Genomic DNA, 115,343 nt, shown 5'->3' with positions numbered 1-115,343 from the left:
GGGGGGACTGCCGTGGGCCGGCCGCACCGGGCAGGAACCGTCAATCTCGGCTCCGGCCCGGGTGCCGTCGTCGGCTCCGATTCCGCCGCCGGCGGTACCGGATGTGCCGCGCCGGTCCGCGGACCTGGCCGGGCTGGCCGGCCCGGTCAGCGCCCCGGTACGGGTGCGGGTGCCCGCGTTGGGCATCGACATGCCGATCGAGGCCGTCGGCCTGGCCGAGGACGCGGCCATGGCCCTGCCGGCGAACCCCGCCGTCGCCGCCTGGTACCGGTACGGCGCCGGCCCCGCCAGCCCGGCCGGCGCCACCGTCGTCGCCGCGCACGTGGATTCCCTCGTCTACGACATCGGCCCGTTCGCCCTGCTGGCCGACGCCCCGGCGGGCACCGAGATCGTGTTGGAAACTGCCGACGGCGGCGCGCACCGGTACACAGTGGCATCCGTCGACAGCGTGGAAAAGCCGGCGGTACCGTGGGCGAGCGTGTTTGACAGGTCCGGTCAGCCGCGGCTCACACTGGTGACCTGCGGCGGCGAGTTCGACTACGACGCCCGACGGTACCTGTCCAACGTGATCGTGACGGCGGTGCCGGCGCCATGAACGTGAGTCGGACCCTACCGCCCGAACGGGGCGTGCGTACAGAGGCCGGGGGTGGTTATGCTGGTCGCACTCGCGGGCCGGTTCGATCGGGTCGTGAGTGCTGAGATGGACACCCGCACCACACGGTACCGATCCCGGAGGCAGCACGTTGACGTGAGCACCCCCTTTGCGAACAGCACCGACGATGATCGTGACCAGGCCCACCTGATCGCGGGGTTTCGCGCGGGCGACGAACACGCCCTCGCCGAGGCCTACGCGCGCTGGTCGTCGCTGGTGTACACCCTGGCGGTGCGCTCGCTCGGCGACACCGGTGAGGCCGAAGACGTGACGCAGAAGGTGTTCATCGCCGCGTGGCGCGGCCGGCACGGGTTCGACGAGGGTCGGGCGGCGTTGCCCGCCTGGATCGTGGGCATCGCCCGGCATACCATCGCCGACGCGCACGACGCCCGCGCCCGGCGGCGGCGCCTCGAACAGTCCCTCGTGGACGAGGCCGACCTGTACACGGTTGATGAGTCCGCCGACGTGGCCGAGCGGCTGCTGATCGGCGAGGAGCTCAACCGCCTCGAACCGGTGCCGCAACGTGTGATGCGACTCGCGTTCTACGAGGACCTCACCCACGTGCAGATCGCCGATAGCCTCGGATTGCCGCTCGGCACCGTGAAAAGTCATATCCGCCGCAGCCTTACCCGCTTGCGCACTCGATTGGAGGCGAACGATGACGCATCTTGACCGCGACACGCTCGCCCTCGTCGCGCTCGCCGAGCTCGACCTCACTCCCGCCGAACGCGAGCACCTGGCCGCCTGCCCGGGCTGCGTCGGCGAGCTGGATGCGCTGCGCCGCACCGTCTTGATCGGCCGCAGCGCCGGCAGCGTCGAGCTGGTCGAACCCGCGGATGCCGTCTGGGGCCGCATCCACTCGGCCCTCGGCTTCTCCGCCGCGGTGGCTGCGCCGCCGCGGCTGGCGGAGGTCGACCTCGCGGCGGCCGGTCTGGCCGGCGGGGACCTGGCCGGCGGCGACCTGACAAAGCACACGACCCCTGGTGTCGGACCTGCCGCGGGCGCCGCGAGCGGGACAGAGCGCCCTGGCGCCGAACCGGCAGGAGAGCAGGCGCCCGTTGTGCAGCTGGACCAGCACCGGCGCCGTCGCGTCTGGCTGCCCGTGGCCGCGGCGGCCTGCGCGGTCGGCATCGTCGGCGGCATCGTGGGCGGGGTCTGGTGGCAGTCGACCCGCGAACCGGCCGCGGAGACCGTACTCGCCCAGGCGCAACTGGACGCGCTGCCCGGCTGGACGGCCAGCGGCAGTGCCTCGGTGGAGGAGTCCGCGGACGGGCGCCGCGAGGTCGTGGTGGACCTGGCCGACGATACCGGCAACGAGGGGCTGCGCGAGGTGTGGCTGCTCACCGCCGACGCCACCGGGCTGGTCAGTGTGGGGCTGCTCGACGGCGCGACCGGCCGGTTCAGCCTCCCGGCGGACCTCGACCTGGCCGAGTTCCCGGTGGTGGACGTCTCGGCCGAACCCGCCGACGGCAACCCGGCCCACTCGGGTGACTCGATAGTGCGCGGCACCCTGACCGGCCTGTAGCCCGCACCGCGACTGATGTCGCGCCACCCGGGCGGGGGATTGTGACCCGCACGCCGGGGGATCAGGATGGCGATATGGCGTCCCATCCCGCATCCGTCCGCCCCGCCGTGCCCGGCACCGACCGGCCCCGACCACGTCGCCTGTGGTGGCTGGCGCTGCTGGTCATGGGCTGGTTCAACCTGTTGTCAGCGCTGGGCGGCGGGCTCGGCCTGATCGTGGGCAACGGGATGGGGATGCCGATGAGCTGGCTCGCCGGCACCCCGTTCGACTCCTACGTGATCCCCGGGTTCATCCTGCTGGTGGTCATCGGCGGCACGCAGGCGCTCGCCGTGCTCGGGCAGCACGGGCGGCAGCCCTGGTACACCGCCGCGGCCGGGGTCGCCGGCTTCGGCATGATCATCTGGATCTACGTGGAGGTCGCACTGCTGCCGGTGTATTCATTCCTGCACACGCTCTATTTCGTGTCGGGGACGTTGCAGCTGATTGCCCTCCTGCTGTGCCTGGGCATCCTGCCCTCCGACCGTCGCGTCGCCGCCGAGCCCCTGGAGTGACGCACCCGCCGTCGTGATCAGACGGCGGCTGTTCCGTTCCGCCACACCGAACGGATGGAGAGCGTGTCGGAGATGTTGGTTGTCGGGTCCCCGTCGACGAGCAACAGGTCGGCCCGCAGACCCTCGGCAATCCGGCCGCGGTCGCTGAGCCCGAAGCGTCGGGCGGGGGTGGATGTCGCAGCAGTGAGGGCCTGGGCGGGGGTCAGCCCGGCCTGCACGAGGAGCTGGAGTTCGTGGTGCACGCTGGCTCCGTGGGCGAGTCCGCCCAGGAACGGCACGGCAACGGATGCGTCGGTTCCCACGATCAGGTCGACATCGGCCTCGTGCAGGGCCTTCACCGACGCGAGCACGTCACCGAGCCGGCCCTGCGGGTAGCGGTCGAAGCTGGCCTGGATGGTGGTGAGCCATTCGGGGCTCAGCTTCATGTGCACCCGGGGGTCCGCAGCGAATTCCGCGCCGCTGATGCCCATCATGGATGCGTTCAGGACCACACAGGCGACCACGAAAGCACCCGATTCGGCGATGGCATCGATGATCTCCGGGGTATGCGGGCGGTCCATGAACAGGTGCGCCAGCCCGTCAATGCCGGCGTCGATGGCCATCCGGGTGGCGTCGACGGTGAGCGCATGCGCAACGGTGAGCGCTCCCAGGCGATGTGCTTCCGCGACACCGGCGTCGAGGGTGGCCTGATCCAGGATGGGCAGTCCGGGGTGGCCCTCGACGCTGCCGTCGTCGACCATGAACTTGATGTAGTCCGACCCGCCGGCCAGCAGCTGTGGGATGAACGCGACGGCCTCGGCCGGCGTCGTGGAGAACGGCATCACGAAGGCCGGGGCTCCGTCGGCCGGCTCCGGGTCGTCGTCGTCGGTGGGGCGGTCACCCTTGGGGAAGAGCTCGCTGGGGTGGCCACCGGGGGGAGTGATCCCGAAGCCGGCCGAGCGCACATCCGCCAGCGTGTCGTCGGCGGAGATGTGCGCGCGATTGAACCTGGTCGACGTGCCCTGCATCTCCAGCTCGGTGGTCACGCCGAAGGCCAGAGCGAGCCTGAGCGAGTCCGGCGAGGTGTGCACGTGAGCGTCGATCAGGCCGGGGAGCAGGGTCGCGCCCGTCGCATCGACGATCTGTGCCCCGGCCGGGACGGGCCCGCCGACGCCGACGATTGTGGACCCGTCGATGATGACGGTCTGATTCTCGGTGGTGTTCTCACCGTCGAAAACACGTGCATGGATGATGGCGGTGACGGACACGAGGTCTCCTTTGATGTTCTGCGGCAGCTCAAATGGATGCGCACTCACAAGTATGTGCATAACAGCATGGATATGCAAACACGCATGTAAGGCTAGACTCGGGGTGTGGATCCGAACAAAACCCCAGACGCTCTCCTCGATGACGTCGGTGCCGCGTTCTCGCGCCTGCGCCGCCGCACGAATCAAGCGCTGACCGACCACGGTATGACCAAGCGCGACCTCACCCGCAACCTCATCATCAACGTGGTCGACGAAGCAGACGGGGAGATGACTGTCGGTGCCGTCGCCGACCAGCTGAACGTGGATCCGTCGGTCGCGAGCCGCATGGTCACCGACTGCATTGATTCCGGCTACCTCCAGCGCGCCGCATCCGCTGCCGACGGGCGCCGGACCGTGCTGAGACTGGCGCCGGCAGGTGTCGAGCTCCGCGATCGTTTCAGCCGCCTGCAACGCGAGACCTTCGAACAGATCACCTCGGCCTGGACCGACGCCGATCGTCTCGAGTTCGCGCGGCTCCTGACCCGGTACGCCGACGACAGTGGTCGGCACGCCTGACAATCGCCGTCGATTCGGGGTCCGGCCGGGGCACCCGAGTAGATTGAGGTCGACGACTTCACAGGAGGCATTTGTGGCGCACGTAACCGAAGCAGAACTACTCCAGCACGTTCCCAACGAGCTGTTCATCAACGGGCAGTGGGTGCCCGCCGCCGACGGGAACACCCTTTCCGTGCACGATCCGTCCACGGGCAAGGTGATCAAGACCATCGCCGACGCCGGCGTCGCCGACGGTCTGGCCGCCCTCGACGCCGCCGTCGAAGCCCAGGAGGCCTGGGCCGCCACCCCGCCGCGGGTGCGCGGCGAGGTGCTGCGCCGCAGCTTCGAACTGCTGCAGGAACGCAAGCACGAGTTCGCGCTGCTGATGACCTTGGAGATGGGCAAGCCCCTCGCCGAGGCCTACGGAGAGGTCGGCTACGGCGGCGAGTTCCTGCGCTGGTTCAGCGAGGAAGCCGTGCGCATCACCGGCCGCTACGGCACCAACCCCGAGGGCACCGGGCGCATGATCGTGTCGCAGCACCCGGTCGGACCCAGTTTCCTGATCACCCCGTGGAACTTCCCGCTGGCTATGGCGACCCGCAAGATCGCGCCAGCGCTCGCGGCCGGCTGCACCGTCGTGATCAAGCCCGCCGAGCTCACCCCGCTCACCACGCTGTACCTGGTCAAGCTGTTCGAGGAGGTGGGCCTGCCCGCCGGTGTGGTGAACGTGCTCACCACCTCTACGTCGGCGGCCGTGTCCGCGCCCATCATCGCCGACCCCAGATTGCGGAAGCTGAGCTTCACCGGCTCCACGGGCGTCGGCCAGAAGCTCATCCAGCAGTCCGCGCAGAACGTTCTGCGCACCTCGATGGAGCTCGGCGGCAACGCCCCGTTCCTGGTCTTCGAGGACGCCGACATGGACCGCGCCGTCGAGGGCGCCCTGGCCGCGAAGTTCCGCAACGTGGGCCAGGCCTGCACCGCCGCCAACCGGTTCATCGTGCAGGCATCCGTCGCCGACGAGTTCGCCCGCCGGGTCACCGAGGCCGTCACCGACTTCACCGTGGGCCGCGGCACCGAGACCGGCGTCAAGATCGGCCCGCTGATCAACGCGGATGCCGTGGCCAAGGCCGACACCCTCGTGCAGGACGCCCTCGGCCGCGGCGCGACCCTACTCACCGGCGGGCGCGCCCTGGACCGGGCCGGCACCTTCTATGAGCCCACCGTGATCAGCGGGGTGAAGCCGGGCAGCGCCATCCTGCGCGAAGAGATCTTCGGACCGGTGCTCTCGATCGTGCCCTTCGACGACGAAGACGATGCCGTGCGCATCGCCAACGACACCGAATTCGGGTTGGTCAGCTACGTGTACACCCAGGATCTCGCCCGCGGGCAGCGCATGATCGAGCGGCTGCAGACGGGCATGATGGGGCTGAACATGGGCGTGGTCTCCAACGCGGCCGCCCCGTTCGGCGGGGTCAAGCAGTCCGGCCTCGGCCGGGAGGGCGGTTCAGAGGGCATCCACGAGTACCTCTCCACCAAATACACCCTCACCCCCGACCCCTTCGCCGACTACGACTAGACAAGATCTCGCGAAAGCGGTCACACGGTCACCTCAGCGGGCTGACGCAACCAGGTGACCGCTTTCGCGCACGGTTTAGGGAGGGGTGGGCGTCGGTAGGCTTTTGGGGTGCCGATAATCGAGATTCATGAGCTGAGCGACCCACGGTTGGCCGACTACACCCAGTCCACGGATGTGGCGCTGAAGAAGGCGCGCGGCACCGAGCACGGCCTGTACATCGCCGAGTCCGCGCTGGTGCTCGAGCGGGCGCTGCGGGCGGGGCACCGGCCGCGGTCGGTGCTCACCCTGGCGAACACCCTCGACGAGGCCCGGGCTCTCGTCGGCGACGACGTGCCGGTGTTCGTGGGCGCGGGGGAGCTGCTCACGGAGCTCACCGGTTACGTGCTGCACCGTGGCCTGATCGCCGCGATGCACCGGCCCGCGCTGCCGGACCCGGCGGCGCTGCTGTCGGAGGCCCGGCGCATCCTGATTCTGGAGAACGTCACCGACCCCACCAACGTCGGCGCCATCTTCCGCTCCGCCGGCGCGATCGGCGCCGACGCGATCCTGGTCACCCCGCGCTGCTCCGACCCGTTCTACCGTCGGGCCATCCGGGTGTCGATGGGTACCGTGCTGCAGGTGCCGTGGACCCGGGTGGGTGACTGGCCCAGCACCCGGCGGCTGCTCACCGAGCACGGCTTCCGCGTCGCCGCCCTGGCGCTCACCCCGGATGCGGTGAGCCTGCGCGACTTCCACGGCGACCAGCACGCCAGGCTGGCGTTGCTGCTCGGCGCCGAGGGGGAGGGGCTCACCGACGAGGCGCTCGCCGCGGCGGACGCCGTGGTGCAGATCCCGATGAAACACGGCATCGACTCCCTTAACGTGGCGGCGGCCAGCGCCGTCGCGATGTGGGCACTTTCCAGCTGACTCTCGCCGACCTCTGAGCCTCACGTCATCTGTTGTTTACACAGGGGCGCTCTCTGCAACGTGTTCGAAACAGAGCTTTGCCGAGGGTGTAACACAGCCCTGTCAGGGTATGTCTTACCCGACGCGAGCCGCTGCGTCCGTGCAGAGAGGTTTTTCCAATGGATCAAGGCAATACAGCTTTCTTGCTGATTTCCGCAGCGTTCGTCCTGCTCATGACCCCAGGACTCGCGTTCTTCTACGGGGGGCTGGTCAAGGCCAAGAGCGTCATCAGCATGATGATGATGAGCTTCGGTGCCCTCGGGCTGATCGGCGTGCTCTGGGTCATCTACGGCTACGCGATCGCGTTCCCGGCATCCGAAGGCACCGTCGCGCCGTGGGCGATCGACTGGTCCAACATCGGCCTGACCGCCGCGCTGGAAACCCCTGAGGGCGCGATGTACCCGCCGCTGGCCTTCGTCGCGTTCCAGGCCACCTTCGCCATCATCACGGTCGCGCTGATCTCCGGCGCCATCGCCGACCGCGCCAAGTTCGGTTCCTGGATGATCTTCGCCGCGATCTGGGCGACGGTCGTCTACTTCCCGGTCGCCAGCTGGGTCTTCAACTTCGGCCTGGCCGAGGACGGCAGCTTCTCCTACGGCGGCTGGATCACCCACGGCCTGCAGTCGGTCTTCGGCCTCGGCGCGATCGACTTCGCCGGTGGTACCGCGGTGCACATCAACGCCGGCGCCGCAGCCCTCGCCCTCGCCCTGGTGCTCGGCAAGCGGGTCGGCTTCCAGAAGGGCGTGCACGTTCCGCACAACCCGCCCTTCGTGCTCCTCGGCGCCGGTCTGCTCTGGTTCGGGTGGTTCGGTTTCAACGCCGGTTCCGAGCTGGCCGCCGACGGAACCGCGGCCCTCGCGTTCGTCAACACCATCGCTGCACCCTCTGCCGCCCTGCTCGCCTGGCTCGTGGTCGAAAAGATCCGCGACGGCAAGCCCACGTCGGTCGGTGCCGCATCCGGCGCCGTCGCCGGACTCGTCGCAATCACCCCGGCCTGTGCCTCCCTGCAGCCGATCTGGGCCATTGTGCTCGGTGTCCTCGCCGGTGCGGTTTGCGCGATCGCTGTGGACCTCAAGTTCAAGCTGGGCTTCGATGACTCGCTCGACGTCGTGGGCATCCACCTCGTCGGCGGCCTGATCGGCACGCTCTACCTCGGCTTCTTCGCCAACGGCACCGGCCTGTTCTTGGGCGGCGACGGCACCCAGCTGCTCGTCCAGGCCATCGCGGCCTTCTCCGTTCTCGCCTACTCGTTCGTCCTCGCCTTCGGCATCGCCTTCGCGATCGAGAAGACGATCGGCTTCCGCGTGAAGAACGAAGACGAGATCGCCGGCATCGACTCCGTGATGCACGGTGAAGAGGGCTACGTCCTCGTCGACAGCAAGGCCTGAGCAACCGGTCCTTCGTAACACCGAGATGTGCTGGATGGTTGAAATGCGAACCATCCAGCACATCTTTGTGTCGGCACCCGGCGGGCCGGGCCGGCCCGACCGTGACGACCGATGAGCATCCCGGCAGAAGAGGATGACGGCGTGGAGGCGGACCAGTCTCCGCCCCGCGTCATCCGGTTCGCCGACCTGCCCCGCCAGCCCCTGGACCAGGGGAGGGGCAGCGCCCGCGAGATCTGGGCCGATCTTGACCACGACCTGACGCTGCGCTGGCAGCTCCGCGTGGTCGAGATCAAAGACTCCGCCGGCCTGCTGGTCGGACCCATTGGCACCCACCACTATGTGGTCGGCCTCGCCGGCCCGCAGGTTGCGGTGCGCAATAGCGAATCGAACCGGGTCCTGCGCCGCGCGCACGTCATGCCGGTGCGCTCCGCCACGGTGTGTTTCGAACGGCCCAAACTCAGGCCGCCAGGGGCGAGTTCCCTCGTCGTCCTGACCTTCGCCGTCGCCGCCGAACCGCCGGAGTTCAGCATCCGCACGCTAACGCCCCAGGCCGAACTGCCTGCCGGGGCGCAGTTGCTGCTCGCGTTGCGCGGCACCGTGCGGGTGAACGGGGCCGAGGCCGCGCCCGGGTCGGCGCTGCTGCTGGATGCGACCCGGAGCCATCGTGCGCAGGGCGTGTCTGCGCACGTGCTCACCGTGCATCGGCCGGGATCTCACCAGGACCCATAGGCTGGAGCCATGAGCAATGATGCTGTCATCGTCGATGTTGTCCGCACCCCGTCCGGCCGGGGTAAGCCCGGCGGTGCGCTCTCCGGGGTGCACCCGGCCGACCTGCTCGCCGGGGTGCTGAAGGACCTGGTCAACCGCAATAACCTTGACCCGGCCCTGGTCGATGACGTGATCGGCGGATGCCTCACCCAGGTGGGTGAGCAGAGCACCAACATCACCCGCACCGCGCTGCTCAGCGCCGGGTTTCCCGAATCGGTGCCCGGCACCACCATCGACCGGCAGTGCGGCTCCAGCCAGCAGGCCGCCACCTTCGCCGCGCAGGGTGTGCTCGCCGGCAGCTATGACATCGTCATCGCCTGCGGGGTCGAATCGATGAGCCGCATCCCGCTGGGTTCCGCGGGCGGACCCACCCCGGCCGGCGGCTCCGACGCGGCCGGCCGCTCCGAGGGCTGGGGCTCGCCCGCATCCGCGATCATCAGCCAGGACCCGCACGGCCGCCTGATGCACGCCCGCTACCCGCAGGGCCTGGTCGGTCAGGGCGTCTCCGCCGAGCTGATCAGCGCCAAATGGGGTCTCACCCGCACCGAACTCGACACGTACGCCGCCCGCTCACACCGGCTCGCCGCCGAGGCCGCCGCGCGAGGCGACTTCGATGCGACGCTGCTGCCGGTCACCCTGCCCGACGGCCGCCAGGTCATCGGCGACGAGACCATCCGGCGGCGCAGCACCGTCGAGACCCTCGCCGAGCTGCCGCTGGCATTCCGCACCGACGAGCTCGCCGCCCGGTTCCCCGAGGTGGACTGGCAGATCACCGCCGGCAACTCCTCGCCCCTCACCGACGGCGCCTCCGCCGCCCTGATCATGAGCGCCAGCCGCGCCGCCGCGCTCGGCCTCACCCCCCGGGCTCGGTTCCACAGCTTCGCGGTCACCGGCAGTGACCCGCTGCTGATGCTCACCGGCGTGATCCCCGCCACCCGGCGCATCCTGGCCCGCACCGGCCTCGGCATCGACGACCTCGACGCCTACGAGGTCAACGAAGCCTTCGCCTGCGTGCCGCTGGTCTGGCAGCGCGAACTGCGCGCCGACCTCGAGAAGCTCAACGCCAGCGGCGGCGCGATCGCCCTCGGTCACGCTTTGGGGTCCTCGGGCACCCGGCTGCTGGGCACCCTGCTCGCCACCCTCGAGTCCGGCGGCGGTCGCTACGGCCTGCAGACCATGTGCGAGGGCGGCGGCATGGCCAACGCCACCATCATCGAACGACTCTGATGCGCATAAACGGATGCTCCGCACTCGTCACCGGCGCCGCCTCCGGCCTCGGACTGGCCACCGCGCGGGCCCTGCACGAGGCCGGCGCGCACGTCGTGCTGTTCGACCTCGCGAGTTCGGCGGGCCCAGAGCGGGCGGCCGAGCTGGCTGCGGCGCCAGGTTCTGCACCGCGGTCGCCGATATTCCTGCCGGGGGATGTCACCGTGGAGACCGATGTGCAGGCCGCGGTCGAGGCCGCCGGAGCCGTGGCCCCACTGCGGATCGTGGTCAACTGTGCAGGCATCGCGCCCGCGGCGCGCACCGTCGGCCGGCAGGGCCCGATGGCCTTGGCCGACTTCGAACGGGTGCTGCGGGTGAACCTCCTCGGCACTTTCAACATGGTGCGCCTGGCTGCCGCGGCCATGCAGGCCACCGAGCCGGTGGACGCTGTGGGAGCAACCGCGGCGGGTGGAACCCCGGAGCGGGGCGTCATCGTGAATACGGCATCCGTCGCCGCGTTCGACGGCCAGATCGGTCAGGCGGCCTATGCCGCATCGAAGGGCGGGGTCTCGGCGATGACCTTGCCGTTGGCTCGGGAGTTCGCGCGCTCGCTCATCCGGGTCGTGACCATCGCGCCCGGACTGTTCGACACCCCGTTACTGCAGGGCCTGCCCGCCGAAGCCCGGGCGTCGCTCGGCGCCCAGGTGCCGCATCCGGCCCGGCTCGGCGACCCCGCCGAGTACGCCGCCCTGGTGCGCCACATCGTGGAGAACCCGATGCTCAACGGCGAGACCATCCGCCTGGACGGCGGCATCCGGATGGCGCCGCAGTAGCCGCACCGGTTCTCGTGGCACGCCGTTGTCCCGGCGGCACGACGCGAGTGCGGTGGCACGTGGCATTTCCGGTGGCAGGTGTTCTCCCACCTGCCGCGATCCCCAACACGTGCCGCGGGATCGACCCCGTGCCGCGACCCCGAACACGTGCCGCGAGCCGCACCGCCGCGACCACTACACTCGTCAGAAAAACCCCCTCAGGGAAGGTGCCGGCGTTGACCTCATTCGAGACCGAGCTGCGCCGGGTCGTGCAACCGCGCGCCCGAGTGATCATCGACAACGACTTCTCCGGCGATCCCGACGGCCTGGTGCAGCTGGCCCACCACGTCCTGTCGCCCTCCGTGGAGATCCGCGCGATCATCGGGTCGCACCTCAGGCCCGGCGACCCGTTCGACCCGTCCGAGCAGACCGCCGACAACGCCGCAGAGGCCGCCCGCACCGTGCTCGAGCTGCTCGGCCGCGCCGGCACGATCCCCGTGCTGGCCGGGTCCAACCTGGGCATGACCGACCCGCTCTCGCCGGTTCGCTCCGCGGCTACGGATGCGATCATCGCCGAGGCCATGCGCACCGACACCGATCTGCCGCTGTTCGTGGCCTGCGGGGCCGGGCTCACCGAGATCGCCAGCGCGTACCTGTTCGAGCCGCGCATCGCGACCCGGCTCACCCTGGTCTGGATCGGCGGGCCGGAGCACGACGGCCTGGCCGTGCCGCCGCCCGGAACGCACGGCCCGGAATACAACCTGGCCATCGACATCTCCGCCGCCCGGGTGATCTTCGACTCGTTCATGCCGATCTGGCAGGTGCCCCGGGATGCGTACCGGCAGGCGCTTTTCTCCTGGGCCGAGCTGCTCACGGATGTTCGACCGCACGGCGCCATCGGATCGCACCTCTACGACGCCCTCGCGGGGGTTGCCGCGATAGTCGGCGCCGACGGCCCGCCGCTCGGCGAGACGTACATCCTGGGCGACAGCCCGCTCGTGCTGCTGACTGCGCTGCAGTCCTCGTTCGCGGCGGACCCCTCGTCGAGTGCGTACGTCACCCGCACGGTGCCGCGCATCCGCGCCGACGGGTCGTACGACTTCATCCCGCGGCAGGGTCCCCGGCCGATGCGGGTGTACACCCGGCTCGACCTGCGGCTGTTGTTCTCCGACTTCACCGCCAAGCTCGCCGCCCACGCCGCGGGCTGACGGACCCGCGTCGCCGCCAACTGTTCCCCGTGCGGACAATTGTGGCCGGCACACCGGCCACAATTGTCCGGTGCGGTAACAGTTGCCCGCAAAGCTGGGTCGATTTCGTTCGGTCTTTTCGGTAGCCACGGGATGGGCGGCGCGGGTTAAAGTATCGGAATGACACAGCAAAACGCCAGCACCGACCCGCGAGAAGGCGCAACCCAGCCGGCACTCAAGCGCAACATCTCCGGCAAGATGTTGTACCTGTTCATCCTGGGCGATGTGCTGGGGGCGGGCATCTACGCGCTGGTGGGCCAGATCTCCGGCGAGGTCGGCGGCGTGACCTGGGTGCCGATGCTCGTCGCCCTGGGCCTCGCCCTGCTCACCGCGGCGTCCTATGCCGAGCTCGTCACGAAGTACCCCCGGGCGGGAGGCTCCGCAGTGTTCGCGGAACGCGCCTACAAGAAGCCGCTCATCGCGTTCCTCGTCGGCTTCTGCATGCTCGCGGCCGGCGTGGTCAGCGCCGCCGGCCTCGCTCTCGCGTTCGCGGGAGACTACCTCGGCACGTTCATCGACATTCCGCCGGTGCTCGGCGCGGTGCTCTTCCTCGCCGCCGCCGGGTTGCTCAACGCCCGGGGCATCAAGGAATCGGTGCGGGCGAACCTGGTGATGACAGTCATCGAGACCACCGGCCTGGTGCTCGTCGTCGTCGCGGTCGCCGTGATGTTCTCCGGCGGCGGGGGAGACCTCAGCCGGGCGGTCACCTTCGAATCCACCGCGAACCCGGTGATTGCGGTCTTCGGTGCCGCGCTGCTGGCGTACTACTCCTTTGTGGGGTTTGAGACCAGCGCCAACGTGATCGAAGAGGTCAAGAACCCATCGCGGGTGTACCCGAAGGCGTTGTTCGGCGCGTTGGCGACGGCCGGCATCCTGTACCTGCTGGTGGGCACGGCGGCATCGGTGGCCGTGCCGGCCGCCGACCTGAAGGAATCCACCGGTCCGCTGCTCACCGTCATCCAGGCAACGGGCGTGGGCATCCCGGCCTGGCTGTTCAGCCTGATCGCGTTGGTGGCGGTTGCGAATGGTGCGCTGCTCACCATGATCATGTCCAGCCGACTGGCCTACGGGATGGGTGTGCAGGGCCTACTGCCGTCGGTGTTCGCCAAGGTGCTGCCGGGCCGGGGCACACCGTGGGTGGCGATCGTGGTCACCACGGCCCTCGCGATGGTGCTCACCGCCACCGGGAGTATCGCGACGCTGGCAGAGACCGTGGTGTTGCTGTTGCTGCTGGTGTTCCTCAGCGCGAACATCGCCGTTCTTGTCCTCCGCCGGGAGAAGGTCGAACACGAGCACTTCCGGGCCTGGAGCGTGCTGCCAATTCTGGGCGCGCTTTCCTGCCTCATTCTGCTCACGCAGCAGAGCGGTGAAGTCTGGCTGCGCAGCGGCATCATCGTCGCGGTCGGCTGCCTGCTCTACGCCGCAACGAAGCTCGGCCGCCGCGCCCGGTCCTGACCCCGCGGGTCGCGAGCGTGTCGAGTGGCCGCCGGTACGGCAGCAGCTGGGAGGATCAGAGCCATGGATTCCCTGACGATTACCGGCCCGTACGGTGCCATCCCGATTCGTGTCTATCGCGCCGCCGCCGGGTCGGAACAGAGCCCGGCACTGGTCTGGGCGCACGGGGGTGGCTTCGCGTGGGGCGACCTGGAGATGCCCGAGGCGCACTGGGTGTCCCAACAGCTCGCGGCGCGCGGCATCACCGTGATCAGCGTCGGATATCGGCTGGCACCGGTGTCGGCGGCCCTGACTGACAGCGAACCGGCCCGCGACGGGGTGCTCTTTCCGGTGGCGTCCGAGGAGGTCGCCGCGGCCTTCTGCTGGGCCGCCGATCAGGCGACCGCGTACGGCATCGACGCCGACCGGCTGTCGTTGGGCGGGGCGAGTGCGGGAGGCGCCCTCGCCGCGGGGGTGGCGCTGCGGCTGCGGGACGCCGGCGGCGCACAGCCGGCGTCGCTGCTGCTGGCCTACCCGCTCGTGCACAGCGTCCTGCCGGAACCCAGCAACGAACTCGCGCAGAAGATCGCGGTGCTGCCCGCTGACGCACGGTTCGAGCCCGACGATGTGCGGGCGATGAACCTCAACTACGTGGGCGACCCAGCCGGGCTCGACAATCCCTATGCGTTCCCCGGCGGTCACGATCTGGCCGGCCTGCCGCCCACGCTCGTCCTGAATTCCGAGCACGACAGCCTGCGCGCGTCGGGGCAGGCCTTTGCGGCGGAACTCGCGCTGGCTGGCGTCGATGTCACGGTCTGCCAAGAGCCGGGAACCCGGCACGGCCACCTGAACGAGCCGGAGAACCCGGGCGCCCAGTCCAGCCTCCGGCGCATGACTGCCTGGCTCGAGGGCTCGTCGGGGTCATAGTCCGTCCGGCACTGGCCGTGCCGCGGCACCCCCGCTCGGCGCTCGCGAGATCAGGGCACCGGCCGCAGCCCGGCGGCGATGGCCTGCAGTGCGTCGACGTGGGTGCGCATGGCCGCGATCCCGTCGGACGTGGCGGTGATCCAGGTGCGCGGCCGGTTACCCACGTAGCCCTTGCGCACGGCGAGGTAGCCCGCCGTCCCGAGCGTGCTGATGGCCTTGCTCAGCGCCGAATCATCGGTCTCGAGCAGGTCGCGCAGGGTGCCGAAGTCAATCTCGACATCCGGCCGGAGCGCCGCCATCACCGAGAAACGCAGCGGCGTGAGCAGCGCGTCATCGAGGTTGTGGCGGGGGTGGAGTGCCGCCATCAGACCGCCCAGATGGGTGCGGGCCGGAACGCCGCGACCACGAGCGGGGCCGCGATGAGAATACCTCCGACGGTGCTGACGAGGCCGAGGTCCCAGGTGGTGCGGGACAGCACCACGGACAGGCCCAGCATCAACAGGTAGGTGCAGCCGAAGGCGGCCCATTGGGTGCGGCCCCAGTCTTCCGTGAGCCGGTCCAGGCCCACGCGGGTGGTGCGGGTGGCGAGTATGGCGAGAAAGAACGCGGCAGCCGTGACGATGCCGGCGACACCGAATGGGGTTCCGGTCAACATGCCGATCGCGCCCAGCCACAGACCCAGGATGACCGTGACGGCGCGGTCGGTCGGGCTCAGGAGGCCCGATAGAGCGGGCTCTGGGCGATGAACTCCGGCCAGCCTGGCCTGCTGCGCTGAGCGAATCGCCAGAACGACCACCGGTACCGCGGTAAAGGCCACAATCATCAGCGCGACGGGCCACTGCACCGTGGGCGCCAGGAACGCCAGGTAGAGGAGGGCGAGGAACGGGAGAACGCTGGCCATCGAATAGCCGAAGCGGCGTCGCTTCGACCCGGGCCGCCGCGGCCGACGCTGGCTCTGCGTGAGTCCGTCGGTCAGGGTGCCGGCAGCGAGGAACCCCGCGAGCACCAGGAACCCCACGTTGAGCCCGTCGCCGGCGGTGTGCACGACTCCAGGAATGAGGCCCGCGCCGTCGAAACCGCCGAGGCCGGAGAGTGCGAAGGCCAGCGAATACGCCAGAACGGCCACGGCCATCCAGGCGTCGACGATTGCCTAGGTGCGGGCATCGATGGCCTCACGAACCCGGTCGCCGACCGCGTCACTGGCCTGCAGGAGCTTCGCCGCCGCAGCCGCGCCTGGCTGTGCGCTGTCACTCGTGTGCTGGTTGCTCATGATGTCCCCCCCCCCGACTACCGCGACGGCCCTGCCGCACTGTCAATGTAGCATTCACTTGCCAGTTAGCAAGTGGATGTTACTCAGCTGAGCGCCTTGGCGGGGATGACCACTTCCTTGAGGACCAGCAGAATGCCGGCCGCGACGGGGATGGCGACGAGCGCCCCGGGCAGGCCGGCGAGCGTGCCGCCGGCGAGGGCGGCGATGAGCACGATGGAGCCGGGAACATTGACCGCCTTGCTCATAACCCTCGGGGTGAGAATGTACGCCTCGATCTGCATATAGATGAGCATGGCGATCAGCACGACAAGCGCCGCGGTCGGCGAAACGAACAGCGTGAGGATCGTCATGAACGCCGTCGTCAACACCGTGCCGATCAGGGGGATCAGGGTGATGAAAAACGCGGAGACCGAGATGACCAGCGCGAACGGGTTGCCGACCAGGGTCAACAGGATGAGGCTGAAGGTGCCGTTGAGGAACGCCAACACCACCATGCCGCTGAGGTACCGGCCGATGTTCTGCATGATTCGCTCGGCCAGCCCCACCACCCGTTCGCGGTGCGACGCGGAGACCAGGGTGTAGATCGCCGCTTTGGAGGAGTCCAGCGTGGCTGTGAAGTAGATGGTCAGGATGAAGATGAACGTTGCCGTCGAGATCGCACTGATCACCGCGACGCCGACTTGCAGGAGACCGCCGCCGATCCCGGTCCAGGTGGCCGGGTTCGTGAGGAAGTCGACCACGCCGGAGTAGATATTCGTGAGCAGTCCGCCGCTGCCCGACGACGCCTGCTGGAACCAGTCTTCGGCGCGCAGATCGGCCAGCATCGCCGGCAGGCCGTTCACGAAGGCGACGGCCTGGCCGATGACGAGCGGCAGGACCAGCGAGAGCATGCCGACGATGACCAGCACAAAAAGCAGGTTCACAGTGAGGATCGCACCTCCGCGCTTCATGCCGCGACGTTCGAACCACCGCACCAACGGATCCAGGCCAAGGGTGATGAACGCGGCAGCGAACACCGAGAAGACCACGGTCCCGATGCCGGCGACGGCGGCGGCGATTACCAGAGCCGCCAGCACGCCGAGAGTGGCGACGAAGGCCCATCGAAATGGATGGTTGGCGAAGGCGTTCGCACCGGTTCCGAGGCGTTCGCGGAGCCGGTCCTTCCGTTGCAGTGTGGTCACGGCGTCAACCTACTCCCGTGCCCGGGCACCGGTCGGCGTTCAGCCGCCGGCGAGATCGAGACGCATGAAGGTGCTGTGCGGGTCGAGAACGTAGTCCGCGAACGGGGCGCACTCGGTGAAGCCGTGCCGGTCGTAGAGCCGCCTGGCCGGCGCGAAAAAGTCCTGGCTGCCGGTCTCGAGGTAGAGCCGCTCGTACCGGCGGTGCCGGGCCGCGTTCACGATCTCGCCGAGGAGGGCCGCGGCGATGCCCCGTCCGCGCGCGGCCGGGGCGGTGCGCATCGACTTGATCTCACCCTCGGTGGGGGTCAGCTGTTTCAGGGCCCCGCAGCCGAGAAGGACGCCGTCCTCCCGGGCCGTCCAGAACGAGACCTCCGGCGCCGACAGTGCCGAGTGGTCCAGGGCGTGCACGCTCTCGGCCGGTGAGGTGGCGAACATGTCGGCCAGGTGCTCGTCCAGCAACAGCAGCACGTCCGTCCGGGTCGGGGTCTCACGCGCAATCTGAATCATGGCCAATAACCTACCGGCCCCCACGAGGGGTGAACAGCGTGGCCGTGAGGCCGGTCACAACGGCCACCTCGCGGCTGGCAAGCCAGGCATCCAGTTCGGCTACCGGCACGGGCGGGGAAATGAAGAAGCCCTGCGCGACGTCGCACCCGTGGCCGGCGAGGTCTGCGTAGGCGACGCTGCTCTCGACACCTTCGGCCACCATCCGCAGGCCGAGGCTGTGCGCCAGATCGATGGTCGAGGCCACGAGCGCGGCCGCGCGCGGATCGTCGGCCATCGGCATCACGAAGGACTTGTCCAGCTTCAGCTCGTCGATGGGCAGATCACGGAGATACGCCAGGGAGCTGTAGCCGGTGCCGAAATCGTCCACGGCGATCCGCACCCCGAGGTCACGCAGCCGGGTGAGGATGGCGTGTGCCCGTTCCCGGTCTCCCATCAGGAAGTCTTCGGTGATCTCGAGCACCAGAACTGAGGGAACCAGCCCGCGCGCGGCGACCATGTCAGCGATCCGATCGGGCAGTTCAACGTCGACGAGTGAGCTTGCCGAGAGATTGACCGCCACAGACAGCGTGCGCCCTTGCTCCTGCCAGCGAGCAGTCTGATCCAGGGCCTTCTCGAACACGATCTGCGTCATCGCCGGCATCAGCCCGGCCTCCTCGACGAGTGCGAGGAAGGCATCCGGATAGAGCAGCCCGCGCACCGGGTGATCCCAGCGCACGAGGGCCTCAACGCCCCGGACGGTGCCGTCAGCGAGATCGACCTTGGGCTGGTAGTGGAGCAGCAGCTGGTCTTCGAGCAGCGCCGTGCGCAGCTCCGCCAGGGTGCGTAACCGCTCGTCGCCCTGGCCGTCGTCGTCGCGGTAGACGTGGTGCCCGCCCCGCGTGGACTTCGCCCGGTACATGGCCATGTCGGCCTTGCGCAGCAGAAGGGTGAGGTCCTGGCCCTGCTCGGGGTGGAGGGCAATTCCGATGCTGGCGTGGGCCTGCAGGGTGATGCCGGCCAGGGTGAACGGTTCGGCCAGTGCCGTGCGCAGCTTCACGGCGACGCTCTCGGCCGCGGCGACATCGCATCCGTCGAGGTGGATGGCGAATTCGTCCCCACCCAGTCGGGCCAGCAGATCGGCCTCGCGCAGCTGCGCCGACAGTCGCCCGGCCACCACCCGGAGCAGACCGTCGCCAACGTCGTGTCCGAGGCTGTCGTTGACCTCCTTGAATTTGTCGAGATCAAGCAGCAGGAGCGCACTGCGGCGTTGCCGATCGGCGGCCAGCCGAGCGGGCACCTCGGCGTACAGTGCGCGCCGGTTGGGCAGGCCGGTGAGCTCGTCCGTCATGGCTTGGCGGTGCATGTCCGCGAGCCGGATCCGCTGCCTGAACACCAGGGGAACCGCGGCCAGCACCAGGGTCAGGCTGGCGAGCGCCACCGCGAGCGGCGGGACCTCCACCTCGCTTGCCAGGATCAGGACACCCAGCCCGGTGGCCGTGGCCAACGCCGGCACGGCCTGCGCGGGAATCGACCACGCCGGGACGGGTCGCGTCCTGTCGGCGCGGGCGGATACGTCGATCCAGCACGCGATAAAGGCGAGGCCGATTGCCCAGCCCATGTCGAGTGGGGTGCCCACGACGTACAGGTCGGTGAGTTCCAGCAGGGCGTAGGTGACGTCGGTGGCGGCAAACGTCATCAGGCCCAACACGAGCAGGATCCATCGGGGACCCGCGTTCCGCCCCTGGGAGGCCCCGACCCCGACGAAGACGGCCACGAGCAGCAGGTCGGCCAGGGGATACGACACCGCGACCGCAGTGGCCAGCGAGGCCGGTCTGTCTGCGACGGGGCCCAGGATGGGATTCAGCAGCACCGCCAGCACGGCTGCCGCGGCGACGCTGCCCAGGGCGCCGTCCAGCGCAACGGACCAGGCCATGTCCCGCGCTTTCCGGCGCACCAACACCACCAGCGCAGCCATCATCAGGGGGCAGAAGGCCAGGAACCCGATGTCGGCGAGCGACGGGTACGGCAGCGTCACGCCGAAGCCTGCCGAGAGCACAAAATAGATGTTCCCGACCGCCCAGGAGGTCACCGCTGCCGCAGCGAGCACCAGCTCCAGCTGGCCGAACCGGGTGCGGTGGAGGGCCCGCACGCAGACGAAGATGGGAACCACCATTGCGAGCAGCCCCAGCCACCCGTCGACGAGCGGGCTGAACTCGGTGTCACGTCGGAGCAGGATGGCGACGGAGAACGTCGCCAGCAGGAGCGCCATGATCCAGATCGGCCACGAGGCGAACCGCCCACCTGACCGTGTCTGTTCACCCTGCGCCGCAGATGTAGTCGCCGCCATCGCCGCCCCCAGACTTCGTCTACTCACGTTAGCCGTCACATGGTGCTTCCAGGGACACTCTCGCCAAACCCGACGACGATGGGGGCATCCGGGGCGCGCCGGGCGCTATTGGTCGGCGTGCTCCTCGAGGAACCTGTACACCTCGGTGTCGTCGACGCCGGGGAAGGTACCGCTGGGCAGCGGCGAGAGCACGTGCGCGTGCAGCCGGGCGCTCGGCCAGGCCTGGCCGTCCCAGCGGGCGGCGACCGCGCCCGACGGGCGCCGGCAACAGGACTCGTCGGGGCAGCGGGACACCGCCCGCTGCGTGGTCTCCCGGCCGCGGAACCACTTGGCCTGCGCGAACGGGGCGCCGACGCTGATCGAGAACTCGCCATCCGAGGTGCTGCCGGTCTGGGTGGCGCACCAGAAGGTGCCGGCCGGGGTGTCGGTGTACTGGTAGAACTCGGTGGTGCGGTTGGTGTGCGTGAACGCGCTGCGGGCGCTCCACTGCTTGCAGACCAGCTGGCCTTCGATCGACCCGGTCACGTCCGCGGGCAACGGCAGGCCGTCGTTCTCGTAGCCCTTCTGCAGCGCGCCGTCGCCGGTGACCCGCAGGAAGTGCACGGTCATGTCCAGGTGGGTGGTGGCCAGGTTGGTCAGCCGCAGCGCCGCAGCCTCGTGGGTGACTCCGAACGCGTCGCGCAGGTCTTCCACCGAGAGCACCCGCTCCCGCTTGGCGTTCTGCAGGAACGTGCGAGTGGCCTCCAACGGCATCAGGCAGCAGGCGGCGAAGTAGTTGATCTCCAATCGCTGCCAGAGAAATTCGGCGTAGCTGGCCGGGCGCTCGTGACCGAGCAGCCGGTGCCCCATCGCCTGCAGCGCCATCGACCGCAGCCCGTGCCCGCCCGGGATCGACGCCGGCGGCAGGTAGATGCGGTGGTTGGCCAGGTCGGTCACCGACCGGGTGGAGTGCGGCAGGTCGTTCACGTAAATCAGGGTGAAGCCCAGCTGCTCGGCCATCACGCTGACCTCGCGGTGGGTGAGCGCGCCGGAGACGTGCCCGGAGGCGCGCACGCGCTCCTCGGCGAGTTTTTCGATGTCGGGCATGTAGTTGCCGCGTTCCCGCATCCGTTCGCGCAGTTCGGTGTTGGCCCGGCGGGCCTCCTCCGGGGTGGCGATGGCCTCACTGGCCCGACGGGCGAGCTCGCGGTGCAGGCCCACGAGAGACTCGATCGCCGGCAGCGGCATGCCCTTGGTCACCTTCACCTGGGGCAGGCCGAGCGCACCGTAGAGCGGGTTCTTCTGCGCCCGGGCCAGCTCGATCTCCAGGGCCGCCCGGGTGTTGGGCGCCTCACCGCTGAGCAGGTCGGCCAGCGGCACCCCGAGGGCCTGCGCTAACTGCTGCAGGACGGACAGCTTGGGCTCGCGCCGGCCGTTCTCGATCAGGGAGAGCTGACTGGCCGCCAGACCTACCTGCTCACCGAGCTGGTCCAGGGTGAGCGCGCGCTCGCTCCGAAAGTGACGGATGCGATGACCCAGGGTGACGAGGTCGGAGGCCGGCGTTGGCATTCCTTAAGCATACGTAAAGAACCGTGGTTCTTAACGACTGTTTTCCGGTTCCTGACCCCGATTCGGTCGCATTCTTAATGCACAGGACGAAATTAGCGCTCCTGCCCCACTCTTCCCGCCCCGTCCGAATCCTGAGGAAGGCCAGACCATGACCGTCACCCACCCCGTGCGCAGCGACATCCGCGCCCACACCTTACACGCGACCCAGACCTCGGCCGTCACCGTCCCCGGTGTACCCACGGGTACCACCGACCCCGCCCTGCGGGCCTGGGTCGACGAGATTGCCCGCCTCACCCGGCCCGACGCCATCGTCTGGTGCACCGGCACCGCGCAGGAGGCCGACGGCCTGTCCAAACAGCTCGTCGACGAGGGCAAGCTCATCAGGCTCAACCCGGAGTGGCGGCCGAACAGCTTCCTCGCCCGCACCAGCCCGACCGACGTGGCCCGGGTGGAGGACCGCACCTTCATCTGCTCCACCGACCCCGATGACGCCGGCCCCACCAACAACTGGGCGGAACCGAAGGCTATGCGCGCCGAACTGAACGGCGTCTTCGCCGGCAGCATGCGCGGCCGCACGATGTACGTCGTGCCGTTCTCGATGGGACCGCTCGGCGGCCCCATCTCGCAACTCGGCGTGGAGATCACCGACTCGCCCTACGTGGTGCTGCACATGGGCATCATGACGCGGATGGGCGCTGCCGTGCTGCGCCTGATCGAGGCGGGCGCCCCGTGGGTGCACACCGTGCACAGCGTAGGCTTCCCGCTCGTCGACGGTGCCGGCATCCGCCGGGCCGACGTCACCTGGCCCAGCAACGACACCAAGTACATCGTGCAGTTCCCCGAGGACCGCGAGGTCTGGTCGTTCGGCTCCGGCTACGGCGGCAACGCCCTGCTGTCGAAGAAGTCGTTCGCGCTGCGGATCGCGTCGGTGATGGCCCGTGATGAGGGCTGGCTGGCCGAGCACATGCTGCTGATCAAGGTCACCTCACCCGAGGGCGGCACCTACCATGTGGCCGCCGCGTTCCCCTCGGCCTGCGGCAAGACCAACCTGTCGATGCTCAAGCCCACCGTTCCGGGCTGGACCGTGGAGACCATCGGCGACGACATCGCGTGGCTGCGCCCCGGCGACGACGGCCGGCTCTGGGCGATCAACCCCGAGGCCGGGTTCTTCGGCGTGGCCCCCGGCACCGGTGAGACCACCAACCCCACCGCCGTGCAGACGGTGTGGGGCAACACCATCTTCACCAACGTCGCCCTCCGCGACGACGGCGACGTGTGGTGGGAGGGCCTGACCGACACCCCGCCCGCGCACCTCACCGACTGGGAGGGCAACTCCTGGATTCCCGACAGCGGCCGGCCGGCCGCGCACCCCAACTCCCGATTCACCGTGCCGGCGGCGCAGTGCCCGTCGATCGCCGACAGCTGGGAATCCAGTGGGGGAGTGCCCATCGACGCCATCCTGTTCGGCGGCCGGCGCGCCACCAACGTGCCGCTGGTCGCGGAGGCCCGCAGCTGGAAGCACGGCGTGTTCATGGGCGCCACCATCTCCTCGGAGAAGACCGCCGCCGCCGAAGGCACCGTGGGAGAGCTGCGCCGAGACCCCTTCGCAATGCTGCCGTTCTGCGGCTACAACATGGCCGACTACTGGGCGCACTGGCTGCGGGTCGGCCGCGGACTGGGCGTCAAGGCGCCCGCGATCTTCCAGGTCAACTGGTTCCGCAAGGGCGAGGACGGCAGCTTCCTCTGGCCCGGCTTCGGCGAGAACTCCCGGGTGCTCGAGTGGATCATCCGCCGGGTCGAGGGCAGCGTCGACGCCGTCGATACCCCGATCGGGCGGATGCCGGAGCCCGGCGCCATCAACGTCGACGGCCTCGACGTGACACCGGATGCCCTCGAGCAGCTGTTCCGCATCGACCCGGCCTCCTGGCTGGCCGAGTGCGACCTCACCGAGGAGTTCTTCGGCCGATTCGGCGGCCGAGTGCCGGCCGCGCTGCGGTCCGAGCTCGCCAGCCTGCGCTACCACCTCGCCACGTAGGCGCGGCGGCTCTGCGCTCATTGTGCGCCGGGTGACCGAATAGGATTCAGTCATCCCGAGGTAAGCAATGAGGTGAATCCGTGGTTCCAAATGGCGATCTGCGGGCGCGGCGTGGCACGAATCTGCCCCGGATGGGCGACTTCAATGCCGCCGTCGTGCTCGACGCGATCCGCCGCTCGGTCAACGGCCTCAGCCGGGTGGAGCTCGGGCACTCCACCGGGCTGTCCGCGCAGACCGTCTCAAACATCTGTCGTCGGCTGATCGACCGGGACATGGTGCTCGAAGCCGGCAAGGCCAGCAGCGGTCCCGGCAAGCCGCGCACGATCCTGAAGCTGAACCCCGGCGGCGTATACGCCGTAGGCGTGCATCTGGACCCGGCGGTGATGACCTTCGCCATCCTCGACCTCACCGGCGCCGTCGTGCACCGATCCCGCAGCGCCACGCCCGCGGCCAGCGACCCGGACCACGTCGTCCGTCACATCGCGGAGGAGATCGAACGGCTGATCCGCGAGGCCGGGGTGGACCGCGCGAAGATCGCCGGGCTCGGCGTCGCGACGCCGGGGCCGATCGATCCCGAGCGCGGAACGGTCGTCGATCCGCCACACCTGCTCGGATGGCACCTGGTGCCGCTCCGCGATGCCCTCGCGCAGGCGACCGGCTTCGAGGTGATCGTAGACAAGGACGTCACCGCAGCCGCCGTGGCCGAGATGTGGGCGGGCGGGCCCAGCGGGGTCGGCAGCTTCGTGTTCTTCTACCTCGGCACCGGCATTGGGGCGGGTTTGGTGCTGCGGGACGAGGTCGTGCGCGGCAGCTCGCACAATTCCGGAGAAATCGGCCACATCATTGTCGATCCGGACGGTCCGCCGTGCGGCTGTGGGCTTCGGGGCTGTGTCGCGGTCACCTGCACCCCGCAGAGCCTGGTGCGGGCGGCCGTGCGGCTCGGCGTGCTGACCGCCTCGAAGCCGAACGCGGATGCCCGAGAGACCGATGTGCAGTTCTCGGCCCTGTGCGAGCTTGCCGAGGGCGGGTCGGATGCGGCGTTGGCCGTCCTGGAGCAGTCCGCCGGCCGGGTCGCGAAAGCGGTGTCGGTGCTCACGAACCTGCTCGACGTCGACCGGGTGGTGTTCGGCGGGCCGTACTGGTCGCGGCTGAGCCGGGTGTACCTGCGCCGGATACCCGGCCTGTTGGACGAGCTGACGGTCGCCAGGAGCATCCACCGAATCGAGGTGGCGGGCACGGGAGTCGGCGAGGACGTCGGCGCTGTCGGCGCCGCCTGCCTGGTGCTGGACCACACGCTCGCACCGCGTGCGGCCCGTCTGATCCTCGGTTAGTCACAGCTCGGTAAAGGTGCCGTCAGGCTCTTGTGCGAGTTTATCCATTCGATTTAGTATTTCCGTATGCCACCTGCCGGTAACTGGGCCGGTCAGCGTTTGGGGGGCACGAGCTGGAGCAAAGGAGCACCATGCATCGCAACGCAAAACTCGCCCTGTCCGTGTTGGCGGCAACCTCGATGGTTGCGCTGGCGGGCTGTACGGCTGCCGGAGGCGACGCCGACGGCGACAGCCAATCACTGAAGATCGTGTACCAGAAGACCGATTCCTTCACGGCTCTGGACGAGCTGTTCACTAAGATCAAGCCGGAGTTCGAGGCCGCGAACCCCGGGGTCACCGTCGAACTCGAGCCGATCCAGGCCAACGACGACGATTACTCCACCAAGCTCGCGCTCTCGCAGAAGTCCGCCGAGACCGCACCCGACGTGTTCTACGAGGACACCTTCCGGCTGCGCTCCGACATCGACGCGGGCTACCTGCTCAACATCGACGACCAGCTCGCCGACTGGGACGAGTGGGCGCAGTTCAACGAGGGAGCCAAGGCCGCCGGGATGGGGGATGACGGCAGCGTTTACGCCGTCCCGCTGGGCACCGACACCCGGGGCATCTGGTACAGCAAACCGGTCTTCGCCGCCGCCGGCATCGAGCTGCCGTGGCAGCCGGAAACCTGGGACGACATCCTGACGGCCGCCCGCGCCATCCAGGACACCCAGCCCGACGTGGTGCCGTTCAACATGTACGCAGGTAAGGGCACCGGCGAGGGCACCGTGATGCAGAGCTTCTACGAGTTGCTCTACGGCACCGGAGACACCCTCTACAACGAGGACGACCAGAAATGGGTGGTCGAATCCCAGGGGTTCAAGGACTCCCTCGAGTTCCTGGAGACCCTCTACGTGGAGAAGCTCGCCCTCGATCCGTCCGAGGCGCTTGACCCGAACGTGTGGAAGAAGGTCTTCGGCGAGTTGTTCCCGCAGGGCAAGCTCGGCGGCACCGTCGAAGGTTCCTACACCCCGTCGTTCTGGCAGACCGGCGGCTCCTACGAGTGGCCGGCGTACACCGAGGACATGGCCGTCGCGACGTTCCCCACCCAGAACGGTGAGGAACCCGGAGGTGTGAGCATGTCGGGTGGCTGGACCCTCGCGGTGGGGGCGAAGACCGCGAACGCGGACCTCGCGTTCGATTTCCTCGCCCTGGCCGTCAGCCAGGAGAACGCCCTCTGGTACGCGATCAACAATTCCCAGATTGCCGTGCGCACGGATGTCGCCAGCGAACCGACCTACCTCGCCGCGAACCCGTTCGTGGCCGACGTGACCGAGCTGGTGGACGTGACCCACTACCGCCCGGCAACGAGCGACTACTCCAAGATCTCCGCCGAAGTGCAGGCGGCCACCGAGGCCGTCATCACCGGGCAGATGAGCGTGGATGAAGCGGCGGCCGCGTACGACACCGCCGTGGAGGGCATCGTGGGCGCCGACAAGGTCACCACGAAGTAGTCCATGTCAGCCGACACCGTTTCCCACTCTCCCGGTGAGACCGTGACCGGGTCGGGACCCTCGGGTCCCGGCCCGCGCCGGCGGCCACGGGGACGCACCCTGACCCGGGTGCTGCCCCTGGCGCCGGCCGTCGTGCTCCTCGCGATCTTCCTGCTCGGGCCGGTCATCTGGTCGTTCTACGGGTCCTTCACCGACGCGGCCCTCACCGGCGCGAGCGCACAGGACCCGCAGTGGGTGGGCCTGGACAACTACCTCACCCTGTTCACGGACCCGGTCTTCCCGCTGTCGCTGTGGCTGACCTTCGTGTTCGTGGTCGCCTCCGCCATCGTCGGCCAGAACTTCCTCGGGCTGGGCATCGCCCTGCTGATGAACCGGGCAAGCAAGGTGGTCAGCGCCGTGGTCGGCACGGCCGTCGTCGCGGCCTGGGTGCTGCCCGAGATCGTCGCCGCCTTCGTCGCCTACGCCTACTTCAGCGAGGACGGCACCCTGAACCAGGTGCTCGCCGCGGCGGGGATGAGCGGACCGAACTGGCTGTACAGCTTTCCCATGCTCTCGATCATCCTGGCCAACGCCTGGCGGGGCACCGCGTTCTCGATGATGGTCTACCGGGCGGCGTTGAACGATGTGCCGGTAGAGGTGACGGAGGCCGCCATGATTGACGGCGCCGACGGCATCAAGCGCCTCACCTGGATCACCATCCCGATGATCAAGAACAGCATCGCCACCAACCTGATGCTGATCACCCTACAGACGCTGTCGGTGTTCACCCTGATCTGGGTGATGACCGCGGGCGGACCCGGAAACGAGAGCACCACCCTGCCGATCATGGCGTTCCAGGAGGCATTCAAGTTCGGTGACATCGGCTACGGCACCGCCATCGCGACGGTCATGCTGCTCATCGGTGCCGCTTTCTCGCTTGTCTACATTCGGGCGCTTCGCCCAGAAAAGGTCTGAGCCGATGACCGTCAGCACCCTCGCCACCTCGGTGGCCTCGCCGCGCAAGGCCACCGCCGCGATCCTGGCCAATGCCGTTCTCATCGTCATCGCACTGTGCTTCCTGCTGCCGCTGGCCTGGCTGGTCCTGGCCTCCCTCGACGTGAAGGCCACCTACCAGACCCAGATTCCCGAGCAACTGTCCGTGGACAACTTTGCCGCGGTGTTCAACCCCGAGCTGACGTTCCTGCCGCTCTGGAACAGCCTGCTGCTCTCCGGCGGCGCCGCCGTCGTCACTGTGCTGGCGTCGGTGCTGGCTGCCTACCCGCTCTCCAGGTACACCATGCGCTTCAACAAGCCGTTCATGTACGGGGTCCTGTTCGGCACCTGCCTACCCATCACCGCAATCATGGTTCCGGTGTACAGCCTGTTCGTTCGCCTGAATCTGCTGGACTCGATTCCTGCCACGATCTTCTTCATGGCGGCGACCTCGCTGCCGATGGCCATTTGGATGACCAAGAACTTCATGGACTCGGTTCCGGTCAGCCTGGAGGAAGCCGCCTGGGTCGACGGGGCGTCAGCGATGAACGCCCTCCGGCGCATCGTTGTGCCCCTCATGCGCCCCGGACTGAGCGTGGTGTTCATCTTCGTGTTCATCCAGGCCTGGGGCAATTTCTTCGTGCCGTTCGTGTTGCTGCTCTCGCCGAGCAAGCAGCCGGCCGCTGTGAGCATCTACAGCTTTTTCGGCCAGTACGGTGCCATCGCGTACGGTCAGCTCGCCGCGTTCTCCGTGCTGTATTCAGTCCCGGTGATTCTGCTCTACGTCCTCGTTTCCCGCGGCATGGGCGGGTCATTCACCATGTCAGGCGCGATCAAGGGTTAGGAACGGTACCAGTCATGCATGATGACAGCACGCTCGTGGAATTGCGGATCAGCCGATTCGTCCGGGAACGGCTCCGACCAGCCCTCAACCGGGCCGCCGTGCCCCTCGCCATCGAATCGTGGGATGCTCCGGGTGAGCCCGTACCCTTCATGGACGCCATCCGCCAGGACTACAGCCCGTTCGGTACCGGCCGAACCTGGGGGCGGCCGTGGGGAACGACCTGGTTGCACGTCACCGGCAGCGTTCCGGCCCAGTGGCCGGTCGACGACTCCCTGCGGGTCGAACTCCTGGTCGATCTCGGCTTCAGCAAGGCGACGCCGGGGTTCCAGGCCGAAGGCCTGGTCTGGTCCCCGGACGGTGTCATCCTCAAGGCGGTCGAGCCCCGCAACCGCTCCGTCCCTCTGACGGTGGGACCCGGTGGGCGCATCGACCTTTACATCGAGGCGGCCGCCAACCCGGATGTCACCTCCGGCTTCACCTTCGTCGCCACCGATAAGGGCGACCCCGCCACGGCCGGAGCCACCCCGATCTACCGGCTTCGGCAGGTGGACGTGGTGCTCAAGGACCAGACCGTGTGGGAGCTCCTGCAGGATTTCTGGACCCTGACCGGTCTCATGCGTGAGCTTCCCACGGGTCTCGCCCGGCGGGCGGAGATCCTACGGGCGCTGGAACGCAGCATCGACGTCGTGGACCCTGACGACGTCGCGGGCACGGCGTCCCGGGGACGCGCTGCGCTCGCCGAAGTGCTCGCCCGACCGGCGAACGCGAGCGCCCACCATCTGCACGCCGTGGGCCACGCCCACATCGACAGCGCCTGGCTCTGGCCGGTGCGGGAGACTGTGCGCAAGGTGGCACGCACCTTCTCCAATGTGCTGGCCCTGATCGAGGCGAACCCGGACTTCACCTTCGCCGCGTCATCCGCCCAGCAGTATGCCTGGCTCAAGGAGCACTACCCGGAGCTGTTCGCCAGGGTCAAGGCGCAGGTCGCGGCCGGCACGTTTGTGCCGGTGGGTGGGATGTGGGTGGAGTCGGACACCAACATGCCCGGTGGTGAGGCGCTGGCTCGCCAATTCGTCGCCGGGAAGCGTTTTTTCATGGAGGAATTCGGCGTCGAGCCGCTGGAGGTGTGGCTGCCCGACTCGTTCGGCTATTCGGCGGCGTTGCCGCAGATCGTGGCGGCGGCAGGGTCGCGGTGGTTCCTGACCCAAAAGACCTCCTGGAACGAGACCAACCTGATGCCGCACCACACCTTCCGGTGGGAAGGCATCGATGGCACCCAGATTTTCACCCACTTCCCTCCCGTCGACACGTATAACGCGGAGTTGTCGGGGGAGGAGCTGGCGCGAGCGGAGCACCAATATGCCGAGAAGGGGTCGGCCAACACGTCGCTCGTGCCATTCGGATGGGGGGACGGCGGCGGCGGACCGACCACGGAGATGATCGCCGCCGCCCGCCGAACCGAGTCGCTGGAAGGCTCGCCGACGGTGGAGCTGTCCAGCCCGCGACGCTTTTTCGAGGCGGCCGAGGCCGAGTACCCCGAGCCGCCGGTCTGGCTCGGCGAGTTGTACCTCGAGTTCCACCGGGGCACCTACACCTCCCAGGCTCGCACCAAACGCGGCAACCGCCGCAGCGAGCACCTGCTGCGCGAGGCCGAACTGTGGGCGGCCACGGCATCCGTGCGCTCGGGGGTCGCCTACCCCTACGATCTGCTCGAGCAGACCTGGCACACCGTGCTGCTGCAACAGTTCCACGACATCCTGCCCGGCTCCTCCATCGCCTGGGTGCACCAGGAAGCCGAACGCAACTACGCCGCCGTCGCCGGGACCCTGACCGACCTGATCGAGACCACTGTGCGGCAGCTGTGCTCCACCGGCGACAGCACAGTTCTCCTGAACGCGGGCCCGTACGCCCTTGACGGCGTGGCGGGGCTGGCGGGCGCGGATGCCGCCCACCCCGATCCGGCGGCGCCGGCGGCTGACGTCACCCTGACCCGCACGGCGGCCGGCCTCGTGCTCGACAACGGACTCGTGGCCGTCACCATCGACGCCGACGGGCTCTTCAGCTCGGTGTGGGACGTGATCGCGCACCGCGAGCTGGTGCCGGCGGGTTCCCGGGGCAACCTGCTGCAGCTGCACCGGGACACCCCCACCCAGTGGGACGCCTGGGACATCGACGAACACTACAAACGCAACACCGTGGACCTGACCACGGCGGAGTCCGTCGAGGTGATCCTGGACACGCCCGACCGGGCCCGCGTGCGGGTGACCCGTGCCTTCGGGACCTCCCGCGTGGTCGAGGACATCACCCTGTCGGCGGGGTCGCCGGCGGTGGATCTGCACTTCGATCTGGACTGGCACGAACGGCAGAAGCTGCTCAAGCTGGCCTTCCCGCTCGACGTGAACGCCGACCGGGCCGCCTCGGAGATCCAGTTCGGCCACGTCTTCCGGGCCACGCACACCAACACCTCCTGGGATGCCGCCCGGTTCGAGACGGTGGCGCATCGGTGGGTGCACGCGGGCGAGCCCGGCTACGGGGTGGCCGTGGCCAACGACTCCACCTACGGACATGACATCAGCCGGTCCCCGGACGGCGCCGGCCGGTCCGCGACCACGGTGCGGCTGTCGCTGCTGCGCGCGGCGGTGTTCCCCGACCCCGCCGCCGACCAGGGCCGGCATGAGCTGCGGGTCTCCCTGCGGGTGGGCTCCGGCATCCCCGAGGCCGTGGCCGAGGGCTACCGGCTGAACCTGCCGCTGCGCACCGTGACCGGGGTGGCCGACGCTGTCGTCGAGCCCCTGCTCCGGGTCGACAACCCGGCCGTGGTGATCGAGGCGGTCAAGCTCGCCGAAGACCGGAGCGGGGATGTGATCGTGCGGCTGTACGAGGCGCACGGCAATCGGTCGACGGCGCGGCTCATCCGGCATTTCGAGGCGACGGATGTGGTGGAGACCGACCTGCTCGAGCGCCCGCTGGCCGAGCCCCGCGTCGAGCTCGCCGCCGGGGCGCCGCTCCCGGTGGAGTCGCACGCCCTCACCCTCACCCTGCGCCCGTTCGAGATCGTCACGCTGCGCTTCATCCGCCGCCGGTAACTCGCGAAAGCGGCCACGTGGTCGTGTCGCGGGTGCGGAGGCAGCCACGTGCCCGCTCTCGCGGGGAGAGTGGACCTCGCGGAAGACCTCGCGAGTGCTGTTAGACCAGCAGCTGGTGCTTGGCCAGGTCGCGGTACAGCGGGGTGGAGAGCACCAGCTCGGAGTGGGTCCCGGTGCCGACGACCTCGCCGTGGTCCAGGACCACGATCTGGTCAGAGTCGACCACGGTGGAGAGCCGGTGCGCGATCACGATCAGGGTGCGGTCCACCGCGACGGCGTCGATGGCCTCGCGCATCAGCTGTTCGTTCATGCCGTCCAGGCTTGAGGTGGACTCGTCCAGCAGCAGGATCGGCGGGGCGGCGAGCAGCGCCCGGGCGATGGCGAGGCGCTGGCGTTCGCCGCCGGAGAGTTTGACGCCGTCTTCGCCGACCGCGGCACCGAGGCCGGCCGGGTCGCGGTCGAGCACCTCGCCGAGGTTCACGGCGTGCAGCACGGCCACGCACTGCTCGTCGGTGGCGTCCGGCGTGGCGAGGGTGAGGTTGTCGCGCAGCGAGCCGGCCAGCACGGGGGCGTCCTGCTCCACGTAGCCGATCTGACCGCGCAGGTCGGTGCGGTCCAGGCTGCGGATGTCGAGGCCGCCGAGCCGCACCACGCCGGAGTCGGCGTCGTAGAACCGCTCGATCAGCGCGAGGATGGTGCTCTTGCCGGCACCGGACGGGCCCACCAGAGCGGTGCGCAGACCGCGGGGGGCACTGAACGAGACGCCGCGCAGCACCGGTGTCGGGGTGGCCGGGCCGACAGCAGGGGCCGTCGTGTCGGGGCCGGTGAACTCGGTGGTGGCGTCGGGGGTGCTGCCGTCCTCGGCGGCGAGGACCGCCTGGGCGACCGGGCCGGGGCGCACGGCAGCCAGCTGCTCGCCGGTGGCGGCATCCGTCGTGGCGAGCACGGTGGGGGCGTAGTGGAAGCGCACGTCCTCGAACGAGATCGCCGGCGCCTCCGGGTTGACCTTGGCGTTCGCGGCGCCCACCACGATGGCCAGCGGCGCGATGTCGCGGTCGAACTGGTCTTCGCTGGGCAGGTCGATGATCTCCTGGATGCGGCCGAGGGCGCCGAGCGCCGAGTTGACCGAGGTGATCGCGCCGAAGAACTGGCCCAGCGGCATGATCATCATGAACAGGAACAGGATGAACGACACCAGGTCGGCGATGGTGATGCTGCCGTCCGCCACCCGGAAGCCCCCGACGCCGAGCACCACGAGCAGCGACACCTGAAGCGCGATGCCGGCGATCGGCACGACCAGGGCCGAGACCTTGGCGACCTTGATGCCCATCTGCCAGGCACCCTCGGCGTCCTTTTCGACCACCGCGATCTCGCGGGCGGTGGCGTTGGCGGCGCGCACCGTGCGTACGGCGCTGATGGCCCGTTCAACGCTGGCGGCCAGGTCGCCGACCTTGGTCTGGGCGGCCAGGCTGGCGGTGCGGATGCGCCGGGACAGCAGCACCACGGTAACCACTGACACGGCGATCACGAGCACCGTCAGGCCCAGCAGCACCGGGTCGATGATGAGCATCGCGATGATGGCGCCGATGAAGGTGAGCGACCCGCCGATGGCCTCCACGGCGCCCTGGGTAAGCACGGCGCGGAGCAGGGTGGTGTCCGAGCTGACCCTGGAGACCAGGTCGCCGGTGCGGCGGGCGTCGAACTGGCTGATCGGCAGGTTCAGCATCCGCCCGATCAGGCGGCGGCGGCTGGAGAGCACCACGCCCTCGCCGGTGCGCTGCAGAAGGTAGTGCTGGTATCCGCTGATCAGGGCGGAGACCACGACGAGCGCGACGAGCCCCGTGACGATGTTGTCCAGCGGGTCGCCGGCCTCGACGAGGGTGATCACCTGGCTCACCAGCAGCGGCTGGGCCAGGCTCGCGGCGGCGCCGAGCACGCTGAGCACCACGACAACGCTGAGCACGGCCCGGTGTTCGGACAGGTAGGGCAGCAACTGGCTGAAGGAGGCCCGCGGCCCTTCGGTCGGGGCGCCGCGGCGGCCCATCCGGGAACGTGTCCTGGGTGCGGGGGTGTCGGACGCGGGGGTGCTGGTGCCGGGGGGTGTCGTACTCACCAGTCGAGCTTAACCGGCGCCCGCGCGGATGCGGGCCTCGCCGGGTGCAGGCTAGCCACGGCCGTACTTCTTGTGCACGGCCTGCCGGGAGACCTCGAGGGCCAGGGCGATCAGCTGCCAGGGCGCATTGGCGTTGCGTGCCCGCCGCACGGCCAGGGCCTCGGCGCGGTCGAGTTCGCCGCGCATCCGCTTGATTGCCCGCAGTGTCTCGATCGGGTCGCCTGAGCCGGCGTCGCCCACCAGTGTTCGTCCCGTGTCATCCAACATGTGTCAACCGTAATTGACATATCCCATTCGTGTCAACTCAAATTGACATCCGATTGCGCGAAAGCGGCCATGTGGCTACCTCAGAGAACTGAGACAGCCACACGACCGCTTTCGCGAGCTGTAGCGCCAGCGTGGGTCGAGCCGCGCGGGTCAGCGCTCGAGGTCGAGGTCGCGGGTCTCGCGGCTGAGGTAGAGCGCCACCAGGGTGATCAGGCCCATCACCGAAAGGTAGATGCCCACCCAGAACGGGCTGCCCTCGCCGAGGGTCCACAGCCACACGGCGATGAACGGGGCCACGGCCGCACCGAGGATCGAGCTCATGTTGTACGCGAACGCGGAGCCCGTGTAGCGCACGTGGGTGGGGAACAGCTCGGGCAGCAGCGCGCCCATCGGGCCGAACGTCATGCCCATCAGGGTGAAGCCGAGGATCAGGAAGATCATCACGCCGAGGAACCCGGCGCCCAGCAGCGGCACGAACAGGAACCCGAACACGACGATTCCCGCGGTCACCCAGAGCAGCGTGCGGCGGCGGCCGAACCTGTCCGCCCACGGCCCGGAGGCGAGGGTGAAGATGCCGAAAAACACGACGCCGCCGATCATCATCAGCACGAACGTGGTGTAGCTGTAGCCGAGGCCGGCCACCGGCGCATCCGTGGCGGCACGGCCGTAGCTGAGGCTGAACGTGGTCATCAGGTAGAACAGCACGTAGGTGGCCAGCATGATGAAGGTGCCCAGGATGAGTTCACGCCAGTTGGACTTGAACACCGCGGCGAGCGGCAGCTTGGCGACCTTCTTGGTGGTGACGATCTTGGTGAACGCGTCGCTCTCCACCAGGCGCAGACGCACCCAGAGGCCCACGATCACCATGACGGCGCTGAACAGGAACGGCACCCGCCATGCCCACTCGAGGAACGCATCCGACGGCCGGGTCGGGTCGTCGGAGGGCAGCAGCAGCGCGATGAGCAGGAACAGGCCGTTCGCGATGATGAAGCCGAGCGGGGCGCCGACCTGCGGGAAGGTGCCGTACCAGGCGCGCTTGCCCTTGGGGGCGTTCTCGGTGGCCACCAGGGCCGCGCCGCTCCACTCGCCGCCGAGGGCGAAGCCCTGGGCGAGGCGCAGGATCACCAGCATCGCCGGGGCGAGCCAGCCGACCATGGCGTAGGTGGGCAGCAGCCCGATCAGGAACGTGGCGATCCCCATCGTGAGCAGCGCTCCGACCAGGGTGGCCTTGCGGCCTTTCTTGTCGCCGAAGTGGCCGAAGAACAGGGCGCCGAGCGGCCGGGCCACCATGGCGGCGCCGAACACCGCGAAGGAGGCGAGCAGGGCGGCGGTCTCGTTGCCGGACGGGAAGAACAGGTGCGGGAAGACCAGCACAGCGGCGGTGGCGTAGACGTAGAAGTCGTAGAACTCGATGGTGGTGCCGATGAGGCTGGCCAGGATGACGCGGCTGCGAGGATTCGTGGGCGCGGGGGCGACGGATGTGGCCGCCGCGGTGGATGCTGACATAAGTGTGGGCGCTCCGAATGAAGGAAATGGCGTGGCTGAGTCTGGGCGCGAGACGGCGGTCAGTCGTCTGGGGCGGACGGGTTGACGCTCAGAAAGACGGCGGCCGCTTGTGGCGGCCTGATTCACCCTACATTCGGGTGGTCGTGCTGGGCGAATCCGTTTCGGTCGTGGTGCCCGACCGGAGCGGCGAGACGCGGGGGAGGGCCACGGTGACGTGGGTGCCGGTGTGGCCGTCCGACTGCAGGTCGATGGTACCGCCGAGCCTGTCGACGAGTCCCTTGGTGAGGGGGAGCCCGAGCCCGGTGCCCGCCAGCAACTCGGCGCTCGCCGATCTGAAAAACCTGTCGAAGACCCGCTCGATGTCCTGCGGCGGGATGCCCACCCCGTTGTCGCTGACGGTGAGCAACATGCCGTCGGTGTCGGTCGTGCAGCCGACCCAGACCTGCCCGTGCGGAGGAGTGAACTTGACGGCGTTCGAGACCAGGTTCGTGAGCACCCGACGCAGGTCGGACGCCGAACTGCGCACATCGAACGGTCCGGCGCCGAACTCGGCGGTCAGGCTCACCCCGGCGGCGTGCGCCTGCGGGGCCTGCTCCTCGACACATTCGGCCACCAGCGCCGCCAGGTCAACGGCCTCGTCCTGGCCGGTGTCGGTGTGGGTGCTCATTTTGGAGAGGTCCAACAGGTCCTCCACCAGCTGCGCCAACCGATGCGAGTTGCGCACGATCACCCGGGTGAAGCGGGCCTGATCGGCGTCGAGAGTGGTGTCCTCGAGCTCCTCGGCAAAGCCCAGGATGCTCGTGATCGGGGTGCGCAGCTCGTGGCTGACCGACGAGACGAAGTCATCCTTCTGCCGGTTGAGTTCGCGCAGGGCCTGCACCACCTCCCGTTCCCGGCTGAGGACGTCGTCGCGCTGGGCCAGCTCGGCGGCCAGCAACAGCATCGAACTCGCGAAGGTGACCAGGAAGATTTGCACGTACGGTCCGCTCGTGCCGGTGGCGCCGCTCTGCGCCGCGCTGAAGTAGCCGATCCCGAGCGAGGTGAGCCCCGACGCGACCATTGCCGTGCCGCAGACTTCCCAGGCCACGATCCGGATCCCGAACCTGAAGGCCGCCCAGGTGAGCAGCGGCAGGATGAGGAAGGAGATCGGCAGTGACCGGCCCGGCCCGTACACCACTCCGAGCACCAGCATCATGGCGCCCACCTGGATGAGCAACTCCAGGCGACGCTCCGCCCGCGCCTGGCTACGGCGCACCAGGGCAAGAGGGACGAGCACAAAAACGGCGAACGCGTGCGAGGGGATGGCGGCAAGCAGCACCTGGCCGAACGAGGCGCCCTCGAACAGCGTCACCGTGCTCGCGGCGACGAGCCCGATCGCGACGGCGCCACACAGAACGGCGACGGTGAACCGCAGCACGTCCCGCACGGTGTCCAGGCGGGCCGGTTCATCCCGGCGAGCGACGATGGCGCTGAACACCCAGGCCTCGAGGGCGTTGGCAAGACCGAAGCCGAGGGCAACCGGCAGGGGACGGCCGCCGCCGAGGTTCGCGGCCACGGTGACCACGGTGACCAGTATCGCCACCACGGCGCGTTCCCGGCCCCTGGCCACACACATCGCGAGCACGGCGGCGGCCGCGGCGGGCCACCACTGGGCGACACCGGTCGGCGAGGGCGGCGCCGCGAGGGAGGCCCTGCCGAGGCCATAGGCCACCAACAGAAGCACGAGGATGGCCGCGTAACGCCAGCGGCGCGGCGCGGCCCACAGCGACACGACAAGATTGTTCACTCGCGTGGTGCCTTCCCCGTGAAGCCGACCGCGGCGCGATTGGATATTGTCAACTTAGTGTGTCGTGTGCCCAGTGCGGGTGACACGCGCTGAAGATAGACCGCCGAACCAGGGGACACGCCGTATGTCACGCATTTTGATCGTCGAGGACGACGAAGACGTCAGGGCCCTGATCGGCCACAAACTGCGCCGGGCCGGGCACGAGGTGTCCGAGGCTGGCGACGGTGAGGAGGGCCTCGCGGCCGCCCGCGCCGGCTCGCCCGACCTGATCGTGCTGGACTGGATGATGCCCAAGCTCACGGGCATCGAGGTGTGCGCGCAGGTGCGGGCTGACACCGCGCTGACCCAGCCGCGCATCCTGTTGCTCACCGCCAAGTCGCAGGACAGCGACATCGCGCTGGCCCTGGCGACGGGCGCGGATGGCTACCTGATCAAGCCGTTCCGCGCCAACGACCTGCTCGAACGGGTCACCGCGCTCCTCGAATCCCGCTAGGGCCTAACGCTCGCGGAGGGCCTTGAGCACCAGGGCCGTGGCCAGCGCCGCGGTGGCGGCCTCCTCGCCCTTGTCCTCCTTCGAGCCGGGCAGTCCGGCCCGGTCCAGGCCCTGCTGCTCGTCGTCGAGGGTGAGCACGCCGAAGCCCACCGGCTTGCCGGTGTCCAGCGCCACCCGGGTGAGGCCGTCCGTTGCCGCCGCCGACACGTACTCGAAGTGCGGGGTGCCGCCGCGGATGATGACCCCCAGTGCCACCACAGCGTCGGCGCCGTTCTCCAGCGCCACCTTGCTCGCCACGGGCAGCTCGAAGCTGCCGGGCACCCGCACGAGCGAGAACGTCGCCCCGGATGCCTCGAGCACCCGGGTGGCCCCGGCGATGAGACCGTCGGTGATCACGTCGTGCCAGCGGCCGGCGACGATCACCACCTCCAGTCCGGTGCCGTCGACGTCGATGGCGGGGGATCCTGCTCCACTCATAGTGCGAGTCCTTTCACGATCTGGTGTGCTGAGATTTCGTGGCCCATCCGGTCACGCTTGGCGGCGAGGTAGTCCTCGTTGTGGCTGCCAACGCCCACGACCAGCGGCACCCGTTCGGTGACCGTCACGCCGTAGGCCTGCAGCTGGCGCACCTTCTCCGGGTTGTTGGTGAGCAGCCGCACCGAGCCCAGGCCCAGTTCGTCGAGGATGGCGGTGGCCGCGCCGTAGTCGCGGGAATCGGCCGGCAGGCCCAGCGCGAGGTTCGCGTCGAGGGTGTCCAGGCCGTCCTCCTGCAGCTTGTATGCGCGCAGCTTGTTGATCAGGCCGATGCCGCGACCCTCCTGGCCGCGGAGGTACACCACCACGCCGCCCTCGCGTTCGATGGTGTCCAGCGCGGCCTGCAGCTGCGGCCCGCACTCGCATTTGAGCGAGCCGAAGGCCTCGCCGGTGAGGCATTCGGAGTGCACCCGCACGAGGGCTCCGTCCTGCGGGCTGCCCGAGACGATGGCGACATGGTCGGCCCCGGTCATCCGGTCGCGGTACGCGCGAATCTGGAACGAGCCGTGTTCGGTGGGCACCGTGGTCTCCACCTCGAAGTCCACCCGCGGCGATTCGCGGATCGGGCTGACCGAGGCCAGGTCGTCGTCGCAGTGGAACTCCTGCAGGTGCGCGATGAGGTCGGCGATGGTGATCACCGGCACGCCCTCCCGCTCCCCGAGGAGGAGCAGTCCGGGCAGGCGCATCATCTCGCCGTCTTCTGCGACGATCTCGGCGATCCCGGCGACGGGAGTGAGCCCGGCCAGCTTCATCAGGTCGACCGCGGCTTCGGTGTGGCCGTCGCGTTCCCGCACTCCGCCGTCCATGGCCCGCAACGGCAGGATGTGGCCGGGCCGGTTCAGGCTGGCCGGCGTCGAGCTGGGTTCGGCGAGCACCCGCAGGGTGTGCGCCCGGTCGGCCGCGCTGATGCCGGTGCTCAACCGGTCGGCAGCGTCGACGGTGACGGTGTAGTTGGTGCCGCGCGGGTCCTCGTTGTTGAGCACCATGACGGGCAGGTCGAGGGTGTCGGCGATGTCGTTGGTCATCGGCGCGCAGATGAAGCCGCTCGAGTGCCGCACGGTCCAGGCGATCCACTCCTGGGTGGCCAGTTGGGCGGAGATGATCACGTCGCCCTCGTTCTCGCGGCCCTCGTCGTCGGCGACGATGACGGGCTTGCCGAGCCGGAGTGCCGCCAGTGCGGTGGGGATGTCGGCGAGGCTCATGGGGTGCTCCTTAGAACTGCGGATGGTGCGGATGTTTCGGTCGAGGGGGCTGCGGCGCTCGCCGCGAGGGCGAGCATCCGTTGCACGTGCCGGGCGAGGATGTCGGTCTCCAGGTTGACCCTGTCGCCCACCGTCAGGCCGCCCAGAGTGGTGGCGGCGAGGGTCTCGGGGATCAGCGACACCTCGAACCACTGGTCGGGCTGGGCGGCGGCGGAGATGCTGCTCACCGTGAGGGAGACCCCGTCGATGGCGATGGAACCCTTGTCCACCACCAGCGGCGCCAACGCCGGATCGAGGCTGAACCGCACGACCCGCCAGGCATCGCCGGGCACGACGGCCAGCACCGTGCCGGTGCCGTCGATGTGGCCCTGCACGATGTGGCCGCCGAGCCGGCCGCCCACCAGAGCGGCGCGTTCGAGGTTCACCGGGGTGCCCGCAGTGACGCCGGCGAGGGTGGACATCGACAGGGTCTGCGCCATCACGTCGGCGGTGAAGGTCGAATCGGTCTGCTCCACCACGGTGAGGCAGACACCGCTCACCGAGATGGAGTCGCCGTGCCCGGCGCCGTCGACCGCGAGCGGGCCGCGGATGGTGAGGCGGGCAGCATCCTTCGTTCGCTCGATGCGCTCGACGGTGCCGAGCTCCTCAATGATTCCGGTGAACATGGTGGTCCTTCAGCTCGTCTGTGTGTCGGGGCGTGTGCCGGGGTGTGCCGCGGCGGCCCGGGTGGTCTGGTCGGTGGGGCTGGTCTCGGCGGTAGTGGCATCGGTGTCGGCCGGCCGGGCGACCAGCAGCAGGTCCTCGCCGAGGTGCTGCAGCTCTCCGATCCGCAGCCGGCGCTGGGCGTCGATGCCGGTGACGCCGATGTCGCCCAGGGCCAGCCTGTCGCCGCCGAGCAGGGTGGGCGCCAGGTAGACGAGGTACTCGTCGACCAGGCCGGCCCGTACGAAGGCGCTGGCCAGGGCGGGGCCGCCCTCCACGAAGACCCGGCGGATGCCGCGCTCGTGCAGCTCGGCCAGCAGCGCGGCGACGTCGTGCCCGGCCAGGAACCACGGGGTGAGCGGGTGCCGGTGCACGGCGGCGTCGGCCGGCACCGGGCGGCGCCCCACCACCACGGGCCGCGGCTGATGCGGCAGCAGGGTGCCGTCGGCGGCGCGGGCGGTAAGCGACGGGTCGTCGGCCAGGGCGGTGCCGGTGCCCACCAGGATCGCGTCCGCGCGGGCGCGGCGCTCGTGCACGTCCCGCCGGGCGGCCGGGCCGGTGATCCACTGGCTGGTGCCGTCGGCGGCGGCGGCGCGGCCATCCAGGCTCGACGCCCACTTCACGGTCACGAACGGGCGGCCCAGGCGCGCAGAGACCAGCCAGTCGGCCAGGAAGGCCGCCACCTCGTCGGCGAGCAGGCCGCCGGTCACGTCGATGCCGGCCGCGCGCAGCCGGTCGCCGCCGCCCGACGAGTGCGGTCCGGGGTCGGCGACGGCGTAGACCACCCGGCCGATGCCGGCGTCGATGAGGGCCAGTGCGCACGGCCCGGTGCGACCGGTGTGGTTGCAGGGTTCGAGGGTGACCACGGCGGTGGCGCCGCGGGCATCGGCCGGGTCGAGCCGGGCGAGTGCATCCACCTCGGCGTGGCAGGTGCCTGCGCCGCGGTGCCAGCCCTCGGCGATGATCTCGCCGGCCGGGCTGAGGATCACGCAGCCGACCCGGGGGTTGACCCCCTCGGCCGGGCCGTTGCCGGCCAGCTGCAGGGCTCGGCGCATCGTGCGCTCGAGCGTGTGCTGCTGGTGCATTCCCTGTCCCGTCGTTTGGGCGCTCCGGGAGGGGATTTCGCGTACGCGAAAACCGTCGACGGTCCACAACGAACCATCGACTCGTGCGCCTCCCATCCGGACTTTAACCGTCGGTGCTGGAGTTTCACCAGCTCAACCGGGACCCGAAAAGCAGGTTCCAGCTCGCGGACTTTCACCGCCGGTTCGGATTCTCACCGACCCCGGAGCACGTATCTACTGTCAGTTATATCTCAACGCGTACCGGTCCGGCGTATTCCCGGCGTAACCCGGCGACCTCCGCCGCTGGGTCAGGCGTTGGCGACCAGGGCCCGGGCGGTGCTCTCGTCCACGAACAAATCGGTGATCAGGTCGGCTTTCAACGCGCCGCGGAGGCTGGCAAGCTTGGCCGTTCCCGACACGACGCAGAGCCGTCGTGGGGTCTGCCTGAGTACCGTGAAGTCCGGGCCGGTGCCTCGGGCGTTCAGCTGGATGCCGTCGGTGGACCCGTCGGCCCGGTAGAAGATGGTGGCCACATCGCCCACTACCTCCGAGCGGCTGAGCGAGGCGTAGTCCGCCTCCTCGAGGTAGCCGCCGGCGTAGACGTGGCTGGGTACCTCGGAGAACGGCGAGCCGAGGCCGAACAGGGCCACGTCCATCCGGGACTGCATCTCGAGCAGCCGGCTCACGCTGCGTTCGCGCCAGAGGGCCTGCTTGGTGGCCGGGTTGTCGAAGAACGCGGGCACCGGGAATTGGTGGACGTGTGCGCCGAACGCGTAGCCGAACCGGCCGAGGATCTCGCTGGCGTAGCTGAGGCCGGTGGTGCGCATATTGCCGGCGCCGTTGAGCTGGATGATCTGCGACCCGTGGGTCTGCTTGGGTGTCACGTGACGGCTGATGGCGTTCATCGTGGACCCCCAGGCGATGCCCATCACCATGTTCGAGTCGAAGAACTGACCGAGAATCCGTGCAACCGAGAGGGCCACCCGCTCCAATCTGTCCACATCCGTGGCGTGATCGGGCACCGGAACGACGTGCGCGGTGATGTGGAAGCGCTCCTGGATGAGCAGTTCGAGGCGGCTCGGTGCGTCCAGCGGGGAGCGGATCTGGATGTCGACGAGGCCGGTCGCGCGGGCGTGACTGAGCAGGCGGGACACCGAGGAGCGGGAGGTGTGCAGCTCGTGGGCGATGGCATCCATGGTCAGGTCCTGCATGTAATACAGGTGCGCGGCCGTGAGGGCATCCCGCACCCGATCGGACTGCGCTGACTCGTCGACGAGGCTCACAGCCCCTCCTTGCACGTTTGTTCACCCGGCTTGACCGGATGTGATTGATCTACTCAAGCTTGATTAATCCATATGGAGGGCCCCCGCGCAAACCCGGCTGGGCCGTCCGCACCAATTCAGCCGAACAGCACAGGGTCATCCATCGGCCGAAGAACGAACAAAGGTAGTGAACAGTGCAGTCCATCCCCGTTTCCTCGCCCGCTGATTCCGCCCGATCCGCACTGGCCGCGCGTCCGTCGGCGAAGGTCCTCATCATCGGGGCCGGTATCAACGGCATCGCCACGTTCCGCGACCTGGCGCTGCAGGGCGTCGACGTCACCATCGTCGACAAGGGGGACTTCGTGTCCGGCGCCTCCGCGGCGTCCTCGCACATGATCCACGGCGGCATCCGTTACCTGGAGAACGGCGAATTCAGGCTCGTGAAGGAGTCGGTCACCGAGCGCAACGGGCTGCTCAAGATCGCCCCGCATTACGTCAAGCCGCTGAAGACCACGGTGCCGATGTTCTCCGCCCTGTCCGGGGTGCTCGCCGCGCCGCTGCGCTTCCTCACCCACAAGCAGGGCAAGGCGCAGGAGCGCGGCGCGCTGCTGATCAAGGTCGGCCTGGTGCTCTATGACTCCTTCTCCCGCGACGGCGGCTCGGTGCCCAAGCACGAGTTCCACGGCCGCAAGAAGTCGCTCAAACGCCTGCCGCGCCTGAACCCCGGCCTCAAGTACACCGCCACCTACTACGACGCGTCGATGCACGACCCGGAACGCCTCGCCCTTGACGTGCTCCGCGACGGTCTCGACACCGGCGCGCACGCCCGCGCCGCCAACTACATCGAAGCTGTGGGCATGGATGCCGACGGCGTGCGCCTGCGCAACACCGTCACCGGCGAGGAATTCAGCTTCGCCGCCGACGTTGTCGTGAACACCTCCGGCCCGTGGACCGACCTGACCAACTCGGCGCTCGGCCAGGCCAGCACCTACATGGGCGGCACCAAGGGCTCGCACATCGTGCTCGACCACTCCGAACTGCTCGCCGCGACCGGCGGCGGGGAGATCTTCTTCGAGAACAACGACGGCCGCATCGTGCTGATCTACCCGCTCGCCGGCCGGGTGCTCATCGGCACCACCGACCTCGAGCACGACATGAGCCAGCCGATCCGCACCACCGAAGACGAGATCGACTACTTCTTCGACCTGGTCAAGCACGTCTTCCCCGACATCGTGGTGGACCGCTCGCACATCGTGTTCAGGTTCTCCGGGGTGCGTCCGCTGCCCCGGCACGACGACGAGGCGCCCGGCTTCGTGTCGCGGGACTACCGCATCGAGTCCAGCCCGTTGGGAGCGCGCCCCGGCACCCTGCTCAGCCTGGTCGGCGGCAAGTGGACCACCTTCCGCGCCCTGGCCGAACACCTCAGCGGCGACATCCTCACCCTGCTCGGCGTTCCGCGCACGGTGTCCACCGAGGGCCTCGCCATCGGCGGCGGCAAGGGTTACCCGGCCACCCCGGCCGCTCACACCGTCTGGCTCGCCGCCAACGGCGACGAGGTCGGCCGCCCCCGCGCCCAGGCCCTGCTCACCCGGTACGGCACCCGGGCCGGCGCGATCATCGACTTCCTGACCGAAGCCCCGGATGCGCCGCTCTCGCACAATCCGCGCTACACCCGCCGGGAGATCGAGTACCTGGCGCGCGAGGAGTCGGTCACCCACCTGATCGACCTGCTGCTGCGCCGCACCAGCCTTGCCTTCGTCGGCGGGCTCACCGTGGCGCTGCTCGACGAGCTGGTCGGGGTGCTCGCGCCCGTTCTGGGCTGGGATGCCGCCACCAGCGCCGACGAGGTGGCCCAGGCCAGCCGGGAGCTGCGTGAGGTGCACGGGGTCGACCTGGCCGCCACGGACGCGGTGAACGCTCTCTAGTTTTTCGAGGTGAGTTGCGGAGGACTTCTCCGCTCCTCACCGCTTGCTGCACGACGGTGTGCGCGGAACCTTCCGCGTGCGCTGAGAACACGAAAGGTCAATGTGGACAATCTCAGTGTGGTATTCCTCTCGGAGCTGGTGGGCACGGCCCTCCTGGTGCTCCTCGGCTGTGGCGTCGTCGCCAACGTCGCCCTCACGAAGACGAAGGGCTTCGGTGCCGGCTTTCTCATGGTCACCCTGGGGTGGGGCTTCGCGGTCTTCGCCGGTGTGATCGTCTCGTACAACTCCGGCGCGCACCTGAACCCGGCGGTGACGCTGGGCCTGGTGGCCTCTGGCGCGATCGAGTTCGGCTCCGGTGTGCCGGTGAACGTGCTGTCGGTGCTCGTGTACATCGCCGCCCAGATGCTCGGTGCGGTGCTCGGCGCTGTCGTGGTCTGGTTGGCGTACAAGCAGCACTTCGATCAGGAGCCCGACCCGGCGAACAAGCTCGGCGTGTTCGCCACCGGGCCGGCCATCCGTTCGTATGGCTGGAACCTGGTCACCGAGATCATCGGCACCTTCGTGCTGGTGCTGGTGATCATCGGCTTCAGTGACGGACGCCAGGGCGAAAACGGTGGCATGGCGGCGCTCGGTGCCCTGCCGGTGGCGTTCCTGGTGATTGTGATCGGCACCTCGCTGGGCGGGCCGACCGGCTACGCCATCAACCCGGCCCGTGACCTCGGCCCCCGCATCGCACACGCGCTGCTGCCGATCCCGGGCAAGCGCGGCTCCGACTGGGCCTACTCCTGGGTTCCCGTGGCCGGCCCGGTCATCGGCGGAGTGCTCGCCGGCTGGGCCTCGCTGGTGCTGCTGCCCATCCTCACCTGATCCTCCGGCATCCCGCCAGACCCTTTCCATCCCTCATCCCATTCCAACCACGTCCCGACACAGGAGTTCCGACATGAGTGACAAGTACATCTTCGCCATCGACCAGGGCACCACGAGCACCCGCGCCATCATCTTCGACCACGCCGGCTCGATCATCTCCACCGGCCAGCTCGAGCACGAACAGATCTTTCCCCGCGCCGGCTGGGTCGAGCACGACCCGATGGAGATCTGGGGCAACACCCGCCAGGTCATCGGCCAGGCCCTGTCCAAGGCCAACCTCACCCGGCACGACATCGAGGCCGTCGGCATCACCAACCAGCGCGAGACCGCCGTGGTCTGGGACCGCACCACCGGCCTTCCGGTCTACAACGCCATCGTCTGGCAGGACACCCGCACCCAGCCCATCGTCGACCGTCTCGCCGCGGATGGTGGCGGTGACAGGTTCAAGGCCACCGTGGGCCTGCCGCTGGCGACCTACTTCTCCGGCACCAAGATCGTCTGGATCCTGGAGAACGTGGAGGGCGCCCGTGAGAAGGCCGAGCGCGGCGACCTGATGTTCGGCACCACCGACTCCTGGGTGCTCTGGAACCTCACCGGCGGCCTGGAGGGCGGCGTGCACGCCACCGACGTCACCAACGCCAGCCGCACCCTGTTCATGAACCTCGAGACCCTCGAATGGGACGACGAAATCCTGGCTGCCTTTGGCGTTCCGCGCTCGATGATGCCCGAGATCCGCTCCTCCAGCGAGGTCTACGGCACGGTCAACGAGCACAGCCTGCTGCGCGAGGTGCCCATCGCGGGCATCCTCGGTGACCAGCAGGCCGCCACGTTCGGCCAGGCCGCCTTCGACCAGGGTGAGGCGAAGAACACCTACGGCACCGGTAACTTCCTGATCTTCAACACCGGCACCGACATCATCCACTCCAAGAACGGCCTGCTCACCACCCTGGGCTACAAGCTCGGCGACGCCGAACCGCACTACGCGCTGGAGGGGTCGATAGCCGTCACCGGGTCGCTCATCCAGTGGCTGCGCGACAACCTCGGGCTGATCAATTCGGCGAGCGAGATCGAGACCCTGGCCGCCACCGTGGACGACAACGGCGGCGCCTACTTCGTGCCGGCGTTCAGCGGCCTGTTCGCGCCGTACTGGCGCGCGGATGCCCGCGGCGCCCTGGTGGGACTGACCCGGTTCGTGAACAAGGGCCACATCGCCCGGGCGGCGCTGGAGGCCATCGCGTTCCAGACCCGTGAGGTCATCGACGCGGTCAACGCGGACTCCGGGGTGCCGCTGACCGAGCTCAAGGTCGACGGCGGCGCCACCGGCAACAACCTGCTGCTGCAGTTCCAGGCCGACATCCTCGGCGTGCCCGTGGTGCGCCCGGTCGTGGCCGAGACCACCGCGCTCGGCGCCGCGTACGCGGCCGGCTTGGCCGTGGGCTTCTGGAGCGGCCTGGGCGAACTGCGAGCCAACTGGCAGGAAGACGCCCGCTGGGAGCCCGACATGGAGGACGCCGAGCGCGAGCGCCTGCTGCGCAACTGGAAGAAGGCCGTCACCAAGACCCTCGACTGGGTCGACGAAGACGTCCTCTAGCCGACCGCCGCATCCGCCGCTCTTCCGAGCTGTGCGGGTGCGGCGCCGTTATGCGGGTGGCGCGCCACCCGCATAACGGCGCCTGCCCCGCATATCGCGGCGACCCGGCTAGCGCGGAGCGAGGAGCTGCGGCAGGGCGTCGAGGGTGGTGAGGCGGATGACGCCCAGCCGGCGGGCCTCGGCGAGGTCGTCCTCTGGCGGGGGAGGGCCGGCCGTGCCGACCCTGTCCAACCACACGCCGGTCAGCCCGGCGGCGGCGGCGCCGATGGCATCGGTGCGCAGCCGGTCGCCCACGTACACGGAAGCGTCAGGAGCGGCTCCGAACAGGGCGCAGGCGTGCAGGAAGATCTCCGGCCGGGGTTTGCTCAGGCCGAACTCGGCCGAGGCCACCACGTGCTCCACCCGGGCGTCCAGGCCCGTGTCGGCCAGCTTGACGCTCTGGTAGGCGAGCTCCCCGTTGGTGATCAGGCCGAAGCCCACCCCGGGGATGCGCCGGGCCAGCTCGTCCAGGCAGGGCAGCGCGTCCTCGTGCAACCGCCAGTGCGCCCGGTAGTGCACGAAGTAGTCCTCGAACCAGGCACCGGCCTCCGCGTCGGTCAGAGTCACGCCGTGTGCGGCCGCGAAGTCGCGGGCCCTGGCGCTCCGCTGCCCGGCGAAGTCCAGATCGCCGGCGAGGTAGGCGTGATAGTGCTGCTCCTCGAGCGCGTTCCAGAGCGCCACGACGGTGTGCGGGTCGGCGGTCGCGCCCCGGCCGCCCTGCCCGGCGATGTGCCCGAGGATGCCGTCGGCCACGGCCGCCCGGTGCGCGAACAGGGTGTCGTCCAGGTCGAACAGCACCAGGGCGGGCACTGTCACGGCAGTCTCACCGGCCACAGGCGCCCCAGGGCGGGCCCGGCGCCCGTCACGCGCCCACGACCTCGGCCGGCCAGCCCGCGGGCGGTGTGCGGTCGTCGGCGGCGCGAAGCGCACCCTTCCACGACGGCGGATGCGTCCCGTCGCGGTACGCGACTCCGGCGGGTCCCTGTCCGGTGTAGCGGAACCCGGCCTTCCGGGCGGTCCGGGCCGACGCGAGATTGCCGGCGACGCACTCCCAGTGCACGCTGTCGCAGAGGCCGGTGCTGAAGCCCCAGTCCAGCACCAACCGTTGGGCCTCCACCATCAGGCCCCGGCCACGGTGGGCGGCACCCAACCAGAACCCGATCGAACCGGCACGCTCCGCCGCATCCCCGGCCGGCACGCTCAGGCTGATCACGCCGAGAAGCTCCGGCGCCGCAGAATCGCGCACCGCCCAGGTGCATTCCTGGTCGTTCGCCCAGGCCGACGGCACGTACCCGCTGATGAAACCCGTCGCGTCCTCGAGCCGGTACGGCCAGGGCAGGCGGGCCAGATACTGCGGCATCACCGGGTCCTGGCAGTACTCGAACACCCGCTGGGCATCGTCCGGGCGCGGTTGGTCCAGCCGCAGCAACGGCGAGGACAGCTCGACGGGGTGCATCAGCGCCGCGCCAGGAAACCCATCCGGTCGAACGCGGTCGCCAGGGTGACATCGGCCACGGCGGCAGCCCGGTCGGCGTTGGCGGCGAGGATCCGGTCGAGTTCGGCCGGGTCGTCGAGCAGCTCGAGCACCCGGCCGCGGATCGTGCCGAAGGTCTCGGTGACCACCTCGGCCAGGCCCTTCTTGAAGTCGCCGTAACCGCGACCCGCGTACTCGTCCTCAAGGGACTGGATGGAGCGCTCCGCCATCACGGAGTAGATCGTGAGCAGGTTCGCGACCCCGGGCTTGTTCTCCCGGTCGAAGACCACCCCACCCTCGGCGTCGGTCACGGCACGCATGATTTTCTTGGCCGTCACCGAAGGCTCGTCGAGCATCCAGATCACGCCGGCGTGCGACTCGGCTGACTTCGACATCTTCGCGGTCGGGTTCTGCAGGTCGTAGATCTTCGCGGTGTCGCGGATGATGCTGGCCGTCGGCACCGTGAAGGTGTCGCCGAAGCGGGAGTTGAACCGGGCGGCCAGGTCGCGGGTGAGCTCGACGTGCTGGCGCTGGTCCTCACCCACCGGCACGATCTCGGTCTGGAACAGCAGGATGTCCGCGGCCATCAGCACCGGGTAGGCGAACAGGCCCACCGTGGTGGCGTCGGCGCCCTGCTTGATCGACTTGTCCTTGAACTGGGTCATCCGGCTGGCCTCGCCGAAGCCGGTGAGGGTGTTCAGCGCCCAGGCCAGCTGCGCGTGCGCGGCCACGTGCGACTGCACGTACAGCGTCGACGCGGACGGGTCGATTCCCGCCGCGATGTACTGCGCGGCCGTGGCGCGGGTGTTCTCCCTCAGCTTGGCCGGGTCCTGCGCCACGGTGATGGCGTGCAGGTCCACGATCGAGAAGAACGCGTCGTGGGTCTGCTGCAGTTTCTTCCAGTTCAGCAGCGCACCGATGTAGTTGCCGATCTGCAGCGAGTCTGCGGAGGGCTGCATGCCGGAGTAGAGGCGGGTCTTGGTCATGAGGGAGTGTCTTTCGTCAAAAATGAGGCCGCGCGAGCGGCGAAAAAGAGGATCAGATGGCGTAGTCGACGACCACGGGAGCGTGGTCGGACCAGCGCTGGTCGTAGGCATCCGCCCGGTCGACGGTGTAGTTGACGACGGATGCCGCCAGCGCGGGCGTCGCGAGCTGGTAGTCGATGCGCCAGCCGGTGTCGTTGTCGAACGCCTGGCCGCGCCAGGACCACCAGGTGAACGGCCCGTCCATCTCGCCGGCGGCCTTGCGGCCCACGTCGACCCAGCCCAGGCCCGCGCCGTTGTTGTAGTCGGCCTCGTCCTCGGCGCCGAGGATGCGGTCGAAGTAGGCGCGCTCCTCGGGCAGGAAGCCGGCCCGCTTGACGTTGCCCTTCCAGTTCTTGATGTCGAACTTGCGGTGCCCCACGTTGAGGTCGCCGAGCACGACGACCCTCTCGCTGTGCGCGGCCAGTTCGGGCAGCCGGGTGAGCATGGAGTCGAGGAAGGTGAACTTCTCCACCTGCTTGGGGGTGTCCACCTCTCCGGAGTGCACGTAGGTGCTCACCACGGTGACGATGGTGCCGTTGACCTCGTAATCGGCCTCGAGCCAGCGGCCGGCGCTGTCGAAGTCGGGGTGGCCCAGTTCGACCCGGTGGATCGAGGCGGTCTTTCGGCTGGCGATGGCCACGCCGGCGCGGCCCTTGGCGGTGGCGGGGTCGTGCAGGATGTTCCAGTCCGGGCCGAGCAGACCCTCGATGTCTTCGGTCGAGGCGCGCACCTCCTGGATAGCGAGGATGTCGACGTCGCGGGTGGCGAGCCAGTCGCCCATGCCCTTGCGGAACGCGGCACGGATGCCGTTGGTGTTGATGCTGGCGATGCGCAAGGGGCGGGTGGTCTCGGATGCGGGAGAAGACGGCATGCGCCGATTCTACCGAGTGCCGCCGACCCGGGCCGGGGCGGTTACCGTTCCGCGGGCTCGCTGACGCCGTATTTCTCGGCCCGCTGCTTGGCCTTTCGCAGCCGTCGGTTGCTGCCGGGCCGCTGCAACCAGGATGCGCTCTCCCGCGCCAGCCTGGCCTGCCGCAGCTCCACGGTGGCAGCAAGACGCAGCGCCTCCGCTTCCTTCTGGTCGGTCAGCTTCTTGGCCTCGTCGGCGCTCAGAGTGGAGGGCGGGATGCCGGCGTCCTGCATGCCGACGGCGATCCAGGCCGCGGAGATCAGGGTGACCGTGGAGGTGAGGTTGAACCAGATCAGCAGACCGATGATCACCGCGAAGCCGGCCAGCAGCGGGTTTCGGGCCGCGCCGCCGAGCAGGGCGGCGCCGAGTACCTTGAGCACACCCAGCACCACCGCGCCGAGCAGCGAGCCGACGAGCAGGTTCCGGAGCGGGATGCGCACCCTGGAGAGCACCCTGAACAGGGCGGCGAGGGTGATGGTGTCGATGATCAGCACGATCAGCAGGGCCACGGCCTGGCTCGACGCGACGAACCAGAACGAGTCAGTGCCCTGGCCGAGCAGGCCGAGGAACCCGCGGAGCAGTTCGGTGCTGATGATAGAGATCACGGCCGACACGACGAGGGCGAGGCCGAAGGCCAGTCCGAGGCCGAGTTCGCGCAACTTGACCAGCACGAAGAAGGTGGTCTCCTGGCCCATCCCGAAGATGCCGCGCACGGCCTGGGAGGTGGTGCTCAACCAGCCCAGGGTCGTCGCGAGCAGGCCGATGAGGGCGATGGCACTGCTCCAGGTGAGCGCGCCGGTGTCGCCGAGGGACTTGGGGTCAATCACCCCTTCCTTGCCGATCAGGCCGGGAACGGACTGGTTGATGATCACGAACAGCTGATCCATCAGGTCGGGGTTGCTGGCCAGCCAGATCCCGGCGACGGAGAAGACCAGCCAGAGCGCGGCGAAGATCGCGAAGATCGCCTGGTAGGCCATGCCAGCGGCCAGCACCGGCCCGCGGCTCTGGTTGAAATGGGTGAACACCCGCACGGGGCGGGTGTTCATGATGCGCGTGACGATGTCGCCGATCTTCATCGCTCCAGCCTAGCCAGCGCGCGCGGCCGCCCAGGGCGGTTAACGACGGACGGCGGCCCGTAGGCCGCCGTTCGTTAGGAGTCCGTAAGAGTTACGGCTTGCCGCGCATGATGGCCTGTTTGACCTCGGCGATGGCCTGGGTCACCTGGATGCCGCGCGGGCAGGCCTCGGTGCAGTTGAAGGTCGTGCGGCAACGCCAGACGCCTTCCCTGTCGTTGAGGATGTCCAGGCGCACGGCGGCGTTCTCGTCGCGGGAGTCGAAGATGAATCTGTGTGCGTTCACGATCGCGGCGGGCCCGAAGTACTGTCCGTCGGTCCAGAACACCGGGCAGCTCGACGTGCACGCGGCACAGAGGATGCACTTGGTGGTGTCGTCGAAGCGCTCGCGCTGAGCGACGGTTTGGATGCGCTCCTTGCCGTCCTTGGGCGTGTTCTGTGCCATCAGGAACGGCTGCACCTCGCGGAAGGACGCGAAGAACGGCTCCATGTCCACGATCAGGTCCTTCTCCAGCGGCAGGCCCTTGATGGCCTCGACCGTCACCGGCTTGGTGATGTCGAGGTCCTTGATCAGGGTCTTGCAGGCCAAACGGTTCCGCCCGTTGATCCGCATCGCGTCGGACCCGCAGATGCCGTGCGCGCAGGACCTGCGGAAGCTCAAGCTACCGTCCTGTTCCCACTTGATCTTGTGCAGGGCGTCCAGGATGCGGTCCGTCGCGTACATCTCGACGTCGTAGTTCTCCCAGTGCGGGTCTTCGTCGATTTCGGGGTTGAAGCGTCGCACCGACAGGGTGACCGTGAACGAGGCGATCTCGTCGGGAACCGCGGGGGGCGATTCGAGGGTGGGGGTGCTCACTAGTACTTCCTCTCCATCGGCTGGTAGCGCGTAATGGTGACGGGCTTCCAGTCGAGCGAAATATGGTCGGCAGCATCCGCGGACAGGGCGTCACCCGACAGGTAGGCCATGGTGTGCTGCAGGTAATTGACGTCGTCGCGCAGGGGGAAGTCGTCGCGCATGTGGCCGCCGCGGCTCTCCTTGCGGTTGCGGGCGGAGTACACGACGACCTCGGCCAGGTCGAGCAGGAAGCCCAGCTCCACGGCCTCGAGCAGGTCGGTGTTGAACCGGCGGCCCTTGTCCTGCACGCCGATGTTCTTGTAGCGCTCGCGCAGGGTGTGGATGGTCTCGGTGACCTCACGGAGGGACTCGTCGGTGCGGAACACCTGCGCCTTCTCGTCCATGATCTCCTGCAGCTCCCGACGGAGCACGGCGATGCGCTCGGTGCCGGTGGAGGTGCGGATGGTGGTCAGGAGTTCGCGCACGAACTTGGCTGGGTCCTCGGGCAGCGGCACGAACTCGGCGGTCTTGACGTACTCGACGGCGTTGTTGCCGGCGCGCTTGCCGAACACGTTGATGTCCAACAGCGAGTTGGTGCCGAGCCGGTTGGAGCCGTGCACCGAGACGCAGGCGCATTCGCCGGCGGCGTAGAGGCCGGGCACCACGGTGGTGTTGTCCCGCAGCACCTCCGCCTTGACGTTGGTGGGGATGCCGCCCATGGCGTAGTGCGCGGTGGGCATCACCGGCACCGGTTCGGTGACGGGGTCCACGCCGAGGTAGGTGCGGGCGAACTCGGTGATGTCGGGCAGCTTGGTCTCGAGCACCTCGGCACCCAGGTGGGTGCAGTCCAGGTACACGTAGTCCTTGTTGGGGCCGGCGCCGCGGCCCTCCGCGACCTCCTTGACCATGCAGCGGGCCACGATGTCACGCGGGGCGAGGTCCTTGATGGTGGGCGCGTAGCGCTCCATGAACCGCTCGCCGGAGGCGTTCCGCAGGATCGCGCCCTCACCGCGGGCACCCTCGGTGAGCAGGATGCCCAGGCCGGCCAGGCCGGTCGGGTGGAACTGGAAGAACTCCATGTCCTCCAGCGGCAGGCCCTTGCGCCAGATGATGCCCACACCGTCGCCGGTGAGGGTGTGCGCGTTGGACGTCGTCTTGTAGATCTTGCCGAAACCGCCGGTGGCGAAGATGAACGCCTTGCCGGAGAAGACGTGCAGCTCACCGGTGGACAGGTCGTAGGCGACCACGCCGGACGGCTGGTCGACGCCGTCGACGTTGGTCATGATCAGGTCGAGCACGTAGAACTCGTTGAAGAAGTTGATGCCGCGTTTGACGCAGTTCTGGTACAGGGTCTGCAGGATCATGTGGCCGGTGCGGTCGGCGGCGTAGCAGGCGCGGCGCACCGGGCTCTTACCGTGGTCGCGGGTGTGACCGCCGAAGCGGCGCTGGTCGATCTTTCCCTCAGGGGTGCGGTTGAACGGCAGGCCCATGTTCTCGAGGTCGATGACGGCGTCGATGGCTTCCCTGGCGAGGATCTCCGCGGCGTCCTGGTCGACGAGGTAGTCGCCGCCCTTGACGGTGTCGAAGGTGTGCCACTCCCAGTTGTCTTCCTCCACGTTCGCCAGCGCGGCAGCCATGCCGCCCTGCGCCGCGCCGGTGTGCGACCGGGTGGGGTAGAGCTTGGAGATCACGGCGGTGGATGCGTTCGGTCCGGCCTCGATGGCGGCTCGCATGCCCGCCCCGCCAGCCCCGATGATCACGATGTCGAACTGGTGGTAGTGCACCCCGTCGACGATGGTGGACTCGGGCATGTTGGTCACAGGTGCATCCGTCATGAAAGTTTTTGCAGCTCCTCGAGGGCCTAAACGGCCTGGCAGAAAGTGGGCAGAAGGTCGGCGGGCTGGCCGGCCGGGCAGGCGTCGAAGGTGAACACCACGAGCGTGCCGAGAACGATCAGGATGACCACGGCGGCGAGGATCGACGATTTGAGGATGCCGCGGCTGATGCGCGTCGTGGCGTAGTCGTTCACGAGGGTGCGCATGCCGTTGCCGCCGTGGATCAGGGCGAGCCAGAGCATCGCCACGTCCCACCACTGCCAGAACGGGTTGGACAGCTTGCCGGCGACGAAGGCGAAGTTCAGCGCGCTGACGCCCTCGCCCACCATCAGGTTCACGAAAAGGTGGCCGAAGATCAGCACGATCAGCACGACGCCGGAGACGCGCATGTAGATCCAGCCCCACTTCTCCCAGTTCACGCCGTTCTTGCGGGGGCTGCGGGAGTATGGGCTGCGGGGGGCGACGATTGTTGAGGTCATTTTCGGTCGCCTCCTAGTGGCTGAACACGTTGATCAGGTGGCGGGGCAGGAAGGCGATCATGGTGATCACCCAGAGCCCGATCACGACGTAGAAGAGCACCCGCTGGTGCTTCGCGTTCCAGAAGTCGATGGCGATGATGCGCAGGCCGTTGAAGGCGTGGAACACGATCGCGGCGACCAGGCCGGCTTCGCCCAGCCCCATGATGGGGGTCTGGTACTGGCTGATCACGGCGTTGTACGCCTCGGGGCTGACCCGCACGAGGGCGGTGTCGAGGATGTGCACGAGGAGGAAGAAGAAAATCGCCACCCCGGTGATCCGGTGCAGGACCCAGGACCACATGCCCTCACGGCCGCGGTAAAGCGTTCCGGCCGGACGACGCGAGGTCGTCTTCCGCTGAGCTGTCAGGGCCTCTGCCGAATTCTGTGGCATGACCAACCCTCCCTGGCTGAGTCGTGACCCCTGCTGAACGAGGTGTCATCGTTGAACAAACACGTATCGTCAGTCTATATCTTGACGGCGAGATAAGTCTGGTTAGGGGTGCCTAACCGGGTGGGCGGCCGCCGGTGACCAGAGGCTTTGTACCCGCATCAAGGCTAGTGCGGTCAGCGGCGTTGCGCGGCCGGAACCAGGGTTTCCGCACGCACGGCGAGGCTTTCATCGATGACCTGCGTGTAGAACCCGAACAGCGTGGCGCAGACGGTTTCCCAGCTGCGGCCGAGCACGGCCCGCCGGCCCGCCTCGCCCATCCGGTGCCGCAGCGGAGCATCGGTGACCAGCGCGGCCACGTGTCGGCGCAGGTCCCTGTCATCGTCCGGCGTGAACAGGAACCCGTCGGTGCCGTGCTCGATGAGATCGATCGGGCCACCGGCGCGCGGCGCCACCACGGGCAGTCCCGCGGCGTGCGCCTCTTGCAGGGTCTGTCCGAAGGTCTCCTCTGTACCGGCGTGCAGGAACACGTCGAAGCTGGCGTACGCCGCCGCGAGCTCGGCACCGGCGAGCCGGCCCAGCCAGGTCACCGGCATTCCCGCCAGAGCCTTGGCCACCAGGGGAGTGGACGGCCCGTCGCCGACCAGGGCGATGCTGATCCCGCGTAGGCCGCTGAGTGCCCGGAACCTTTCCACCTGCTTCTCCGGGGCGATCCGGCCGACGTACCCGATCACCACCTCGCCGTTGGGCGCCAGTCGCCGGCGCAACGCCGCCACCTCCGGGCCGTGCCGGGTGTTGGGGTGGTAGCTCTCCAGGTCCACGCCCCTGGTCCACCGGTCCAGGCGCTGCACGCCGATGCGGCGGAGGTCGCTCATCGACGCCGTGGACGGCACGAGGGTCAGGTCGGCGCCGTCGTGCACCCACTTCACGAACCGCCAGGCCAGCCCGGTCGCCTGGCCGAGGTGGTTGCGGCTGGCGTAACCGGCCACATCCGTCTGGAACACGGCAACGCTCGGCACGCCCAGGCGCCGGGCGGCCGCGATGCCCTGCGCGCCGAGGAGGAACGGTGACGCCGCGTGCAGCACGTCCGGCGCGAAGTCGGCCAGCAGCCCCAACACCCGCGGATTGGGCAGGCCGACGGGAAACTGCCGATAGGAGAGGGCGGGCACGGTGTGCACGGGAAAGCCGGCGTAACTCGGCGGGGCGCCGAACGGGGCGATCACCAGGGCCTCGTGGCCCTGGCGGCGCAGCTCGTCGAGCACCTTGCAGACGCTCGTGGTGACCCCGCTGATGGTGGGGAGGAAGCTTTCGCTGACGACGGCAACCCTCATGCCGCCACAGTAGACAGCCCGCACGTCTGTGCGGTGAACCCTGGATGAACGGGGCCGACGGACCGGTAGTCTGGCGCAATGTCCCACTCCAGCGATGCCCTCGCCCGCTTCTACAGTGTGATCCCTGCCGGCGGGATCGGATCCAGGCTCTGGCCGCTGTCCCGCGCCGACGCGCCCAAGTTCCTGCACGACCTCACCGGCAGCGGGCAGACGCTGCTGCGCGCCACCTGGGACCGGCTCGCACCGCTGTCCGGCGACCAGCGCATCATGGTCGTCACCGGGCGGGCGCACCGGGCCGCCGTCGAGGAGCAGCTGCCGGAGCTCGGGGACCTGAACGTGGTCCTGGAGAGCGAACCGCGGGACTCCTCGGCCGCGATCGGGCTGGCCGCCGCGATCCTCGAGCGCCGCGAACCCGGCGTGATCATCGGCTCCTTCGCAGCCGACCACGTCATCAAGGGCCCCGCGGCGTTCCGCCAGGCCGTCGTGGAGGCCATCGTCGCCGCCGACACCGGCCTGATCGTCACCATCGGCATCCAGCCCACCGAGCCGGCGATCGGTTTCGGTTACATCAAGACCGGCGCGGCCCTGTCCATCGACGGCGCCCCGAGCGCCCAGTCGGTCAATTCGTTCGTGGAGAAGCCCAGCCCGGCCACCGCCAAGCGCTACCTCTCCAGCGGACAGTACCTCTGGAACGCCGGCATGTTCATCGCCCGCGCCGACAGGCTGCTCGAGGAGATCGGCGCGAGCGAGCCCGAGCTGCTCGCCGGGCTGCTCGAACTCGCCGAGGCGTGGGACACCCCGCGCCGCGGCGCCGTCGTCGACCAGGTCTGGCCCAAGCTCAAGAAGATCGCCATCGACTACTCCGTGGCCGAGCCCGCCGCCGCGAAGGGCAAGCTGGCCGTGATCCCCGGCCAGTTCGACTGGGACGACGTGGGAGACTTCGCGTCGATCGCCAAGATCCACGCCAACGGCCGCAAGCGCGACCTGGCGATCCTCGGTGAGGGCGCCCGGGTGCTGGCCGACTCCTCCAGCGGAATCGTCGTCAGCCACACCAAGCGCATGATCGCTCTGATCGGCGTCGACGACATCGTCGTCGTGGACACCCCCGACGCCCTGCTGGTGACGACAAGCGCCAACGCCCAGAAGGTCAAGGCCGTCGTCGACGCGCTGCGGCTCTCGGGCAGCTCAGACGTCCTGTAGCTGCGGGCGGCCTCCGCCGCGAGAGTTTCTCAGGAATAGGCCCGGTAGATGACCATTTGTGTCGGCGCGATTTCGAGAATGTCGCGGCTTGATAACCATTTGGCTACAGTGTCGGTTTGCTCATCTGAGCAGGGCTCTTCTGGGTAACGTGTAGACCATATACCAGCCCGTGCGATCTCACGCCGGGCCTCATCTGGAGGTCAATCTTGACAATCACGACCCGCAAGGCAACGCTCGGCGGCCTTGCCTCACTCGGCGTTCTCGCTCTGCTCGCGGCGTGTGCGCCGGCCCCCACCGAGGACGGCAGCGGCGACGCTGCCACATCGGACTTCCTGCCCTGCATCGTCTCCGACTTCGGTGGCTTCGACGACAAGTCCTTCAACCAGTCCAGCTTCGAGGGCATCTCCCAGGCCTCCGAGGAGCTCGGCGTCGAGTTCAAGCAGGCCGAGTCCACCTCTGAGGACCAGTACACGGGCAACGTGACCAGCATGGTCGACCAGGGTTGCAACTTCATCCTCACCGTCGGTTTCGCCCTGGCCAACGCCACCCGCGACGCGGCCCAGGAGAACAGCGATGTGCAGTTCGCCCTCATCGACTCCACCCTCTCCAACGACGACTTCAGCCCGCTGACGCTCGAGAACGTGAAGCCGGTCGTCTACGACACCGCGCAGGCCGCATTCCTGGCCGGCTACCTGGCCGCAGGAACCACCAAGACCGGCACCGTCGGCACCTTCGGTGGCATGCAGTACCCGTCGGTCACCATCTTCATGGACGGCTTCGCCGACGGCATCGCCTACTACAACACCGAAAAGGGCACCGACGTCAAGCTCACCGGCTGGTCGAAGGAATCCCAGGAGGGCCTGTTCGCCGGTGGCTTCGATGACATCAGCGCCGGCAAGACCCTCAGCCAGGGCCTGATCGACGCCGGTGCGGACATCATCCTCCCGGTCGCCGGCCCGCTCTTCCAGGGCACCGCACAGGCCATCGCCGAGTCCGGCAAGGACGTCGCCATCGTCGGTGTCGACAGCGACCTGTTCGAGACCACGCCCGAGTTCGCCGCGCTGTACCTCACCTCCATCATGAAGTCGATGACGGATGCGACCGACGCGATCATCACCGACGCGGCAAACGGCGAATTCAGCTCCGACCCGTACATCGGAACCCTCGAGAACGAGGGTGTCGGCCTGGCCCCGCTGCACGACTGGGAGTCCAAGGTTGACCCCGCCCTGGTCACCGAGATCGACGACCTCAAGGCACAGATCATCAGCGGCGACATCGTCGTGACCAGCGACGCCACGCCCAAGTAACACCCCGTTTCACCCAGCACCACCGTGTAGCAGTACCGCCCCACAGGGCACCGGGGAGGCCAGCCATGCTGGCCTCCCCGTTTCGTTGCGTGGTGTCGCCGGGGCGTAGAGCCACGCCCGGCCGGCACCTCAATAGAATCGACACTATGAAGCTCGAACTTCGCGGCATTACGAAGAGATTCGGTGCCCTTGTTGCCAATGACGACATCAACCTCACCATCGAGGAGGGAGAGATCCACGCCCTGCTCGGCGAGAACGGGGCCGGTAAATCAACGTTGATGAACGTTCTCTACGGCCTGTACCGGGCCGAAGAGGGCGAGATCCTCCTCGATGACGTGCCGCAGCACTTCGCCGGACCCGGCGACGCGATGGCCGCCGGCATCGGCATGGTGCACCAGCACTTCATGCTGATCCCCGTGTTCACCGTGGCCGAGAACGTGATGCTCGGCCACGAACAGGTCAAGGCCGGCGGCAGGCTCGACCTCGCCGCCGCGCGCACCCGGGTGCGGGAGATCTCGGAGCGCTTCGGGTTCGACGTCGATCCCGACGCCCTCGTGGAGTCCCTGCCCGTCGGTGTGCAGCAGCGGGTGGAGATCATCAAGGCGCTCTCCCGCGACGCGAAGGTGCTCGTCTTCGACGAACCGACCGCCGTGCTCACCCCGCAGGAAACCGACGAGCTGATGAACATCATGCGCCAGCTCAAGGCCGCGGGCACCTCCATCGTCTTCATCACGCACAAGCTGCGGGAGGTGCGCGAGGTCGCCGACCGGATCACCGTCATCCGCCTGGGCAAGGTCGTCGGCACCGCCTCGCCGACCGCGAGCAACGAAGAACTCGCCACCCTGATGGTGGGCCGCGCCGTCGACCTGACCGTGGACAAGGCGCCCGCCACCCCCGGAGCCCCGGCGCTGGTGGTGACGAACCTCACCGTGATCGACCCTCTCGGCCAGATCCTCGTCAACGACGTCAGCTTCGACGTCAAGGCGGGCGAGATCCTCGCCATCGCCGGCGTGCAGGGCAACGGCCAGACCGAACTGACCGAGGCTCTGATGGGGCTGCAGCCCCGCGTCGTCGGCGAGATCAGCCTCGACGGCACGTCCCTTCGCGGCCACTCGGTTCGTCAGGTGCTCGACGCCGGGGTCGGCTTCGTACCGGAGGACCGCACCAGGGACGGCCTCGTCGGCGGGTTCACCATCGCCGAGAACCTGATGCTGGACCGCGCCAACAAGCTCCCGTTCGTCAAACGGTTCAACCTGCAGCTGTCCTACCTCGCCGACTTCGCCCGCACCAAGGTGACGGAGTTCGACGTGCGGTCCCAGGGCATCGAAACGCCCGTCGGCCGCCTGTCCGGCGGCAACCAGCAGAAGGTCGTGCTCGCCCGCGAACTCAGCCGTGACCTGCGGCTCTTCGTCGCGGCTCAGCCCACCCGCGGCCTCGATGTCGGCTCGATCGAATTTGTGCACGAACGCATCGTGGCGACCCGCGACGGCGGCACCCCGGTCATCGTGATCTCCACCGAACTCGACGAGGTCGCCGCCCTCGCCGACCGGATCATGGTGATGTACCGCGGCCGCATTGTCGGCATCGTCCCCGGCGACACCCCCCGATCCGTTCTGGGTCTCATGATGGCGGGCGAAACCCCCGCAGAAGGAGCCGCAGCATGAGCGCCGCTCAGCAGCCCACCTCGACCCCGGCACCGGCGAAGTCGCCGGAACCGGACGAATCCTCCCGCTGGCACAACGTCTTCCGGGAGATCACCACCGGCAACGCCATCATCTCGGTGTTGGCGGTGCTGCTGGCGCTGCTCGTGGGCGCCGTGATGATCGCGTTCACGAACGCGAACGTGCAGGAGAGCGCGGGGTACTTCTTCTCGAGGCCCGGCGACATGCTCTCCGCCGCCTGGGACGCGGTGTCCGGCGCCTATTCCGCGCTGTTCCAGGGTTCGGTGTACAACTTCCGTCGTCCGAGCTTCGCCGACGGCATCCGGCCGTTCACCGAGACCCTCACCTACGCCACCCCGCTGATCGCGGCCGGCCTCGGTGTCGCGCTCGGTTTCCGGGTGGGCCTGTTCAACATCGGCGGGCGCGGCCAGATGCTCATCGCCGCGACTCTGGGCGGCTGGGTGGCCTTCGCGGTTGACCTGCCCGCCGGCATCCACCTGATCGCCGCACTCGTCGCCGGCGTGCTGGGCGGGGCCCTGTGGGGCGGCCTGGTCGGCCTGCTCAAGGCCCGCACCGGCGCGCACGAGGTGATCACCACGATCATGCTCAACTACGTGGCGTTCTACCTGGTCAGCTTCCTGCTGCGCGACGGGTTCCTCAAGACCCCGGGGTCGAACAACCCCAAGAGTCCGGCCAGCAAGGAGACCGCGGTCTACTTCGACCTACTCGGCCCGGACTACAACTTGCACTTCGGCTTCATCCTGGTGATCGCCGCCACGGTGTTCACCTGGTGGCTGCTCGCCCGCTCCAACCTGGGCTTCAAGTTCCGCGCCGTCGGCGAGAACCCCAACGCCGCCAAGGTGGCCGGCATCAGCGTGCAGCGCATGTACGTCTACGCGATGCTGTTCTCCGGCGGTCTGGTCGGCCTGGCCGGCATCAACCAGGTGCTGGGCACCACCACCAGCGGCTTCGGTGCCGGCATCGACTCCGGGATCGGTTTCGACGCCATCACGGTGGCCCTGCTGGGCCGCTCCAAGCCGTGGGGCGTGTTCGCCGCGGGCATCCTGTTCGGCGCGTTCAAGGCCGGCAGCTTCTCGATGCAGGCCGCCGAGGGCGTGCCCATCGACATCGTGCTCGTTGTGCAGTCGCTCATCGTGCTCTTCATCGCCGCGCCGCCGCTGGTGCGCGCGATCTTCAGGCTCCCGGCGCCCGGAGCGCCCCGCCGCAGACCGGTTCCCAACGTTTCCCAGGAGGTGGCGGCGAAATGAGCACCATCGCTCCAGTGAACCAGCCCACCCAGCCCACCGGACCCGAGGAGGGTCCGGCGACCGCGGTCATCAAGAGCTGGAAGGTGCCGATCATCCTCGGCGTCTTCACGGTCCTCGGTTTCCTGCTGATGGTGGTCTTCGGCCGCACCGGCACCAGCACCATGGTGCTCTCCACCTCCAGCGACCTGATCCAGCTGCCAGACGTGCTGCTGCCCACCCTGCCGACCGGCATCGTGATCAGCATCCTGCTGGCCGCCATCACCGGGCTCAGCGCCTGGATGGTGCAGACCCGCCGCAAGGTTCCGCTCTGGCTGATCTCGGTTTTCGCCGTGCTGCTCCTGATCGGCTTCCTCACCTGGGCCTCCGCCGACGAACGCATCCCGGTGCCCGGCCTGTTGTTCGGCTCGCTGAGCCTGGCCGTCCCGCTGATCTTCGGCGCCCTCGGCGGCGTCATCTCCGAACGTGTCGGCGTGGTCAACGTGGCGATCGAGGGCCAGCTGCTGGCCGGTGCGTTCACCTCCGCGATCGTGGCCTCGATCACCCAGCAGCCGCTGCTCGGCCTGCTCGCGGCGATGGTGGCCGGTGTGCTGGTGTCGTTTGTGCTCGCGGCGTTCTCGATCAAGTACTTCGTCGACCAGGTCATCGTCGGTGTGGTGCTCAACGTCCTCGTCACCGGCCTCACCGGGTTCCTGTTCTCCGAGCTCCTCGCCCCGAACGCGGCCACGCTCAACCAGCCGCCCAAATTCGAGCGCATCAACATCCCGCTGCTCAGCGAGATCCCGATCGTCGGGCCGGTCTTCTTCCGGCAGACCCTGATCGTGTACATCATGTACATCGCCGTCGCCGCGGTGTACTTCGGGATCTTCCACACCAAGTGGGGCCTCCGGCTCCGCGCGGTGGGCGAGCACCCGCAGGCCGCTGACACCGTGGGCATCAACGTCACCGGTACCCGGTTCTGGAACGTGTCCCTCGCCGGCGCCGTCGCCGGCCTCGGTGGCGCGTACTTCACCCTGGGGTCGGTGGGTGCGTTCGGCAAAGAAATGACCGCCGGTGCCGGCTTCATCGCCCTCGCGGCGGTGATCTTCGGCCGGTGGGACCCGATCCGGGCCACCCTCGCGGCGCTGCTGTTCGGCTTCGCCAGCAACCTGCAGAACGTGTTGAGCATCATCGGTTCGCCGGTGCCCAGCGAGTTCATGCTGATGCTGCCCTACCTGGTCACCATCTTCGCCGTGGCGGGCCTGGTGGGCCAGTCGCGGGGCCCGGCCGCATCCGGAAAGCCGTATATAAAATCATGACGAACCTGACTGCGAATTCCGGCGACACAACACCCGAGTCCGGCGACATCGACTGGGGTGTGCTGCGCAGCGCTGCCACCGAAGCGATGACCCACGCCTACGTGCCCTACTCGAAGTTCCCGGTCGGGGCGGCCGCCCTCGTTTCCGACGGCCGGGTGATCAGCGGGTGCAACGTGGAGAACGCCTCCTACGGGCTCACTCTCTGCGCGGAATGCGCGCTGGTGAGCGTGCTGCACCTCACCGGCGGCGGCCAGCTCGTCGCGTTCAGCTGCGTCGACGGCAACGGCAACACGCTGATGCCGTGCGGCCGCTGCCGCCAACTGCTCTACGAACACTCGGCACCAGGCATGCTGTTGGAGACCGTCTCCGGCGTGCGCACCATCGACGAGGTCCTGCCGGACGCCTTCGGGCCCCGCCAGCTCGCCGCCTACAGGGAAGACAACTCATGAGCTCCACCCCCGCCCGCACCATCGAAGCCTTCGACGCCGTCGACCTGATCCACGCCAAGCGTGACAAGGGCGAGCTGTCGACTCCGCAGATCGACTGGCTGATCGACGCGTACACCCGCGGCTACGTCGGCGACGAGCAGATGGCCGCGATGACCATGGCGATCTTCCTCAACGGCATGTCCCGCCGGGAGATCCGCGACATGACCATGGCCATGATCAACTCCGGCGAGCGGATGAGCTTCACGGGCCTGGGCAAACCGACCACGGACAAGCACTCCACCGGCGGTGTCGGCGACAAGATCACCCTGCCGCTGATGCCCCTCGTCGCGGTCTTCGGCGCGGCCGTGCCGCAGCTCTCCGGCCGTGGCCTCGGTCACACCGGCGGCACCCTGGACAAGCTCGAGTCCATCCCGGGCTGGCGCGCCAACCTCAGCAACGAGGAAATGTTCCAGCAGCTGCAGGACGTCGGCGGGGTCATCTGCGCCGCCGGCAGCGGTCTGGCTCCGGCCGACGGCAAGCTGTATGCGCTCCGCGACACCACCGGCACCGTCGAAGCGATCCCGCTGATCGCCTCGTCGATCATGTCCAAGAAGATCGCCGAGGGCACCGGTGCGTTGGTGCTCGACGTGAAGTTCGGCTCCGGCGCGTTCCTGAAGGACATCGACCGGTCCCGCGAGCTGGCCCGCACCATGGTCGCCCTCGGCGAGGACGCCGGGGTGGCCACCTCCGCGCTGCTGACCAACATGAACGTGCCGCTCGGCCTGGCCATCGGCAACGCCAACGAGGTGCGCGAGTCCCTCGAGGTGCTCGCCGGCGGCGGCCCCGCCGATGTGGTGGAGCTCACCGTGGCCTTGGCCCGCGAGATGCTGGCCCTGGTCGGCCAGAAGGACGTCGACGTCGAGGCGGCCCTGACGGACGGTCGCGCGATGGACAAGTGGCGTGCGGTCATCCGTGCCCAGGGCGGCGACCCGGATGCCGCGATGCCCGTGGCGCGCGAGACCCACGTGGTGCTCGCCGACCGTGACGGCGTGCTCGTCGAGCAGCAGGCGCTGCCGTTCGGCATCGGCGCCTGGCGCCTGGGCGCCGGCCGCGCCCGCAAGCAGGACCCGGTGCAGCACGCCGCCGGCATCGACCTGCACGCCAAGCCCGGCGACACCGTCCGCAAGGGCGAGCCACTGTTCACCCTCAGCGCCGACGAGCCGGAGCGCTTCGCCCGGGCCCTCGAGGCCGTCGAGGGCGCCTGGCGCATCGGCGACCCCGGCGAGCCCGTCCTCGACGGCGGCCCCCTGATCGCCGAGCGCATCGGCAACTAGCCCAGTACCCGCAGGCCCGGCCCCGCCGACTTGCCGCAAAAACCCCCTTCCGCCGAGCCGAAGGGGGTTTTTGGCGCAAGTCGCTGGCGGCGCATCCGCCGACTTGCCGCACATTGCCACTTACCTCGCGGCGAGGCGCTCAGTTGCGGCAAGTGGGTGAGTGCGCGCGCGTCACGTGGGGCGGCTGCCGGGACGCCAGCCGCGGGAACGCAGCGCCTGGTCGAGCCGGGAGAGGACTTCGGCATCCGGGGTTTCCTTGAGCACCCTGATGACCCGCCAATCCTCGGCCATCACACCGTCCAACCTGTCGACATCACGGGCGAACTGCACGTCGTCCGTGCGGTGCTGCTCGCCGTCGTATTCGACAAGGACCCGGTACCGCAGGTAGACCAGATCACCGCGCACCCGGCGCCGCTGGTATCGCAGCGGCAGGTACACGTTGGTCTCCGGTTCCGGCAGGCCCGCCCGCACGATCAGGAGCCGAAGCCGGGTCTCCTGGCGCGACTCAACTCGGGGTCTCACCCACTCCAGCGCGGCCCGTAGCCGACGGATGCCCCGGTGGCCGGGCCGCTCGGCGACCGCCGTGCAGAGGTCTTCCGACGAGAACGGGGGATCCACCACGCCGAGGAGGTGGTCGCCGAGCGCGATGAGGTCGTCCAGCCCCATAATCGGAGCGAGTTCGCACCAGACGCTGACGGGATTCTGGACCGTGAAGCCCGAGCAGCTGGGCAGCGGTGGCGTGGCTGAAGAAGTGGCCGGTGGGCATCACCGCGGCGTAGGCCCTGGCCAGTTCCCGCACCCCGGTCGGGATGCCGGCGGCGACTCTCACGCCGTGGAACGGCGCCTGCAGGTCGGCCGACTGCAACCTCCGAGGTGTCACCCCCGCCCAGCGCGCTTCCGCGACGGTGAACCCGTCGAGAGTCAGGCTGCGGGGGAGCTCCGTTCGCTTGCGCATCCGCCCAAGATGCCATTTATTGCCGCTGCCGGTCAGAGTTATCCACCGATGGCGCCCCGCGCTGTGCTGACTTGCGGCGAAGATGCGCTTGGAGTGCGCTGAAGGGGCATTGTGAGGCACGTCGGCGGGGTTGGGCGGATGAGGCGGCTTCGGGATACGCGCCGCGCGGGCGCGATAGATTGGGGGAGTGAATATCAGCTCCGAGGAATACCTGTTGCCCGGCAGTGGCGTGAGCATCAACGCCCTGCCCAAAGTCTCCCTGCACGACCACCTCGACGGCGGTCTGCGACCGGCCACGATCCTCGAGCTGGCCGCGCCGATCGGCCTGGAGCTGCCCGCCACGACCGAGTCCGGCCTCGCCGATTGGTTCGTCAGCCAGGCCACCTCCGGCTCGCTCGCGGACTACCTCAAGACCTTCGAGATCACCGTCGGCGTCATGCAAACCCACGACGCCCTCGTGCGGGTGGCCAGGGAGTTCGTTGAAGACCTCGCCCTGGATGGCGTGATCTACGCCGAGGTGCGCTGGGCCCCCGAGCAGCACCTGGCCGGCGGGCTCAGCCTGGACCAGGCCGTCGACGCCGTGCAGGAAGGCATCGCGGCGGGCATCGAGCGGGTCGCCCAGGCCGGCATCACCATCAAGATCGGCCAGCTGATCACCGCGATGCGGCACGCCGACAGGTCCCTCGAGGTCGCCGAACTCGCCGTGCGGCACCGCGACCTCGGCGTGGTCGGCTTCGACATCGCCGGCGCCGAGGAGGGCTTCCCGGCTGGCAACCACGCCGCCGCGTTCGACTACCTGGCCCGGAACCTCTTCCCGGTCACCGTGCACGCCGGCGAGGCCGACGGGCTGGGCAGCATCCGCGGCGCCCTGTTCGACGGTCGCGCCCTGCGCCTGGGCCACGGCGTGCGCCTGGCCGAGGACATCGAAATCGGCCGGGAGGACCAGGAGAACACGTACGTGACCCTCGGCCCGCTGGCCCAGTGGGTGCGCGACAGGGAGATCCCGCTGGAGCTCAGCCCGTCGTCGAACCTCCAGACCGGCGCGATCGCCGCCTGGGGCGACGACATGCTCGACCACCCGTTCGACCTGCTCTACCAGCTCGGCTTCCGCGTCACCGTCAACACCGACAACCGGCTGATGAGCGCCACCACGCTCAGCCGCGAGCTGGCCCTGCTCACGGATGCCTTCGGCTACGACCTCGACGACCTCGAGGCCCTGCAGCTCAACGCGGCCTCCGCGGCATTCCTGCCGTTGGAGGAGCGCGAAGAACTCGCCGACGCCATCGTCGACGGTTTTGCCACCGCCTAGCCCGCCAACGCCCACGCTAGAAAGCAGCCATGTCCCTCCCACCACTTCCCCTTGACGCCATCGACGTCGGCCTGCACGTCCCCGACTGGCGGGCCGCCGTCGGCGCCGCCGGCGCGGCGCTGGAGCGATCCGGTTCCACCGCACCCGGCTACACCGAGCGCATGGTGGGTGTGATCGAGGAATTCGGCGCCTACGTGGTGATCGCGCCCGGGCTGGCCCTGGCGCACGCCCGGCCCGGCCCCGATGTGCTCACCGGGGGCCTGAGCGTCGTGACCCTCGCCGAGCCCGTGGCCTTCGGACACCCGCACAACGACCCCGTCAACGTGGTCCTGGGCCTGGCGGTGACCACGGGCGACGAGCACGTGCACTTCGTCGCCGAGCTCGCCAACGTGTTCAACGATTCGAGCATCATCCCGGCGCTGGCAGCGGCGCCGGACGCAGCATCCGTACGCTCGCTCCTGGGCATCGCGGCACCAACCGGCGCAGACGCCAGCACGGAGGAACACAAATGAAGATCGTCGCACTGTGCGGAGTCGGTATCGGCACATCCGCCATTCTCAAGGTCAACGCCGAACGCGCCCTCGAGCGCCTGGACATCGAGGCTGACGTCACCGCGGCCGACATCGCCAGCGTGAAGCTCGCCGCCGCGGACGCGCAGGTCATCCTCACCTCGTCGGAACTGGTGCCGTCGATCGGCAAGACCAACGCCGACGTCATCATCATCGACAACTTCTTCGACCTCGACGAGCTGACCGCCAAGCTCGAGATCGCACTCGGCTAGCCCGGCGCGGATGCCCGGCTGGGCATCCGCGTCCGCACCGCCGGTCAGCCGATCAGCGCGCGCATGCCCCTGTCGAGCTCGGCGAGGGCATCGGATGCGGCCTGCCGGCGTTCGGCGAGGCTGCCGACGCTGCTGTGCGTGTCGAGATACACCTTGAGCTTGGGTTCGGTGCCGCTGGGCCGCACCATCACCCGGGAGCCGTCGGCGAGCACGATCCGCAGCACATCGCTGGGCGGCAGGCCGTTGAAGCCGCCGGAGAGATCGTCGATGTGGTCCACCCGGCTGGTGCCGATCATCGCCGGCGGGCTCTCGCGCAAGCGTGCCATCACCCTCTCGATCTCGGTGAGGTCGGTGACGCGCACCGAAATCTGGCCCGAGGCGAAGTAGCCGAACTTCTCGGCGAACGCGTCGAGGTGGTCCGCGAGCGTCAAACCGTCGGCCTTGAGCTCGCTGACCAGCGAGAGCAGCGCCACGGCGGCGGAGATGCCGTCCTTGTCGCGCACGGTGCCGGGGTTGACCAGGTAGCCGAGGGCCTCTTCGAAGCCGAAGATCAGGCCGGGAGCACGGGAGACCCACTTGAACCCGGTGAGGGTGTCGGCGAACCGCAGGCCGTAGGCGTCTGCGACGGCCTTGAGCGCCGGCGTCGACACAATCGAGCAGGCCAGGGTGCCGTCGGCACCGCCGTCGCCCGGCGCGTTGGCGGCCAGCTCGGCGGCCCGCCAGCCCAGGATGGCACCGACCTCGTTGCCGCTCAGGCGACGGTAGCCCTCCGGCGCATCGGCGTCCGGGATGGCGATGGCGAGCCTGTCGGCATCCGGGTCGTTGGCGATGATCAGTTCGGCGTCGACCTCACGCGCGGTCTCGTAGGCGAGGTCCATCGCGCCGGGTTCCTCAGGGTTGGGGAACGCGACGGTGGGGAACGCCGAGTCGGGGGCGATCTGCGCGTCCACGAGGGTCGGCAGGGCGAACCCGGCGGCGTCGAGCACGCGGCGGGTGGTGTCCCACCCCACACCGTGCAGGGCCGTGTACACAACGCTCACCTGCGCGCGCGGCGACGCGCCGATGGCGGCGGTCGCATCCACGTAGGCCTGCACGACGGACTCCGGAGCGGTCTCGTACCCGGCCCGCGGCAGCTCGGTGACGAGCTGGGTGTCGGCGACGTGCTGGATCTGGGCGGCGATGGCGACGTCGTCGGGGGAGACGATCTGCGAGCCCTCATCGGAGTCGCCCAGGTAGACCTTGTAGCCGTTGTCGTTGGGCGGGTTGTGCGAAGCGGTGACCATCACACCGGCGCTGGCGCCGAGGTGGCGCACCGCGAAAGCGAGCACCGGGGTGGGGAGCAGGCGGGGCAACAGCACGGCGCGCACGCCGGCGCCGGCCATGATCGCGGCGGTGTCGGTGGCGAAGACGTGCGAGTTGCGGCGGCCGTCGTAGCCGATGACCACGGACGGGATGCTGCCGGGCCGGCTGCTCGCCGCGGCGGCGAGGAGATAGGCGGCGAGTCCGGCGGCGGCCTGGCTCACCAGAACCCGGTTCATCCGGTTGGAGCCGGCGGCGATCTCGCCGCGGAGGCCCGCGGTGCCGAACGCGAGGCGCTCGTCGAAGCGGGAGTGCAGGTCGGCAACGGCGGCCGGGTCGCGATCCTGGGCCTGCTGGATCAGCACGCGCAGCTCGGCGCGGGTCTCCGGGTCCGGGTCCTGGGCGAGCCAGTCGGTCGCGGTGACCAGCAGCAGGTTGACCGGGTCGGTGGCCGTGGTGTCCAGCACTGCCGTGGCGGCGGGCACCTCTCCGGCCGTCTCGTCCGGTCCGTCGACGGTGTTCGGCACGGCGGTCTGCGGTTCGCGTTCGTCGTCGCCGGCGTGCGCGCCGCGTGGGAGGAGCGGCTCGGCGGGGGTGCCGGGCTGGGTCGGAGTCTCGTCGCCGTGGCTCACAGTGCGGCCACGATGCTGGCGAGGAGGGCGCTGATGGTGGCTTCGGCGGCCTGGCCGGCCTCGAGCACCTCGCCGTGACTGAGCGGGGTCTTTTGAATGCCGGCGGCGAGGTTGGTGATCAGCGACATGCCGAGTACCTCCATGCCGGCCTGGCGGGCGGCGATGGCCTCCAGCGCGGTGGACATGCCCACGATGTGGCCACCGATGGCCTTGGCCATCTGCACCTCGGCGGGAGTCTCGTAGTGCGGCCCGCGGAACTGGCAGTAGACGCCTTCGTCCAGGGTGGGGTCGATGCCTCGGGCGAGGTCACGCAGCCGCTGGGAGTACAGGTCGGTGAGGTCGATGAAGGTGGCGCCCTCGAGCGGCGAGTCGGCGGTGAGGTTGATGTGGTCGCTGATCAGCACCGGGGTGCCCGGCTTCCACGTCTCGCGGATGCCGCCGGCCCCGTTGGTGAGGATCATGGTCGTCGCCCCGGTCGCGGCGGCGGTGCGCACGCTGTGCACGACCCGGCGCACGCCGTGGCCCTCGTAGTAGTGGGTGCGGGCGCCGATCACCAGGGCACGCTTGCCGCTCGAAAGCAGCACCGAGCGCAACATGCCCGCGTGGCCGGCCAGCGCCGGCGCGCTGAACCCGGTGATTTCCTGCGCGGGGATCGTGTGGGTGGTCTCGCCGATCAGGTCGGCGGCCTTGCCCCACCCGCTTCCCAGCGTCAGGGCGATGTCGTGATGGGCGACACCGGTGGCGTCGGCGATTTCTTGGGCGGCGGTGGCGGCCACGTCGAACGGGTTGGTTTCCGGCGCGTCAAGAGGATTGATCTCGGTCGTGAGCATCCTCCTACTCTAATTGCCTGCGGGGCAGCCGTGGTTTGGTGGGTCGCGCGGTGCAGGACAGAATAAGTGAATGCCTTACGAGTTCGAACGAAAACAACGCATCATTATCATCGGTGGCGGCCCCGGCGGATACGAAGCGGCACTCGCCGGCGCGCAGCAGGGCGCAGAGGTGACCCTGATCGAACGGGTCGGCGTCGGCGGTGCCGCGGTGCTCACCGACGTCGTTCCGTCGAAGTCGCTGATCGCCACCGCGGAAGCGTCGAACTCGATCCGTGAGGCCAACGACCTGGGCGTGCAGTTCTTCGTGCGCGACGCCAAGGGCAAGCCGCTGCACCCCGAGGTCGCGATCAACCTCGCCGCGGTGAACAAGCGCCTGCTCGCGCTGGCCAGGGAGCAGTCCGAGGACATGCGGGAGACCCTGGTCAAGGCCGGCGTCAAGCTGCAGAGCGGCCACGGCCGGCTGGACGGCCGCGACGCGGTCATCGTGTCCACCGGAGACGACGGCTCAGGCACCGATTTCGACCGGATCGAGGCCGACACCATCGTGCTGTCGGTGGGCGCGAGCCCCCGCACGATGCCCACGATGATGCCCGACGGCGAGCGGATTCTCACCTGGACCCAGCTGTACAACCTCAAGTCGGTGCCCAAACACCTCATCGTCGTCGGCTCCGGCGTCACCGGCGCGGAGTTCGCCTCCGCCTACCGGGCCCTGGGCGCCGAGGTCACCCTTGTCTCCAGCCGCGACCAGGTGCTGCCCGGCGAAGACGTCGACGCCGCCGCCGTGATTGAGAACGTGTTCAAGCGCAACGGCATGGTGGTGCTGAACAAGTCCCGCGCCGCCACCGCCGAACGCACCGACACCGGCGTGCTGGTGACCCTCACCGACGGCCGCACCGTCGAGGGCAGCCACTGCCTGATCGCCGTCGGCGCCGTGCCGAACACCCAGGGCCTGGGCCTGGCCGAGGCCGGCGTTCAGCTGGACGAGTCCGGCCACATCCGGGTGAATCGGGTGGCGCGCACCTCGATCCCCAACATCTACGCCGCGGGCGACTGCACCACGGAGATGCCGTTGGCGTCCGTCGCATCCATGATGGGCCGCACTGCGGTTTACCACGCCATGGGCGACGCGGTGAACCCGATCGAGATCCGCAATGTGGCGGCCAACATCTTCACGCAGCCGGAGATCGCGACAGTCGGCTGGACCCAGAAGGAGATCGAGGAGGGTGTGCGCCGCGGCGAGGTGTACAAGATGCCGCTCGAGTCGAACCCGCGCGCCAAGATGATGGGCATCAAGGACGGCTTCGTCAAGCTGATCGCCTCCCGCGGCACCGGCACCGTCATCGGCGGCGTCATCGTGGGCCCCAAGGCCAGCGAACTGATCTTCCCGCTCACCCTCGCGGTCGAGCACGGCCTCACCGTCGACGAGGTCGCCGAGGCGTTCACCGTCTACCCGTCGTTGACCGGGTCCATCACGGATGCCGCACGCGCGATGCACAAGGTGCACTACTGACCCGGCACCCCGGCCGCATCCGCGACTAACTGTCGCCCGTGCGGACACCTGCGCCCGGTACGCCGGGCGCAGGTGTCCGGTTCGGGCACAGTTGCGCAGCTGGGGGGTGTCAGCCGACGGTCATGAGCAGGTGGCCCGAGGAGACCGTCGAGCCGACAGCGGCGCCGATGACCCCGACCACGCCGTCCTTGTGCGCGGTGAGCGGCTGTTCCATCTTCATGGCCTCCAGCACCAGCAGCAGGTCGCCCTTGACGACGGTGTCGCCCTCCGTGACGAGGATCTTCACGATGGTGGCCTGCATGGGCGCCTTGACGGCATCGCCCGTTGCGGTGTTCACCGAGTGAGCGGCGGTCCGACGGCGCGGGGCCGGCCCGGCGGTCTTCTCCGACGCGGTACCGGGCAGCAGCTTGCTGGGCAGGCTCACCTCGATGCGGCGGCCGTCCACCTCGACGACCACGCTGTGCCGGGCGTCGGAGCGCGGACGGTCCTCGACGGTGCCGCTCCAGGGGGCAATGGTGTTCTCGAACTCGGTCTCGATCCAGCGGGTGTAGATCGAGAACGGGGCGCCGTCGGCGGGGGCGAAGGCCGGGTCGCGCACGATCATGCGGTGGAACGGCAGCACTGTGGGCAGGCCGGCCACCTCGAACTCGTCGAGGGCGCGGCGGGCGCGTTCCAGGGCCTGTTCCCGGGTGGCGCCGGTGACGATGAGCTTGGCCAGCAGCGAGTCGAACGAGCCGGAGATCTCGTCGCCGGACTGCACGCCGCTGTCGACGCGCACACCGGGGCCGCCGGCGGCCTTGAACACGTGCACCGGGCCGGGGGCGGGCATGAAGCCGCGGCCGGCGTCCTCACCGTTGATGCGGAACTCGAACGAGTGGCCGACGGCGATGGGGTCGTCGTAGTCCAAGGTGCCGCCCTCGGCGAGCCGGAACTGCTCACGGACCAGGTCGATGCCGGTGACCTCCTCAGAGACCGGGTGTTCCACCTGCAGGCGGGTGTTCACCTCGAGGAAGGAGACCGTGCCGTCCTGGCCGATCAGGAACTCGCAGGTGCCGGCGCCGACGTAACCGACCTCCCGGAGGATGGCCTTGGACGCCCGGTACATCTCGGTCGTCTGCGCCTCGGTGAGGAACGGTGCCGGCGCCTCTTCGACGAGCTTCTGGTGGCGGCGCTGGAGGGAGCAGTCGCGGGTGGAGATCACGACGACGTTGCCGTGGGCATCCGCGAGGCACTGGGTCTCGACGTGCCGGGGCTTGTCGAGGTACTTCTCCACGAAGCACTCGCCGCGGCCGAAGGCCGTGACGGCCTCACGCACGGCGGAGTCGAACAGTTCCGGTACCTCGTCGCGGGTGCGGGCGACCTTCAGGCCGCGGCCGCCGCCGCCGAAGGCCGCCTTGATGGCCACGGGCAGGCCGTACTGGTCGACGAAGTCGAGAACTTCGGATGCATCGGCGACGGGGTTCAGGGTGCCGGGCGCCATCGGCGCGTGCACCTTCTCGGCGATGTGCCTGGCGGACACCTTGTCGCCGAGCTGCTCGATGGCCTCCGGGGACGGGCCGATCCAGATCAGGCCGGCGTCCAGGACGGCGCGGGCGAAGGCGGCGTTCTCGGCGAGGAAGCCGTAGCCGGGGTGCACGGCGTCGGCGCCGGAGCGGCGGGCGATGGAGAGGATCTTCTCGATGACGAGGTAGGTCTCGGCGCTGGAGGTGCCGTCGAGCCCGTAGGCCTCGTCGGCGAGACGGGCGTGCAGGGCGTCCCGGTCCTGGTCGGCGTATACGGCCACCGAGAGGATGCCGCTGTCCTTTGCCGCTCGGATCACTCTGACGGCGATCTCGCCCCGGTTGGCGATGAGGACCTTCGTTATACGCGACATAGGTACTGAGCCTATTGGTCCGAACCCCCGCAATTTTGGTTCTTTCCCACAAAAACCGCGGCAAGAACACTGCGTGGGGCTACAAAGGCCCCGAAAGAACGGTCAGTCCGGTAGGGCCGAAGTGCCCGTATTCCACAGGCTCGGCCAGTCATAGCCCAACCGGAGCACCAATCTGCGCAGGGTCGGCAACGACAGTCCGACGACCGTGGACGGGTCGCCCTCGATGCGGCTGATGTACGGCGCGCCGAGGCTGTCGATGGTGAAAGCGCCCGCGACAAAGAGCGGTTCACCGGTATTGATGTAGGCGTCGAGCTCCGAATCGGTGAGGTCGTCGGCGAACGTCACGTCGGCGACGGCGACGGCACCGACGGCACGGCCGGGCCGACCGTCGATGTGCTCGATCAGCCAGTGGCCGGAATAGAGCTGCCCGGTGCGTCCGCGCTGGGTGTGCCAGCGCTCCCTGGCACGCTCGCTGGTGTGCGGCTTGCCGTAGATCACACCGTCGAGGACGAAGACCGAGTCCCCGCCGAGGATCAGCCCGTCGATGCCCCGCTCGGCACCGACGGCCGCGACGGCCCGGGCCTTCGCCCGCGCCAGCAGCTCGACCACATGGTGCGGAGTCAGGGGCTCGCCCAGGCGTTCAGCCTCGGCCGCCGCGACGGCATCCTCGTCGACATCGGGCGAAATGGTGACGGGTTCGATGCCCGCCGCGCGCAGCAGCGCCAGCCGGGCGGGGGAGGTGGAGGCGAGGTAGAGGCGCATGGAACCCTTCAGGCGGCAGGCAGATGTGGGATGCTCATTCAATGGGCACCAACACTAATCGTCAGGCAAGTCAGAGCACTCCAGAGGGCGAGATCGGCACCGAACTCGACCTCGATATCACCAACGTAGCCCACGGCGGCATCTTCGTTGCCCGGCACGAGGGCCGTGTGGTCTTCGTCAGCGACACCCTCCCGGGTGAACGGGTGCGCGTCAGGCTCACCGACGCGAACAAGAAGAGCTTCTGGCGGGCCGAGACCGTCGAGGTCCTGGACGCGGCCCCCGAACGTCAGCCGCACATCTGGGCCGCAGCGGCCATCGACCGGGACCCTGCCGACCGTGCCGGCGGCGCCGAATTCGGCCACATCGAACTGGGCCACCAGCGCGAGCTCAAGCGCCAGGTCCTCACCGATGCACTGCACCGGATGGCCGGACTCGACAGCGATGTCACCGTCGAGGCCGTGCCGGTGGCAGCGGATGCTTCGCCGGGCGACGCCATGGACGGCACCGGCTGGCGCACCCGGGTGCGCCTGCATGTCACGGAGACCGGCATCGTCGGCCCGTACGCCGCCCGCTCGCACCGGGTGATCCCCGTCGACGACCTGCCGCTGGCCGTACACGCCCTCGAAATGGCCGCGCCGCTGGACAAGCTGTTCGCCGGCGCCGCATCCGTCGACGTCGTCGCCCCCAGCGTCGGTGAAGTGCAGATCCTGGTCGCCGAGCAGGACGCCAAGGGCCGCCGGCGCCGCACCGCGCCCAAACCGATCACCGAGCGGGTCGGCGACCGTGAGTTCCGGCTCGACGCCGCCGGTTTCTGGCAGGTGCACGCGCGTGCCGCGGAGACCCTGTTCGCCGCCGTGCAGGACGCCATCGACCCGGACCTGTTCGACCCCAAGGCCGCCAACCTCGACCTGTACGGCGGTGTGGGGCTGCTCGCCGCCGCCGTCGCCGACAGGTTCGGTTCCGACGTGCGCATCACCTCGGTGGAGAGCGACGCCCAGGCCACCGAGAACGCCGGCGCTAACCTCGCCGAGTGGGTCGGCGCCACCGCGCAGACCGGCAGGGTGGACACATTCCTGACCGGACTCACCCGCGACGCCGACGCTGCCGAACGGGCCCGTCTGCAGGCAGCCACCGTGGTGCTCGACCCGCCGCGATCCGGCGCCGGCGGCGAAGTCGTCGACACCCTGGCGTTCCTCGCGCCGGCCCAGGTGGTCTACGTCGCCTGCGATCCGGTGGCCCTGGCCCGCGACGTCGCCCTCTTCGCCGGGCTCGGGTACACGCTGCGGAGCCTGCGCGCCTTCGACCTGTTCCCCAACACCCACCACGTCGAAGCCGTCGCCCTGCTCACCAGATAGCTAGTCTTAGCACCAAGAACGAAGACGAGAGATGACAACCGTGACCGAGCCTGACACCGCGACCGACCTGGCCGACCGCCCCGTACGCGTGGGCATCGCCGACGACCATGAGTCGGTGCGGCTGGGCCTCAAGGCCGCCTGTGAGAACACCGGCTTCGAGGTGGTCTTCGAGGCCGCGACGGTACGCGAACTCGTCGACGGCATCGCCGGTCGCCCGGTGGATGTGATCGTGCTCGACCTGTCCCTCGGCGACGGGTCCCTCGTCACCGACAACGTGCACCTGGCCCGCGGTACCGGCGCGTCGGTGTTGGTGCACAGCATCGCCGACAGGGTCGCCCTGGTCCGTGAGGGCCTGGCCGCCGGCGCTGCCGGCGTCATCCCCAAGTCGTCGCCGACGACCACGGTGATGGCCGCCGTCGCCTCCGTGGCCCGCGGTGACGTGCTCAACAACCTCGAGTGGGCCACCGCCATCGACGCCGACCGGGACTTCGCCAAGGCCCAACTGGGCCGCCGTGAGCGCGACGTGCTGCACCTCTACGCCTCCGGCCTGCCGCTGAAGATGGTGGCGATGCAGCTGGGCATCGCCCACTCCACGGCCCGGGAGTACCTCGACCGCATCCGCGTGAAGTACGTCGAGGTGGGCCGCCCGGCGCCCACGAAGGTCGACCTGTTACGCAGGGCCGTGGAAGACGGCATCCTGCCGGGTCTCGACCTGGAAGGCGGGGATGGGCGCTCCTAGTCCGGCCGAGGTCGTGCCGGTCCGGTCGTTCAGGCTGTCGCCGGGCCGTGTCGCACCCGACCAGCTCGGTGCCGACCTCCTCAACGAATCCAAGCAGCCGCGCAAGCCCATCAGTCGCGCGCAGATCGAGCGGGTGGTCTCGCGGGCCGCCGGCGGCGTGGGCCTGATCTTCGCCCTGCAGACCTATCCGGCGATGCTCGGCCAGCTGGACAGCCTCAAGCCCGGTCTCGGGGTGGCGCTCAGTATCGCGATCTTCGGGGGCCTGGGCGTGGCAATCATCGCCACGCTGGTGAAGAAGTACGTCAGAGTCACCAGCGGCGTGTTCGCGGGGGTGTACCTCGTCGCCCTGATCGGCTGGCCGGCGATGCTGAATACCCCGGAGGGCACCCTCGAGGGCAAGCCTTGGCTCTGGTATCTCTGCACCGTCGCGACCGGTTTCGCCGCCGTCTCGTTCTCCAAGTGGTGGGCGATGACCTACACCTTCCTGGCTCCGATCGCCTACGGCATTGTGCGGGTGCTGCCCGCAGGCGGCGGCGCCGATCCGATGCTCGGCGCCCTCGACGCCGTCTACGCGATCCTGCTCGGCCAGGTGATTCTGATCATCATCACGATGCTGCGCCAGGCCACCGCCGGGGTCGACATCGCGCAGACCAACGCGCTGTCCACGTACTCCGCCGCCGTGCGCCAGCACGCCACCGAGGTGGAACGGGTGCAGGTGGACTCTCTCGTGCACGACAGTGTCCTCGCCGCCCTGTTGTCCGCCGCCGCAGCCGGTACGCCGAAGGCGGCCGAGCTGGCTGCCACGATGGCGGAGGACGCCATCGCCCGGCTCACCGAGGCCGGTTCGCTTCCCGCAACCGACGACAGCCTGGTCCTGTTCAGCACCCTCAAGGAACGCATCCGCAAGATCGCGGACCGGTTCGACGAGCCGATCGAGTTCATCGACTGCGATGCCGAGAGGCTCAGCCTGCCCGCGCACGCGGGCGAGGCCCTCTACGCCGCCAGCGCCCAGGCGATCGTGAACAGCATCCAGCACGCCGGTGTCCCCGGCGACCCGGTGACGAGGTCGGTGCGGATGAACTCCAATCTGCTGGGCGGCTGCGTCATCGAGATCGCCGACTCCGGTGTCGGGTTCGACCCCGCCACCGTGCCCAGCGAACGCCTGGGCCTGCGGATCTCGATCCGGGAGCGGGTTGCGAAGGCCGGCGGCGTCGTCCAGGTGAACAGCAGCCCCGGCCGGGGCACGTCGATCCTGATCGAGTGGCCGCTGAGTGAGCGCGGTGGCCGCGCATGATCTCCGTCCCCCGAGGGCTGATCATCTCCCTGGCCGCCCTGTTCTCGACCTATCACGTGATCCTGGCCCTCTACTCGCTGGATGTGCCGGCGTCGCCGGTACCGGCGCTGATCGCGATCCTGCTCTACGCCGCGGCCACCGTGGCGAGCCTATGGCCGACCAGTCCGGCCCGGATGTCGCACTGGTTGGGGTTCTTCAACGTGGCCGTGTGCATCGCGGTTCCTTTGCTCGTGGGCAGCCAGTTGGACGGGTCCGTGCCCGACAACGGCTACGCCACCTGGTACGTGGCCGCCGTCGGCACCCTGATGACCATCACGGCCACGCGCAGGCGGGCGACCCTCGCCTGGGTCGGGGTGGGCTTCCTCGTCGCTCACACCGTCGTCTGGGCCGGTGCGGGCTCCCTCGCGTCGATGGGCGTCATCGGCAGCGCCGTGTGGGTGTTCGTGGCCGTGACGCTGGCCAGGGCGCTGGCCAAGGCGGGCCGGGACGCGCGGCAGTACGGCCTCGCCGAACGGGAGGCCACCGAGTGGCAGGCGGCGCAGGAAGCGCACCTGTACGAGCGTCAGGTGCGCCTGGCCCAGACCATCCGGTTGGCGGCGCCGATGCTGCGCCGCATCATCCAGGAACGCGGCACGCTCAGCGACGGGCAGCGTCTGGAGTGCCGGTACCTGGAGGCCGCGATCCGTGACGAGATCCGCGGGCGCCGGCTGCTCAACGACGCCGTACGCCGTGAGGTGATGGCGGCGCGGCGGCGCGGCGCCATCGTCACCCTGCTCGACGAGGGTGGCATCGACGACCTGGCCGGCACCGATCTGGAGGTCGTGCTGAACACTCTGGCCGACGCCATGGCCGCCACGACGGCGTCCACGATCATCGCCAGGACGGCGGCCGACGGCTCGGGGACCGCCATCACCGTGGTGGGCATCAACAGCCCTGACCCGCGGCTGAGCGCCCTCGGCCAGGACTCGCCCGACGAAGAAGTGGACCTGTGGTTGGAGATCCCGCGGGCCGTGCACGCGCCGGGCGCCTCGGCCGGCCAGCCGACCCGCCGGCACTGACCGGGCATGCGAAAGGGGACCCACCCGGGGGTGGATCCCCTTCCGACATTTCCGTGTCAGGGCGACAACCCGAATGTCGCCTAGACGCGCCCCCAACACATTCGCCTGCTTACCCTAGTCGGCGAATGATTGGTCGTGTTGCCCGAGAGCAACACCCAGCAATACCAATAATGCCGACCCGGTGATCCGCTGAAAAGTCGTCATTTAGGGGGACAACAGAGTGCGGCTCAGGCCGTGAAGCCCCGCCAGCGCTCGTCGCCCCGCGGCAGCGGCGCCCTGATGGCCCGCTGGCTGTCCTGCCAGGGGCTCGCGGGGCCGTTCGGCGTGGCCCGCAGGTTGTCCGACTCGGCGCGCAGCAGGGCCCGCAGGACGGCGGTCACCGCGGCTGCCTCCTGTTCGGAGACCCCCGTCGTGACGAAGGTGAGCTCGGCCGGGTCGAAGCCGGCGCGGTTCTCTGAGACTGTCATGGCAGCGCCGCCTACAGCGGGATGTTCCCGTGCTTCTTGGCGGGCAGGCTGGCGCGCTTGGTGCGCAGCGCCCGCAACGCCTTGACGACGGACACCCGCGTCGCGGACGGTTCGATGATCCCGTCGAGCTCGCCGCGTTCGGCGGCGAGGAACGGGCTGGCCACGTTGTAGGTGTACTCGTTGGCGAGCCGGCTGCGGACGGCAGCGACATCCTCGTTGGCCGCTTCGGCCTTCTTGATCTCGGAACGGTAGAGGATGTTCACGGCGCCCTGGCCGCCCATGACCGCGATCTCCGCGGTCGGCCAGGCCAGGTTGATGTCGGCGCCGAGCTGCTTGGAGCCCATCACGATGTAGGCGCCGCCGTAGGCCTTGCGCAGGATCACGGTGACCAGCGGCACCGTGGCCTCCGCGTACGCGTAGAGCAGCTTCGCGCCTCGACGGATCACGCCGGTCCATTCCTGGTCGGTGCCTGGCAGGAAGCCGGGAACGTCGACGAGGGTGAGGATCGGGATCGAGAACGCGTCGCAGAACCTGACGAACCTGGCGGCCTTCTCGCCGGCCTGGATGTTGAGGGTGCCGGCCATCGCGTTGGGCTGGTTGGCGACGATGCCGACGCTGCGGCCCTCGATGCGGGCGAAGCCCACCACGATGTTGGGCGCGAACAACGGCTGGGTCTCGAGGAAGTCGCCGTGGTCGACGATGTGCTCGATGACGGTCTTCACGTCGTACGGCTGGTTGGGCGAATCGGGGATCAGCGTGTTGAGCTTGAGGTCGGAATCCGTGGTCTCGAGTTCGACCTCGCTGTCGAAGACGGGTAGCTCGGCGAGGTTGTTGTCCGGCAGGAAGCCGAGCAGGGTGCGCGCGTAATCGAGGGCGTCGGACTCGTCACTGGCCAGGTAGTGCGCCACACCGGAGATGGTGTTGTGGGTCAGCGCGCCGCCAAGTTCCTCCATGCCCACGTCTTCGCCGGTGACGGTCTTGATCACGTCGGGGCCGGTGACGAACATCTGGCTGGTCTTGTCGACCATGATCACGAAGTCGGTCAGGGCGGGGGAGTACACGGCGCCGCCGGCCGCCGGGCCGCAGATGATCGAGATCTGCGGGATCACGCCGGATGCGGCGGTGTTGCGGCGGAAGATCTCGCCGTACTTGCCCAGGGCCACGACACCCTCCTGGATGCGCGCTCCACCGGAGTCGAGGATGCCGATGATGGGCACCCCGGTCTTGAGAGCCAGGTCCATCACCTTGATGATCTTCTCGCCGGCCACCTCGCCGAGCGAACCGCCGAAGATCGTGAAGTCCTGCGAGTACACGGCCACCTGACGGCCGTGGATGGTGCCGGTGCCGGTGACGACGGAGTCGCCGTACGGGCGCTTCTTCTCCATGCCGAACGCGACGGTGCGGTGCCGCACGAATTCGTCGAGTTCGACGAACGAGCCCGGATCCAGCAGCTCGGCCACCCGTTCGCGGGCGGTCATCTTGCCCTTGGCGTGCTGCTTCTCGATGGCGGCCTCGCCGCTCGCGGTCACGGCTTCGTGGTAGCGCATCTTGAGGTCGGCGAGCTTGCCAGCCGTCGTGTACAGGTCGGGTCCGGTCGGGTTCTCAGTCACGCCGTTCACTCTACCGGCCTCACCCCGCACCGCCCCCAGAGCGTGTCGGCCCGGTGCCCCACCAAACCTGGGCAGAATTGCAGGAGTTATGATCCCCGCGGGGTGTGAGAAGAGGCGTCAGCATGGAATTTCCGATCAGCCGCGGCATCGGGGCACGGTTCGAGTACCTCGACGAGGCCGGCTCCACCAACGATGTGCTGGTGACCCGGGCCACGGGCCCTGATGCGTCGGCATGGCCCGACCTGTCGGTCATCGTCACCGACAACCAGACCAGCGGCCGCGGACGGCTCGGCCGCACCTGGCTGGCGCCCAGCGGCAAATCGCTGGCCATCTCGGTGCTGCTGCGACCACGGCTGGAGAGCGGCCGGCTGCCGCCGAACCGGTACGGCTGGTTTCCCCTGCTCGCCGGCGCGGCCATGACCCAGGCCGTGCGTTCGGTCGTGCAGGCCGCGGCGCCGCCGCCCGGCGACGAGGAGGCACCCCGGCACGAGGTGACGCTGAAGTGGCCCAACGACGTGCTCATCGACGGCTACAAGGTCTCCGGCATCCTTTCGGAGCTGTTGCCGGATGCCAGCGGCCTGTGCATCGGCACCGGACTGAACCTGAGCCTGGACGAGCACGACCTGCCCACCCTCACGTCCACCTCGCTGATGCTCGTCACCGGTAGCATCCCGAACGCCGACGAGGTGCTCGCCGCGTACCTCGACGCGCTGCGGAGCCTCACCGCGAACTTCCTCGCCGCCGGGGCGGATCCCGTGGCCAGCGGCCTGCACGCCGAGGTGTCCGCCCTGTGCGGCACCCTGGGCGCCGCGGTGCGCGTCGAACTGCCCGGTGGGCAGGACCTGGTGGGCACCGCCGTCGGGCTGGACGGGGACGGCCGGCTGATCGTGGAAGACCAGACGAACGGCGAACTACAGGCCGTCGCCGCGGGGGACGTGACCCATCTGCGGTACTGAATCTGAGGTATTAATGGGTATATGACCAACCCAGCGCAAGTGATGCCCGGCGTGCCGACGACGGCGCCAGAGGTGGTCATCGCCCGGCTCCGCTCGCACGCCAGGGCGCTGTTCTGGCCCACCCTGTTCCTGATCGGCGCGTGCGGCGTGACCGGCTACTACTCCGGAAGCCTGGCCGAGCCGTGGCAGAACGTGATGCTCCTGGTCGGCGCCGGCCTGGTCGTCGTGCTGCTCTGGTTGTTGCCGCTGGTGTCCTGGCTCACCCGGCGGTACACGGTGACCAGCCGCCGGATCATCTTCGTGCACGGCATCTTCGTGCACGAGCGGCAGGAACTGCTGCACAGCAGGGGCTACGACGTCACCGTGCGCAAGAACTGGCTGCAGTCGCTGTTTCGGTCCGGGACGGTGCGGATCAATTCGGGGCTGGAACAGCCGTTGTCGCTGCGGGACGTGCCGGACGCCGACCTCGTGCAGCAGGTGCTGCAGGACCTGATGGAGCAGTCACAGAGCGTGATGGCCTCGCGCCGGCAGGAGCAGTCAGCGCTCGGTGACAAATTCGGCCTCCGCGCGGGACTGTAGCCGCAGCGCTGCCGTGCTGGTGGTCACCGGACCGGTGGCCGCCGTGCCGGTGGGCACCGCAGTGGCGTCCCGGCGGGACGGTGAGAAGACCCAGTACCTGTACAGGGTGAAGCGGAAGACGGCTCCGAGCAGCAGGCCGATCACGTTCGAGGAGATGTTGTCGGCGATGACGCTGGTGTACCCGAGAACGTAGTGGCTCACCCACAGGCAGGCCAGCCCGATTCCCATACCGACGAGGCTGACCGCGAAGAACTCCAGGCCCTCACGCAGGGTCTGTGACCGGCGGTCCTTCGAAAAGGTCCAGTACCGGTTGCCGACCCAGTTGGCCAGGATGGCGAGGACCGTCGAGACGACCTTCGCCCAGATCGGGCCGGAGGCGAGGGCCTCTGGGGAGAAGACGGTGGCCCGCAGCAGATTGAACACTGTGATGTCCACCGCGAAGCCGACGAGTCCGACCATGCCGAACTTCGCGAGCTGGGTCGCGAACGCCAGCACCCGGTACCTGCTGAAGGTTGTTCTCGACATGCATCCGTCCGGCCGATAGGTGAAAATGGAACGTGTAGCGAGAAAACGCGCTTCTCTCGCAGTCTACGTCCCGGCATATTCCTCATCCTGGGAGTTCCCGGCCCCTCGGATGAACGGTCGCACAGAAATTGGTGAACAAATGAGAACGATCGTTGGTGTGATCGGCGGAGGCCAATTGGCCCGCATGATGATCCCCGCCGCGGTGAACCTCGGCCTCGACCTCCGGGTCCTGGCCGAGGCCGACGGAATGTCCGCGCACCTCGCCGCGGTGTCGGTGGGGGACTACCGCGACCTGGCCACCGTCCTCGCCTTCGCCGAGACCGTCGACGTGGTGACCTTCGACCACGAACACGTTCCGCAGGTGATCCTCCGCGAACTGGTGAACCGGGGCATCAGCGTGCACCCCGGACCCGACGCGTTGCTCTACGCCCAGGACAAGCTGCTCATGCGGGAACGCCTGACCGAGCTGGGCCTGCCCGTCCCCGACTGGGCGCGGGTGGCCGACGCGGACGCTCTGGCGCAGTTCCTCGCCGATCACGGTGGCCGGGCCGTCGTGAAGACAGCCAGGGGCGGCTACGACGGCAAGGGGGTGCGCGTGGTGTCCCACGCCCACGAGGCCGACGACTGGTTCCTCGCGCTCGCCGAAGACGCCAACGGCGGCGACCTGTTGGTCGAGGAGCTCGTCGACTTCCGCCGCGAACTAGCCCAGGTCGTCGCGCGACGCCCGTCCGGTGAGATCGCGATCTGGCCCGTCGTCGAGACCGTGCAGCAGAACGGCGTCTGCGCCGAGGTCATCGCGCCGGCACCGAAGTCGGCCGGCCGGCTCAGCGCGCTCGCCGCCGACATCGCCGAGCGGGTGGCCGAGGGCATCGGTGTCACCGGGGTGCTCGCCGTGGAACTCTTCGAAACCACCGACGGCCGGTTGCTGGTCAACGAGCTCGCGATGCGGCCGCACAACAGCGGTCACTGGTCGATCGACGGCTCCACCACGAGTCAGTTCGAACAGCACCTGCGAGCAGTGCTCGACCTGCCGCTGGGCGACACGGCGCTCAGGGACCCCTGGTCGGTGATGGTCAACGTCCTCGGCGGCCCCGCCGAGGGAAGCATGGCGGCCCGGTACCCGGCCGCGTTCGCCGAGCAGCCGACGGTCAAGGTGCACAACTACGGCAAGGACCCCCGCCCCGGACGTAAGATCGGCCACGTGACGGCATCCGGGCCCGATCTGGACTCGGTCAGCTACCAGGCGCGTGCCACTGCGGCATATTTTCAGGACTAAAGCCTAAGATCGTCACCGTGCCAGACAACCTCGCGACTCCCGCCCCCGAGTCCGCCCCCTCCTCAGCCGCGCTCGTCGGCGTCGTGATGGGGTCGGACTCCGACTGGAACGTCATGAGCGACGCCGCGGCCATGCTGGCCGAATTCGGTGTCGCCCACGAGGTGCAGGTGGTCTCAGCGCACCGCACGCCGGAAAAGATGATGCGCTACGGCGCCGAAGCCTGGGGCCGCGGCCTCAAGGTGATCATCGCCGGCGCCGGCGGCGCCGCACACCTTCCGGGCATGCTCGCCGCGGTCACCACGCTTCCCGTCGTGGGCGTTCCGGTGCCGCTGGGCCGCCTGGACGGCCTGGACTCACTGCTATCGATCGTGCAGATGCCGGCCGGCGTTCCCGTCGCGACGGTCTCGATCGGCGGCGCGCGCAACGCGGCCCTGATCGCCATCAAGATCCTGGCGACGGCGGATGACGCGCTGCGCCTCAAGCTGCAAGGCTACGCCGACCAGCTGGCCGAGCAGGTGGAGCAGAAGAACACGGCCCTGCAAGCGAAACTATGACGAGCGCCAGCAGCCCGATCCGGCACCCGAATTCCGGCTCCAGGCAGGTCATGACCCGCCGGGCCTGGTGGCTCGTGGTCCTCAACATCCTTCTGCCCGGCTCCGCCCAGGTACTCGCGGGAAGCCGCGGCCTCGGCCGGTTCGGACTGCGCGCCAGCCTGAGTCTGCTCGGCCTCGGCGTGATCGCCGGCATCGTCTACGCGCTGAACCCCGAGATCCTGCTCACCGTGGCCACCAACTCGATCGGACTGTGGATCCTCGCCATCGTGATGGTGTTCTACGCCCTGGTCTGGGTGGTCCTGACCTTCGACACCATCCGGTTGACCCGCCTCGTGAAGGCCCGGCCCAAGGCCCGGCCGTTCATCGCCGGACTGGCGACAGTGGTGATGGTCACTGTGGCCGGAACCGCCTCCTACGGCGCCTACGTTGCCACGACGGCCAGCGGGTTCCTGTCGTCGGTGTTCGCGGCCGGCCCGTCGGAGCCGCCGGTCGACGGCCGGTACAACATCATGCTGCTCGGCGGCGACGCCGGTTCCGACCGGTTGGGCATGCGCCCGGACAGCACCTCGGTGGTCAGCATCGACGCCGAGACCGGCAAGGCCGACATCATCGGCATCCCTCGCGACCTCGAGTACGTGCCGTTCCCGGAGGATTCCCCCCTGTACGCCTCGTACCCGGACGGCTACGGCTACGACGGCGTCTGCGACGTGGACGTCTGCCAGCTCAACTCGATCTACACCGAGGTGGAGCTCAAGAGCCCGGAGATGTACCCCAACGCGGTGGCCGAGGGCAGCGAACCCGGCATCGAGGCCATGCGTGACGCCGCCAGCGGCGTCACCGGGCTCACCATCCAGTACTACGTGCTCATCGACATGCAGGGCTTCTCTCAGCTCATCGACGCCCTCGGCGGCGTGGACATCACCGTGGCGGAGCGGCTGCCCATCGGTGGTCAGGAAGACGACCTCAGCGACGTGGAAGGCTGGGTGGAGGCCGGTCCGCAGCACATGGACGGTTTCACCGCCCTGTGGTACGGTCGCGCCAGGCACGGCACCAGCGACTACGACCGGATGTCCCGCCAGCGGGTTCTGCAGGAGGCGATCCTGCAGCAGTTCAACCCGGGCAACGTCCTCACCAAGTTCCAGGGTGTGGCCCAGGCCGGCCAGGAGGTCGTCAAGACCGACGTGCCCCAGGGCATGCTCGGCTACTTCACCCGCCTCGCGGCCAAGACCAAGGAACTCCCGGTGGGCGCCGTCGAACTGGTGCCGGCCAACAACGTGGACCCGACAGACCCCGACTACGACTACATCGCCGGCCTGATCGACGCCGCGCTGAACCCGGTCACAGAGACCCCCGCACCCTGACCCTGAGCCGTTGATCGGGCCCGATGGGCTCAGAGGTCGGCGTGCAACTGCCAGACGCGTTCGGCGGTGTCCCGCCAGCTGAACGCCCTGGCCCTGTCGCCGCCGAAGATGCGCAACCTGTCGGCGAGGGCGGTGTCGCCAAGCACCCGGTCCAGGGCGGCGGCGAGCCGATCGGGGTAGCCGGCCGGGTCGTCACGCTCCACCACGAAGCCCGCATCGCCGGCGGCCTCGACCAGGGCCGGCGCATCCGAGTGGATCACCGGGGTGCCGAAGTGGAAAGCCTGGATGATCGGCAGGCCGAAGCCCTCCTCGAGGCTGGGGTAGACGAAGACCGACGCCCGCGAGATCACCAGGGCGAGCTGCTGGTCGGTCAGGCCGTCCAGCGCGCGCACCCGGTCGGGAGCGAGGCCGGCTTCGTCGGCCACCGACGCGAGAGTCAGCTCACCCCAGGAATCCGGTCCGACAACAAGCAGCGGCAGCTCCGCGGCGCCCGGACGGCCCAGGGCCGTGATGAGGGCGGTCACGGCGCGGCGCGGTTCCAGGGTGCCGGCGGTGAGGATGTACTCGTCGGGCAGCCCCAGGGCCACGGCCATGGCTTCGGCGGCGGCGGAATTCGTCGGCAGCACCAGGCCGCTGCTGACGGCCCCGCCGATCACCCGCACCCTGTCGCCGAAGTCCATGATCTCGCCGAGCTGGTCGGCGAGGGCGTGGCTGGGCACCACGATGGCGTCGGCGTGCTTGCGGGCGCGTTTGAGCATCAGCTTGGTTCGGGAGACGGTGGTCGGGGTCAACGACTCCGGATGCGTCCAGGCGAGCACGTCGTGCACCGTCACGGCGACCTGGGTCTCGTCCCTGACCCTGTCGTGCCGGTGCAGCGGAGCAAACAGGCCGGGGGCGTGCACGAGGCCGCGGCCGGCCGAGGTCGCCACACCGAGCTGCCAGGCCGCGGCGAGTTCGCGGCGCGCCAGTGCCATCTTGTGCAGGCCCGCCAGGCCGGGCAGGGCGTCGGTGATCTGGTCGTAGTGCTCCGCCGAGGTGGCCGAGACGATGCCTTCGACCGCACAGTCGGTTGGCGCCGTGGCGATCAGCGACCGGGTGAGTTCCTCGGTGTACCGGCCGAGCCCGCCGGGAACGGGCGAGACCATCTGGTCGACGATGACCCGGAGGGTGATCATGACGGGGTGAAAGCGCCGTGGGTCGAGGCGTCCTCGAGGGCCTCGGTCCAGGGCCGCATCGGGGCCAGGCCGGCAGCGGACCAGGCGTCGTGCCCGAGTACCGAGTACGACGGTCGTGGTGCCGGACGCACGAACGTGCGGCCGTCGGTGGGTAGCACCCGGTCAGGGTCCAGGCCCGCGTTGGCGAACACGGCCCTGGCGAACCCGAACCAGTTCGTCTGCCCGGCGTTGGTGCCGTGGTAGATGCCGGCTGGCGCGTCGGCGTCGAGCATCGCCACGATCTGGCGGGCCAGGTCGACGGTCCAGGTGGGTTGGCCGAACTGGTCGGCGACGACGGAGACGGTGTCCCGGCCCGCGGCGAGGGTGAGCATGGTGCGGCCGAAGTTGGGGCCGTGTGCGCCATAGAGCCACGCTGTGCGCACGATGTAGCTGCCGGCGGGATTCTCGGTGAGCACGAACTGTTCACCGGCGGCCTTGGTGCGGCCGTACGCGTTGAGCGGGTCGATCGCGGTGTCTTCGGGGTACGGCGTGCTGCCGGTGCCGTCGAAGACGTAGTCGGTGGAGATCTGCACGAGCTTCGCACCGCTGGCGGCGGCCGCGATCGCGAGGTTGCGCGGGCCGATGGCGTTCACCGCATACGCGGCGGCCTCGTTCTCCTCCGCCGCGTCCACCGCGGTGTACGCGGCGGCGTTGATGATCACGTCGTGGCCGGTGACGGCCTTCTGAACGGCGGCGAGGTCGGTGATGTCCAGCTCGCTGCGGTCCACGGCCGTGACATCACGGTCGGAGAGGGCGTCCTGCAGGTCGCGGCCGAGCATCCCGGCCGCGCCGGCGATCAGATAACGGGTCATGTCAGCAGGCTCAGCTCAACGCCGCGCGGGCCTTGAGGGGTTCCCACCAGGAGCGGTTGTCGCGGTACCACTGCACCACGTCGGCCAGGCCCTTCTCGAAGGGCACCTCGGGGGAGTAGCCGAGTTCGGCCTGGATCTTGGAGATGTCCACGGAGTAGCGCAGGTCGTGGCCGAGACGGTCGGCGACCCGGTCCACGTAGGACCAGTCCTTGCCGGTGGCGTCCAGCAGCAGCTGAGTGAGCTCGACGTTGGTCAGCTCGGTACCGCCGCCGATGTTGTAGATCTCGCCGGCGCGGCCGGAGACCAGCACCATCGCGATGGCGCGGGTGTGGTCGTCCACGTGCAGCCAGTCACGGATGTTGTTGCCCTCGCCGTAGAGGGGAACGTGCAGGTCGTCGATGAGGTTGGTCACGAACAGCGGGATGACCTTCTCGGGGAAGTGGTACGGGCCGTAGTTGTTCGAGCACCGGGTGATCGACACGTTCAGGCCGTGGGTGCGGTGGTAGCTGCGGGCGAGCAGGTCGCTGCCGGCCTTCGACGCGGAGTACGGCGAGTTGGGCTCGAGGGCGCGCTCCTCGTTCCAGGAGCCTTCGGCGATGGAGCCGTAGACCTCGTCGGTGGACACGTGCACGAACCTGGGCAGGTTGTTGCGCAGTGCCGCGTCGAGCAGCTGTTGGGTGCCGAGCACGTTGGTCTCGACGAAGATCGAGGCGTCCCGCACGGAGCGGTCCACGTGGGATTCCGCGGCGAAGTGCACCACGGCGTCGAGGCCCGGGAACAGGGTGTCCAGCAGAGCGCCGTCGCGGATGTCGCCCTCGACGAAGGTGTAGCGGTCGGAATCGGCCACGGGGGCCAGGTTCTCCAGGTTGCCGGAGTAGGTGAGGGCGTCCAGGACGACGACTTCGGCGCCTTCCAGGCCCGGGTAAGCGTCCTGCAGGGTGCGACGAACAAAGTTCGAGCCGATGAACCCGGCTCCGCCGGTGACGAGGATCTTCATATATATACGTGACCATTCCGTTTGCGTAAAGGTGCCTCCGCGATTCTACTGGACACGCCTTGCTAGGCTGGCAAACGTGCAGATTCGTGAACTCTCCGTCCCCGATTCCTACGAGGTGACCCCCAAGCAGTTCGGGGACGACCGGGGAGTCTTCCTCGAGTGGTACCGCTTCGACAAGTTGTCCGAGGCGGTCGGGCACCCGCTGGACCTGCGTCAGGCCAACACCAGCATGTCCAGCCGCGGCGTCGTGCGCGGCATCCACTTCGCAGACATCCCGCCGGGCCAGGCCAAGTACGTCACCGCCACGCACGGTGCGATCATCGACTTCATCGTCGACATCCGGGTCGGTTCGCCCACCTTCGGCCAGTGGGACTCCGTACTGCTGGACGACGTCGACCGTAAGGCCGTCTACATCTCCGAGGGCCTCGGCCACGCTTTCGTCGCCCTGACCGACAAGGCCACCGTGAGCTACCTGGTCTCCTCCACCTACACCGCCGGCGCCGAGCACGGGATCAACCCGCTCGATGACGAGGTCGGCCTGATCTTCCCGTCCTCGGCCGGAGAGCTGCTGCTCTCCCCGAAAGACACCGACGCACCCAGCCTCGCCGAGGCCGCCGCGAGCGGACTGCTGCCCACCTGGGACGCCGCCCGCGCCTACTACCAGTCGCTCAACGAACGGAACTAGACCATGCGCGGAATCATTCTCGCCGGAGGCTCAGGAACCCGCCTCTGGCCGATCACCAAGGGCATCTCCAAACAGTTGATGCCCATCTACGACAAGCCGATGATCTACTACCCCCTCTCGACGCTGATGATGGCCGGTATCCGCGAGGTGCTCATCATCACCACCCCCGAGTACAACGACCAGTTCAAGGCCCTCCTCGGCGACGGCAGCGAGCTCGGCCTCCGCCTCGAATACGCCGTGCAGCCCTCCCCGGACGGCCTCGCGCAGGCGTTCACCATCGGTGAGGACTTCATCGGCGATGACAGCGTCGCCCTGGTGCTGGGCGACAACATCTTCCACGGCGCCGGCCTGGGCTCGGCGCTCCGCAACAACGCCGACATCGACGGCGCCCTGATCTTCGCGTACCACGTGTCCAACCCCACCTCCTATGGAGTCGTGGAGTTCGACGACGACTTCACCGCCGTGTCGATCGAAGAGAAGCCGACCAAGCCCAAGAGCAACTACGCCGTGCCCGGACTGTACTTCTACGACAACTCCGTCGTCGAGATCGCCAAGTCCATCGAACCCAGCGCCCGCGGCGAGCTGGAGATCTCCACCGTCAACGAGCGCTACCTCAACCAGGGCAACCTGCACGTGCAGGTCCTGGACCGCGGCACCGCCTGGCTGGACACCGGCACCTTCGAATCGATGATGCAGGCCTCCGAATACGTGCGCGTCATCGAAGACCGCCAGGGCCACAAGATCGGCTGCATCGAAGAGATCGCCTGGCGCGCCGGCTGGATCGACGACGCCCAGCTGAGCCGTCTCGCCGCCCCGCTCGCCAAGAGCGGTTACGGCGTCTACCTGAACGGGCTGCTCAAGACCGACTAACAGCCGGCCGAATCACGGCTAAAGGCCCCATGGATGAGTTCCATGGGGCCTTTTGCGGCATCTGGACGACGGCGCCGCCTGGGCGGGGTGTCAGCCGCCGGACTGGATGTGGGCGAGCACGTCGTCCATGGTGGCCTTGATCCCCGCGGGCAGACTGGTCAGCTGCCGCCGGTCCAGGTCGGGCCACACCGTCGAGGTGATACGCAGATCCAGGCCCTGCATCGAGGCCTCGGCCGAGTAGCCCAGCATCACGTTCGGCTGGCCCTTGGCGAGGCTGCGGATCTGGCCGAGCAGGTTGCTGATCGTCACGGCCTGACCCGAGGCGAGGTTCTTGATCACCTCGGTGCGTCCGGTGGCGGCGGTGACCTCGAGCAGCCTGGCGACGCAGTCCACGACGAGTTCGGCGCAGTCACGCACGAAAATGTAGTCCCGCATGGTCTCCAGCGGCACGAAGATCGACGCCGGCTTGGGTGAGAACTGGGCCTTGGCCAGGTGCGAGATCAGGCCCTGCATCTTGCCCAGCTTCTGGCCGGGCCCGTACAGGTTCGCGATCCGGCCGGCGAGCACCGAGACCCCGCTGGCCCGGGAGAAGGCGAACAGGCTCGCCTCGGCGTCGAGCTTGAACCGTCCGTAGCCCGAGATCGGCACCGGTGCGCTGTTTTCGTTGAACGGCGGATGCGCCGAACCGCCGTACACTCCGCCGGCCGAGGACGCGTAGAACACGGCGCCGGCGCCGGAGGTGCCCTGGTGGGCGGCGGCGGTACCGACAGCGTCCAGCACCAGGCGCAGCTGACGCAGTTCCCGATCGATCGCAGCCGGGGGTGTGGAGGTGACGGCGTTTCCGGCCAGCCAGAGCACCGCCCAGTTCGTGCGCTCGGTTGCGGCGGTCTCGAGCAGCCGGGCGGCGGTCGCCGCGGCGGCGGCCGCCAGGGCGTCGTCATCGGCCCACGGCAGCGGTTCTGCGTTCAGCAGCACCCAGCCGGGGCGACGGCTGATCGCGGCAGCCGTGGCGCCGCCGAGGAGGCCGCGGGCCCCGATCACCCAGACGTAGGTGGTCACTTGGCCGCTTTGCGCGTCCGCCCGAGAGGCCCATCCGCCGGGTCGGTCGTGATGAGGTACGGCGGCTTGCCCATGGCCATGTTCACGTTGATGCCGATGTACTCCGCGATGATGCCCAGGGAGAACAGGATGAACCCCGCGCTCAGCAGCACCAGGACGCTCAGCGACGCCCAGCCCTGGATGGCGATGTCGCCGGCGAGGCGCTGGATGAAGATGACGACAGCGAAGATCACACCGATCACGGCAAAGATGACGCCGAGGCCGCTGACGATCCGCAGCCCCCTCGTGCCGGTGGTGAGGATCATGCGCCAGAAGTGCGAGAACAGTCGTCGGGCCGAATAGCCGGAGCTGCGTTCACCTTCCTCGCGCAGTTCGACCGGGGAGGTCGTGACGCGGGAGGCGACCCAGCCGATGGCGACGTCGAGGTAGACCCCGGAGCCGGCGTAGGCGGCGACGCTGCGCCCGATGTTGCCCAGCATCAGCCGGTAGCTCTGGTAGTCAGCGGCCGCGCCGGTGCCGGACAGCTTGGTGAGCAGGTATTTCGCGGTCTTCGAGGCGGCGTTGCGCACGGGGCCGTGCGGGGCCGGGTTGGTCGGCTTGGCGTAGACGACGCTGGCCTGCTCGCGCATGGCGGTGTCGAGCATCCCGCCGATGGCGCGGGGGTCGTGCTGGCCGTCCTCGTCGAGGGTGACGATCCAGTCGCCGCCGGAGGACGCCATGCCGGCGAGGGTCGCCGCGTGCTGGCCGAAGTTCTTGCTCAGCCAGATGCCGCGGGCGAACGGGAACCTGTCGGTGATGGTGCGGATGATCGACGCCGAGTCGTCCGGACCGTGGTCGAAGACCAGCAGGACCTCTTCGACCTGGAAGCTGTAGCCATCAGGGGTGATGCTCAGCCGGGTGAGCGGTTCGATCTCCTCGAGAACGCCGGTGAGGGTACGTTCTCCCTGATAGACGGGGATGACGATCGAGATGCTGTGGTCGGCGACGTCGGGTTCTGCAGAGGGGAGTGTCACGGGTTCAGAACCTATCACACGGGCCGTTTCGTCGGCCGGGTCAGTTGGCTGCGGCATCCGTCGTCACCGCCTTGGACATGCGACGGCCGAGCCAGATGTAGGCGAGCCGGCGCACCTGGGCCATCACCCTGGCGCGGGTGTTGCCGATCCGCCGGTCGGTGCTGGACACGACGTCGGGGCGAGTCTTGGCCATCCAGTTGTGGAAGCCGATAGCCTGCTCGGCCTGCTCGGCGACCAGGCGCACGCTCCACTGGCTGTCGGAGATGCGGAAGCCGGCCAGGCTGCCGGGTACGCCGACGAACTTTCCCTCGAGCAGGACCATCGAATAAGAGGTCTCGTCGATCAGGTACGGCCAGCGCGAATCCCACCAGCCCACCTTCTCCAGAACGCTCCGGCGCATCATCACGCAGCCGGGTTCGCCGAAGATGTTGGTGCCCTGGGTGATGGTCTTCCGCACGGCGACGGCGCCGTCGTGCACACCGATCAGGCCGGCCAGGCCACGGTTCTTCAGCACCGGTACGCCGTTGGCGTCGACGATGTCACGCGGGGAGGCGGTCAGCACGGCGCCGGGCTCGTTCATGAGCGCGGCAACCTGCTGGGCGACGATGGTGGGGTAGAGCAGGTCGTCGCCGCAGACGAGTTTGATCAGCTCGCCGGTGGCCGCCTGGCTCACTCGGTTCCAGTTGCGCAGCGCCCCGCCGCCACCCTCGGTGTGCAGCAGGGTGACGCGCGGGTCGGCGCTGTAACGCTGCATGACGGCCCAGGTGTCGTCGATGGACGCGTGGTCGGAGACGATCACCTCGAGGTTGGTATACGTCTGGCCGAGCACGCTCTTCATGGTCTCGTCGAGGTAGTCCGCGTTGTTGTAGGCGGGGATGACGATCGAGACGAGAGGCTGATCATCAGGGAACGTCGCATCGTGTGTCATAAGTTAAGTGTGACTCGCATCCTTCGTAGTGCTGAGCCTTCACGATACCGGGTGGTCCTGAGCGACCTCTGTCCCCGCGCGGGGCGACCCTAAGCGAGAATGGGGAGGCGGTTCGCTCAGAGCGGGCCGGCAATCACCCCTGCGGGCGCGCACAGTGACGACCGTCACATCCTGATCAGGGCGAGAAAAGGGCAAACTGTTGCTGAAGTCGAGATTCGTATGGCCCGCCATTGTGGTCGTCGCCGTACTGGTCGGGGCTGCCCTGCCGTTGCTGGTCAACCGCGGCTACTACTTCATCGACGACACCCAGTCGGGTGCCTTCGGGCAGTGGTACGAGATCGGCACCCGCATTCTCGAGGGCAACTGGTCGCTGATCAACCCCCTGGTCTGGCAGTCCGGCAACTATCTCGCCGAGGGCGCGTGGGGGATCTTCAGCCCGGTCCTCTGGCTGATCGGCATCTGGTCGCACTGGGCGGGCAACGCCCTGATCTTCTCCACTGTCGTCAAGGTCCTCTGCCTGGTCGCGGGTTCGCTGGGCGCGTACCTGCTGGCCCGCACCTTCCAAGCCGGCCGCGGCTGGGCGGCGGCCGTCGCCGTCGCGCTGCCGTTCACGGGCGTGACCTTCTACCTGGATGCGACCACCTGGGTCAACGGTCTGCTGGCCTGGAGCATGTGGGCTCTGGCCTGGGCGCTGACTCGGCGGGCCGTGTTCTCGGCCAAGTCGCCCACCCTGGCGTTGCTGGCCTGCATCGGCACCGTCGGTATCGGCTACGTGCACGCCACCATCTTCCTGGCCGTGGCCCTGGCGGCCACGATTGCCGAGGCGTTCATCGCCCGGCACCGGGCATCCATCGTGCGCGCCTTCCTGATCGCCACCGGCGCCGGACTGTTCGCCGTCATCGTGCACCTGCCGGGGCTCCTGACCGCGGGAACGTCCGGGCGCACCAAGGGCGTCGTGAACACCGGGCTCCTGACGGTGGACTTGAGCGGCCTGGTGGCGGCGAACACGCCCGTCGGGATTCCGCAGGTCGGCTTCTTCGGTGCCTTCTTCCCGTCGGCGCCGCTGGTCTATATAAGTTGGATGCTCCCGCTGTTCGCGTTCGTCGCGTGGAAGCGGTTGATGCCGGTGCTGGCCACCCGGCTGAGCGTGGTGATCTTCTTCGGCGTCGCGCTGATCGGTGTGCTGCTGCCCAGCGACGTCGGGCCGCTCCGCATTCCGTTGCGGATGATGCCGTACCTGGCGATCGCGGTGCTCCTGATCCTGGCTATCGGGCTGTCTCTGGCCAGGGTCGAGGTGATCTCCCGCCGGCGCTTCCTGGCCGCCTGCGCGTACACCCTTTTCGGCGCCATGCTGACGGTGTTCCAGGGTCCGCAGTACGCCGGGGTGGTGGCCCTGGCCACCGTCGCTGTTCTTGTCGTGCTCTGGGTGTTCTACCGGATCACCTCTCCCGGCGGGCTGCCGGGACTCTCCGCACCGTTGCGGGACCGGGCGCGCGCCTCACGCGTCTGGCTTCTCCCAGCCCTGGCGGTGATCGTGACCCTCGGCGTGATCTACCCCCAGCACATCGTGCACACCAGTGGTCCGCTGCTGAACTACCAGGTGCCGAGCTCGGTTCAGAGCTATCGGGACCTGCTCACCGACGCCGAGGGAGATGTCCTCGTGGTCGGCGGACCGCAGAACGGTGCGATCCAGCCGGGCGACTGGGCTGAAACCACGGTGGCCAACCTCTGGTACATCCCGGAGGCCCCCGTGCAGAACGCCTACACCTCGGTCTTCTACCCCGGCTACGGCGATGCGCTCTGCATGGCTTACCAGGGTGTCACCTGCGCGGACCTGCTACCGAAGCTGTTCACGGCGGGCATCGACACCGGCCAGAATCTCGTCGACGACCTGGGTGTCAGCTCGGTCCTGATCGTGAAGAGCTCGGTTCCGGAAGAACTCTGGGCCGAGACGCCCGACGGCTGGCACGTGGCCCAGGACACCGAACTGACCCGGCTGATCGTGCGGGACACCCCGGTGCCTGGCGCCGGCAGTGTCGTCTGGAGCTCTGACGACACCGAGGTGACGGTGCTCCACGAGGACGACATGGGGGTCTCCTTCCGTGTCGACGCCGTCGGCGAAGACGGCGGCCAGGTCGCCCTGAGCCGGATTTCGTGGCCGGGCTACGAGGTCGACGGTGGAAAGGTGTCGGACGAACTCGTCAATGGCTTCCTGATGGGCATCGACATTCCCGCCGATGCCGCCGGCGATGTCGTGACGGTGTCCTTCCGGGCACCGGGCTGGCCGGTCCAGATCCTCTCCGGCGTTCTGCTGGTTGTGCTCCTGCTCGGCTGGGGAGTGTTCAGGCTGTGGGGACGAGACCGGGCGGGCTCACAGCGGGCGCGACCGAACTGGGTCAGGGAACTCCGCGAACCACTGAAAGTTGAGAAGTCATGACGAAGACGCCTGCCGAGAAGGTCGTGGTCGTGGTCGTGGCCTTCAACCGTCGCGACCTGCTCCTGGAAAGCCTGGCCGCACTGGCCGGTCAAACCCGCCGGCCCGATGAGGTCCTGGTGATCGACAACGCCTCCACCGACGGCACTGCAGAGGCCGTCCGCTCGGCGCACCCCGAGGTGACCCTGGTGGTGCTCGACCGGAACACCGGCGGGGCCGGCGGCTTCACCGCCGGCCTGGCGGAGGCCGTCGGGCCGCTCGGCGCGGACCTGGTCTGGTTGATGGACGACGACACCGTGCCCACCGAGACCGCACTCGCGGAGCTCCTGACGGCGCGCGCGCACGCTCCGGCGTCCACCAGGATCCTCGCGTCGACAGTGCACTGGACCGACGGCCGGGAACACCCGATGAACATGCCACGGGCACGGCCGTTCGCCGCGCGCCGATCCCTGGAGCGCGCCCGCGAGTTCGACTGCTACCCGGTTCGGTCGGCGTCGTTCGTGTCGGTCATGATCGACGCGCGCGCGGTCGCCGAGCACGGTCTGCCGGTAGCCGGGTACTTCCTCTGGAACGATGACTTCGAGTACACCGCCCGGATCCTGCGCGGGTCGACGGGATACCTCAGCCGACGCAGCATCGTGGTGCACAAGACCAAGGTCTTCGGCTCGACGAACATCGACCCCGGGCCCCGGTTCCGGCTGGAGGTGCGCAACAAGTTGTGGCTGCTGCGCCTCTCGCCGGCACTGTCCCCCTTCGAGCGGGTGCTCTACGCCGGAGCGACGGCCCGCAGTTGGATCAGTACTTTCGTGCATTCCGCAGACCGGGCCACGCTCCGGCACGGCCTCCGGGAGGGCCTGCGTGAAGGCCTCACCACCCGACCGGCCACGAACGCCCAGGTGCTGGCCGGGTTCGGCCGGGTGAGCGAGTCCGTCCAGGCGGCGGAGGCCGGTCCGGCCAGGGCCTCGTCGTGACGAGCCCCGGACTGCCCTTCTCCCTGCTGCTGCCCGTCTACCTGGGGGACCGACCCGAGTACTTCACCCGGGCGTTCTCCAGCGCCGTCACCGACCAGACCCGTCGCCCGACCGAGGTGGTTCTGGTACGGGACGGCCCGATCAGCCCGGCACTGGCCGAGGCCATCAGCACGGCCATCGACGCCTCCCCGGTGGAGGTTCGCCGGGTCGACCTGGACGTCAACGTGGGTCTGGCCGTCGCGCTGACCCGCGGGCTGGCCGCCTGCCGGTTCGACGTGGTCGCCCGAATGGATGCCGACGACATCTCGCTGCCGGAACGATTCGCCCGGCAGCTGCCCGCCATCGAAGCGGGCTGCGACCTGGTCGGAACGGGCATGCTCGAATTCAACGAGCTCGACAAGATCCTCGGCCGCCGGGTTCCGCCGGTCGGGCAGGCCGAAATCAGCCGTCAGGCCAGATTCCGCGACCCGTTCAACCACCCCACCGTGGTGTATCGCAAGTCGGCGGTCGAGGCCTCAGGCGGCTACCGCCATCTTCCGCTGATGGAGGACTACTGGTTGTTCGCGCGAATGATCATGGCCGGCGCCACCGTGCGCAACCTGCCCGAACCGCTGGTCATGTACAGGGTCGACTCCGGTGCATACAACCGGCGAGGTGGCCTGTCCCTGTTCCGCAGCGAGCTGGCCCTGCAGCGCCGACTACTGGCGGACGGGTTCGTCACGCCCGGCCAGTTCCTCCGCAACGTGATCGTGCGCGGCGGGTATCGCTTCGTTCCGGTCGTCATCCGACGAGCCGTGTATCGCCGAATGGCCGTGAGCAAGCACACAGACACGCCCCAGTAGGATCGAAGTTTGGTCGAACTGGCCGGCTGTAAGTGAGGATGGGTGTTATGAACGTTGACCTTGTGGTTGTCGGAGCCGGTTTCTTCGGCCTCACCGTGGCAGAGCGCTGCGCCAACGAATTGGGATTGCGGGTTGTCGTCATCGACAAGCGCGACCACATCGGTGGCAACGCATACAGCTCGGTCGAGCCCGAGACCGGAATCGAGGTGCATCGCTACGGCGCCCACCTCTTCCACACCTCGAACAAGGTGGTCTGGGACTACGTCAACAGGTTCACGTCCTTCACGGCCTACCGGCACCGGGTGTACACCACCCACAAGGGTGAGGTCTTCCCGCTGCCGATCAACCTCGGCACCATCAACCAGTTCTTCCACAGCGCCTACTCGCCCACCGAGGCCCGCGCGCTGATCAGCGAACAGGCCGCGGAGGGCGAGCTCGCCACGGTGAGCAACCTCGAGGACAAGGCCGTCGCCCTGATCGGCCGTCCCCTCTACGAGGCGTTCATCAGGGACTACACCGCCAAGCAGTGGCAGACCGACCCGCGGGAGCTGCCCGCAGAGGTCATCAGCCGCCTGCCCGTGCGGTACAACTACGACAACCGGTACTTCAGCGACACCTATGAGGGACTGCCCGTCGACGGGTACACGGCCTGGATCGAACGCATGGCCGATCACCCCAACATCGAGGTGCGGCTGTCCACGGACTTCTTCGACCTCGACCAGGAAATCAACATCCGCGACACCGTCGGCACGGTCCCCGTCGTCTACACCGGTCCCGTCGACAGGTACTTCGACTACTCGGAGGGGCCGCTGTCCTGGCGCACCCTGGACTTCGAGGAAGAAGTCATCCAGACCGGTGACTACCAGGGCACACCGGTAATGAACTACGCGGACACCGACGTCGCGTACACCCGCATCCACGAGTTCAAGCACTTCCACCCCGAGCGGGACTACCCGAACGACAAGACCGTGATCATGCGGGAGTTCTCGCGCTTCGCCGAGGAAGCCGACGAGCCCTACTACCCCGTGAACACCGCTGCAGACCGCGAACGCCTGCTGCGCTACCGGGAGCGCATCGCCGAGCAGCCCAACGTGATCTTCGGCGGCCGACTGGGCACCTACCAGTACCTCGACATGCACATGGCGATCGGTGCCGCACTGTCCACCTTCGAGAACAAGCTCCGTCCGCTTTTCGCGACGGACGCCACGGCCTGACCCGGTCGTGGGCCACACGGAAGGCTGACGTGTCCGGAACCTCCCTCGCCGACACTCCGGTCGGCGCCGCCCCCATCAGGCAGATCCATGCCCTGACCGGTGTGCGGATCCTTGCCGCGCTCTGGGTGGTGCTGTTCCACATCCGGTTCAGCATCGCCGCAGAGTTCCCCGCGGTGTACGCCGCCTTCGCTCCGATCATCACCCACGGCGACTACGGCGTCGACCTCTTCTTCATCCTCAGCGGTTACGTCATCACGCTGAACTACGGGCGCAAGATGGGTGGCTCCCTCGACCGTAAGGCGAGCGTCAAGTTCTGGTGGGCCCGGCTGTCGCGCATCTGGCCGGCGTACTTCGTCATGCTGGCCTTCGTGTCGGTCTGGCACGGCAGCTTCCTGATCTTCGGCGCCACCGACCCCGTCGCGCCGCGTGACTTCAGCGTGTGGAGCTTCCTGCGCCAGTCGACCCTGGTCGTGCAGTGGACCGAAGCCGACTTCAACCGGCTGACCTGGAACGGCGCCGCCTGGTCGGTGTCGGTCGAAGCCCTGGCCTACCTGCTGTTCCCGATCCTCGCCCTGCTGTTGTTCCGCCTGTCGCGGGTGCTCGGAACCCGCGGCCTCGGCATCCTCGCTGTCGTCACGGTGATGCCGGTGGTGCTCTTCGCCCTCGCCCTCGGATCGTTGTACGCCCCCTGGATGTGGCTGATCCGCATCCTCTGCGAGTTCGTGGCCGGCGGGTTGCTTTTCTACGCTCTCGAACGGGTGCAGAACCGGCCCGGTGCTCAGCGCATCGCCAACTGGCTGGCACCCGCACTGATCGTGGTGGTGCTGATCGTGGCCTACCTGCTCAACGGCAGGGTCAACGAGCGGTGGGGAGTGCTCGTGGTCCCCGCGTTGCTGGTCTTCGTCGGTGCGATCGTGGTGGGCCGCAAGGGCCTGATGAGTCTCCTCGGGCACCGCTGGCTCGTGATCGGCGGCATGGCGTCGTACAGCGTCTATCTTGTGCACATGCCGCTGATCGAAATTGTCTGGACGGCCCAGGAGAGGCTCCCATTCCTGGCGCAAGGTACACTTGCTAGCAAGATCCTCATCTTCCTGGTCCCCGCGCTTGCCACGATCTTCGGCTTCGCCCTGTGGAAGTGGGTCGAGGAACCGGCCCGCCGCGCCATGCGACGCATGTCCCTCCAGAACATCCCCGAACGCGCCGTTGACGACGTGCCCATCAAACAGGCCGGCATCGAGGCACCACGTGCTTGATCCGGTCGGCTGCGGGAGTCGACGGTGCTACCGGGCATCGACTCCTGCCAGCCAAGCGAAGTGAAAGTACCCTCTTCACCATGTCTGACCTTCTCTCGACGGCCTTCGGTCGTCCCGCACTGTTCACCGCCGACCTCTCAGCCCCGGCGGCGGAGAAGCTCGGGTCTGCGCTGACCGAGCGGCAGCTGGCGCTGCTGGTCTCCGCGACCAACTTCCACGCCCTCGACAATCCGGGCGCCCGCCTGCGCATCGTGGTGCACATCAACCGCCCGGGCCTCGGGGCGCACCTGACGGATGCCGGCACCCGGCACGAGAAGGTCACCGCCGAAGCGACCAGAGTGGCCGAGTTCACCATCGTGAGCACCGTGGCCGGCTCGCCGCACCCGCACTACACCCACACCCGCAAGAGCTGGCTGACCGACCCGGAAACGGGGGTTCGCAACATCGTGATCGACGCCGAGCGCGAACCCGGATCCACCGCGACCGTCGGGCGGGCCAGCCTGTACTGGCGGCTGCGCGGCGGCATCGAACGGCGGTACCCGTTCGAGTACGACCGGCTGCGGCAGTGGCTGCTGCGCGGACGTGAGTCCTCGCTGAACTCCACCGTCGTGGCGCGCCGCGTTGTCGACCTGACCGGCGTGCCGACCGGCGGCACCGCGACCGACCTGGAACCCGCCGTCATCATCGGCCTGCACTGGCTCGAGCTGGGCGGTGCAGAGCGCTGGGCAATGGAGTCCATAGCGCTCGCCCGCAACAGCGGGCTGCGACCCATCGTCATCACCGATGTGCCCTCGACGCACCCGTGGATCACCAAGGCCGAGTTGGACGGTGCCATCGTTCTCACACTGACGCACCCGGTCAACCAGCCAGAGCACTCAGAACCGGTGCTCGAGGCCCTCGCCACGAACTTCGACATCCGTGGCGCATTCGTGCACCACAGCCGGTGGCTCTACGACCGGTTGCCGTGGCTGCGCAACCGCATCCCGGGGCTGCACGTGGCCACCACCCATCACATCCTCGAATACAACGGCGGTGGCTACCCGGCAATCGGCGCGGCCCTGGACGAGTTCATCGACGTGCACCACGTGATCTCGCCGCAGCTGCAGGACTGGTTCGTTCGGGTGCAGGGCGTGGACCCGGCGAAGGTGGCGCTGGCGCCCCTGATCGGTCTCACCACAACGGGGTCGGTCGCCGAGGTGGCGCGTGCGCGCGTCGATGAGTCGGTGCTGACTCTGGGCTTCATCGGCCGCTTCGCGGCGCAGAAGCGTCCCTACCTGTTCACCAAGTTGGTCAGGGAGCTTCAGGACGTCGAGGGGCTGACCATCCGGGTGGTGATCCAGGGTGGCGGCGAACTCGAGCAGTTCGTCCGGCGGGACATCGACAGCCACAAGCTGTCCAGCCTGGTCGAATGGGTGGACGAGGGATCTCCGGTCAGCAATACCCTCGCCCGGATCGACTGCCTCGTCCTGAGCTCGCAGAACGAAGGACTCACCCTCACCACGCTGGAGGCCTTGGCAGCGGGTGTGCCCGTGATCTCCACCGACGTCGGCTCCCAGCGCACCGTCATCGTGCCCGACGCCCTGGTGTCCCGCGACCCCGGCCTGTTCCTGACCGAGGCGAGCGAAATCGTCACCCGGATGGCCGGCTCAGAGGATTATCGAACAGACGTCTGGCGTCGAGAAGTCGCCCTGGCCCAGGAATTCACCGAGTATGAAAGCGCCCACGATTGGGCCGGAAAGCTGTTCGAGTTATGGATCAAGTAAGCGCCGTCGTCGTCACCTTCAACAGGGTCGCGAAGCTCAAGACGGTGATCGCCTCCATCGAAGCCCAGACCTTCGCGCCCACCCGCCTCATCATCGTGGACAACGCGTCGACCGACGGCACCGCGGAGTACCTCGGTCAGCTGACGACCAGCATCCCGCTCGAGGTGATGTCCCTGCCCACGAACACCGGTGGGGCCGGCGGATTCTCGGCGGGCATGGAGCGCGGCTATCAGCTCGGCGCCGATTTCGTCTGGATCATGGACGACGACTGCTACCCGCAGCCCGACGCCCTCGAGAAGCTGCGTGACGGCTTCGTCGCCGCCGTCGCCGAGCTCGGCCCCGAGGTGCCGTTCTCCTGCTCGCTGGTCAACTACATCGACGGCGCCATCTGCGAGATGAACAACCCTGAACCCACCTGGGACTGGGCCAGGCTCGTGTCCAAGGGTCAGCGTTCGGTGACGGTGAAGAGCTGTTCCTTCGTGTCGGTGCTCATTCCCCGTTGGGTGATCGAGAAGCACGGCCTGCCGTACTCCGAGTACTTCATCTGGTTCGACGACCACGAGTACACCCTGCGCATCACCCGAGCCTGCCCGGGTGTGCAGGTCCTCGACAGCGTTGTCGTGCACGACATGGGCGACAACAAGGGCGTCAACTTCGGCTTGATCGATGACGCCAATGCGTGGAAATTCGCCTACGGCATCCGCAACGAGGCGTCCTTCAGGCTGCACCACCAGAGTCTCTTCGCTTACCTGTACCTGTGCGCCCGGGTGGCCCTGATGATGCGGCGGGGCCGGGTCGCCGGCAAGCTGCAGCGCCGGATGTACGGTCGCCTGCTGGCCGGAATCCGGTTCAACCCGGCCGTCGTGTTCCCCCGGACGTCGCCTCAGTAGGTCTGACGCGTTCGTCGCACGGTCCGCACTGCACAGAGGAGAGCCCCGGCTGGATATCCAGCCGGGGCTCTCGTGCGCCTGCGTGGGGCTAGGCGGCGGCAGTGGAGCGGCGGCGCAGTCGGCCGACCGAGACGAGTAGCGTCCAGATCAGGATGCCCGCCAGCGCGGTCAACCAGGCGGTCACCTCGATGGCCCAGCCCGGCGGCTGGAAGGTGACGGTGACGACCTCGCCGACCGACGACTGCGGAATATCCACCCCAAGGAGGAAACCGTCCACAGGCGCCGTGCTGAGCGTGGCGTTCTCGGCCGAGTATCCGGGCCAAGCCAAGCGGCTCAGGGCCACCGTGCCCCCGTCAGCGGGCGCTGAGAGCACCTTCATGGTGACGGAGGTGTCCGTCTGGGACAGGGTCTCGACGCTGGTGCCGTCGCTGCTCCACACCACGTCACCGGCGAAACCGACGGGTTCGTCCCGGCTCCAGACCACGGTCAGTCCGGTGTCGCGCTCGATGCTCCACCCGGCGGGGGGTGTGCGCCATTCGTCGTCGTCGTCGTCGAACGCGGCCTTGAGAATCTGGATGTTGTCGATCGAGAGCTGGTCCACCAGGAGCAGCCCCGTCGCCTCGCGCGGCTCGAAGAGGGTGGTGAGCAGTTCGGGGCAGGTGCCGCCCAGGTATTGCAGGCAGAGCGCCGAGTTGTACGCGGCGAACCCGATGAGCTGGTAGCGGTTCTGCACCTGGGCCGGGCTGAGGTACCACATGTTGGCCATCAGCGTCTCCCGCCAGGCCGCGGGGTCGGCCCCGTAGATGAGGGGGTCGCCCACTACGATCACGTCGCCTTCGATACCTTCGAGCACGCCCTTGGCGATGCTCGTGTCGGCGGGCACGTTGTTCATCGACAGCGGGCTTGAGCGCGTGTCGTAGTGCTGGGCAGCCGTCAGCACCAGGCTGACGGCGACGGCGACGGCGGCCACGGTCGGCCAGACCGAGCTGTGTTCGGGGCGCCGGCGCATCAACCACCAGATTGCGCCGAGACCGAGGATGGCCACCAGGCCGCTGAAGATGAGGGCGAGATAGTGCGGCGGAAGTTGGGCCCAGGACAGGTAGACCGCGGCAATGATCACGGCGGCGGCGCCGAAGATCCGGTTGCGGCCCGGCCGGGGCACGCCAGCCCGGCTGAGGGCGACCACGGTGAGGACAATCAGGGTGAGGGCGAAGTACGGCATGAAGCGCACCGGATAGCGCAGCGGCCCGATCACGGTCGGCAGGAGCACGTAGAGCAGGGACAGGCTCATCACGATGGTCAGGTCCCGCACCTGTGCGCGGTTCTGCAGGGCCTTGCGCCAATCGACGAAGAACAGCACCGGCAGGAACCAGGCGATGTAGACCACCGGGCTGGTCGCGGTGGGCCCGGACCACCACCAGGAACTCACCTGCGGGTAGCCCGTGGCGATGGTGGAGCTGAAGATGCCGCCCAGGTCCACGCTCATCATGCCGTCGTTGCCGACGATGTTCACGGCACGGTTGGTGACCGACCCCGTCAGCGCGCCGGGCAGGAAGACCGTGACGGCCACGAGCACCAGCGCGACGCCGACGCCGACGACGCGCATGGCTTTGGCCCAGTGCCGGCGGATGAGGCAGTCGACGCCGACGGCGAGAAGCACGAAGCCGATGGCGAAGACACCCTGCACGTAGCCGACGGTGACGATGAGATAGCCGACCAGGAAGGCGGGCAGCGGGTTCGCCGAACGCTGGGTGAGCCGCCGCAGCGCGACCCAGAAGGAGGGAATCAGCGCCCAGACCAGCAGACCGGTGACCCAGGATGGGGCGTCGAAGTAGATGGTGAAACCGTTGAGGGTGACGGCGAAACCCGCCACGTAGGCCAGTGGCGGAGCGGCACGGTAGGACCGGGCCAGCAGGTACACGCCGCAGCCCGCGATGATCAGGAGCAGCACCTTCAGAACTGTCATGAACAGCACCGCGTTGGTGCCGAGGTACGCGCCGACGCCGATGAGCATGATCAGCGGGTTCCAGGTGCCCCACTGACCCTCTGCCAGGTAGTTGCCGCTTGACCATACCGACGGGTTGAGGACCGGGAGTTTTCCGGCCAGGAGATTCTGTCCGATGTGGTACCAGACGCCGAAGGCGCCGTTCTCCGAGTCGTCCTGGAAATAGAACCGTCGGTTCCAGATGAGGGGAACCAGTGCGAGCACACCGACGGTCAGAGCGGTCAGCGCCAGCCACTTGAGATCGGCGAGCCTGTGCGGGCCGGTGCGGTTCATGGCGGAGGTGTCTTTCGTCGAGGTGGTCGGCAGGGGAGGGACTGACATCAGTCAGTGACCAGCGCGTCAGGGGCGACGGGTGCGGCTTCGCCGTTCCGTGCGACGGCGAGGTACACGCCGTGCAGGAGAACGCCGGCGGCCGGTCCGACGAGCAGCGCGAGCATGGTGCGCTCGAGGAAGTCGACGGGCAGCAGCAGGCAGACCACGGTGGTGAGGGCGGCGACGACCCAGCCGGCGGTGAAGGCGCTGTGCGCGTTGCGGGAGAGCACCGCGGGAGCGCTCACGCACAGCGCACCGACGAGCGCGGAGGAGGCCACGAAGGTTGCGATGACCCAGCCCTCTGGCACGCTTTGGCCGGGGAAGAGGAAGGCGAACACGGCGGGACCGGCCAGGAAGCCGAGGACGGCCAGGACGGCGCCCAGACCCAGGACCAGGGCCTCGAGCTGCAGCAGCGATCGCCAGAACCGGTCCAGTCGACCGCGGAAAAAGACGATGAGGAAGCTCTGCAGGGCCATCCCCACGACGATCAGCGGAGCCCGGGTCAGGGTGGCCGCGAGAATGACGAGGCCGAGTTCGGCGGCGGGCACCGCCGGTGAGGTGAGGCTGAGCACGAGCGGGAACCCGCTGACCATCAGGCCCATCGACGCGGCTGCGACGATGGTGCGCACGACGTTCCAGGTGAGAGCAGGCAGCGCGACGTCCAGCTGGGTCTTGCCGACGACGCGGGACCTGGCGAAGGGCCAGATGGCCAGCACGGTGACGGGGAACGGGATGGCGACAGCCCACGCGAGCGGAACTGAACCGGGCAGGAAGGCCAGCGCGATCCCGATCAGCACCAGCCGCAGCACACCTTCAACGACGATCAGGCCGAAGAGGGCCTTCCAGTGGCCGATGCCGTAGAGCGACCCGGCCAGCACCGCGAGGGGCACGTAGGAGGCGGCGCCGACCGCCAACGGCACGACCAGCGACCAGCCGTCGGTGGGGAAGACCTGAGCCTGCCAGAGCGGGGCGGTGCCCAGCACGAGCGCCAGGACGACCAGGAACGCGGCCACAGCGAAGACGCCTGCTCGGTTGCGGTAGCTGGTGTTGCCGGTGTCGCGCGGATGCGTCGCCCTGGTGACCTCCTGCTGGATGCCTGAGAGCGCCGCGGCGACGAGGAAGATGAACGACCAGAACACGGCGAACACGGCGTACGGGCCGACGCCGATCACGGCGGGCACCAGCCAGGTGATGACGTACCCCGCGATGCCCACGATTCCGGTGGCCGCGACGATGAGGATGAAGCCAGAGGACTTCTGGTCTGCTTCCTCGTCGGCGCTCTGGGCCGTCACAGCGTTACGCACCGTTCCCTTGCATCGAGGCGACAGCGTCGTTGACGGCGCCGTCGAAGCAGACCTTGCCGTCGCGCAGCACGATCCCCCGTTTGCAGACCTGGGTGACCATATCGACATCGTGGCTCACCACGAGCATGGTCTTACCCTGATCGGTGAGCTCTTGGATCTTCTTCTTGCACTTCTCGCGGAAAGGGGCGTCACCGACGGCCAGAACCTCGTCGACCAGCAGGATGTCCAGTTCGGTGTGGATCGCCACGGAGAACGCCAGCCTGACGAACATGCCCGACGAATAGTGCTTGACCTCGGTGTCGATGAACTCGCCGATCTCGGAGAATTCGACGATGTCGTTGAACCGGCGGTCGATCTCGTCCTTGTTCATGCCGAGAATCGCGGCGTTCAGGTACACGTTCTCCCGGCCGGAGAGATCGGGGTGGAACCCGGCACCGACCTCGATCAAGCCGGCGACCCGCCCGCGGGTGAGGATCCGGCCGGAGTCGGGTCGCATCACCCCGGAGATGAGCTTGAGCAGGGTGGACTTTCCGGAGCCGTTGTAGCCCAGCAGGGCCACGGATTCGCCCTCCTGAACGGTGAAACCGATGTCGGAAAGCGCGGAGAAACTTGTCGTCGTCTTCTTCTTCTGAAGCTTGGCGATGAACGATTCCTTGAACGAGTGGGTGTGCCGAAGGATGAAGGTCTTGTCGACGCCGTCGATGATGATGCGCGGCAAGGCCGGATCAGAGGTTCTGGGCAAAGTGCCCCTCCAGACGCTTGAAGACGAGTTGCCCGATAGCAAGGATGATGAGCGAAATCAGCAGGCCGATCAGGCTGAACGCGGCCAGGTGCGGCGGCTGGGGCAGGGAGCCCGTTGTGGTGCTGAACCAGAAGCCGGCGTGGAACAACTCAACTGCGGAGGTGAGCGGGTTGGAGAGGTAGAGGTTGAAGACCCAGGGTGAGACCTTGTCGGCGACCATCGTCCACGCGTACAGCACCGGGGAGGTCCAGGTCGCGAAGAGGAGGATCAGTTCGACGAGGTTCTGCGCGTCGCGGAACGCCACGTTGATGGCCCCGAAGAACAGTCCGAGACCGATGGCCAGGGTGACGACGATGAGCATGCCGAGGATGATGCTCGCGATGCCGACCAGGGTGGGTACCCAGCCCGCGAACAAACAGACGACGACCAGGATCAAGACCTGCGGGAGGAAATGCACGAAGGCGACGATCACGGCGGAGATCGGGAACAGTTCCCGGGGCAGATAGATCTTCTGCACCAGGGCGGTGTTGTCGACGATCGACCTGGTCGCGTTGCCGAAGGCCTCGCCGAACAGGTTGATCGCGATCATGCCGGAGAAGAGATAGATCGGGAAGTTGTCGATCCCCTTGTTGAGCCCGAGGAAGAACCCGAAGACCAGGTAGAACACCAGGAACTGGGCGGCGGGCTTGACGTACGACCACACCCAACCGAGAACCGACCCGTGATAGCGGGTGAGGGTGCCCTTCCGGATCAGCAGCCGCAGAAGGTACCGGTACGACAGGGCGTCGATGATTCCGCGGCTGTGGCCGGGGACCGTGAACTCGCTCAGGTCAGCAGGAAATTTTTGACTCACTCGAACTGGTTCCGATCACTTGACTGCGTCAGGGACTGTGTGCTCTCTCCCGCGCGGGGCGGCCGGAGAGCTCGCAAGATTGTAGCTGCACTTGTTCAGCGGATGGTGCGGGCGGCGGGCCTGGCGAGCCGTAGCGCATCCGCGGATTCGTGAAATGCCAGCTTAGACTTCTCAGTCCCCGCTCCTGAAATCCCGTTATAGGGGGAAGCGCGGATCTCGATCGCCCGCTAAGTTCACCGACACAGCATCACACGTGGCACCGGAAGGGCGAGCCAGTGGACTCTGAACGGTCGGCGGGGACATCCGTACGCGGGTGGCTGGCGTGCGGCGCGAGTGTTCTGGTGGCGGTGGCCGTGTTCGCGGCCACGCAGGCCGGCATGTACCTGGCGAATCCCGGCTGGTCGATTAACCGGTTTCGTGCCTTCTTCGAGCACGATCAACTGGGCTACCTGGCAATTGTCACGAACTTTTCTGAGGGGCAGTTCCAGGACGTCGAGCCGGACACCGAGACCGGGTCGAACACGTACCCGCGGGCGTACTACGAGTTCGCGGGACTGGTAGCGCGGGCGTTCGGGCTGACGCCGATCACCGCGTGGAACATCACCGGCCTGGTGGCGCAGCTGGTGCTGGTCGCCGTGCTCGCCACGGTGCTCATTACGGCCGGAAACCGGTGGTGGATGGGCCTATTGGCCCCGATTCCGTTCCTGCTGGGAACCTTCGCAGCGTTCCAGGGCGACGGCTGGTACACCGAATTGGCGTCCCACGCCGTGCTCTGGGGTCCGTTCGCGGTGCTGCATCCGCTCAACGGTGAAGCCGTCTCCCTGTCGATTGCGGGGATGGTGCTGCTCAGTCTCGGCTGGCTCTGGTGGCGGCCGCACGGACAGCGCGTGCGCCTGTTCGGCACCATCGGGCTCAGCCTGGTGATCGGTCTGCTCGCAAACGTGCAGACCTACTCCTTCATCGCCGCGGTGTATTTCCTTGCCGGGGTACTCGCCGTGCTGACTATCGTCAGCGGGCGCTGGCTGATTCTCGCTGTTGTCAGCATCGGCCTGATCCCGGTGCTCTTCGTCTGGGGTCCGCGGGTCGCCGCCGAGTTCGGCCAGCTGCCCGCCCTCGTGTTCGGACTGCTGCCGATGGCGCCCGGATTGGGGGTACTGATTGTGCGAACGAGGGGGGTCGTCGTGCTGTTTTTCGGTGCCGCGGCGCTCGGGGCCTCGCCGCAGATCGCTGCGACGGTCGGCGGGCTGGCCGCTGGTGACCCGTTCCTGTTGTACAGGGTTGCGTCGAATTCCCAGCTCGGGGTGCCGGCAGCCGCGGGCCTGCTGGGAGGCACCGTTCTGATCGTGCCGCTGGTCGGGATCGCGATCGCGGGCCTGATCCGGCGGCGACCCGAATGGGCCGCCTACGCGCTGGGCGGCGCGACGGCCTGGCTGTTGCTGGCGTCGAACGACCTGTGGGGCGCCAACGCGGAACCGTACCGGCTGTGGATCGATATGTTCTTCCTTATTGCCGCCACCATCCTTCCGGTGCTGGTGCTGGTGGCGAGGGACCTTCGGGCCCTATCGGTGGGTCGGTGGGTGGGCCTGGCCGGGTTCGCGGTGGTGGCCGTGCTGGCGTTCGTGTCGATGGGGGACTTCGTCCGCTTCGCCGGCGCGTTCCAGGCCAGGGCTCTCATGGACACGGACTCCGACCGGTACCGGGTTGCGGCCGGCCTCGCGAGGGAATCGGCTTCGGAGAGTCCGGGGACGCTGCTTATCGTGGGCCCGTGCCTGGATCCGCGGGTCGTGAAGGTCACCGCGGGGGTCCCCATCGCGTACTTCCACTACGGGATGGCGTGGCCGGAGGATTTCGGCGCGGTCAACGCCATCGTCGCCGCGGGAGGAGCCCTCGACCCGGTGGCGGCCCGGCAGGCGAGCGCGACCCTGGTGCTGACCGATGGGCGCTGCTCGAATGATTGGGCCGCACGGTACGCCGACATCCTGGTGCCGCAGTCGAGCGGGTCCTATGTCGCATCAGACGGTACGACCGCCACGCTGACCATCTCCACGATCCGCTGACCCGTGGGGGAGCCGGGCAGATCAGATCAGATCAGATCAGATCAGTTCGTTGCGCGGGCTGGGCGATAGCAGTCGGCGCCAGCTCTGGCCCTGCGCGGCCTTGACGGAGCAAATCAACAGCAGGAGCCAGCCGAACTCGACCAGCACGGTACTCTCGGCCGCCGAGGTGACCAGAAGCACCACCAGGACCAGCGGCGACCAGACGTACACCACGGGCTTCTTGTTCGAGGCGAGCAGCCATGACCTGATGAAGGCCAGTGCCACCAACACCACGAATGAGAGGAACCCGACCAGGCCGACCTGGAAGTACACGTCGAGGAATGCGTTGAGGGCGGAGGAGTGCCGGCTACCGGTGACGAAGTCGAGCCAGCCGTACGGACTGACGTCCTGTGGCCAGATCCCGGTCCAGCCCCAACCCTCGAGTGGATGGACCTCCACCAGCCGCCACATCTCGCGCCACAGCGATGACCGGGTCTCGAATTCACTGCCGGCGTTGAGCAGGTCGATGATGCCGGTGCGGCCGACGAAGGCGAACAGGGCAGCGAGCACCGTGGCGCCGAGCAGACTCAGCTGCAGCAGCCAGCGGTCCTCGGCTCGGGTGCGGCGCAGCCAGTACAGGGCCAGCGCGGCGATGCCGACGGCGCTCGCCACGACGACGAACACCGGGGAATGGGTCAGCAGCAGGCCGAGCAGGGCCAGCGCTATCGAGGCGGCGGCGCGGCCCGGTCGTACGGAGCGGGACCGCAACTCGATGATGAAGCTGATCGCGGCGATCAGGGATACCAGGCCGAGGGCGTTACGCGACCCGAAAACGCCCTGGATGGGGCCGAGCATGGTGATGTTGCCCTGCACGCCGAGGAATGCGATCGGAAGATCCAGGAGCAGTCCGGACAGCACTTCGAGGGCCAGGGACAGCCCGAGGAGCAGCCTGAGCACATCGCCGGTGGCTCGAACGATCTGAATGGTGTCGCGCACCAGGGCGACGTAGATCGCCAGGAACGCGAAGGCCAGCTGGTAGGCGACGCCGCTGACGGTCTGCAGCGCATACCCGCTCCACAGCACCGACAGTGCGCACCAGACCAGGAAGACCAGGATCGACAGGGGCAGCAGGCCGTGCCACTCAATGCTCTGCCGCCGGGCGATCATGGAGGCTGTCGCAAGCACGACCAGACACACCAGTGCGGCGAGCAGGCCCGGCCAGCCCATCAGGCTGCGCAGCAGGTGTGTTGAAAAGGCGAACCCGAGGATCAGGTGAGTGAGGGTTGCGCTGAACCGCGGCGATGCGAGCACCGCGGTGATGGCGTCAGGAACGTAGGGGGGCCGTGCGGGGCCGGTCATCGCCGGCCCAGGCCGAGCAGCTCCGCGTCTGCGCCGGGACGCTTGGACCGCACGGCCAGGATCACGAGAAGCACCCAGCCGGATTCGACGAGGATCCGGCTTTCGGCCAGGCTCTGCGCGAGCAGCGCCACCGTGAGCAGGAGGGGCAGGATCGAGGAGACGGCGTAGGTTTCAGTGTCGGCGATGCCCAGGCGGGGCCTGTCGACGGCCAGGAACCAGGACCGCCACAGGGTCGAGAGGGTGAGCGCGGCGAAGATGATCAGGCCGAGGATGCCCAGTTGGAGCCAGACATCCAGCCAGGCGTTGTGGGCCTGCAGGTATTGCACGCCTTTGCGCACCGCGAGGCCGTCGAATGGTTCGACCCACGGTACCCAGTAACTCACCCAGCCCCAGCCCACGAGGGGGCGTTCGCCGGCGAGATCGATGACCCGGCCCCAGATGTCGAAACGTCCGGTCAGGTCTTCGCTCTTGCCGAGCATCGAAAGCAGTGTGGGCGAGAACGCGACGAGCCCGACCACCACGGCGGCCAGGACCGCGGCGGCGCTCAGGTAGAGCGGGCGCCGGCCCATCGGCGGCAGCCGGCGGGCCCACAGCGTGAAGAGCAGGGCGATGGTGACGGCGAGGAGGGCGACGGACACTGTGGCCGACCGGGTCAGCCACAGCATGATGAGGGCCACGGTCACCCAGGCGATGCCGCGGCCGCGGGCCACGGTGCCGGCGAAGAGCTGCACGGCGAAGACGATCAGTGCCAGCAGGGCGATGAAGCCGAGCAGGTTGCGGCTGGCGACGATGCCCTCGATCGGGCCGCCCTCCAGCAGCAGTCCGCGCGACCAGTAGAACGCGGCCGGGATCTTGCCGGTGTATTCAACCCAGAACGGGAGCACCGCGTGGCCGATGAACACGGCGACGACGATCTCGAAGAGTATCGAGAGGCCGAGGATCCACCGCAGAGCGACCGCGAGTGTGCGCAGGAGCTCGGCCCAGGTGAGGCACAGCGCCAGGAACAGGGCGGTGATCGTGGTGATCCACTGCAGGGTGATACCGATCGCGCTCGCCCCTGGATATGCCGACCAGGCGAGGGACACCGTGGCGACGAGCATGAACGCGGCCAGGGACTTCGGGAAGCCGCGCCAGGTCCACTCGGGCTTCAGGGAGACGAGGAGACCGATGCTGCCGACCAGAATGAACACGGCGATGGCGCCGAAGCCCCACCAGCCGAGCAGGTTTCGCCAGAACTGGCCGGCCAACACGCTGAAGAACACCAGGGTCGCGAACAGGCGAACTGTGAGGCGGCTCTGAACGGCGGGCATGTGTCTAGGGTACTGGGGCGACCTCCTCTCAACCTGCCCCCATCTTCTGATACCCTCAGGGGTATACCGTCGTGCCCCGCTCTCCGTTCCGAAGGGACCCCACATGACCGACATCTCGGTTACCGAACTCGCAGCCCTTTCCGATCCCGTCGTGGTCGATGTGCGCGAACCCTACGAATTCGAGGCCGGTCACGCGGCCGGTGCCATCCCCATTCCCCTGGGTGAACTGAGCGAACGGCTGGACGAGGTACCGCGGGACAGCCCCGTCTACGTCATCTGCGCAGCCGGAGGCCGAAGCCTGCAGGGCGCCGCATTCCTTGAACGCAACGGAGTCGAGGCCGTCAACGTGACCGGCGGCATGAACGCCTGGCAGCAGGCCGGCCTGCCCACGGCGCTGGACGGGATCCGGTCATGACCGAGTCGACTCCAGTGACGACGGTCGTGACCGACGACCAGCGTGCCGTGAACCAGAAGAAAGTGCTCAACCGGCTGCGTCGCGCGCAGGGGCAGCTGAGTGCGGTCATCACTGCCGTCGAGGCCGGCGGTAGCTGCAAGGATGTCGTCACACAGCTGGCCGCGGTGTCGAGCGCTCTCGACCGGGCCGGGTTCACGATCGTCTCCTCGGCGATGCGGGATTGCATCGCGGACCCCGACAACGCCGAATCACTCACCGTGGACGAGCTGGAGAAGCTCTTCCTCGCCCTGGCCTGACCTGACCTGACCCGGCGCCCACGAGTCGAGGTGCCGTGGCTACTCGTCTTGTCGGCGGGTTTTGGGGTCGTGGGCCCGGTGTTGGGGTGGTTTTCGCCAGGTGCCGGTGGGGTCGATCCAGTGTGGGGCTTTGACTTCGGGCATGCCCAGGACCATGCGGATGTGCCACCCCGAGGTGTCGATGTTGTGGTGGTGGCGCCAACACAGCAAAACCCCGTTGCTCACGTTGGTTGGGCCGCCGTTTTGCCACGGCTTCACGTGGTGGACTTCGGTCCATTGCGGTGGGCAGGTGCAGCCGGGGATGATGCAGCCGCCGTCTCGGGCGGTGATCGCCCTGCGTTGCAGCGGGGTGAAGCAGCGGACCTTGTCGCCGAGGGCGAGGACGGCGCCGGTGCCGCCGAAGAAGATCGGCCGGAAGCCGCCGTTGTCGACCATCTGGTTGATCGTCTTCATCGAGACGGGGCCCTCGACGCCGTCGATCCAACCGACCCCGACCCCGTTGATCAGGTCGGTTGCGTTCACGTGCACCATCACCGTCGGCGGCATCCCGCCCATGGTCGGGGTGCGGGGGTCTTGGGCGACCTGGACCAGGATGCCGCGGAGGATGTCGGCGCGTTTCTGACCGCCGTCGCGTTCGTCGAGGATCTCGCCGGGCACGAGTTCGCCGGCCTCGATACGCTGCTGCTCCTCCGCGGACGGGAACGCGGGAGCGCTGCGCGCGGACTGGAACGTGTTGAACAGGGTCTGCATGATGCCCTTGAGCTCCGGCGTCACCCCACCGCGAAGCGGGTGCAGGCCTTGGCTGAGTTTGCCGAACGAGAACGTGGATTTGGCCTCGAGGATCTCCGCGGTGGGCGCGGCCCCGTCCGGGTTCAACACCGCCTGCCACGTCGCCGCCATCTCCCGGATCCGGTCCGCCGGGAACGTGAACCCCGCCGACGCACCCAGACGAGCGATCGGTCCCGTGCAGGCAGGCCCGGCACCGTCGGTGTCGGTGTGAGTGGCGGTGTTGGTGGCGGTGTTGGTGTCGCCGGGGCCGGGGGTGCGGCCGAATACCGACCCGGTCGCGGATTCCACCAGCTCGGCCTCACCGCCGTCCACCAGCGACTGGTCCGCGTCGAAGCGGCCGTGCACCTTGTAGTCGGCCAGGCCCTTCACGATGTTCTCGGCCGCGTCGATGCCGATCTCCCCGGCGCTCAGTGCCGCGGCAACGAACGGGAACTCGGGCTCGAGGACCGTGCCGCCCAGCATCCGCGGGGCGACCTTCTCACCTAGGCTCACCCGCCGTTTCATTTCCGGCACCGACGTGCCGGTCAGCCCGATCAGCAGATCATTCTGGTGCGACGCCCCCAACCGCCAGGCCAACGACTCCGCGCCCAGCCCACTGCGGGACCGGTAACCCA

Annotated in this window: 103 protein-coding genes and 1 riboswitch (1 of these 104 running past the window's edge); of the genes, 56 read left to right on the top strand and 47 right to left on the bottom strand. The window is 68.5% G+C overall.

The features are described from left to right. The 4 genes from E3T22_RS16495 to E3T22_RS16480 form a co-directional block, all read left to right on the top strand. Positions 1-595: the 3' portion of a class F sortase gene (locus tag E3T22_RS16495; RefSeq protein WP_134481209.1), read on the top strand. 242 nt of this gene lie to the left of the window's left edge; the window shows 595 of its 837 coding nt (coding positions 243-837); its start codon lies beyond the left edge, outside the window; its stop codon occupies positions 593-595. A 153-nt stretch (positions 596-748) separates the two neighbouring features. Continuing rightward, positions 749-1,324 carry an RNA polymerase sigma factor gene (locus tag E3T22_RS16490; RefSeq protein WP_240632366.1) on the top strand — a complete coding sequence of 192 codons (576 nt, stop codon included), beginning with the start codon at positions 749-751 and terminating at the stop codon, positions 1,322-1,324. Beyond that, positions 1,311-2,177: an anti-sigma factor domain-containing protein gene (locus E3T22_RS16485; protein ID WP_134481210.1), complete on the top strand. Its 867-nt coding sequence runs from the start codon at positions 1,311-1,313 to the stop codon at positions 2,175-2,177. Before E3T22_RS16490 ends, E3T22_RS16485 begins: the two co-directional genes overlap by 14 nt. A gap of 74 nt (positions 2,178-2,251) precedes the next feature. Beyond that, positions 2,252-2,728 carry a hypothetical protein gene (locus tag E3T22_RS16480; protein ID WP_134481211.1) on the top strand — a complete coding sequence of 159 codons (477 nt, stop codon included), beginning with the start codon at positions 2,252-2,254 and terminating at the stop codon, positions 2,726-2,728. 17 nt (positions 2,729-2,745) lie between these two features. On the opposite strand, the gene E3T22_RS16475 is transcribed toward E3T22_RS16480, so the two are convergent. Further along, entirely contained in the window at positions 2,746-3,975 is a 1,230-nt protein-coding gene (locus E3T22_RS16475; RefSeq protein WP_134481212.1) for an amidohydrolase family protein, read from the bottom strand. Positions 3,976-4,080: 105 nt separating this feature from the next. Between E3T22_RS16475 and E3T22_RS16470 the strand changes: the two genes are divergently transcribed. From E3T22_RS16470 to E3T22_RS16425, 10 genes are all read left to right on the top strand, one after another. Beyond that, a complete protein-coding gene (locus E3T22_RS16470) occupies positions 4,081-4,530 on the top strand; it encodes a MarR family winged helix-turn-helix transcriptional regulator (RefSeq protein ID WP_198414929.1) in 450 nt (149 codons plus the stop codon). 73 nt (positions 4,531-4,603) lie between these two features. Next, the gene (locus tag E3T22_RS16465; protein ID WP_134409437.1) at positions 4,604-6,085 is read left to right on the top strand and encodes an NAD-dependent succinate-semialdehyde dehydrogenase; all 1,482 of its coding nucleotides are present in this window, start codon (positions 4,604-4,606) and stop codon (positions 6,083-6,085) included. Between the two features lie 108 nt (positions 6,086-6,193). Beyond that, positions 6,194-6,991 carry an RNA methyltransferase gene (locus E3T22_RS16460; RefSeq protein WP_134481213.1) on the top strand — a complete coding sequence of 266 codons (798 nt, stop codon included), beginning with the start codon at positions 6,194-6,196 and terminating at the stop codon, positions 6,989-6,991. A 158-nt stretch (positions 6,992-7,149) separates the two neighbouring features. Beyond that, positions 7,150-8,418, top strand: coding sequence for an ammonium transporter (locus tag E3T22_RS16455; protein ID WP_088455208.1), 1,269 nt, complete (start codon positions 7,150-7,152; stop codon positions 8,416-8,418). Positions 8,419-8,529: 111 nt separating this feature from the next. Beyond that, the gene (locus E3T22_RS16450; protein WP_134481214.1) at positions 8,530-9,147 is read left to right on the top strand and encodes a hypothetical protein; all 618 of its coding nucleotides are present in this window, start codon (positions 8,530-8,532) and stop codon (positions 9,145-9,147) included. 9 nt (positions 9,148-9,156) lie between these two features. Then, a complete protein-coding gene (locus E3T22_RS16445) occupies positions 9,157-10,413 on the top strand; it encodes a thiolase family protein (RefSeq protein ID WP_134481215.1) in 1,257 nt (418 codons plus the stop codon). Next, positions 10,413-11,225, top strand: coding sequence for an SDR family NAD(P)-dependent oxidoreductase (locus E3T22_RS16440; protein WP_134481216.1), 813 nt, complete (start codon positions 10,413-10,415; stop codon positions 11,223-11,225). Before E3T22_RS16445 ends, E3T22_RS16440 begins: the two co-directional genes overlap by 1 nt. A 215-nt stretch (positions 11,226-11,440) precedes the next feature. Beyond that, positions 11,441-12,412 (top strand): nucleoside hydrolase, encoded by a 972-nt coding sequence (locus E3T22_RS16435; RefSeq protein WP_198414931.1) that lies wholly within the window; start codon positions 11,441-11,443, stop codon positions 12,410-12,412. 159 nt (positions 12,413-12,571) lie between these two features. Beyond that, on the top strand, positions 12,572-13,906 hold the full coding sequence (locus tag E3T22_RS16430; protein WP_134481217.1) for an APC family permease: 1,335 nt from the start codon (positions 12,572-12,574) through the stop codon (positions 13,904-13,906). A gap of 63 nt (positions 13,907-13,969) precedes the next feature. After that, positions 13,970-14,812 (top strand): alpha/beta hydrolase, encoded by an 843-nt coding sequence (locus E3T22_RS16425; RefSeq protein WP_088455214.1) that lies wholly within the window; start codon positions 13,970-13,972, stop codon positions 14,810-14,812. A 50-nt stretch (positions 14,813-14,862) separates the two neighbouring features. Here the strand turns inward: E3T22_RS16425 and E3T22_RS16420 are convergent, their stop codons facing one another. From E3T22_RS16420 to E3T22_RS16395, 6 genes are all read right to left on the bottom strand, one after another. Beyond that, positions 14,863-15,177, bottom strand: a complete 315-nt coding sequence (locus E3T22_RS16420) for a transcriptional regulator (RefSeq protein ID WP_134481218.1) — start codon at positions 15,175-15,177, stop codon at positions 14,863-14,865. Next, positions 15,177-15,944 carry a hypothetical protein gene (locus tag E3T22_RS16415; RefSeq protein ID WP_134481219.1) on the bottom strand — a complete coding sequence of 256 codons (768 nt, stop codon included), beginning with the start codon at positions 15,942-15,944 and terminating at the stop codon, positions 15,177-15,179. The genes E3T22_RS16420 and E3T22_RS16415 overlap by 1 nt, the downstream gene beginning before the upstream one ends. A gap of 221 nt (positions 15,945-16,165) precedes the next feature. After that, on the bottom strand, positions 16,166-17,263 hold the full coding sequence (locus E3T22_RS16410) for an AI-2E family transporter (RefSeq protein WP_134481220.1): 1,098 nt from the start codon (positions 17,261-17,263) through the stop codon (positions 16,166-16,168). Positions 17,264-17,302: 39 nt separating this feature from the next. Next, positions 17,303-17,770, bottom strand: a complete 468-nt coding sequence (locus tag E3T22_RS16405; RefSeq protein WP_088455218.1) for a GNAT family N-acetyltransferase — start codon at positions 17,768-17,770, stop codon at positions 17,303-17,305. Positions 17,771-17,780: 10 nt separating this feature from the next. Further along, positions 17,781-20,018 (bottom strand): bifunctional diguanylate cyclase/phosphodiesterase, encoded by a 2,238-nt coding sequence (locus tag E3T22_RS16400; protein WP_166789307.1) that lies wholly within the window; start codon positions 20,016-20,018, stop codon positions 17,781-17,783. Positions 20,019-20,201: 183 nt separating this feature from the next. Beyond that, the gene (locus E3T22_RS16395; RefSeq protein ID WP_103459312.1) at positions 20,202-21,644 is read right to left on the bottom strand and encodes a helix-turn-helix domain-containing protein; all 1,443 of its coding nucleotides are present in this window, start codon (positions 21,642-21,644) and stop codon (positions 20,202-20,204) included. 148 nt (positions 21,645-21,792) lie between these two features. Between E3T22_RS16395 and E3T22_RS16390 the strand changes: the two genes are divergently transcribed. From E3T22_RS16390 to E3T22_RS16365, 6 genes are all read left to right on the top strand, one after another. After that, entirely contained in the window at positions 21,793-23,679 is a 1,887-nt protein-coding gene (locus E3T22_RS16390; protein ID WP_134481221.1) for a phosphoenolpyruvate carboxykinase (GTP), read from the top strand. 131 nt (positions 23,680-23,810) lie between these two features. After that, entirely contained in the window at positions 23,811-25,010 is a 1,200-nt protein-coding gene (locus E3T22_RS16385; protein ID WP_134409446.1) for an ROK family protein, read from the top strand. A gap of 131 nt (positions 25,011-25,141) precedes the next feature. Continuing rightward, positions 25,142-26,503 carry an extracellular solute-binding protein gene (locus E3T22_RS16380; protein ID WP_134481222.1) on the top strand — a complete coding sequence of 454 codons (1,362 nt, stop codon included), beginning with the start codon at positions 25,142-25,144 and terminating at the stop codon, positions 26,501-26,503. Positions 26,504-26,506: 3 nt separating this feature from the next. Beyond that, entirely contained in the window at positions 26,507-27,457 is a 951-nt protein-coding gene (locus tag E3T22_RS16375) for a carbohydrate ABC transporter permease (protein WP_134481223.1), read from the top strand. Positions 27,458-27,461: 4 nt separating this feature from the next. Next, on the top strand, positions 27,462-28,319 hold the full coding sequence (locus E3T22_RS16370) for a carbohydrate ABC transporter permease (protein ID WP_134409448.1): 858 nt from the start codon (positions 27,462-27,464) through the stop codon (positions 28,317-28,319). Positions 28,320-28,333: 14 nt separating this feature from the next. Continuing rightward, positions 28,334-31,405: a glycoside hydrolase family 38 C-terminal domain-containing protein gene (locus E3T22_RS16365; RefSeq protein WP_134481224.1), complete on the top strand. Its 3,072-nt coding sequence runs from the start codon at positions 28,334-28,336 to the stop codon at positions 31,403-31,405. A gap of 100 nt (positions 31,406-31,505) precedes the next feature. Here E3T22_RS16365 and E3T22_RS16360 read toward each other — a convergent pair whose 3' ends face one another. The 4 genes from E3T22_RS16360 to E3T22_RS16345 all read right to left on the bottom strand — a co-directional run bounded on the left by E3T22_RS16360 (position 31,506) and on the right by E3T22_RS16345 (position 37,077). Next, positions 31,506-33,449, bottom strand: coding sequence for an ABC transporter ATP-binding protein (locus E3T22_RS16360; protein WP_088455227.1), 1,944 nt, complete (start codon positions 33,447-33,449; stop codon positions 31,506-31,508). Positions 33,450-33,569: 120 nt separating this feature from the next. Further along, positions 33,570-33,785, bottom strand: a complete 216-nt coding sequence (locus tag E3T22_RS16355; protein WP_088455228.1) for a hypothetical protein — start codon at positions 33,783-33,785, stop codon at positions 33,570-33,572. 150 nt (positions 33,786-33,935) lie between these two features. After that, a complete protein-coding gene (locus E3T22_RS16350; RefSeq protein WP_088455229.1) occupies positions 33,936-35,291 on the bottom strand; it encodes an MFS transporter in 1,356 nt (451 codons plus the stop codon). Positions 35,292-35,418: 127 nt separating this feature from the next. Then, positions 35,419-37,077 carry a HAMP domain-containing sensor histidine kinase gene (locus tag E3T22_RS16345; protein WP_134481225.1) on the bottom strand — a complete coding sequence of 553 codons (1,659 nt, stop codon included), beginning with the start codon at positions 37,075-37,077 and terminating at the stop codon, positions 35,419-35,421. A gap of 124 nt (positions 37,078-37,201) precedes the next feature. On the opposite strand from E3T22_RS16345, the gene E3T22_RS16340 reads away from it, so the two are divergent. Further along, positions 37,202-37,570: a response regulator transcription factor gene (locus E3T22_RS16340; RefSeq protein WP_088455231.1), complete on the top strand. Its 369-nt coding sequence runs from the start codon at positions 37,202-37,204 to the stop codon at positions 37,568-37,570. A gap of 3 nt (positions 37,571-37,573) precedes the next feature. Here E3T22_RS16340 and ribH read toward each other — a convergent pair whose 3' ends face one another. The 5 genes from ribH to E3T22_RS16315 form a co-directional block, all read right to left on the bottom strand. After that, positions 37,574-38,047, bottom strand: a complete 474-nt coding sequence (gene ribH, locus E3T22_RS16335) for a 6,7-dimethyl-8-ribityllumazine synthase (RefSeq protein ID WP_088455232.1) — start codon at positions 38,045-38,047, stop codon at positions 37,574-37,576. Next, positions 38,044-39,306 carry a GTP cyclohydrolase II gene (gene ribA / locus E3T22_RS16330; RefSeq protein WP_088455233.1) on the bottom strand — a complete coding sequence of 421 codons (1,263 nt, stop codon included), beginning with the start codon at positions 39,304-39,306 and terminating at the stop codon, positions 38,044-38,046. Before ribA ends, ribH begins: the two co-directional genes overlap by 4 nt. After that, positions 39,303-39,971, bottom strand: a complete 669-nt coding sequence (locus E3T22_RS16325) for a riboflavin synthase (RefSeq protein ID WP_134409451.1) — start codon at positions 39,969-39,971, stop codon at positions 39,303-39,305. The genes ribA and E3T22_RS16325 overlap by 4 nt, the downstream gene beginning before the upstream one ends. 9 nt (positions 39,972-39,980) lie before the next feature. Next, the gene (gene ribD / locus E3T22_RS16320; RefSeq protein ID WP_241983714.1) at positions 39,981-41,093 is read right to left on the bottom strand and encodes a bifunctional diaminohydroxyphosphoribosylaminopyrimidine deaminase/5-amino-6-(5-phosphoribosylamino)uracil reductase RibD; all 1,113 of its coding nucleotides are present in this window, start codon (positions 41,091-41,093) and stop codon (positions 39,981-39,983) included. An 80-nt stretch (positions 41,094-41,173) separates the two neighbouring features. Beyond that, positions 41,174-41,305: riboswitch (FMN riboswitch) on the bottom strand. Between the two features lie 75 nt (positions 41,306-41,380). After that, on the bottom strand, positions 41,381-42,283 hold the full coding sequence (locus tag E3T22_RS16315) for a sugar-binding transcriptional regulator (RefSeq protein ID WP_088457859.1): 903 nt from the start codon (positions 42,281-42,283) through the stop codon (positions 41,381-41,383). Between the two features lie 254 nt (positions 42,284-42,537). Here E3T22_RS16315 and E3T22_RS16310 point away from each other — a divergent pair, with 254 nt between their 5' ends. From E3T22_RS16310 to glpK, 3 genes are all read left to right on the top strand, one after another. Then, positions 42,538-44,259 (top strand): glycerol-3-phosphate dehydrogenase/oxidase, encoded by a 1,722-nt coding sequence (locus tag E3T22_RS16310; protein WP_134481250.1) that lies wholly within the window; start codon positions 42,538-42,540, stop codon positions 44,257-44,259. A 117-nt stretch (positions 44,260-44,376) separates the two neighbouring features. Beyond that, positions 44,377-45,126: an MIP/aquaporin family protein gene (locus tag E3T22_RS16305; RefSeq protein ID WP_241983713.1), complete on the top strand. Its 750-nt coding sequence runs from the start codon at positions 44,377-44,379 to the stop codon at positions 45,124-45,126. 73 nt (positions 45,127-45,199) lie between these two features. After that, on the top strand, positions 45,200-46,717 hold the full coding sequence (glpK, locus tag E3T22_RS16300) for a glycerol kinase GlpK (protein WP_088455236.1): 1,518 nt from the start codon (positions 45,200-45,202) through the stop codon (positions 46,715-46,717). 108 nt (positions 46,718-46,825) lie between these two features. On the opposite strand, the gene E3T22_RS16295 is transcribed toward glpK, so the two are convergent. The 10 genes from E3T22_RS16295 to E3T22_RS16250 all read right to left on the bottom strand — a co-directional run bounded on the left by E3T22_RS16295 (position 46,826) and on the right by E3T22_RS16250 (position 56,145). Then, entirely contained in the window at positions 46,826-47,572 is a 747-nt protein-coding gene (locus E3T22_RS16295) for an HAD family hydrolase (RefSeq protein ID WP_088457861.1), read from the bottom strand. A 46-nt stretch (positions 47,573-47,618) separates the two neighbouring features. Next, positions 47,619-48,212 carry a GNAT family N-acetyltransferase gene (locus tag E3T22_RS16290; RefSeq protein WP_134481227.1) on the bottom strand — a complete coding sequence of 198 codons (594 nt, stop codon included), beginning with the start codon at positions 48,210-48,212 and terminating at the stop codon, positions 47,619-47,621. Then, positions 48,212-49,216 (bottom strand): tryptophan--tRNA ligase, encoded by a 1,005-nt coding sequence (trpS, locus tag E3T22_RS16285; protein WP_103461207.1) that lies wholly within the window; start codon positions 49,214-49,216, stop codon positions 48,212-48,214. Before trpS ends, E3T22_RS16290 begins: the two co-directional genes overlap by 1 nt. 52 nt (positions 49,217-49,268) lie before the next feature. Then, positions 49,269-50,126, bottom strand: a complete 858-nt coding sequence (locus E3T22_RS16280) for an exodeoxyribonuclease III (protein WP_088455239.1) — start codon at positions 50,124-50,126, stop codon at positions 49,269-49,271. Between the two features lie 41 nt (positions 50,127-50,167). Beyond that, positions 50,168-51,241, bottom strand: coding sequence for a YihY/virulence factor BrkB family protein (locus tag E3T22_RS16275; protein WP_088455240.1), 1,074 nt, complete (start codon positions 51,239-51,241; stop codon positions 50,168-50,170). A gap of 91 nt (positions 51,242-51,332) precedes the next feature. Continuing rightward, complete coding sequence (locus E3T22_RS16270) at positions 51,333-52,094, bottom strand: succinate dehydrogenase iron-sulfur subunit (RefSeq protein WP_088455241.1); 762 nt, start codon at positions 52,092-52,094, stop codon at positions 51,333-51,335. Next, positions 52,094-53,908, bottom strand: coding sequence for a succinate dehydrogenase flavoprotein subunit (sdhA, locus tag E3T22_RS16265; RefSeq protein ID WP_240632369.1), 1,815 nt, complete (start codon positions 53,906-53,908; stop codon positions 52,094-52,096). Before sdhA ends, E3T22_RS16270 begins: the two co-directional genes overlap by 1 nt. Positions 53,909-53,934: 26 nt before the next feature. Further along, on the bottom strand, positions 53,935-54,387 hold the full coding sequence (locus E3T22_RS16260) for a succinate dehydrogenase hydrophobic membrane anchor subunit (RefSeq protein WP_088455242.1): 453 nt from the start codon (positions 54,385-54,387) through the stop codon (positions 53,935-53,937). Between the two features lie 13 nt (positions 54,388-54,400). Then, positions 54,401-54,817 carry a succinate dehydrogenase, cytochrome b556 subunit gene (gene sdhC / locus E3T22_RS16255; RefSeq protein ID WP_088455243.1) on the bottom strand — a complete coding sequence of 139 codons (417 nt, stop codon included), beginning with the start codon at positions 54,815-54,817 and terminating at the stop codon, positions 54,401-54,403. Positions 54,818-54,990: 173 nt separating this feature from the next. Then, the gene (locus E3T22_RS16250; protein ID WP_088455244.1) at positions 54,991-56,145 is read right to left on the bottom strand and encodes a glycosyltransferase family 1 protein; all 1,155 of its coding nucleotides are present in this window, start codon (positions 56,143-56,145) and stop codon (positions 54,991-54,993) included. 78 nt (positions 56,146-56,223) lie between these two features. Between E3T22_RS16250 and E3T22_RS16245 the strand changes: the two genes are divergently transcribed. The 7 genes from E3T22_RS16245 (at position 56,224) to E3T22_RS16215 (ending at position 64,638) form a co-directional block, all read left to right on the top strand. Next, positions 56,224-57,345: a mannose-1-phosphate guanylyltransferase gene (locus E3T22_RS16245; RefSeq protein ID WP_088455245.1), complete on the top strand. Its 1,122-nt coding sequence runs from the start codon at positions 56,224-56,226 to the stop codon at positions 57,343-57,345. A 206-nt stretch (positions 57,346-57,551) separates the two neighbouring features. After that, positions 57,552-58,652, top strand: coding sequence for a BMP family protein (locus E3T22_RS16240; RefSeq protein WP_088455246.1), 1,101 nt, complete (start codon positions 57,552-57,554; stop codon positions 58,650-58,652). Positions 58,653-58,798: 146 nt separating this feature from the next. Next, positions 58,799-60,316: an ABC transporter ATP-binding protein gene (locus E3T22_RS16235; RefSeq protein WP_088455247.1), complete on the top strand. Its 1,518-nt coding sequence runs from the start codon at positions 58,799-58,801 to the stop codon at positions 60,314-60,316. After that, positions 60,313-61,581, top strand: coding sequence for an ABC transporter permease (locus E3T22_RS16230; protein WP_088455248.1), 1,269 nt, complete (start codon positions 60,313-60,315; stop codon positions 61,579-61,581). Before E3T22_RS16235 ends, E3T22_RS16230 begins: the two co-directional genes overlap by 4 nt. After that, positions 61,578-62,876 (top strand): ABC transporter permease, encoded by a 1,299-nt coding sequence (locus tag E3T22_RS16225; RefSeq protein WP_088455249.1) that lies wholly within the window; start codon positions 61,578-61,580, stop codon positions 62,874-62,876. The genes E3T22_RS16230 and E3T22_RS16225 overlap by 4 nt, the downstream gene beginning before the upstream one ends. Next, the gene (locus E3T22_RS16220) at positions 62,873-63,325 is read left to right on the top strand and encodes a cytidine deaminase (protein WP_103461203.1); all 453 of its coding nucleotides are present in this window, start codon (positions 62,873-62,875) and stop codon (positions 63,323-63,325) included. Before E3T22_RS16225 ends, E3T22_RS16220 begins: the two co-directional genes overlap by 4 nt. After that, the gene (locus E3T22_RS16215; RefSeq protein ID WP_088455251.1) at positions 63,322-64,638 is read left to right on the top strand and encodes a thymidine phosphorylase; all 1,317 of its coding nucleotides are present in this window, start codon (positions 63,322-63,324) and stop codon (positions 64,636-64,638) included. The genes E3T22_RS16220 and E3T22_RS16215 overlap by 4 nt, the downstream gene beginning before the upstream one ends. Positions 64,639-64,809: 171 nt before the next feature. Here E3T22_RS16215 and E3T22_RS16210 read toward each other — a convergent pair whose 3' ends face one another. Beyond that, the gene (locus tag E3T22_RS16210; RefSeq protein ID WP_088455252.1) at positions 64,810-65,304 is read right to left on the bottom strand and encodes a hypothetical protein; all 495 of its coding nucleotides are present in this window, start codon (positions 65,302-65,304) and stop codon (positions 64,810-64,812) included. A 482-nt stretch (positions 65,305-65,786) separates the two neighbouring features. Between E3T22_RS16210 and E3T22_RS16205 the strand changes: the two genes are divergently transcribed. The 3 genes from E3T22_RS16205 to E3T22_RS16195 are packed head-to-tail and all read left to right on the top strand — an operon-like array spanning position 65,787 to position 67,683. After that, positions 65,787-66,902, top strand: a complete 1,116-nt coding sequence (locus tag E3T22_RS16205) for an adenosine deaminase (RefSeq protein ID WP_370291637.1) — start codon at positions 65,787-65,789, stop codon at positions 66,900-66,902. A gap of 29 nt (positions 66,903-66,931) precedes the next feature. After that, positions 66,932-67,414: a PTS sugar transporter subunit IIA gene (locus E3T22_RS16200; RefSeq protein ID WP_088455254.1), complete on the top strand. Its 483-nt coding sequence runs from the start codon at positions 66,932-66,934 to the stop codon at positions 67,412-67,414. Continuing rightward, on the top strand, positions 67,411-67,683 hold the full coding sequence (locus tag E3T22_RS16195; RefSeq protein ID WP_088455255.1) for a PTS sugar transporter subunit IIB: 273 nt from the start codon (positions 67,411-67,413) through the stop codon (positions 67,681-67,683). Before E3T22_RS16200 ends, E3T22_RS16195 begins: the two co-directional genes overlap by 4 nt. Positions 67,684-67,727: 44 nt before the next feature. Here the strand turns inward: E3T22_RS16195 and E3T22_RS16190 are convergent, their stop codons facing one another. After that, positions 67,728-69,449 carry a phospho-sugar mutase gene (locus tag E3T22_RS16190; protein ID WP_241980300.1) on the bottom strand — a complete coding sequence of 574 codons (1,722 nt, stop codon included), beginning with the start codon at positions 69,447-69,449 and terminating at the stop codon, positions 67,728-67,730. Between the two features lie 161 nt (positions 69,450-69,610). Then, a complete protein-coding gene (locus E3T22_RS16185) occupies positions 69,611-70,444 on the bottom strand; it encodes a purine-nucleoside phosphorylase (protein WP_103461198.1) in 834 nt (277 codons plus the stop codon). 70 nt (positions 70,445-70,514) lie between these two features. On the opposite strand from E3T22_RS16185, the gene E3T22_RS16180 reads away from it, so the two are divergent. Next, complete coding sequence (locus E3T22_RS16180) at positions 70,515-71,954, top strand: NAD(P)H-quinone dehydrogenase (RefSeq protein ID WP_088455257.1); 1,440 nt, start codon at positions 70,515-70,517, stop codon at positions 71,952-71,954. 109 nt (positions 71,955-72,063) lie between these two features. Here E3T22_RS16180 and E3T22_RS16175 read toward each other — a convergent pair whose 3' ends face one another. Both E3T22_RS16175 and E3T22_RS16170 read right to left on the bottom strand, forming a co-directional pair. Then, the gene (locus tag E3T22_RS16175) at positions 72,064-73,827 is read right to left on the bottom strand and encodes a biotin carboxylase N-terminal domain-containing protein (RefSeq protein WP_134481228.1); all 1,764 of its coding nucleotides are present in this window, start codon (positions 73,825-73,827) and stop codon (positions 72,064-72,066) included. 102 nt (positions 73,828-73,929) lie between these two features. Beyond that, positions 73,930-74,589 carry a nucleoside triphosphate pyrophosphatase gene (locus E3T22_RS16170; RefSeq protein WP_134481229.1) on the bottom strand — a complete coding sequence of 220 codons (660 nt, stop codon included), beginning with the start codon at positions 74,587-74,589 and terminating at the stop codon, positions 73,930-73,932. A gap of 41 nt (positions 74,590-74,630) precedes the next feature. Between E3T22_RS16170 and E3T22_RS16165 the strand changes: the two genes are divergently transcribed. From E3T22_RS16165 to E3T22_RS16150, 4 genes are read left to right on the top strand one after another with little or no spacing between them, the layout of a single operon-like run. Next, a complete protein-coding gene (locus E3T22_RS16165; RefSeq protein ID WP_134409456.1) occupies positions 74,631-75,944 on the top strand; it encodes a class I SAM-dependent RNA methyltransferase in 1,314 nt (437 codons plus the stop codon). Between the two features lie 31 nt (positions 75,945-75,975). Continuing rightward, positions 75,976-76,683, top strand: coding sequence for a response regulator transcription factor (locus E3T22_RS16160; RefSeq protein ID WP_088455261.1), 708 nt, complete (start codon positions 75,976-75,978; stop codon positions 76,681-76,683). Beyond that, the gene (locus tag E3T22_RS16155) at positions 76,670-77,977 is read left to right on the top strand and encodes a sensor histidine kinase (RefSeq protein WP_241983712.1); all 1,308 of its coding nucleotides are present in this window, start codon (positions 76,670-76,672) and stop codon (positions 77,975-77,977) included. The genes E3T22_RS16160 and E3T22_RS16155 overlap by 14 nt, the downstream gene beginning before the upstream one ends. Beyond that, positions 77,974-79,035 (top strand): hypothetical protein, encoded by a 1,062-nt coding sequence (locus E3T22_RS16150; RefSeq protein ID WP_134481230.1) that lies wholly within the window; start codon positions 77,974-77,976, stop codon positions 79,033-79,035. The genes E3T22_RS16155 and E3T22_RS16150 overlap by 4 nt, the downstream gene beginning before the upstream one ends. Positions 79,036-79,262: 227 nt before the next feature. Here the strand turns inward: E3T22_RS16150 and E3T22_RS16145 are convergent, their stop codons facing one another. Together E3T22_RS16145 and E3T22_RS16140 are read right to left on the bottom strand one after the other, a co-directional pair. Further along, the gene (locus E3T22_RS16145) at positions 79,263-79,502 is read right to left on the bottom strand and encodes an acyl-CoA carboxylase epsilon subunit (protein ID WP_088455263.1); all 240 of its coding nucleotides are present in this window, start codon (positions 79,500-79,502) and stop codon (positions 79,263-79,265) included. An 11-nt stretch (positions 79,503-79,513) separates the two neighbouring features. Further along, a complete protein-coding gene (locus E3T22_RS16140) occupies positions 79,514-81,049 on the bottom strand; it encodes an acyl-CoA carboxylase subunit beta (RefSeq protein WP_088457865.1) in 1,536 nt (511 codons plus the stop codon). A 185-nt stretch (positions 81,050-81,234) separates the two neighbouring features. On the opposite strand from E3T22_RS16140, the gene E3T22_RS16135 reads away from it, so the two are divergent. Further along, positions 81,235-82,068, top strand: coding sequence for a biotin--[acetyl-CoA-carboxylase] ligase (locus tag E3T22_RS16135; RefSeq protein ID WP_088455264.1), 834 nt, complete (start codon positions 81,235-81,237; stop codon positions 82,066-82,068). A 21-nt stretch (positions 82,069-82,089) separates the two neighbouring features. Continuing rightward, positions 82,090-82,647 carry a PH domain-containing protein gene (locus E3T22_RS16130; RefSeq protein WP_241983711.1) on the top strand — a complete coding sequence of 186 codons (558 nt, stop codon included), beginning with the start codon at positions 82,090-82,092 and terminating at the stop codon, positions 82,645-82,647. Here E3T22_RS16130 and E3T22_RS16125 read toward each other — a convergent pair. After that, complete coding sequence (locus tag E3T22_RS16125; RefSeq protein WP_088455265.1) at positions 82,606-83,172, bottom strand: GtrA family protein; 567 nt, start codon at positions 83,170-83,172, stop codon at positions 82,606-82,608. The genes E3T22_RS16130 and E3T22_RS16125 overlap by 42 nt on opposite strands. 139 nt (positions 83,173-83,311) lie before the next feature. Here E3T22_RS16125 and E3T22_RS16120 point away from each other — a divergent pair, with 139 nt between their 5' ends. The 3 genes from E3T22_RS16120 to E3T22_RS16110 all read left to right on the top strand — a co-directional run bounded on the left by E3T22_RS16120 (position 83,312) and on the right by E3T22_RS16110 (position 86,363). Further along, positions 83,312-84,448 (top strand): 5-(carboxyamino)imidazole ribonucleotide synthase, encoded by a 1,137-nt coding sequence (locus E3T22_RS16120; RefSeq protein ID WP_088455266.1) that lies wholly within the window; start codon positions 83,312-83,314, stop codon positions 84,446-84,448. Between the two features lie 86 nt (positions 84,449-84,534). Further along, on the top strand, positions 84,535-85,002 hold the full coding sequence (gene purE / locus E3T22_RS16115; protein ID WP_088457867.1) for a 5-(carboxyamino)imidazole ribonucleotide mutase: 468 nt from the start codon (positions 84,535-84,537) through the stop codon (positions 85,000-85,002). Continuing rightward, on the top strand, positions 84,999-86,363 hold the full coding sequence (locus E3T22_RS16110; protein ID WP_088455267.1) for an LCP family protein: 1,365 nt from the start codon (positions 84,999-85,001) through the stop codon (positions 86,361-86,363). The genes purE and E3T22_RS16110 overlap by 4 nt, the downstream gene beginning before the upstream one ends. A gap of 29 nt (positions 86,364-86,392) precedes the next feature. Here the strand turns inward: E3T22_RS16110 and E3T22_RS16105 are convergent, their stop codons facing one another. Genes E3T22_RS16105 through rfbB form a run of 3 tightly spaced genes read right to left on the bottom strand, consistent with a single transcriptional unit; the run spans position 86,393 to position 89,386 of the window. Beyond that, entirely contained in the window at positions 86,393-87,538 is a 1,146-nt protein-coding gene (locus tag E3T22_RS16105; protein ID WP_088455268.1) for a glycosyltransferase family 1 protein, read from the bottom strand. Beyond that, on the bottom strand, positions 87,535-88,389 hold the full coding sequence (gene rfbD / locus E3T22_RS16100) for a dTDP-4-dehydrorhamnose reductase (RefSeq protein WP_088455269.1): 855 nt from the start codon (positions 88,387-88,389) through the stop codon (positions 87,535-87,537). The genes E3T22_RS16105 and rfbD overlap by 4 nt, the downstream gene beginning before the upstream one ends. A 10-nt stretch (positions 88,390-88,399) precedes the next feature. Next, on the bottom strand, positions 88,400-89,386 hold the full coding sequence (gene rfbB, locus E3T22_RS16095) for a dTDP-glucose 4,6-dehydratase (protein ID WP_088455270.1): 987 nt from the start codon (positions 89,384-89,386) through the stop codon (positions 88,400-88,402). 76 nt (positions 89,387-89,462) lie between these two features. Between rfbB and E3T22_RS16090 the strand changes: the two genes are divergently transcribed. Both E3T22_RS16090 and rfbA read left to right on the top strand, forming a co-directional pair. After that, positions 89,463-90,071, top strand: a complete 609-nt coding sequence (locus E3T22_RS16090) for a dTDP-4-dehydrorhamnose 3,5-epimerase family protein (RefSeq protein ID WP_088455271.1) — start codon at positions 89,463-89,465, stop codon at positions 90,069-90,071. Between the two features lie 3 nt (positions 90,072-90,074). Further along, positions 90,075-90,941 carry a glucose-1-phosphate thymidylyltransferase RfbA gene (rfbA, locus tag E3T22_RS16085; protein WP_088455272.1) on the top strand — a complete coding sequence of 289 codons (867 nt, stop codon included), beginning with the start codon at positions 90,075-90,077 and terminating at the stop codon, positions 90,939-90,941. Between the two features lie 90 nt (positions 90,942-91,031). On the opposite strand, the gene E3T22_RS16080 is transcribed toward rfbA, so the two are convergent. From E3T22_RS16080 to E3T22_RS16070, 3 genes are read right to left on the bottom strand one after another with little or no spacing between them, the layout of a single operon-like run. Continuing rightward, positions 91,032-92,000 carry an NAD-dependent epimerase/dehydratase family protein gene (locus tag E3T22_RS16080; RefSeq protein WP_134409459.1) on the bottom strand — a complete coding sequence of 323 codons (969 nt, stop codon included), beginning with the start codon at positions 91,998-92,000 and terminating at the stop codon, positions 91,032-91,034. After that, positions 91,997-93,013 (bottom strand): glycosyltransferase, encoded by a 1,017-nt coding sequence (locus tag E3T22_RS16075; RefSeq protein ID WP_240632372.1) that lies wholly within the window; start codon positions 93,011-93,013, stop codon positions 91,997-91,999. Before E3T22_RS16075 ends, E3T22_RS16080 begins: the two co-directional genes overlap by 4 nt. Positions 93,014-93,053: 40 nt before the next feature. Next, positions 93,054-93,941, bottom strand: a complete 888-nt coding sequence (locus E3T22_RS16070; RefSeq protein ID WP_134481231.1) for a glycosyltransferase family A protein — start codon at positions 93,939-93,941, stop codon at positions 93,054-93,056. A gap of 199 nt (positions 93,942-94,140) precedes the next feature. Here E3T22_RS16070 and E3T22_RS16065 point away from each other — a divergent pair, with 199 nt between their 5' ends. The 7 genes from E3T22_RS16065 (at position 94,141) to E3T22_RS16035 (ending at position 103,308) form a co-directional block, all read left to right on the top strand. Then, complete coding sequence (locus E3T22_RS16065) at positions 94,141-96,378, top strand: hypothetical protein (protein WP_134481232.1); 2,238 nt, start codon at positions 94,141-94,143, stop codon at positions 96,376-96,378. Further along, a complete protein-coding gene (locus E3T22_RS16060; RefSeq protein WP_088455276.1) occupies positions 96,375-97,346 on the top strand; it encodes a glycosyltransferase in 972 nt (323 codons plus the stop codon). The genes E3T22_RS16065 and E3T22_RS16060 overlap by 4 nt, the downstream gene beginning before the upstream one ends. Then, complete coding sequence (locus tag E3T22_RS16055; protein WP_088455277.1) at positions 97,343-98,188, top strand: glycosyltransferase; 846 nt, start codon at positions 97,343-97,345, stop codon at positions 98,186-98,188. Before E3T22_RS16060 ends, E3T22_RS16055 begins: the two co-directional genes overlap by 4 nt. A gap of 47 nt (positions 98,189-98,235) precedes the next feature. After that, a complete protein-coding gene (gene glf, locus E3T22_RS16050; RefSeq protein WP_088455278.1) occupies positions 98,236-99,402 on the top strand; it encodes a UDP-galactopyranose mutase in 1,167 nt (388 codons plus the stop codon). Positions 99,403-99,431: 29 nt separating this feature from the next. Then, positions 99,432-100,655, top strand: a complete 1,224-nt coding sequence (locus E3T22_RS16045) for an acyltransferase (RefSeq protein WP_166789024.1) — start codon at positions 99,432-99,434, stop codon at positions 100,653-100,655. A gap of 80 nt (positions 100,656-100,735) precedes the next feature. Further along, on the top strand, positions 100,736-102,418 hold the full coding sequence (locus tag E3T22_RS16040) for a glycosyltransferase (protein ID WP_134481233.1): 1,683 nt from the start codon (positions 100,736-100,738) through the stop codon (positions 102,416-102,418). Then, entirely contained in the window at positions 102,406-103,308 is a 903-nt protein-coding gene (locus tag E3T22_RS16035) for a glycosyltransferase family 2 protein (RefSeq protein WP_134481234.1), read from the top strand. Before E3T22_RS16040 ends, E3T22_RS16035 begins: the two co-directional genes overlap by 13 nt. Before the next feature lie 88 nt (positions 103,309-103,396). On the opposite strand, the gene E3T22_RS16030 is transcribed toward E3T22_RS16035, so the two are convergent. From E3T22_RS16030 to E3T22_RS16015, 4 genes are read right to left on the bottom strand one after another with little or no spacing between them, the layout of a single operon-like run. Then, the gene (locus E3T22_RS16030) at positions 103,397-105,586 is read right to left on the bottom strand and encodes a hypothetical protein (RefSeq protein WP_134481235.1); all 2,190 of its coding nucleotides are present in this window, start codon (positions 105,584-105,586) and stop codon (positions 103,397-103,399) included. A 47-nt stretch (positions 105,587-105,633) separates the two neighbouring features. Beyond that, on the bottom strand, positions 105,634-106,917 hold the full coding sequence (locus E3T22_RS16025) for a hypothetical protein (RefSeq protein ID WP_088455283.1): 1,284 nt from the start codon (positions 106,915-106,917) through the stop codon (positions 105,634-105,636). A 4-nt stretch (positions 106,918-106,921) separates the two neighbouring features. Then, complete coding sequence (locus tag E3T22_RS16020; protein WP_088455284.1) at positions 106,922-107,671, bottom strand: ABC transporter ATP-binding protein; 750 nt, start codon at positions 107,669-107,671, stop codon at positions 106,922-106,924. Then, a complete protein-coding gene (locus E3T22_RS16015; RefSeq protein ID WP_174776281.1) occupies positions 107,655-108,524 on the bottom strand; it encodes an ABC transporter permease in 870 nt (289 codons plus the stop codon). Before E3T22_RS16015 ends, E3T22_RS16020 begins: the two co-directional genes overlap by 17 nt. Before the next feature lie 275 nt (positions 108,525-108,799). On the opposite strand from E3T22_RS16015, the gene E3T22_RS16010 reads away from it, so the two are divergent. Further along, a complete protein-coding gene (locus E3T22_RS16010; protein WP_134481236.1) occupies positions 108,800-110,581 on the top strand; it encodes a hypothetical protein in 1,782 nt (593 codons plus the stop codon). A gap of 36 nt (positions 110,582-110,617) precedes the next feature. Here E3T22_RS16010 and E3T22_RS16005 read toward each other — a convergent pair whose 3' ends face one another. Together E3T22_RS16005 and E3T22_RS16000 are read right to left on the bottom strand one after the other, a co-directional pair. Then, positions 110,618-111,919, bottom strand: coding sequence for an O-antigen ligase (locus E3T22_RS16005; RefSeq protein ID WP_103461175.1), 1,302 nt, complete (start codon positions 111,917-111,919; stop codon positions 110,618-110,620). Beyond that, on the bottom strand, positions 111,916-113,229 hold the full coding sequence (locus tag E3T22_RS16000; RefSeq protein WP_166789306.1) for an O-antigen ligase: 1,314 nt from the start codon (positions 113,227-113,229) through the stop codon (positions 111,916-111,918). Before E3T22_RS16000 ends, E3T22_RS16005 begins: the two co-directional genes overlap by 4 nt. 103 nt (positions 113,230-113,332) lie before the next feature. On the opposite strand from E3T22_RS16000, the gene E3T22_RS15995 reads away from it, so the two are divergent. Further along, on the top strand, positions 113,333-113,644 hold the full coding sequence (locus tag E3T22_RS15995; RefSeq protein WP_088457870.1) for a rhodanese-like domain-containing protein: 312 nt from the start codon (positions 113,333-113,335) through the stop codon (positions 113,642-113,644). Next, positions 113,641-113,940: a metal-sensitive transcriptional regulator gene (locus E3T22_RS15990; RefSeq protein ID WP_134481238.1), complete on the top strand. Its 300-nt coding sequence runs from the start codon at positions 113,641-113,643 to the stop codon at positions 113,938-113,940. Before E3T22_RS15995 ends, E3T22_RS15990 begins: the two co-directional genes overlap by 4 nt. Positions 113,941-113,979: 39 nt before the next feature. Here E3T22_RS15990 and E3T22_RS15985 read toward each other — a convergent pair. Beyond that, positions 113,980-115,343: HNH endonuclease signature motif containing protein (locus E3T22_RS15985; protein WP_134493541.1), on the bottom strand; the 1,364-nt coding region annotated here is incomplete at its 5' end.

Origin of the sequence: Cryobacterium sp. TMB3-10, from assembly GCF_004402305.1 — a bacterium.
Taxonomy (GTDB): domain Bacteria; phylum Actinomycetota; class Actinomycetes; order Actinomycetales; family Microbacteriaceae; genus Cryobacterium; species Cryobacterium zongtaii.
The sequence above is the reverse complement of the archived record's forward strand: the minus strand, read 5'-3'. Positions and strand labels throughout refer to the sequence as shown.

Coding starts and splice junctions, on each gene's coding strand:
- E3T22_RS16485 (WP_134481210.1), top strand. CDS start 1,311: ATGACGCATCTTGACCGCGACACGCTCGCCCTCGTCGCGCTCGCCGAG.
- E3T22_RS16480 (WP_134481211.1), top strand. CDS start 2,252: ATGGCGTCCCATCCCGCATCCGTCCGCCCCGCCGTGCCCGGCACCGAC.
- E3T22_RS16455 (WP_088455208.1), top strand. CDS start 7,150: ATGGATCAAGGCAATACAGCTTTCTTGCTGATTTCCGCAGCGTTCGTC.
- E3T22_RS16450 (WP_134481214.1), top strand. CDS start 8,530: ATGAGCATCCCGGCAGAAGAGGATGACGGCGTGGAGGCGGACCAGTCT.
- E3T22_RS16445 (WP_134481215.1), top strand. CDS start 9,157: ATGAGCAATGATGCTGTCATCGTCGATGTTGTCCGCACCCCGTCCGGC.
- E3T22_RS16440 (WP_134481216.1), top strand. CDS start 10,413: ATGCGCATAAACGGATGCTCCGCACTCGTCACCGGCGCCGCCTCCGGC.
- E3T22_RS16430 (WP_134481217.1), top strand. CDS start 12,572: ATGACACAGCAAAACGCCAGCACCGACCCGCGAGAAGGCGCAACCCAG.
- E3T22_RS16425 (WP_088455214.1), top strand. CDS start 13,970: ATGGATTCCCTGACGATTACCGGCCCGTACGGTGCCATCCCGATTCGT.
- E3T22_RS16420 (WP_134481218.1), bottom strand. CDS start 15,177: ATGGCGGCACTCCACCCCCGCCACAACCTCGATGACGCGCTGCTCACG.
- E3T22_RS16415 (WP_134481219.1), bottom strand. CDS start 15,944: ATGGCCGTGGCCGTTCTGGCGTATTCGCTGGCCTTCGCACTCTCCGGC.
- E3T22_RS16405 (WP_088455218.1), bottom strand. CDS start 17,770: ATGATTCAGATTGCGCGTGAGACCCCGACCCGGACGGACGTGCTGCTG.
- E3T22_RS16400 (WP_166789307.1), bottom strand. CDS start 20,018: ATGGCGCTCCTGCTGGCGACGTTCTCCGTCGCCATCCTGCTCCGACGT.
- E3T22_RS16395 (WP_103459312.1), bottom strand. CDS start 21,644: ATGCCAACGCCGGCCTCCGACCTCGTCACCCTGGGTCATCGCATCCGT.
- E3T22_RS16390 (WP_134481221.1), top strand. CDS start 21,793: ATGACCGTCACCCACCCCGTGCGCAGCGACATCCGCGCCCACACCTTA.
- E3T22_RS16385 (WP_134409446.1), top strand. CDS start 23,811: ATGGGCGACTTCAATGCCGCCGTCGTGCTCGACGCGATCCGCCGCTCG.
- E3T22_RS16380 (WP_134481222.1), top strand. CDS start 25,142: ATGCATCGCAACGCAAAACTCGCCCTGTCCGTGTTGGCGGCAACCTCG.
- E3T22_RS16375 (WP_134481223.1), top strand. CDS start 26,507: ATGTCAGCCGACACCGTTTCCCACTCTCCCGGTGAGACCGTGACCGGG.
- E3T22_RS16370 (WP_134409448.1), top strand. CDS start 27,462: ATGACCGTCAGCACCCTCGCCACCTCGGTGGCCTCGCCGCGCAAGGCC.
- E3T22_RS16365 (WP_134481224.1), top strand. CDS start 28,334: ATGCATGATGACAGCACGCTCGTGGAATTGCGGATCAGCCGATTCGTC.
- E3T22_RS16360 (WP_088455227.1), bottom strand. CDS start 33,449: ATGGGCCGCCGCGGCGCCCCGACCGAAGGGCCGCGGGCCTCCTTCAGC.
- E3T22_RS16355 (WP_088455228.1), bottom strand. CDS start 33,785: ATGTTGGATGACACGGGACGAACACTGGTGGGCGACGCCGGCTCAGGC.
- E3T22_RS16350 (WP_088455229.1), bottom strand. CDS start 35,291: ATGTCAGCATCCACCGCGGCGGCCACATCCGTCGCCCCCGCGCCCACG.
- E3T22_RS16340 (WP_088455231.1), top strand. CDS start 37,202: ATGTCACGCATTTTGATCGTCGAGGACGACGAAGACGTCAGGGCCCTG.
- ribH (WP_088455232.1), bottom strand. CDS start 38,047: ATGAGTGGAGCAGGATCCCCCGCCATCGACGTCGACGGCACCGGACTG.
- ribA (WP_088455233.1), bottom strand. CDS start 39,306: ATGAGCCTCGCCGACATCCCCACCGCACTGGCGGCACTCCGGCTCGGC.
- E3T22_RS16325 (WP_134409451.1), bottom strand. CDS start 39,971: ATGTTCACCGGAATCATTGAGGAGCTCGGCACCGTCGAGCGCATCGAG.
- ribD (WP_241983714.1), bottom strand. CDS start 41,093: ATGCACCAGCAGCACACGCTCGAGCGCACGATGCGCCGAGCCCTGCAG.
- E3T22_RS16315 (WP_088457859.1), bottom strand. CDS start 42,283: ATGCAGGACCTGACCATGGATGCCATCGCCCACGAGCTGCACACCTCC.
- glpK (WP_088455236.1), top strand. CDS start 45,200: ATGAGTGACAAGTACATCTTCGCCATCGACCAGGGCACCACGAGCACC.
- E3T22_RS16290 (WP_134481227.1), bottom strand. CDS start 48,212: ATGCACCCCGTCGAGCTGTCCTCGCCGTTGCTGCGGCTGGACCAACCG.
- trpS (WP_103461207.1), bottom strand. CDS start 49,216: ATGACCAAGACCCGCCTCTACTCCGGCATGCAGCCCTCCGCAGACTCG.
- E3T22_RS16280 (WP_088455239.1), bottom strand. CDS start 50,126: ATGCCGTCTTCTCCCGCATCCGAGACCACCCGCCCCTTGCGCATCGCC.
- E3T22_RS16275 (WP_088455240.1), bottom strand. CDS start 51,241: ATGAAGATCGGCGACATCGTCACGCGCATCATGAACACCCGCCCCGTG.
- sdhA (WP_240632369.1), bottom strand. CDS start 53,908: ATGACGGATGCACCTGTGACCAACATGCCCGAGTCCACCATCGTCGAC.
- E3T22_RS16260 (WP_088455242.1), bottom strand. CDS start 54,387: ATGACCTCAACAATCGTCGCCCCCCGCAGCCCATACTCCCGCAGCCCC.
- sdhC (WP_088455243.1), bottom strand. CDS start 54,817: ATGCCACAGAATTCGGCAGAGGCCCTGACAGCTCAGCGGAAGACGACC.
- E3T22_RS16250 (WP_088455244.1), bottom strand. CDS start 56,145: ATGAGGGTTGCCGTCGTCAGCGAAAGCTTCCTCCCCACCATCAGCGGG.
- E3T22_RS16245 (WP_088455245.1), top strand. CDS start 56,224: ATGTCCCACTCCAGCGATGCCCTCGCCCGCTTCTACAGTGTGATCCCT.
- E3T22_RS16235 (WP_088455247.1), top strand. CDS start 58,799: ATGAAGCTCGAACTTCGCGGCATTACGAAGAGATTCGGTGCCCTTGTT.
- E3T22_RS16230 (WP_088455248.1), top strand. CDS start 60,313: ATGAGCGCCGCTCAGCAGCCCACCTCGACCCCGGCACCGGCGAAGTCG.
- E3T22_RS16225 (WP_088455249.1), top strand. CDS start 61,578: ATGAGCACCATCGCTCCAGTGAACCAGCCCACCCAGCCCACCGGACCC.
- E3T22_RS16220 (WP_103461203.1), top strand. CDS start 62,873: ATGACGAACCTGACTGCGAATTCCGGCGACACAACACCCGAGTCCGGC.
- E3T22_RS16215 (WP_088455251.1), top strand. CDS start 63,322: ATGAGCTCCACCCCCGCCCGCACCATCGAAGCCTTCGACGCCGTCGAC.
- E3T22_RS16210 (WP_088455252.1), bottom strand. CDS start 65,304: ATGGGGCTGGACGACCTCATCGCGCTCGGCGACCACCTCCTCGGCGTG.
- E3T22_RS16200 (WP_088455254.1), top strand. CDS start 66,932: ATGTCCCTCCCACCACTTCCCCTTGACGCCATCGACGTCGGCCTGCAC.
- E3T22_RS16195 (WP_088455255.1), top strand. CDS start 67,411: ATGAAGATCGTCGCACTGTGCGGAGTCGGTATCGGCACATCCGCCATT.
- E3T22_RS16185 (WP_103461198.1), bottom strand. CDS start 70,444: ATGCTCACGACCGAGATCAATCCTCTTGACGCGCCGGAAACCAACCCG.
- E3T22_RS16180 (WP_088455257.1), top strand. CDS start 70,515: ATGCCTTACGAGTTCGAACGAAAACAACGCATCATTATCATCGGTGGC.
- E3T22_RS16175 (WP_134481228.1), bottom strand. CDS start 73,827: ATGTCGCGTATAACGAAGGTCCTCATCGCCAACCGGGGCGAGATCGCC.
- E3T22_RS16170 (WP_134481229.1), bottom strand. CDS start 74,589: ATGCGCCTCTACCTCGCCTCCACCTCCCCCGCCCGGCTGGCGCTGCTG.
- E3T22_RS16165 (WP_134409456.1), top strand. CDS start 74,631: ATGGGCACCAACACTAATCGTCAGGCAAGTCAGAGCACTCCAGAGGGC.
- E3T22_RS16160 (WP_088455261.1), top strand. CDS start 75,976: ATGACAACCGTGACCGAGCCTGACACCGCGACCGACCTGGCCGACCGC.
- E3T22_RS16155 (WP_241983712.1), top strand. CDS start 76,670: ATGGGCGCTCCTAGTCCGGCCGAGGTCGTGCCGGTCCGGTCGTTCAGG.
- E3T22_RS16150 (WP_134481230.1), top strand. CDS start 77,974: ATGATCTCCGTCCCCCGAGGGCTGATCATCTCCCTGGCCGCCCTGTTC.
- E3T22_RS16145 (WP_088455263.1), bottom strand. CDS start 79,502: ATGACAGTCTCAGAGAACCGCGCCGGCTTCGACCCGGCCGAGCTCACC.
- E3T22_RS16140 (WP_088457865.1), bottom strand. CDS start 81,049: ATGCGCTACCACGAAGCCGTGACCGCGAGCGGCGAGGCCGCCATCGAG.
- E3T22_RS16135 (WP_088455264.1), top strand. CDS start 81,235: ATGGAATTTCCGATCAGCCGCGGCATCGGGGCACGGTTCGAGTACCTC.
- E3T22_RS16130 (WP_241983711.1), top strand. CDS start 82,090: ATGACCAACCCAGCGCAAGTGATGCCCGGCGTGCCGACGACGGCGCCA.
- E3T22_RS16125 (WP_088455265.1), bottom strand. CDS start 83,172: ATGTCGAGAACAACCTTCAGCAGGTACCGGGTGCTGGCGTTCGCGACC.
- E3T22_RS16120 (WP_088455266.1), top strand. CDS start 83,312: ATGAGAACGATCGTTGGTGTGATCGGCGGAGGCCAATTGGCCCGCATG.
- purE (WP_088457867.1), top strand. CDS start 84,535: ATGGGGTCGGACTCCGACTGGAACGTCATGAGCGACGCCGCGGCCATG.
- E3T22_RS16110 (WP_088455267.1), top strand. CDS start 84,999: ATGACGAGCGCCAGCAGCCCGATCCGGCACCCGAATTCCGGCTCCAGG.
- E3T22_RS16105 (WP_088455268.1), bottom strand. CDS start 87,538: ATGATCACCCTCCGGGTCATCGTCGACCAGATGGTCTCGCCCGTTCCC.
- rfbD (WP_088455269.1), bottom strand. CDS start 88,389: ATGACCCGTTATCTGATCGCCGGCGCGGCCGGGATGCTCGGCCGCGAC.
- rfbB (WP_088455270.1), bottom strand. CDS start 89,386: ATGAAGATCCTCGTCACCGGCGGAGCCGGGTTCATCGGCTCGAACTTT.
- rfbA (WP_088455272.1), top strand. CDS start 90,075: ATGCGCGGAATCATTCTCGCCGGAGGCTCAGGAACCCGCCTCTGGCCG.
- E3T22_RS16070 (WP_134481231.1), bottom strand. CDS start 93,941: ATGACACACGATGCGACGTTCCCTGATGATCAGCCTCTCGTCTCGATC.
- E3T22_RS16060 (WP_088455276.1), top strand. CDS start 96,375: ATGACGAAGACGCCTGCCGAGAAGGTCGTGGTCGTGGTCGTGGCCTTC.
- glf (WP_088455278.1), top strand. CDS start 98,236: ATGAACGTTGACCTTGTGGTTGTCGGAGCCGGTTTCTTCGGCCTCACC.
- E3T22_RS16040 (WP_134481233.1), top strand. CDS start 100,736: ATGTCTGACCTTCTCTCGACGGCCTTCGGTCGTCCCGCACTGTTCACC.
- E3T22_RS16035 (WP_134481234.1), top strand. CDS start 102,406: ATGGATCAAGTAAGCGCCGTCGTCGTCACCTTCAACAGGGTCGCGAAG.
- E3T22_RS16030 (WP_134481235.1), bottom strand. CDS start 105,586: ATGAACCGCACCGGCCCGCACAGGCTCGCCGATCTCAAGTGGCTGGCG.
- E3T22_RS16005 (WP_103461175.1), bottom strand. CDS start 111,919: ATGACCGGCCCCGCACGGCCCCCCTACGTTCCTGACGCCATCACCGCG.
- E3T22_RS16000 (WP_166789306.1), bottom strand. CDS start 113,229: ATGCCCGCCGTTCAGAGCCGCCTCACAGTTCGCCTGTTCGCGACCCTG.
- E3T22_RS15995 (WP_088457870.1), top strand. CDS start 113,333: ATGACCGACATCTCGGTTACCGAACTCGCAGCCCTTTCCGATCCCGTC.
- E3T22_RS15990 (WP_134481238.1), top strand. CDS start 113,641: ATGACCGAGTCGACTCCAGTGACGACGGTCGTGACCGACGACCAGCGT.